We start from the raw sequence: 113,370 nt of genomic DNA, 5'->3' as shown, positions 1-113,370 counted from the left end.
CCGTCACGGCCTCGAACCCGCGCTGAGCGAACAGACGTGTCGCGACATCGGAGATGTGCTGCCGGGCCTCCCGCTTCTTGCGTTCTCGTAGTCCTTCGACCATGGCCAAAACCATACCAGGGCCAAACTTGACACGATCATAACTTTAGTACCATCATAACTTTATGGATATTGACGTGGTGGTGGCCGGCGCCGGCCCGGTCGGGCTCCTGCTCGCGGCCGAGCTGAGCCTTGCCGGCGTTTCCGTGACCGTGCTGGAGCGCCTGACCGAGCAGAACCAAGCCCTCAAGGCGGGCGGGATCAACGGCCGCAGCAACCAGCTGCTCGCCCGGCGCGGGCTCGGCGCCCGGATCGCCGCAGCAGCAGCGAAATACGGTGATGGAGCCGCCGCGTTCACCCGCGAGCGCAGCGGCACCGGTCGGCCGGCCCGTTTCGGTGGGCACTTCGCGGGGTTGCTCCTGAACCCCGCGTCGACCCTCGACGTCCCGCCCGCCACAGCCCTGCCGCAGCAGGCTCTGGAGCGGCTGCTCGGCGCATGGGTGGCCGAGCTCGGCATACCGGTGCTGGCCGGCCACGAGGTCACCGGTCTCCGTCAGGGCACGGACGAAGTGACGGTGCGCGTGCGCACGAGCGGTGGCCCGAAAACCATCCGGTGCGCGTATCTCGTCGGCTGCGACGGCGGCCGCAGCACCGTTCGCAAACTCGCAGAGTTCGCATTCCCCGGCACCGACCCGTTGACCACCGGCTACCAGGCGGCGCTCACCCTGGACCCCGCCGTGCCGCTACCGACCGGCTGGCACGCCACCGAACGCGGGCTGTACGCCCACGGACCGAAACCCGGCCGGATCCTCACCGTGGAATTCGCCGGACCGCCCGCCGACCGCGATGCCCCGGTCACCCGGGCCGAACTGCAGGAGGCACTGCGCCGCGTCAGCGGCACGGACGTGATCGTCAGCGAAGTCGAATCGGCGGCCAGGTTCACCGACAACACCCGCCAAGCGGCGACCTATCGAATCGGCCGTGTGCTGCTGGCCGGCGACGCCGCGCACGTACACCCGCCTTTCGGCGGCCAAGGCCTGAACGTCGGGCTGCAGGACGCGGCGAACCTCGGGTGGAAGCTGGCCGCGACCGTGCACGGGTGGGGGCCGAGGGAGTTGCTGGACAGCTACACCACCGAACGTCACGCGGTCGCCGGACAAGTACTGGAGAACACCCGCGCGCAGATCGCGATCATGCGACCGGACCCGCACAGTCGCGCGATGCGAGCTCTGTTCGCCCAGCTGCTCGAGGCCGACGTAACTCTGACCGACCTGCTGGGAAGCCGGCTGCAAGGCCTGGACGTCCGCTACGAGGCAGGCCCTCGATCCCACCCGTTGACGGGGCGATACCTGCCCGACCTCCCCGGCCTGGAAGACGCCATGCGGCTGCCCAGGCCGGTCCTGGCCGATCTGGGCGACTCCGCAGAAGTCGGCGACGTCGCCGACGGCTGGAGCGACCGGGTCGACCTGCGCCGGCTACCCGAGACGCCCGGCGTGACCGCGTTGCTGCTCCGCCCGGACGGCTACGTTGCCTGGGCGGCGGACGGCACCCCGGACACGACCGCTCTCCGCGAAGCCTTGACCAACTGGTTCGGCGAACCACGCTGAGCGAGCCCGTCCCGGCAATCGAGCAGAACGCATTCCCCGCCGCATCCCCCTGGTGATCGGCCGCGGCAGCGCCGCCCCACCTGGGCCTGCTCGGCCCGAACACGATCGACCTCGTCTTCGCCGAAGAGGCGAGCGCGACCGAGGCTGCGCCGGCTACCGCGCCCTCCGGTGGGTCACTCGCGGGAGACCTGCCGCACCACCACACCGACCAGCCGCTCCCGCGGCACGAACCCGTAGTGCCGGGAATCCCAGCTGGACGGCCGGTTGTCACCCAGGACGACAGCGCAGCCCGGGGGCACCGTCGCACCTCCGAGGCCGTGCACGTCCGGGTCGGCCCAGGCGGGCCGCAGGCGGTCGCCCGGCACCGCCACCACGCGTTTGAGCAGCAACTGGTCCCCCGTCGGCGCTCCGCTCGGCAACGGCGGGTAGCGCAGCAGGGCCACCTGACCTCGCCGGGGGCGGCGGGTGCGGCGCACCAGGACCCGGTCGCCGGAGCGCAGGGCCGGGGCCATGCTGGCACCGTCCACTGTGGTCAGGATCAGCGCGCGGCGGGCCACGACGGCGGCCAGCAGTCCGGCGAGGACCAGGACTCTCACGGCACGGCCTGGTAGCCGTCGGCCTGCAGGCGGAACAGGCGCGCGTAGCCGCGGCCGTCGGCGAGCAGGGTTTCGTGCGTGCCCAGCTCGGCGATCCGGCCGTCCTCGAGCACGGCGATGCGGTCGGCGTCGCGCACCGCGCTCAGCCGGTGCGAGATGAGCAGGCTCGTGCGGCCCCGCCGGTGCTCGCGGATGCGCGCGTGCACCTCGTGTTCGGCCTCCGGGTCGAGACCGGAGCTCGGCTCGTCCAGGATCATCAGGTCCCGCCCTTCCCGGACGAGCGAACGGGCCAGCGCCAGGCGCTGCCACTGCCCGCCGGAGAGCACCACGCCGGTCGAGGTGTCCTCGCCGAGCTCGAAGATCCGGGTCAACGGCGTGTCGTACCCGCGCGGCAGCGCGGCGATCCGGTCGTGCGCGCCCGCCCGCGTCGCGGCGGCCACCAGCCGGTCCCGGTCGCCCAGCGCGGACAGCTCGCCGAGGCCGATGTTCTCGGCCGCGGTCATGTCGTAGTTCATGTGGTCCTGGAACACGGCGCTGATCCGCTCGCGCAGCGACGCGGGCGGGAGGTCGCGCAGGTCCACCCCGTCCCAGAGGATCCGCCCGCGCGTCGGGTCGTACATGCGGCACAACAGCTTCACGAGCGTGCTCTTGCCCGCGCCGTTGAGGCCGACGAGGGCGACCGCCGCGCCGTGCGGGATGGTGAGGTCCACCCCGCGCAGCACCCACGGGTGCTCGTCGCTGTACCGGAACCACACGTCACGCAGCTCGAGCCCCTGCCGCAACGCCGGTGCCGCGGCACCGGATCCGCTCGGCAGATCGGGCTCCGCGCGGACCACGGCGACGTAGTGCGCGAACGACAGCAGCCGGGCCTGGCCGTTGGCGATCGCCGACGCACAAGTGCCCAGCGCGCCCTGCACCCCGGCGACGGCGGCCACGAACATCGACACGTCGCCGGCGCTGAGCGACCCGCCGGCCGCCGACGTGATCGCCCACCACAGCCCCGCACCGGCGACGGCCGCGCTCAGCGCCGTCAGCCCGCCCATGGTCCACAGCTCGCGTTCGTCCATGCGGCGCTGCGCGTCGTTGGCGCTGCGGCGCTCGTCCATCAGCCGGGCGCGCAGGAACGCCCCGATGGCGAACAGCCGGATCTCGGTCGCGGCGGCGACCCCGGTGAGCAGCTGGCTGTAGAAGAACTCGCGCCGCGCGAACCGCTCGACGCGCCATTCCACCGCGGCGCGGCGCCGGGCCAGCAGCAGTTCGGCGAGCAGCGCGGGGATCGCGGCGGCCAGCACGACGCCGGTCATCGCCGGGCTCAGCACGAGCAGCGAGCCGAGGAACCCGGCCAGCGAAAGGGTTCCGCTGAGCGTGCCGCCGACGCCGTCGACGATCTCCGGCACCCGGCCGCAGCTCTCCTGGGCCAGCCGCAACCGGTCCTGGTAGGCCGGGTCCTCGAAGGTGCGCAACCCGACCTGACGGCCCAGCGCGGCGAACAGCCGGTCGGTGGCGACCGCGCTCGCCGCGCGGCCGATCTGCGCGCGGACGTAGTGGACCACCACCGGCAGCGCGGCGACGGCGAGCCCGGCGAACGCCAGCGCCGCCGCGAGGCCGCCGACCGCGCCGCTGTGCCCGACGAGCCGGTCGAGGACGAGCTTGGTCAGCCAGGCGGTGGCGATCGGCGCGGTCGCCGCGGCCGCCGTCATGACCAGGAGCCCGGCCAGCCGCGCCGGGCCGGACCGCCACAGCAGCACGGCGGCGGCCGCGGCCGCCGCCCGCACCTGGTCCGCGCCGATCCGCCGGGCCGGTTCGCGCACGGTCAGCGCCCGGCGGGCACGGGCAGCTCGGGCACCCGGCCCGCGGTCGCGACCACCCGCCCGTCGGCCACCACGTACAGCGCGGGTGTCCAGGTGTTGCGGAACGCGGCGGCGACCGGGCCGCCGTCGAGGTCCGCCGGCACCACCCGCGCGACCTCGGCGAGCGCGCGCACGGTGTCCGGCTCGTCGCCGCCGAAGACGGCGAAGACGTTGTCCCGGCCCTGATCGCGGGCGTAGGCGAGGAAATCCGGGAGGGCGTCGTGACAGGCCGCGCAGTCGGCGGAGAAGAACGCCACCGTGCCGGTCAGCGTGGCGGTGGTGACCGGCTCGCCGTCGGTCGTGGTGGCGGTGAACTCGCCGATGGCCGAACCCGGGCGCAGCGCGAAGAGCGTCTCGGCACCCGAGGTGCTCTGGGCCCGCATCCGGCGCAGGATCCCGACGGTCAGGAGCAGGTTCACCAGGCACAGCAGGCCGAGCAGCACCAGGGCGGCGACGACGAAAGGCATCAGGAACTCCTTGCGAACACGACGGCGATGTCATCCATCGCGATGACGAGCACGGCGGCCACCACACCCGCCGCCAGAGCGACGGCGGCACCGGCGACGGGCGGCAGGTGCTCCGGCGCGAGCGCGCCGAGGACGGCCAAGATGGCCAGCGCGGTGTTGCGGGCCAGGTGACGCGGTCCGACCGGAGTGTCGGCCGCGCCGAAGCAGCGGCACGGCGCGGGCCGGCCGCGGCGCAGCGAAGCGGCGATGGCGGCGGTGAAAGCCAGCAGCAAGCCGACAGCGAGGACGAACGCCGCCGTCGCCGTGGCGGGCACGACCGCGAGGGCCGCGATGCTCCCTTCGGCGGCCACGACGGCCACCGACACCGGCGGGACCCACCTCGCCGGCATCGGCACCAGCACGGGCACCGACCGCGCGAACCCGCGGAAGTCGCGCAGCTTCGCCACCGACGAGGCGGCGAACACCACGGCGAGCAGCGCCGCGGCGGCCGCCCGGAGGTACTCCATGTCACTCCTTCGACGCCGGGCGGTGTCCGCGGGGAAGGGGCGGACACCGACCGGCAAGCCCGGGACGGTGCTCAGCAGCTGCTGCGGACCTTGGTCCACTCGCAGCCGTCCTGCGGGCAGCAGAACCGGTACCAGTAGCCGGGGTGGCCCGCGGCGTTGCAGAAGTAGGTGCCGCTGCAGGCGGAAGCCTTGGCGGTGGGCACGATCCGGGTGAGCACGCGGTCGATCAGGCGCCCCATGATTTCTCCCTTCGACGGTGGACGTCCACGGTGCGGGATGCGGTTCCGCGATCCCGCGCCGGCTGCGAGCATTGCGGGCAGCCGCGTCCCCGGGCAGCAATCCCGGACGAACCCGGACGCCGTCACCCGCCGGCGGTGACCGGCCCGCCGACGCCCGCGGTGATCTCGGCCGGCTCCGGCAGGCCCAGCTCGCGGTGGTGGTCGCGGGCGGCGAGCCAGTGGTGCCGGGCCCGCACCGGGTCGCCCAGCGCGGTCAGGGCCCGGGCGAGACCGGTGTGCGCGCGGGCCGCCTGGTGCAGGCTGCCGAGGTCCACCGCCATCGCGAGCGCGCACTCGTGCGTCGCCCGGGCGTGGTCGGTGCGGCCGAGCTCCGCCGACGCGTCGGCGAGGCACAGCAGCGCTTCCACGTGGAGGTCCCGGTCGCCCGCCTGCTCGGCGATGGCCGTCGCGCGGCGGAAGTACCCGCGGGCCTCGGCGTGCCGGCCGGACCGCAGGTGCGTGTCGCCGATGTTGAGCAGGGTGCGGCCCGTGTCGCTCGGGTCGCCGACCTGCTGGTCGATGGTGAGCGCTCGCTCGTGGAACTCCAGCGCCTCGGCGGAGCGGCCCAGCCGGCCGTGGACGTAGCCGAGATTGGTCAGCGCGGTGCGTTCGCCCGACCGGTCGCCGACCTCGCGGGCCAGGGTCAGAGCCTCCCGCAGGAACCCCGCCGAACGCGCGAAGTCGGTGTCCCAGGAGGCGATCGCGCCCAGCGTGCCGAGCGCCCGGCACTCGCCCCAGCGGTCTTCCGCCCCGCGGAAGCAGGCCAGCGCCTGGCCGGCGCACCGCGTCGCCACCTCGTAGCGGCCGACCTGGCCGTGGGTGGCCGCGAGGCTCACCAGGGCGTGCCCGCGGGCGACCGGATCCGCCGACTCCGCCGCGCTCGTGTGCAGGACCAGCGCCTCGCTGAGGTAGCCGCCGGTCTGCAGGTAGCGGAACAGGATCCGCGACAGCAGCCCCGCGTGGCCCGACGCCACCCCGTGGACGCCGGCGCCGACCAGGTTGGCCCGTTCGGCGTCCAGCCACGCGGCCGCTTCGGCGCGGTCGGTCAGCGGCGGGACCGGCAAGCCGGGGTCGGGGACGCGCGGCAGGTGCTCCCGCACGCGCGGCGCGTACCGGTCCATCGCGGTGACGGCGGCGAACGCGTAGTAGTCGAGCAGGCGGGCCAGCGCGGCCCGCCGGCCGGCGGAGACGTCCTCGTCCTGGGCGCGGGCCATCGCGAACGCCCGGACGAGGTCGTGCAGCTCCAGCCGGTCCGCCCCGCGGCGCCGCACCAGGCTCGCGGCGGCGAGCCGATCCGCGGTCCGGGTCGCCTCGGCCAGGTCCGCACCGGCGAGCGCGGCGATGCCGTAGGCGTCCAGGTCCGCGCCCGGGTGCAGGGCCAGCAGCCGCAGGGCCCGCTGTTCCGGCTCACCGAGCTGGTCGTAGGACAGGCTGATCGACGCGTCCACGGCGTTGTCGAGGCGCAGGTGCGCGCGCCGCTGCTCGAGCCGCTCGAGGTGGTCGGCCAGCCGCCACGACCGGTGGGCCGGCGCGGTCATCCGCAACGCGGCGAGGGTCAGCGCGAGCGGCAGGTGGCCCAGCTCGGCGGTGATCCGCCGGGCGACGCCGGGCTCCCGGTCGACCCGCTCCGCGCCGACGGTGCGTCGCAGGTAGGCCACCGCCTCGTCCGGATCCAGCACGTCCAACCGCACCTGGACCGCGCCGGTCAGCCCGGACAGCGCCGAGCGGCTGGTGACCAGCACCGGTCCGCCCCGTTCGTCGGGCAGCAAGGGCCGGACCTCGTCCTCGCCGCGTGCGTTGTCGAGCACGACGAGCAGGCGCCGCCCGGCCGAGCGCTCCCGGTACAGCCGCTGCTTGCCCGGCAGGTCGGCGGGTACGGCGTGCCCGGGCACGCCGAGCAGCCGCAGGAAGGAGTCGAGCACCGCGGCCGGATCCACCGGCGGCCGGCCGGGGTCGGGGTGGAAACCGCGCAGGTTCACGAAGAGCGCGTTGTCGAACCGGCCCGTGCGCAGCAGCGCGTGGGCCGCGTGCACGGCCAGCCCGGTCTTGCCGACCCCGGCCATGCCCGCGATCGCCGCCACCTGCCCGCCCGCGGCGTCGCCGAGCACCGCGGACAGCCGCGCGAGCTCCGCACGGCGCCCGGTGAAGTGCGGAATCGTCTCGGGCAGGCCGAGCTGGGCCTGCACGAAGGTCGCCGCCTCCGCGCGGCTGCGGATCACCCGCAGCATTTCCTGCCAGGCGGCGACGTAACCCGGGGCGGGGTGCAGCACCTCGACGACGGCCAGCACCAGATCGGTGTTGGGGCGGGCGCGGCCGGTCTTGAAGCAGTCGGCGACCGTCGTGCGGGCCGTGCGCTCGCCGGGCGGGCGCCCGGCCGCCGTCCAGAGCCGGTTCACCCGCTCGGCGATCTGCGCGTACGACGGGCCACCCGCCCACGTCTTGAGCAGCCGCAGCTGCGCGACCAGCTCGTCCAGCGTGCGCGCGTGGCCGGGATCGGGTGGTTCGGTGAACGCCATACCGCCATGGTGGCCGCGGTCGCGCCGCCGGCTCCGTCCAAAACGGACAAGCGGCGGCGCGATCCGGGGAGCGGCCGCACGTTTCGGGTCAGCGCGAAACGTTTTCGGCCCGGTTGACGGCGCTCGCGAGCCGCTGGCACGGTCGGCACCGCGAGAGTGGCACCACCCGGCTGGGGAAGGCGCGGGTGCGGAGCCGAGCTCTTTCGTCACCGGGCGGCACTTCCTGGGGAAGGCCGGCGCCCGCTGACCACCGCGCCGCGGGAGGACCCACCGCCGCCGAGCGCACGAAATCGAACCGTCACGGCGTGGTCGAGCACGCCTTGGAGCGGACGTACACGCCGCCGATCTTGAAGGGCACGGGATTGCTGGAAGCCACGGTGCTCGGCCCGGTCGGCGCGCGGGTCCAGGGGACACCGGTACCGGTCAAGGGGCGGTTGGGGCGCACGGTGCTCGCCGTGCTGGCGCTCGCCGGCCGGCAGCCGGTGTCGGTGGACCGGCTGATCGACGCCCTGTGGGGCGAGCGGCCCCCGGCCACCGCGCGGACCCAGGTGCACATCCAGGTGTCCAAGCTCCGGGCCGCGCTCGACCGGGCGGGCGCGGCCGCGGCCGTGGTCACCGTGCCGAGCGGGTACCTGCTGGACTGCCTCGCCGACGTCGGCGAGGTGCGGCGGCTGCTGAGCGCGGCGCGGGCGGCCGGCGATCCCGCGGACGCGGCCGGCCTGCTGCGGTCGGCGCTCGACCGGTGGACCGGCACGCCGCTGGGCGGGGTGAGCGCGCACCTCGCCGGTGCCGAGCTGCCCCGGCTGGACGAGCTGCGGATCTGCCTGGCCGAGGAGTGGATCGACGCGGAGATCGCGTGCGGGCGGGCCTCACGGTTGCTGCCCGAGCTGACCGCGCTGGTCCAGGCGCACCCCCTGCGCGAGGGCCTGCACCGCCGTCGGATGCTGGCGCTGCACCGCGCCGGGCGGCGGGCCGACGCGCTGGCGGCGTTCCAGGAGGCCCGACGCGTGCTGCGCGACGAGCTGGGGGTGGATCCGTCCCGGGAGCTGCTCGCGCTGGAGGCGGAGATCCTCTCGGTCGAGGCGCCGCCGGCGGTGACCGTGGTGCCCGCCCAGCTGCCGCCGCGGGCCTCCGGGTTCGCCGGGCGCGACCCGGAGGCGGCAACGATCAGGGCCGCCTTGGCGCGCCGGACCGACGCGCCCCCGCTGGTACTGGTCACCGGGATGCCGGGGATCGGCAAGACGGCGCTGGCCGTGCACGCGGGCGCGGCGTCGGCGCACGCCTACCCCGACGGGCAGCTCTATGCCGACCTGCGGGGCGCCGACGCCCGGCCGGCCGCGTCGCACGAGATCCTCGCCTCTTTCCTCCGGGCGCTCGGCGTGCCGGCGCGGTCGGTCCCGGCCGGCGTCGAGGAGCGCACGGCCGAGTTCCGCAGCCGCACGGCGGGCAAGCGGGTGCTCGTGGTGCTGGACAACGCCGCCACCGCCCGGCAGATCGAGCCGCTCCTGACCGCCGGCCCGGGCTGCGCCACGATCGTGACCAGCCGGTCCGTGCTGCCCGAAGTCGAGCCGTCGGTCCGGGTGCCGCTCGCCCCGCTGTCCGACGAGGTTGCCGCGACGGTGCTGGCGAACGCGGCGGGCGCGGCCCGGCTGACCGAGGGCGAGCGCACGGTCGCCACGGTGCTGGAGGCGTGCGGGGGCGTGCCGCTCGCGTTGCGGATCGCCGGGGCGCAGCTCGCCGCGTACCCGAAGCTCAGCGTGGCGGAGCTGGCCGCGCGGCTGTCCGACGAATCGAGGCGGATGCGGGAGCTGGTGGCCGGGCAGCGCAGCGTGCGGGACAGCCTCGACGCCAGTTTCCGTTTGCTGGAAAGGGATGCGCGGGCCGCGATGCTGGCGCTGGCGGCGATCGGGTCGCCCACGTTCACCGGCTGGCCGCTCGCGGCCGCGCTCGACGTGCCGCTCCCCCGCACCGACGAAGTGCTGGCCCACCTGTGCGCGATGAACCTGCTCGACCGGGCCGGGCCGGGGCGGGACGGGGTGCCCCGCTACCGGATGCACGACCTCGTGCGGGCCTACTGCCGCACGGTCGGGCCGTCGCTCGCCCCGCCCGCCCTGGACCGGCTGGCCGGGTGGGCGGTCGCGCTGACCAGGCACGCCCACGAGGGCATGCTGGGCCTGCCGGCCGGTTACCCGGTGCTCGCCGAGACCGCCGCGCGGCTCGGCCAGGACGTGCTGGGGCGGGTGGTGCGGGAGCCGCTGCCGTGGCTGGGCGCGGACGTCGACGTCCTGCTCGCCGTGTTCGGCTTGGCCGTGCGCGGCGGCCTGCCCCGGCCCGCGGCGGCGCTGCTGCTGGTGCTGCGGGCACCGCTCGTGCGGCTCGACCTGGCCGACCACGGCGCCCGGGCGGGCGCGCGGCTGGCGAACGTCGCCGGCGCGGACCCGGTGGTGCGGGTGACCGCGGCGCTGGTCGCGGCGACGGCGCGGATGCACCGCGGCCGGTACGCCGACGTCGTCGCCATCCTGACCGAGGTGCCGCTGGCCGACGTCGACCTCGCGCTGCGGGCGGAGGTGCTGACCAAGCTGGGGGACGCGTACGAGCGGTGCCGGGACTGGCCCCGCGCGATCACCGCCGCGCGAGAGGCGGTCGTGTGCTTCCGGAAGTCCGGCAACTTGGCGGGCATGTCGGGCGGCCACGCCACGCTGGCCGCCCTGTACCGGGACCACCTCGGCGACCTCCGCGCGGCGCGGCTGCACGGCACGAAGGCCCTGCGGCTGGCCGACGCCGCCGGCGACTGGAAGACCCGTGCGCAGGTACGGCTCGTGGTCTCGCGCACGGCCTTGGCCTGCGGTGACGCGGCGGCCGCGGCCGGCCTCGCCGAAGAAGCCCGCGTCCTGTCCGAGGGGAACGGCGACCCGATCGGCCAGACCTGGTGCCTCACCGCCGAAGCCGACGCCCACCGGGCGAACGGCGACCTGCCGGCCGCGCGGAGATCCGCCGACCGGGCGCTGGGCCTGGCCCGTCGCATCCGCCGCCCGGACGCCGAGTCCGCGGCACTGCTCGCGCTGGCCTCGATCGAGCTGGCCGCCGGTGACCGGGCCGCCGCGCGCCGCGTCGCCCACGCGTCCCTGCGCCTGCAGGACCGGTTCGACAGTCCGGTCGAACGGGTCGGCGTCGAGAAGGTGCTGGCGGAGATCGACTGTCAGGTGCCCTCCGGCGCCGGGCGGTGAGGGACCGCACCGGCGACGCCGGCCAGCTCGATGTAGCCGAGCTGGCGGGAATCCTGGCTGTGGCCGGTGTTGTCGCCGGTCACCACCACCCGGCCGGCCGGGACGACCGGGTGATCGGCTGCCAGCCAGGCGGGCACCGGGTCGCCCGCGACCGCGGCGATCCGCTTGATGCGCCACGCGACGTCCTTCGCCCCGGTTCGCGCGCGGAAGACGATCACGTCGCCGACGCGGTACTGCCGTCGCCGGGTCGCGACCACGCGCTCGCCGTCGCGGAAGGTCGGGGACATGCTGTGGCCCCGGACGCGGGCCACCACGTACCGGCGGCGCAGCAGCACGACCAGCAGAACCAGTGCCGCCACGACCGCGGCGAGCCCGGCCATCACGCCTCCACCATCGCGTATCCCTTGGCCTGCAACGAGAACAGCCGGGCGTATTCGCCGCCCGCGGTGAGCAGCTCGTCGTGGGTGCCCTCTTCGATCACCCGGCCGCCGCCGAGCACGACGATCCGGTCCGCGCCGCGCAGGGCGGAGAGGCGGTGGGAGATCAGCACGCTCGTCCGGCCGGCCCGGTGGGAGCGCAGGGCCTCATGGGTCCTGGCCTCGGCGTCGACGTCCATGCCGGAGCTGGGTTCGTCGAGGATGAGCAGGTCGGCTTCGGCGCGCATGAGTGACCGGGCCAGCGCCACCCGCTGCCACTGGCCGCCGGACAGCGCCGCCCCGGCCTTGTCGTCGACGTCCAGGAACGCCCGGGACAGCAGGGTTTCGTAGCCGCGCGGCAACGCCGACAGCGCCGGGTCGATCTCGGCCAGGCGGGCCGCCGCGCGGATGCGGTCGAGATCGCCGAGGCGGGCGACGTCACCGATGCCGATGTTGTCGGCCGCGGTCAGGTCGTAGCTGGTGAAGTCCTGGAAGGTGGCGCCGATGCGGGCCCGCAACGCGGCCGGGTCGCAGGAGCGGATGTCCACGCCGTCCCACAGGATCCGGCCGCGGTCCGGGTCGTAGAAGCGGCACAGCAGCTTCACGAGCGTCGACTTGCCCGCGCCGTTCACCCCGACCAGCCCGACCGCCGCGCCGCCGGGGATCACCAGGTTCACCCCGCGCAGCACCCACGGGCCGGTCGCGTCGTAGCGGAACCACACGTCACGCAGTTCGATGCCGGCGCGCAGCTCGGGCACGGCGTCCGTTCCGGAGACGAGGTCGGGTTCGGTCGTCACGACGTCGAGGTAGTGCCGGAACAACCCGAGCGAGCCGCCGGCCCGGCCGAGCTGGCCCAGCAGCGTGCTCACCGGGGACTGGATGCCGGCCACCGCGGCGGTGAAGAGGGTGACGTCGCCGATGGACAGCGACCCCCGGGCGGCGCCGGTCGCGGCGACCACGAGGGCGACGCCGGCCACCACCGCCGACACGATCGCGGCGGTGACCCCGGCGAACGCGATCCGGCGCTGCATCGCGCACTCGCTCGCGGTGGCCGTGCGGACCGCGGCCACCATCCGCGACCGGAACAGATCCGCGAGACCGAAGAGCCGGATCTCCTTGGCCGCCCGGATGTCCGAGCACAGCGAACGGAACAGGAACCGCTCGCGGTGGGTGGCCATCATCGCCTCGACCTCCCGCGCGCGCAGCCGGGACAGGGTCAGCTGGGAGATCGCGGCCGCCGCCAGGGACACGGCGAGCAGCCCGGCCATCGGCGGCCACACGAGCAGGACCGCGCCGCCGAACGCGAGTACGGCGACCAGGGTGCGCACCGATTCGACGGTCAGCGCCAGCACCGCCGGCGCCGCCTCCTGCGCGCCCTGCTCGGCCAGCCGCACCCGGTCCAGGAACGCCGGCTCCTCGAGCCGGCGCAGTCCCGGCAGCGCGCCGACCGCGCCGACCAGCCGGTCCTCCGCCTCGATCGCGGACTTGGCCCGCACGATCGAGGTGCAGTACGACGCGACCGCGGTGATCGCGGTCGCGCAGGCGAGGCCGGCCGCCGAGCCGATGGCCAGCAGCACGATCAGGCCCTGGTCCCGGCCGCCGGTCAGCTCGTCGAACAGCAGCTTCCCCAGCCACGCCGACAACGCCGGCAGGGCCGAGGCGAGCACCGCCAGCGCGATCGTGGCGCCGGTGGCCACCCGCGACGCGCGCCAGGCGACCCCGAACGCGGGACCCGCCGCCCGGACCGGGTTCATCGGACGGGCTGCGGGCGCACGGCGTCGAGGTCGTGGCCGGCGGCGGTGATCCGCCGGTCCCGCACGCGGATCAGCGTCGGGGTGACGTCACCCGCGCCGAACGCGGCCGCCACCGGGCTGCGGTCGCCGACGAAGGCGACGCGCACCGCGGGTCCCAGCCCGGCCGCGTACTCGACGGCCGCGTCCCGATCCCCGCCGTCGATCACGAAGGCGACGGCCGGCTCGGTGAGCTGGCCGGCGATGCGCTGACAAGGCCCGCAGGTCGGCGACAGGAACGCGACGAGCGCGTCGTCCAGCTCCCGGTCGGTGACGGTCGCGCCGTCGGCGTCGGTCACCTCGAACGCCCCGATCTCGGTGCCCGCCGCCGGCAGCGCGGGCAGCGCCGGCCGCCGCTGCTCGTTCAGCAGCCGGATGATCGCCGCGGACAGCAGGAGGTTGAGCACCGTCAGCACGGCCAGCACCGCGACCACGGCCACCAGGAATGACATGGGATACCTCTTTCAGTGATTCGCTCGGCGACCGGCGGTGTCCGCGGTGCGGACCAGGCCGGCCAGGCTGTCCCAGTTGATCGCGACGAGCGCGGCGAACGCGCCGACGAGCGCGGCGGCCGCCCCGGTGTCGAGGCCGAGCGCCGGTCCCGGCGGGACGGCGACCGCGGCGGCGGTCCCCGCGGCGAGCAGTGCGTTGCGGACGAGGTGGGCCCGGCCGAGCACGGCCCCGGAGCGGCCGAAGCAGCGGCAGGTGACGCGGCGGCCGGCCCGCATCGACCGGGCGATCGCGGCGCAGAAGACGAGCAGCACCGCCGTCGCCAGCCCGAGCCCGAGCCGGGAGGTGGCGGGGAAGGCGACGAGCCCGGCCACGGCCAGCTCGGCGACGGCGGTCCCGGCGGCGACCGGCAGCCAGCCCACCGGCGACCGGCCGAGCGGCGCCAGCGACGCGGCGAACTCCGCCAGCCGCGCCCGCCCGGCGAGCTTGCCGACGGCCGCGACCCCGAACACGAGCCCGGCCAGCACCCGGGCGGCGAGCACGAACTGCGCGCTGATCATCGGTGACCTCCCTTGCCGGGCCACGCCTTTCCCGCCCCGGGAACCGCGGCGGGAAAGGCGCGAGCGCCACCGGTTACTTGCAGCTGCCGTAGCAGTCGTAGTGGAACGTCTTGCAGACCTGGCCGTGCTCGGCCACGCAGGCGCCGGCCTTGACCTCGCGCAGGAACAGCCCCAGCAACCGGTCGCCCAGGGTGTTGATCATGCGAGCCATGATCACTCCTCTCGTTAGCGGGAATCGACGGGGAGATCGTGGCTCAGCCGCGCTATCCGTTCGCTATCGCGGAAATCGCTGTGCCGTCCCCGAGGACCACACCGACGACGTCGACGACCTGATCGCGACCTGGATCCCGCTGTCGCGCGCGCTCAACCAGCTCAACCGCAGCATGGGCAAGGACGACCTGTACCCGTTCACGCTGTCGCCCGTGGTCCAGGACAAGCTCCGGTTCGCCGACGCGACCGTCGCGGCGGCCCAGGCCCGGTGAGCCCGGCCCGGAGCCGCCGGGAATCACCTCCTCATGCCAGCCGGAAGAACACCAGGTGGGTGCTGAGCCGGACACCACGAACCAGTTGGCGCTCCGAGGAGAGCGAAACCGCGGTGTCCGCGGGGTTCGGTGGGAGCGTTGCCGGCCCGCAGCACCGCCGACGCATCCGAGACAGCCGGATCGAACGGCTCCTTCCCGTCCCACCGTGTTGTCGGTTCAGCCGAGCAGTTCGTCGACGACCGCCCAGCGCGGCACTGGGTTCATCCCGGAGGGAAGCCGCATTGTCTTGCTGTAACCGAACTCGCGCAGTGTCTCGGCGGCGTGTTCGCGTCCGTAACCACTGTGTTTGGTTCCGCCGAACGGTGTGCCGATGACCGCGCGGTTGTAGTTGTTCACGAACACGATGCCCGCTTCGATTCCGCGGCCGACCCGCAGTGCGCGAGCACTGTCTGCGGTGTACACCCCGGCCACCAGGCCGAAATCGGTGTTGTTGGCGATGGCCACGGCCTCGGCCTCGTCGTCGAAGGGGATCACGCACACGACCGGGCCGAAGATCTCTTCTTTGGCCACGCGCATGTCCGGGGTCACTCCCGTGAGCAGCGTCGGCGCGACGTAGAATCCCTCGGCCAGCTCGGGATCCACCGGCAACTGCGCCTGCGCGCCGATGACGGCGCCTTCCTGGACGCCGATGTCGATGTAGTCGAGCACCCGCCGCTGCTGGAGCGCCGTGACGAGCGGGCCGACGTGCGTCGTTTCGTCGAGGCCGCGCCCGACCCTCAGCCCGGCCACGGCACGGCTCAGCCGTTCGACCACCTCGTCGTGCACCGAGCGGTGCACCAGCAACCGGGAGGCCGCGGTGCAAGCTTCGCCCTGGTTGAAGTATCCGCCTTCGAGGGCAGCGGCCACGGCGTCGTCGAGGACGGCGTCTTCGAAGATCACGAGGGGGTTTTTGCCGCCGAGTTCCATCAGGGTGGGGGTGAGGTTCTCCGCGGCCGTCTTCGAGACCGCGACACCCGTCGTGGGAGCCCCGGTGAAGGACAACTTCCGGACCAGCGGGTGTCCTGCGAGCACCGCTCCCACGGATCCTTTGCCCGCGACGACGTGGACGACGTCGTCGGGCAGCACGGACTGGATGATCTCGGCCAGCCGCAAGATGGTGAGCGGCGCCTGCTCGGGCGGCTTCAGCACGACGGCGTTCCCCGCCGCGAGCGCGGGCGCGGTCTTCCCGGCGGTGTGGATCGGTGGCCAGTTGAACGGGATGATCGCGCCGATCACACCGAAGGGCTGCAGCGTCGTGACGTCCAGCGAATAGCCGGTATCCCGGACCGCCCCGGGCATCTCGTGCGTGAGACTGCCGAAAAGCTCGAAAATGGCGATGCAGGATTCAAGGTCGAAAGCCCGCGCCTGGCTCTTGGGCTTGCCGTTCTCCCGGGATTCCAGTTCGGCCAGTTCGTCGGCGTGCAGCCGGATCTGGCGGGCGACCTCCAGCAGCAACCGGCCGCGCTCCACCGCGGGCCGGCGGCTCCAAGCGAGAAACCCTTCATGGGCGGCGCGGACCGCCGCGTCGACCTCTGCCGCGCCCCCGCCCTGGACTGTCGCGAGGTGGTGTCCGGTGGCGGGGTCTTCGACGACGAATCGGTCTTCCTCGCGTCGGGAGGACCAACGGCTTGTGAAGACGGTTTCGAGATTCATCATGCTCCTTCAAACTCCAACAGTAGTGTTGGCTTCTGCTTCGAACCTACACTCGTCACTGCCGGTCTGCAACGCAAGTGTTGGAGTTGACGGCGAGACCGCGGTCACTGCCGGGCGGACGAGCTACGCCGTCGCGTAAGGGGATGAAGCGGAGCCCCTCGGGTGATCGAGGCGCGGATTTCACCGAGGTTCTCGACGCTCAAGGCGACCTGGTCACCGGCGTCCAGCCAGGGGTACTCCGCTTCACCGTGGACTTTGGCGAGTTCCAGGATGCAACCGGTGCCCACCGTGCCGGAGCCGATGACGTCTCCGGTGTGCAAAGTCGTCCCCCGGGAGGCGTAGGAGAGCAGGTCGGCGAACGACCAGAACTGGTCGGCCCAATTCCCTTCGCTGTAGAGGACGCCGTTCACCGACGCGGTCATCTTCAGGTCGAAACCCTCGCCGCTGCGCTTTCCGTCGATTTCGTCGGGGGTGACCAGGAAGGGCCCGAGGCTCGTGGCCGTGTCCTTGGCTTTGCCGAGGCCGATCGCCATGGTCATCTCCGCCGCCTGGAGGTCCCGGGCGCTCCAATCACAGAAGATCGTGTATCCGGCGATGTGGGCGGGGGCTTCGGCCGGGGTGACGTTGGTGGCCGGGGCGCCGACGATCGCCGCCACCTCGAGCTCGTAGTCGAACTGCCGACTCCCCGGGGCGATCGGCACCGTCTCGCGTGGCCCGCGGAGCGCGGCCGGATTCTGGAAGTAGAAAACCGGTTGCTGGTAATAGACCGGGTTCGTGGCCAGCCCCATCGCGGTCATCGAAGTGACGTAGTGGTTCTCGAACGCCATGAAATCCCGGACCGACGGCGGGCGCGCTATCGGTGGCAGCAGCTGCGCGTCACCGGCGGGGACGACCTCGAAAGGGTCGTCTCCGACTTCGCGGGCGGCTTCCGCCAGGCCCTCGGAGGACCCGATGAGTTCGATCAGCTGCCGATCGCCGCGGAGGCCGTGGAGCGCTCCGCCCTCGAACAGGGCTGCGTGCTCCTTGCCGTCCGCCGGTGAGCGATAAGTGGCCCACTTCATGTTCGGCGCTCCGATTCGGTGGTGGTGATTTCGACGTCGTCCATGGTCAGGTCTCCCTCCGCTGCTTGAGACCGAGTAGTTCAGCCGAGTTGAGTCCGGCGATGCGCCGCAGCTCGGCCGTCGGCAGACCGGTCTGCTCCAGCCGTGCGAGCGGGTCGCTGACCCCCATGTCGAAGGGGTAGTCCGTGCCCAGCAGTACCCGATCGCTTCCCATCGCCTGCGTGAGCGCCGTCAGCTCCGAAGAGCGGTAGACGAGACTGTCGACGTAGAGCTGGGACAAGTACTCACTGGGCCGTTTGGCCATCGAGCGGCTCTCCGGGCGCACCTCGTAGGCGTGGTCGGCCCGGCCGAGGTAGCCCGGCAGGAAGCCGCCGCCGTGCGCGCCGCAAATCCGCAACCGGGGGAACCGGTCGAGCACGCCGGCGAAGACGAGCCGGCACAGGGCGATCGTGGTTTCCAGCGGCTGGCCGATGATGTTGCCCAGGTAGTACGACGACAGCCGTTGTTCCACGGTGCAGCCCCACGGGTGCACGAAGACGAGCACCCCGAGCTCTTCCGCGGTGGCCCAGAAGACGTCCAGCGCGGGGTCGGAGAACTCGCGGTCGCCGGAACGGGTCGGGATCTGCACGGACCTCATGCCGGACCGCTCGACCGCTTCGCGGAGGTGAACGGCGGCCAGGTCGGGATGCTGGAACGGCACGTGCGCCATGGCGATCAGCCGATCGGGGCATTTCGCGGCCAGGTCGGCCAGGTGCTCGTTGACCACGTACGTCAGTTCGCCGGCGAGCGCCTCGTCCGCCCACGAGTGGTATTGCGTGGGAGCGACGCTGACGGCCTGCACGTCCACGCCCGCCCGGTCCATCGTGTGGAGGCGGGTGTCCAGCTCGGTGAGTGCTGGGTACCACTCGTCCCGGAACAGCTGCTGGTTGACCGCCACGGACCCCGGGCCGAAGACCGCGAGCTGGGCGCGCTGCTCCTGAACGTGCTGTTCCCGGCCCGCCACCAGTTCATCGCCCGGTGCGTGGGCGTGGGCGTGGATGTCCACCACCAGCGGGAAGGCCGTCGCCGTCAGCACGTCTCACCCCTTGCGCCGGTGATGGTGTCGTACAGCGCTCCCGCGTTTTCCGCCTGGATGTAGTCCATCAGGTGATCCAGGCCGACGTCGGTCCGGCACGCTTCGGCGAAGGTGACTCGCTGAATCGTTTCGTCGCGGGACCACCCCTTGGCCACGGCATCGGCGACGGCGCTCTTCCAGCCCAGCAGCACCGCCCGCTGCTCCCGAACGGCGTCGAGAGTGGTGATCGCACCGTGACCGGGCACGACGTGGTCGACGTCGAGCTGGGCGATCCGGTCGAGCGAGCGCAGCCACTGGTCGACGTCGGAAGTCATCAGCCAGGTCTGGCACCCGGAGAAGATGGTGTCACCGGTGAAGACCGTACGTTCCTCGGGAACGTGCACGGCGACCTGGCCCGGCGTGTGTCCCGGTGTGTGCAGCAGCTCGAAGGTGTGTTCTCCCAGCCTCAGCGTCAGGTCGCCGGTGAACACGATGTCGCCCTTGTTGGGGTCGTCGTAGTACTCGCCACGTTCGGGGATCAGCTCCGCTCCGGCAGGATCGTCGTCCTGGGCGGCTTTGACCGCGAAGGCGAACGGATCCAGGTCGTAGACGGTCATGAAGTTGTCGAACACGCCTCGGTGGTGGACCACCAGACCGGCACCGGCGAAGAAGTAGTTGCCGAAGATGTGGTCGACGTGGTGTTCGGTGTTGACGACGTAGCGGATGGGGCCGTGGCTTTCCGCCTGGTGCCGCATGGCGAGTGCGTGCGTCGGCAGCTGGGGGGTGTCGATGACGACCACCCCGTCCGACGTCACGACGAAGCCGGGGTCGCACCCGCGAGTGCCGGCTTCCACGTACACGTGGGGGGTCAGCTGCCCGAGCGGCCGGGGCCGCCCTTCACCGTTTTTCATCGTGGAGAACCTCCCTGTTCTCGAGCGTGTTCGTCCGGCGTGGTCCGGCGAGCGCGATCAGGCCGATGAGTGCGCAGACGGAGCCCCACAGGCCCGGCGCTCCGGCCCATCCCGTCGAAGCGACGAGCGAGGCGGCTATGGCGGGACCGAAGCCCGCGGCGATGATGGTGCCGAGGTTGAGTCCGATGGACACACCCGTGAATCGGGTGCGGGTCGGGAAAAGCTCCGGGAAGCCGGCGAAAACGGCAGCCGAGACGAACGGCTCGACGACCAGGTAGATGAGCAGAGCCGGCACGACGGCCAGTGCGCTGCTCACCGCGTCGACGTAGAGGAACAGGGGTACCGGCAGCACCACAGCGGCGCTCAAGCCGATCCAGGCGATCGGGCGGCGGCCCCTGGCATCCGACTTCGCCCCCATCACGGGGAAGATCCAGACCGTCGCCGCCAGCGCCAAGCCGAGCAGGAAATAGACTTCCACCGGGGGGAACTTCTTCACCTGCACCAAGTGGACGGAGAGGTAGAGCTTACCGAGGATCGACGGCCCGAGAACTCCGATCGTCAGCGCCGCCACACGCAGCACGTCCAACGGGTGCCGGCGCAGCGTTTCCCGAACCGGCGTCCGGCTGACACCGCCGGCAGTGCGGGTGATGGCTTTGAACTCCGGTGAATCTTCGAGGCGGTAGCGCAGCGCCACGCAGACCGCGGTGAGCGGAACGCATACCAGGAACGGGATCCGCCAGCCCCACGTGCTCATGCCGACACCGGTACTCGCGACGAGCGCCACCATCAGCGCGGCGGTGAGGAATCCGATGCCGACACCCATCGCCGGGATCGATCCGTACAGCGCGCGCTTGCGCGGCGGTGCCATCTCGGAGACGTAGGTCAACGCTCCCGCCCATTCACCGCCCGCGGAAAAGCCCTGGAGCAGCCGCAGAAGCAGCAGCAAGACCGGCGCCGCCGGCCCGATGGACGCGTAGGTGGGCAGCATCCCGATGAGGGCGGACGACACCCCCATCATCAGAAGTGTGGCCATGAGGACCGGGCGGCGCCCGAGACGGTCGCCCAGCGCGCCGAACACCACGCCGCCCAACGGCCGGGCCAGGTACCCGGCACCGAACACCGTGAGGGCCGACAGCGTCGCGGCCACCGGCGAAGCGGCGGGGAAGAACAGCGGCCCGAAGACCACGGCCAGAAAACCGTAGACGGTGAACTCGTAGTACTCGACGACCGTGCCCACCAGGGAGGCCCGCACGGCGCGGCGACGGGCCGGCCGGCTCGCCGACGGAGCCGGGACGGGTCTGGCGATGCCGCGATCAGCAGGAGGAGACGACATACGTTTCTCGCTTCATCGAGGGAAACCGGGTCGGATGTGGACAGTCGCGATCGGGAACTGGAACACCATGCGCCGCACGGAACGGACCGGGGAAGCTCGATCTGCCGATGGGTGGTATCGACCCGCTCTATCCCGGGTCCCGCTTGCCGTCGCCGGGCCGGGTGTGTAGTCATGGCGCTGTGAACGAACCCACGACCGCAGGCCACCCGTGAAGGAGCTGAAGAACCTCAACCTGAACCTGCTCGTGCACCTGGACGCGCTGCTCGCCCAGCGCAGTGTCTCCGGCGCGGCCCAGCAGCTCGGGTTGAGCCAGCCGACGGTGTCGTCCGCGCTGGCCAGGCTCCGCCGGCACTTCGGTGACGAGCTGCTGGCGCGCCAGGGAAGCAGATACGTGCTCACCCCGCTGGCCGCGGCCCTGCAACCCCTCGTCACCGACGCGGTCACCAGCAGCGAGCGGGTCTTCCTCGGCCGCGCGGGGTTCGACCCGGTACGCACCCGTCGCCAGTTCGTCGTCCTGACGAGTGATTTCTGGCTCGAGGCAGTCGGCCCGTCGATCAGCCGGCTCCTCAGCGAGGCCGCGCCGGCGTCATCCGTCCGGTTCGACCTGCTGCGCATCGCCGACCTCGACGATGCCCTCGAGACCTTGCGCACCCTCGACGGCATCCTGCTGCCGCACGGAGCCCTGCCGGAGGCACCGCACGTGGATCTGCTGACCACCGAATGGCGGGCGCTGGTCGACGCTCGCAATGACCGGGTCGGAACGGTCCTCGACCGCGACACGCTCGCAGCTCTCCCGTGGGTGCTCTACGCCGACCGGTCCACGGCGACAGCGGCGCTCGTGAGCTCCACGATCATGCGCCAGCTGGTACTGGCCGGGCTCGACCCCCGCGTCGAGGTCACGGTCGGGACGTTTTCGGGCGTGCCGTCCTTCGTCCGGGGCACCGATCGGGTCGCGGTCGTCCACAAATCCCTCGCACTGCGCGCGGAATTGACCCTGGGCCTGCGCTCGTTGCCCCTTCCGATGGCTTTCGACGCACTCACGCTGGCGTTCTGGTGGCACCCGCGCCACACCAACGACCACGCCCACCGGTGGTTCAGGTCGTTGACGAGGTCAGCCGCCGGGCTGGTCGCCGCCGACACCTCGGGTTTCGAACTCGCCCCGGCCACGGAGGAATCCCTCGGGGACGGAGGGTAGGTCGACCAGTTCCCCCGGTCACATCAACTGCCGACAGCTGTGAGACGCCGTGCCGCCTGCACGACGGCCTCCCGGCGCCGAGCCGGCGAGTCGTCGTCTTGCCCGGTCGCGAGCATGCGAGCCATCTGTGGTGTCGCCCACCACTGGACAGCCAGCGCGATGAGCAGGAAGACAAGATGAGCGGGGGCGATCGACGAGTCGATCAGCCCGGCCCGCTGGGCCTCGGCCACCGCACGAGCCTTGCCCACGTACAGCCCGGTTCGTTCAGCTTCGTCCTGGACGGCGCCCGTATCGGCAAGGCCCTCCCACAGGACGAGCCGGGCAACATCCGGGTGTTCTTTCAAGTAGTCGAACGAGAGTCCGGCGAAGTCCGCCAAGTCGTCCGGGCCCGCCACCTGACGCAGAGGCACGTCTTCGGCGAGCTTGTCCAGTTCGTACCGGACCACTTTCGAAAACAGCACCGCCTTGTCGCCGTAGTACTTGTAGACCCGTTCCCGGTTCACCTCAGCACGCTTGGCGATCCTGTCGATCGTCGTCCCAGCGGCTCCGAACTGCGAAAACTCGGCGAGCGCAGCTTCCTGAATCCTGCGCTTCGTACCTTCGACGTCCCAAGCCATGGCGCAACCATACTCCAACACCAGTGTTGCCGATCCGGCGTTCCGGGAGTACGTTGACCAAAGTTCCAACACTAGCGTTGGAGTTCTCATCGGAGCGTCGTGAACAGATCGAGTGCGTTCGTCAGGTCCCCCTTCTACCCCGCAACCGTGCTGGCCCTCATCCTGACCGCGACGGCCGGTTTGTTCGTCGGCTCCTACACGACCTTCCTGGCTGCGCCCGCTCCGCATCACATCCCACTCGCCGTCCTCGCGCCCGCCGGAGCCGACCGGTCTCTCGACGAGACGCTGGACGCGCTGCTCGACGGAGCGCTGGAGCAGCAGGCGATGCCAGACCGGACCGCGGCCCGTCAGGCAATTCTGGAGCAGCGGGTCTTCGGGGTGCTCGAGTACCGGGCAACCGGCATCCCCGCCCGGCTGGAGCTCTCCGGCGCATCGGGCCCCTCGGTCGCACAGCTGCTGTCCGAGCGCGCTCCTCGCGCTGCGGTGGCAAGCGGCACCGCGGTCGAGATCGACGACCTCAGTCCGCTGCAGGAGGGCGATCCCCGCGGCCTGGCGATCTTCTACATGACCCTGGCCGCAGTGATCATCGGGTTCATCGGATCGATGTTGTACGACGTCCACGCGCCACGCCTCGCGCCCGGGGAGCGCATCGGATTCCTCGCCGTCACCGCCACCTCGGGCGGGCTCGCGATCACGGCCGTGGTGAGCCTGCTCGTCGGCGCACTCGACCTGCCCTTCCTCTCGTCGTGGCTGATCTTGTCCCTGACGATGTTCGCCGCCGCAGTCACCTGCACCATGTTCAGCACGCTCTTCGGACGTTGGGGCATGCTGCCGACCTGGGCGGTGATGGTCCTGCTCGGCAATCCCTCGTCCGGCGGCACGGTGTCGGCCGCCTTGCTGCCGACAACTCTCGGCGACCTCGGCCGGTGGCTTCCACCGGGCGCGTCGATCAGTGCCCACCACACGGCCGTCTACTTCCCCGGCCACCAGAGCGCGTTCCCGTACCTCGTGCTGACCGGCTGGGTCGTCGCCTCGTGCGTGGTGTTCTGGAGGCTCCGGCACCGCCACCCCGGCGGACGCTGAACCGACCAGCTCGCCGCCGACGCGGACCAGGTCGCCGATGGCCACGAGCAACTCGCCGCCACCGTCGTGCCGCCGGCCAACCGCATCATCACCGCGATCGATGCCCTGCCCTCGGCGCAGAGCGCCGCCCAGCAGTTCCGCCGCCTGGCCGACGACTGCACCGCGGGCGACGGCTCGGCCTCCTTCTGCCGCGACCCCCGCCAAACCGCGGACCGCCGGCTCGCAGAAGAAGGCCCGGAACCTAGTGCCACTGCCCGGTGATGCCGAGTGCCGTGCGGCCTCCGACCCAGATCTCGCCGTCGTGGTGGGAAAGGTGGATTCGGCCCCGGCGCTGAAGTGCCGCGCCCTGCGTGGCGGTGTACCGCGCGGGGGCGCCGCCCGCTGGAATCAGCCACTGCGCGACAGCCGCGTTGAGGCTGCCGGTGACCGGGTCCTCCTCCCAGCGGGTGCCCTCGTCGGTGAACGCCCGGACCTCGAACAGCGCCTCGCTTCCCGCCGGGTGCGGCCCGACGACGCCGACGGCGGAAAATCCGCTCAAACGTCCGTAGTCGGGAGTGATGGCCAGGACGGCTTCCGCGGAAGCGAGCAGGACGACAACCCACCCGGGGCCGTTGTCGGCCCACCGGGCCGCCGTGATCTGTTCCGGTTCGATGCGCAGCCCGGCGGCAAGAGCACGCAGCTCGTAGTCGGTCACGGGGGCGTCGCGCAGCAGCGGCGGCGCAGCGAACCACAAGAGGTCGGCCTCGGAGCGTATGTGGACCGGGCCGGCGCCGCACTGCTGCTCGATCCGGCCGGCTCGGCCGGGGGTGTTGCCGGCCGCCAGCCAGGCGCGTGCCGCTCCGAGGGTGGCGTGGCCGGCGAAGGGCAGTTCGCGGCTGATGGTGAAGATCCGGAGGCGGTAGTCGGCCGAGGGGTGCGTCGGTGTGAGGAGGAACGTGGTTTCGGCCAGGTTGGTCCACCGCGCGATGGCCGCCATGTCGGTGGTGCTCAGGTCGTCGGCGTTGTGCACGACGGCGACGGGATTGCCGTAGGGGAACTCGTCGGCGAAGACGTCTACCTGGTGGAACAGCCGCATGACGCCAGCTTACGAGAAGGTTCGGTGACCGGAAGTGCCGGTGGCCGCGATCATCGGGTCAGCGTGGTGGAGTCCGTTGGGGTGGACCAGTTCCCCAGCTGATCGAGCACGGCGTTCCGTCGACACTCCACTGTGGAATCGCCGGACGCGGACGAAAGCCGGCAGCACAGTGTCCCCTCATGCCGCGTCGCCCGGCAGCGCTGATGGTCACCCTCTCAGGGTGTGTCAGGTTCGGGGAGGGTTGCCTACTGTGGGAAACATGCACCACCTCGACGCCGACAACCCGCTGGGCGAGTTCCTGAGGGCCAGGCGAGCGCTACTGGACCCGGTGGCGCAAGGGCTGCCGGACCAGGGTCGCCGACGGGTGTCGGGGCTCAGGCGCGAGGAGGTCGCGTTCCTCGCCGGGGTGAGCCCGTACTACTACGCACGACTGGAACAGGGGCGCGATCGCAACCCGTCCGCAGCCGTGCTCGACGCGATCGCGCGAGCGCTGCAACTGGACGACGCCGGGTCGGCGCACTTGCGGCAGCTTGCCACGGCCCCGCCTCCGCGGCGGCGACGTGCGCACCGGCCGGAAAAGGTACGTACCGGTCTCGCCCGGCTGGTGGAAAGCTGGACCGCCAATCCCGCGGTGGTGATCGGCAGGTACCGCGACGTGCTGGCCGCCAACGAGCTCGCGGTGCTGCTCAACGAAGGATTCACCCCCGGCCGGAACCTCATGCGTGACGTGTTCCTCGACCCCGCCGCGCGCGAGATCTACCCGGACTGGAACACGATCGCGCACAGTGTGGTCGCGAGCGTCCGGTCCACGGCCGGCACCGGCCCCGACGACCCGCGCCTGACCGAGCTGATCGGCGAGCTGTCGCTGAAAAGCGCGGAATTCCGCACGATGTGGGCACGCCACGATGTGCACGAGCGGACTGATGGCACGAAGCGTTACAACAATCCCTTCGTCGGCGAGATCACGGTGAACTACCAATCCCTCTCCGTGACGGGGTCGGTGGGGCAGACGCTGTACCTCTACTCGGCGGCCCCGGGCTCCGCGGCAGAACAGTCGCTGGCCCTGCTCGCCGGCATGGCCGGCCGCCACGAAACCACCCACGCCGCCCCGATCGAACCCGATCGGCAGAACAGCGACAGCGATACGACGGGCCAGAGAACGTCCAAGCCGAACTGAGGTCTGCGGTCGGCGGCCGCCAGGCGGCTCCGGCTGGTCGCGCGGGATGCCGGTATCGCCTTGCCGGTCAGCGTCACCGCATCGGGTGCCGGACCGGACAGTTCCGTACTCGATGCGATCGACCACGCGCCAAACCGGGAAACACGACGGGGAGCTTTGATGACGGAGACCATGCGGCGCTGGGAAATGGACGACATCGGCCGCGATCGGCTGGAACTCAGGCACGTTCCGATTCCCCAGCCACAGCGGGGCGAAGTTCTGGTGCAGGTGGCGGCCGTCGCACTCAACTACCGCGACAAGATGGTCACCGAAAGCGGGCGGGGGTTGCCGCTCTCCTTTCCGTTCACCCCCGGGTCCGACCTGTCGGGAACAGTGGTGGCGACCGGCGACGAGGTCACCCGCTTCGCCATCGGCGAGCACGTGATCTCCACCTTCACCCCGGACTGGATCGACGGCCGCCGCCACGGCGACGCCCGGACGCCGTCCTACCGGACCCTCGGTGGTCACTACCCGGGCGTCCTGGCGGAGTACGTGGCCTTGCCGGCGGAATGGTTCGTCCACGCGCCGGGAACGCTCGCACACGCGGAAGCCAGCACGTTGCCGTGCGCCGGGCTGACCGCGTGGTTCGCGCTCGCCGAACGTGGTGGAGTGCGGGCCGGCGACACGGTGCTGGTCGAGGGGACCGGCGGGGTGTCGCTGTTCGGGATCCAGCTCGCGAAGGCGCTGGGGGCCGAGGTCATCGTGTCCGGCAGCGCCCACAAGCTGCCGCGCGCCGCGGAACTCGGCGCCGACCACTGCGTCGACCGCACGCGTGAGGACTGGATCGAGGCCATCCTCGAGATCACCGACGACCGCGGCGCGGACCACATCCTCGAAGTGGTGGGCGGGGCGCATCTCGGAAAGGCCGTCCAGACCGCGGCGGTCGGTGGGACGATCTACCAGATCGGCGCGCTGGAGGGCTTTGACGTGACTGCTCCCGTGATGCCCCTGATGCTCAAAGACATCACCGTCCAGGGCATCGGAACCGGCCATCGCCGCGCGCTGGAAGACCTCGTCCGAGCCGTCGACCGTACCGGCCTGAAGCCGGTGATCGACGAGCGCTACCCGCTCACCGAGCTGCCCGCGGCACTCGACCACCTCGACCGCGGCGCCTTCGGCAAGGTCGTCGTCGAAGTGGCCTGACCCGGCGATCGAGTCCGGATGCACCACGCCCGGTCGTGAGGGGCGACCACGATGCCGGCGAGTTGTCGCCGGAGGCCCGCACGTCCGAGCGAGAGGCCGGAGCGTGGCGGCGTCGGCTCAGACGGTCGATCGTGCTTCCCGGGACTCCGCCTCCAGCGCGGCGAGTCCACTGAGCACTTTGCCCGGTGTGAGGGGCAATTCGCGGAACCGTACTCCGATCGCGTTGTAGACGGCGTTGGCGACGGCGCCGGCGACCCCGACCACGCCGATCTCGCCCACGCCGTGCGCACCCATCGGCGCGAGGGGATCCGGGATGTCCAGCCACACCACGTCGATCGGCGGCACGTCGGCGTGAACCGGTACGTGGTAGTGGGCCAGCGAAGGGTTCATGATTCGTCCCCGCCGGGTGTCGAAGGCTGTCTCCTCGGTCAGGGCCTGGCCCAGTCCCATCACGATGCCGCCGCGGAATTGGCTGGCCGCCGTCTTCGGGTTGAGCACGAGGCCGGTGTCGAAGGAGCCGACCCAGCGGTTGACGCGGACTTCGCCGGTGACGTCGCTGACGCGAACCTCGCAGAACTGGGCGCCGAAGGACTCCATCGAGTGCTTCATCATCTCCAGCGGCAGGGAGCCCGCGCCGACCGCCTCGACGTGGTCGCGTCCCGCTGCCCGGAGCAGCTCACGGTAGGAGATGCCCGGTCCGCCGTCCTTGCGGTAGATGCCCCCGTCGCGTAGTTCGACCTGCCGCGGTCGCGCCCCGGAAATCGGCGACCCCGCTCTGGTCAGCTTGAGGAGTTCTTTGACCAGCTTGTCGACGGCGTCGGTGACCGAGGCGATGATGGCGACGGTCTGCGCGGAACCGCCGGCCGGGATCCCGGCCGGAAGCTCACTGTCGCCGTACTCGAAGCGGACCTGTTCCACTGGAAGGCCCAGCCTCGCCGCGGCGTGCTGCACCTGCACGGTGGGGGTCCCCATGCCCATCTCGTGCGCAGCGGTCCGGACCACGGCGTGGCCGTCGCTGTCGATCCTGACCGACGCCTTCGCGCCGGGCAGCCGGACGTACGGGTAGTTGCACGAGGCGACGCCGTGGCCGATCCACCACTCGCCCTCGCGGTGTGATCGTGGCACCGGGTTCCGCGCGTCCCAGCCGAACCGCGCCGCACCCAGGTCGTAGGCCCGCATGAGGTTGCGCATGGCGAATGGCCTGCCGCTGGAAGGATTTTTGTCCGGCTGCACCCCGCGCCGGAATTCGATCGGGTCCATGCCGAGGCCCTCGGCCACTTCGTCCACGGCGGATTCCAGGGCGAACGATCCGATGGACTCGCCGGGCGCGCGCATGGAGGCGTTCGGCACCATGTTCAGCTCCAGCACCCTCTGGTCGACGACGAAGTTGTCGGCGGCGTAGAGGACCCGCGCGGGGAACGTGAATTGCTCCGCGAACCCGTTGCCGTCGACGCCGATCGTGGTGGTGCCCTCGTGCACGAGAGCGCTCAGCTTGCCGTGACGCGTCGCGGACAGTGCGACGCGTTGCTCGGAAAGCGTGCGCCCGCCGGTGACCCGGAAGACGTCCTCCCGGCTCATCGTGATGCGGACGGGCCTGCCGGACAGCTTCGCCGCGGCGGCGCAGAGCACCTGGTGGTTCCACATCATCTTGTTCCCGAAGCCACCGCCGACGAACTGCGAGACCACCCGGACCTTCTCACGCTCGAGGCCGAACACCTTGGCCAGTCCCATCTGGGTGTGCGTGACGGCCTGCGTGCTGTCCCACACGGTCATGCTGTCGTCACCGTGCCAGGCCACTGCGGTCGCGTGCGGCTCGATGGCGGCGTGGTTGTGCCGTGGCGTCCGGTAGACGTGATCGACCACCACGTCGCCGGTGCGCAGCGCCTCGTCCACGCTGCCCTTCGTCATCCGCGGTCGTTGTCCCTGGACGGCGGCCGGGCGCCGCGCTCGAGACTTCAAGGCGTCGAAGTCCACGCGTGCCGAAGGATCCTCGGCGTAGGTCACCTTCACCAGCGATGCCGCGTGCCGTGCCTGTGCGAGGGTCTCCGCGACCACGACCGCGATCGGTTCCCCATCCCAGCGGACTCGCGCGTCCTGCATCATGGGCGCATCGGTGAACGACGCGCCGGTGAAGCTCATCAGCGTCGGTGCGGGCGACAGTACGGGTGCGTTCCGGTACGTCATCACCAGCACCACGCCGGCCGCTTTCTCCGCGTCGGCCACGGTGATGGACTCGATGCGGCCGCCGGCGATCGTGCTGCACACCATCGCGGCGTGGGTGAGCCCGGGCACCGCGACATCGGCGGTGTACTCCGCTCCACCGGTGACCTTCAGTGGCCCGTCGACCCGGGACAGCGGCGTGCCGGCGAATGCGTCCTTCCGGTCGAGCATCGGATCCGGGGCCCGGTCGGGAAGGGCTCGCGCGACCAGCCCGACCACTCGTTGCATCAGACTCATGACCGGGCCTCCGCACCCGCGAGTTGTTCGAGAGTGGCGACGATGGTGCGCGTCGCCAGTGGAATCGTGTACGCGTTGTCGCGCAGCGGGCTGGCGTCCTCGACCACGGCCTCGGCAGCACGCCGGAACTCGTCGCCGGTGGCACGGGCACCTCGCAACAGCGCCTCGGCCCCGGTCGCCCGCCAGGGTTTCGGTGCGACGCCGCCCAGCGCCAGGCGAGCATCGCGGACCACTCCGTCTTCGATGTCCAGCGCCGCGGCCACCGACACCAGGGCGAACGCGTAGCTGGTGCGTTCCCGCACCTTGCGGTAGGTCGACCGGCGCCCGTAGCTCAGCGGCGGAACCGATACGGAGGTGATCAGCTCGTGCGGGCCGAGGACGTTCTCCACACTGGGCCGGTCCCCGGGAAGTTCGTAGAACTCGAGGAGATCGATGGTCCGCTCACCGCCGGGGCCGAGCACGTGGACGGACGCGTCCAGCGCGGCCAGTGCGACGCACAGGTCGGACGAATGGGTCGCCGCGCAACTCGGAGAGGCTCCCAGGATGGCGTGGTTGCGGTGGTCCCCTTCGACCGCGTCGCAACCGGAGCCCTCGACACGCTTGTTGCACCGGGTCGTCGCATCGTAGAAGTACAGGCAGCGGGTGCGCTGCAGCAGGTTCCCGCCCACCGTCGCCATGTTGCGTATCTGCCCGGACGCGCCGTTGAGGACGGACCTGGAGATCAGCGGGAACCAGGTCCGGACGTCGGGGTGCTCGGCGACCGCGGTGTTCGTGGCACCGGCTCCGAGGACGAGGGTTCCGTCGATGTCACGCCGGATGCCCGTGGAGAGCTCCGAAACGTCCACGAGCCCCGTCGGCTGCTCGACGCCCTCACGCATCAGATCCAGCAGATTGGTTCCGCCCGCGACGTACCGGGCGCGGTGCGTGGTGGCAGCCTCCACCGCGGCCTGCGGATTCGGCGGTCGAAGGTAGGTGAAGGTCTTCACCGTGCCCCCTGACGCTCGGTATCGGCGGGTGCCGCAGCGGCGAAGGTCTCCATGATCGCGTCGACGATCCCGTTGTAGGCGCCGCAGCGGCACAGGTTGCCGCTCATGCGTTCCTGGATCTCCTCGCGACTCCACGACATCTGCGTGGCGGCCACGTCGCCGGTCACTCGGCTGGGCAGTCCGCGGGAGAGCTCGCCCGCCATCCCGATCGCCGAGCAGATCTGCCCCGGCGTGCAGAACCCGCACTGAAAGCCGTCATGCTCGATGAGCGCCTCCTGAAGCGGGTGCAGGTCGTCCTCGGTCCCGACGCCCTCGATGGTCGTGACCTCGCGCCCGTCGACCTTCACCGCCAGCGTGAGGCACGACAGGACTCGCCGGCCGTCGACGAGCACGGTGCACGCGCCACAGCCGCCCTGGTTGCAGCCGATCTTGGTGCCGGTCAGCCCGCGCTCATCGCGGAGCAACTCCGCCAGCGAGCGGCGTGGATCGTCCAACCTCGCGAAGACCGGCTCGCCGTTGATCACCGTGTGGACGTCGCCGTCGCCGGTTCGCGGCCGGCCGGCACCTTTCGACTCGACTGTCTCCGAGACTGCCATGCGAAGACCTCCTGTTCGCGTTGGGTGATGTCCAACGTATCATGTTGATTGATTACTCGATCAATTTGGAGCCGTCGATGCCGGAAGCCGGAAATGCCCGATCCTTGGTGATGCGCAGCCGCATCATCGAAGGCGCTGTCGAGGTGGTGGCCGACGATGGCGTCGCTGCATCCACGGCCGTCATCGCGAAGCGTGTAGGTGTCGCGCAGGGCTCGGTGTTCCATCACTTCGAGACCAAGGCGGGTCTGCTCGACGCGGTCTTCGCCGTGTTGAAGAAGGAGTTGCGCGCGGCGGTGATCGCTGACCTCGACGACGCGCTCCCGCTGGACGACAAGCTGTGGCTCATCTGGCGGCGCTGGACCGACTGGGGGACGCGGAACCCGGCTCGTCGCCGCGCTCTGCTGCTGATCGGCGTGTCGGAGTACGTGAGCAGCCAGACGCGGCAGGAGTCGGAGCTCGAGTCCGTCGTCGGCGTGGAACTCTTCCAGGAGGCGAGTCGTACAGGTGTCTTGCGGCAGCAGCCGATCCGGTTCGTCGGCGCTCTCGTCGAGGCGGTCGCGAATTCGACCATGGACATGATGGCACTCGAGCCCGCCAGGGCCGACGAGTACCGCTTGGCGGGGTACCGCGCCATGCGGAACATGCTTGGCTGACCGGTCACCCAGGCGCGCTGGGGCGGGCGGCCCGGCCGGGACTGAAGGGGACCGTCACGCGCGGATCGAGTCGCACTCGACAGCTGGTTGTTGCGGGTCAAGACGTCGCTGACGCGGGTGAGGGCCTGAGAAGAGGGGCGGGTCTTTCGGTACCGGGCCCGCACCTGCCGCGACGCAACATCGTCGTGCGCGGATTTCCCGTCGACGAGCCCCGCGGCCCTCACCGTGGCGCCCTCCCCCGCGACCTGACACAGCTCCCACCGCGGCGCGGGCCTGAGGGCTGATATACGGCACCTTCGCGCGGCCGGAACTCAGTCGGATCGAGCCGGCTGAGGCTGCACGGAATCCGCGACCGCGACCAGCGACTGCATCATGGCCTCCGAGGCCGGGCTCAGCCGACGGCCGGCCGCCAGCGTGATCCCGACGCGTGCGCCGACGAGGTCGAGCGAGATCGGCAGCGCGGTGAGCCGGGGGTCGCTCGCGCCGATGAGTTCCGGGAGCGCGGCCACCATGTCGGTCTCCACGAGGAGCTGGCGGATGGTGAGGAACGCGGTCGTCTCGACGCGGTCGGGGGGCAGGGAGACGTCGTTGCGGTGGAAGAACTCCTCGAGCTCCGTGCGCAGCGCCGTCTCCACCCCCGGCAGGATCCACGGGTAGGCGATCAGCTCGTCGAGCGGGATCTCGGTGCGTGCCGCGAGCGGGTGGCCGCTGCGCGCGATCACACGGATGGTTTCCGCGTGCAGCGTCTGCTGGATCGTCCCCTCCGGGGGGACCGTCGCCAGGCGACCGACGATGAAGTCGATCTTGCCGGCGACGAGGTCGTCAAGCAGCGCCCCAGGCGTCGCTTCGCGCACGACGATCCTCAGGGCGGGGCGGTCTCGCTTGAGATGGGCGACGGCCCGCGGCAGCAGGAGGTTGGAGCCCGCGAGATGGGTGCCGATGACCACGTGGCCGCGGGTGGCGTCGGCGATCTCCTGGAGGTGCCTGCTCGCCTGGTTCATCTGGGCCAGCGCCGAGCGCGCGTACTCGGTGAAAGCGTCACCGAACTCGGTGGGCCGGATCCCCCGCGGGCCGCGTTCGTAGAGGGTGACGCCGAGGATGCGTTCGAGGTCCTGGAGGCTGCGGGTGACCACGGGCTGGGTGACGTGGAGCGCGGCCGCGGCGCCGACCACGCTCCCCTGACCGGAAAGCGCCTCGACGAGCAGGAGATGGCGGAACTTCAGCCGCCCGTCCAGCATCCGCGGTATTTCCATACGAGGACGGTAGACCGCCTTGCGTCCTAGGGCATAGCCGCACGGCCATGTGTCCCACTATGGACATACCCGCTGGTCGGCGGCCACGCGCCCGACCCAGCGCAGCGCGTTGCCACCGGCGATCGCCTCGCGCTCCGCGGCGCTGAGGAAGTCGGCCTTCCGGAGTACCTGGCCGACGGGCCGTTCGCCCAGCGGGTAGGGGTAGTCGCTACCCAGCATCACGTGGTCCGCGCCGAGGGTGTCGACCAGCGTGCGCAGAGCCACGGGGTCGAAGACGACGCTGTCCACGCTGAACCGGCCGAGATAGGCCGAGGGCGGCAGCTGCGAGGTGGCGATGAGGTCCGGGCGGCGATGCCAGGCGTTCTCCAGGCGCCCCAGCCAGAACGCGAACGACCCGCCGCCGTGCGCGAAACAGATCCGCAGCGAGCCCGGCACCCGGTCGAACACCCCGCCGAGGATCATGGCGAGCACGGAGAGGTGGGTCTCCGCCGGCATCCCGGTCAGCCACCGCGCCATCCAGCGGTCCAACCGCGGCGAGGTGGGCATGTCCCAGGGATGCACGAAGACCGGCGCGCCGCGCGAGGCCGCGTGCTGGAGGAAGGTGACGACGCCTTCCGCGTCGAGGTCCTGGTCGCCGACGTGGTTGCCGATCTCCACCCCGGCGTGCCCGGCGTCCAGGCAGCGGTCGAGTTCGCGGCAGGCCGCGTCGGGGTCCTGCAACGGCACCTGGGCGAACGGGATGAAGCGCTCCCGGTCGGGTGCGCAGATGTCCAGGGCGAGATCGTTGAAGATCCGGCAGACCTTGACCGCCTCGGCACCGCTCAAGTCGTACCCGAAGAACAGCGGTGTGGGCGAGACCACCTGGGCCCGCACCCCGTCGGCCGCCATGTCGGCCAGCCGGGCCGACGCGTCCCAGCAGGCCGAATCGATGGCCCGGAACTCGGTCTCCCCCACCATGATCATCGCCTGGCGTTCGGACTCCACGCGCAGCCAGGGCTGTCCGGGACCGAGGTCCGGCCAGCCGGCCGGGACGTAGTGGGTGTGCACGTCGATGACGTCGGACACCGGATCAGCCCTTACCGGGGTGCAGCGCGCCGCAGTTTCCGCACGTGCGCTGCTCGACGGACGCGTGGAAGGCCTCGAACACCGGCGGCAGGTCGGCGACGATGTCCCGCACCTGCAGCTCCACCGAATGCACCTTCGTGCCGCACTCCCGGCAGAACCAGCCGAACTGCTCCGTCGTGCCCTCGGGGCGGACGCGCTCCACCACGATGCCGATGGATCCTTCCTCCGGGCGCTGCGGTGAGTGCCAGGTGCTGCCGGGCAGCAGCCACATGTCGCCTTCGCCGATGTCCACGCGCCGCGGACCGTCCTCGGTGATCACGTTGACGTGCATAGTGCCCTTGACCTGGTAGAAGTACTCCTCGAACGGCTCGAAGTGGAAGTCGAGCCGCTGGTTGGGACCGCCGACGATCTGCACGATGAAGTCACCGCTGGTGTCCCACATCGCCTTGTTGTTGACCGGTGGCTTCAGCAGGTGCTCGTGCTCGGCGAGCCACTGCGGGAAGTTGAAGACCGGAGGCAGTGACGACGTCATGACTTCTCCTTGGCGGTGCGGCCGGGCCGGCGCACGGCGACGGCCTGGATCTCGATGAGCAGGTACGGGTGGGGAAGCTGGTGGACCGCGACGGTGGTCCGCGTGGGGCCGGAAGCGTCGAAGTACTCGTCCCATACGCGGTTGTAGCCGCCGAAGTCGTTCATGCTGACGAGATAGGCGGTGACCTGGACCAGATCGTCGAGCGTGCAGTCCACGGCGGCGAGGACGTCGCTGATGTTGTCGAGCACGGCCCGGGTCTGCGCCTCGATGTCGAGATCGGTCACCCCCATCGCGTCGGCGCCGGCCCCGGCGAAGGTGTTGTCGGGGCGGCGGCTGCTGGTCCCGGAGACGAACACCAGGTCGCCGACGACCTTGACGTGCGGGAACCGGCCGCGGGGCGTGGCCTTCCCCTCGACCACGAGGGACTTGTCGGTCATCGCTCCTCCGCGGGGATGGTGGTGACGTGAACGGTGCCAAGACCCGCGACGGTCGCGCGGACCGTGACCCCGCCCGGGAGAGCGACCGCGGCGGTCGCCGCCCCGGCCAGCAGCACGGAACCGGCGGGCAGGACGACTCCCTGCGCGGCGGCCATGCGGGCGATCGCCGGCAGGGCGAGCACCGGGTCGCCGAGGATGTCGCTGGTGCTCCCGGTCGCCGCGACCACGTCGTCGATCTCCAGGGTCACCGGCCGCTCGGCGAACCGGACACCGGTGGCGGTGAGATCGGCCGGCTGCCAGGCTCCGATCACGAACCCGGCCGCCGAGGTGTTGTCGGCGACGACGTCGGTGAGGGAGAACCGGAAGTCCGCGTAGCGGCTGTCGATGATCTCCAGCCCGGGGGCGACCGCGTCGACGGCGGCGCGCAGTTCGGCCTCGGGGTCGGCCGAGGCGCGCGCGTCGAACCGCGCACCGAGGCGGAAGGCCACCTCCGGCTCGACGCGCGGGTGGATGTAGTCCGCCAGCGCGACGCTGCCACCGTCGGCGTTTTCGCCGCGCGCGTGCAGCCGGCCGAAGATGACGTCGGAGACGCCCATCTGCCGTGCCTTGGCCTTGCTGGTGAACCCGAGCTTCACACCGACGAGGCGGTCACCGCGAGCCGCCCGCAGCTCGGAGCCGAGTGCCTGCACGCGGTAGGCGTCGTCCAGGGTGAGGGCGGCGGTCCGGCTCAGCTGCGCGATGGCCAGCCTGGAGGTGACGGCCTCATCGAGCGCCGAGGCGTACCGGGAAAGAGTCGATCCGGTCATAGGGCCACGCACACATTCGTCGTCTCGGTGTAGAAGTGCAGCGAGTGCTTCCCGCCCTCGCGCCCGATGCCGGAGCGGCCCGTCCCGCCGAAGGGGGCGCGCAGGTCGCGCAGGTACCAGGTGTTGACCCAGGAAAGGCCGACGTTCATCGCCTGCGCCACCCGGTGGGCCCGGGTCAGATCGCTGGTCCACACCGAAGCGGCCAGCCCGTATTCGGTGTCGTTCGCCAAACCGATCGCGTCCTCTTCGGTGTCGAAGGGGATCAGCGCGGCGACCGGACCGAAGACTTCCTCGCGCACGGTACGACAGGAATTGTCCAGGCCGGTCCACACCGTCGGTTCGATCCAGGCGCCGCGCGCCAGGTCCTCGCCGAGATCGGGGATGCCGCCCCCGGCAAGGACTTCGGCACCTTCCTGAACGGCGAGGTCGAGGTATGAGAGCACCTTGGCCCGGTGTCCCCGGGAGATCAGCGGGCCGGTCGTCGTGCCGGGGTCGTGCGGACGGCCGAGGCTCAGTCCCCGGGGCCCGCTCGGCGATCCCGGCCGCGAGCTCGTCGAAGAGGCCGCGCTGGACGTAGACCCGCTCGGTGCACAGGCAGACCTGGCCGGTGTTCAGGAACAGCGACCGGGTCAGCCCGTCGAGGGTCCGCTCCACCGGGGAATCGTCGAAGACGACGGCCGCGTTCTTGCCGCCCAGTTCGAAGGAGACGGGCACCACGCGTGGGGCGACCTCCTTCATGATCGTCGCCCCCGTCGAGGACTCACCGGTGAAGGTGACGCCGTCGACCCCCGAGTGCTGGGTGAGGAACTCCCCCGCCGAGCCCGGGCCGAAGCCGTGGACGACGTTGTACACGCCGTTCGGCGCGCCCGCCTCGGCGATGACCTCCGCCAGCAGGGTCGCCGTCGACGGAGTCTCATCGGACGGCTTGACCACCACGGCGTTGCCACAGGCCAGCGCCGGGGCGACCTTCCAGGTCAGCAGCAGCAGCGGAAGGTTCCAGGGCACGATGACGGCCACGACGCCGAGTGGCCGGCGCACCGCGTAGTTGAGGGCACTGCGGCCCCCGCCCGTGTCGGTCAGGTACGAATCGAGACCGGCGGCGGAGATCGTGTCGGCGAAGGACCGGAAGTTCGCCGCCGCGCGGGCCACGTCCAGTTCGCGGGCCAGCGCCACCGGCTTACCGGTGTCCCGGATCTCGGCGGTCACGAACTCTTCGAAACGCGCCTCGATCCCGTCGGCGATCCGCCTCAGCAGGGCGGCTCTGTCCCGGTCGGTGCTGAGGCCCCAGCGGCCGTCGAAGGCCCGGCGCGCGGCCCGGACGGCGGCGTCCACCGTCTCCCGCCCGGCCTCGTGCACCACGGCGACGCGGGCCCCGTCGACCGGGCTGATCTTGTCGAACGTGTCCGCACCGTCGACGAAGCTTCCGTCGACGAAGTTCCGGAGCTGAACGACTTCGGGGGGCGGATCGGCACTCATAAGGGCACCGTACGGTCGGCTTTCCATGCCCGTCCAATACCGATCCGTGGCCGGGTCATAGCCGAACGGGCATAGCCTCCGGTATGACCGGACGGCCATAGGTGCCGGCGAAGTAGGCATTACCCGAGGTGCCGCGGGCCTGGTGAAGATACGGATCACTGCATGACCGGAGCCGCCAGCGCGCCGGCGATGACGAGGAGGACCCCATGGCCGCAGGCCCTGCCGTCCGTCCGGCGGACACCAGTGAGTTCTTCACTTGTCAGCACCCGGAGGACTACCACCCTGACTGGCCGGGCTTCTACCGGCAAGCCGCAAGCTCCCGGCAGGAATTGCGTTCACGGGTGCCCCATGACGTCGACCTCCAGTACGGACCCGACGCCCACCAGCTGGTGAACGTCTACCACCCAGGATCCGGCGACCGGCCGGTCATCGTGTACTTCCACGGCGGCCGCTGGCGCGAGGGCCACCCGGCCTACTACGACCACCTCGCCGCCCCCTGGGTGGACGCCGGCGCGGTCTTCCTGTCCTGCGGCTACCGGCTCGAACCGCGCCACACCATCGCCGACGCCGTCGCGGACGCGGCCGCGGCGGTGGAGTGGGCACGCGCGAACGCCACCCGGTACGGGGGTGACCCGGACCGCATCACCGTGGCCGGGCACTCCGCGGGCGGCCATCTCGCCGCGATGGTCACGCTGACCGACAGCTCCCCCGGCCCGGTGGCGGGCACCGTGTGCATGAGTGCGCCCACCGATCTGCGGGGAATCGTCGAAGACCCGGCGCAGGCCCGGCGGCTCAGCCCCGCACTGCGGGTGAGCCGCGCCCCCGAGCGGGTGGTGATCTCCTTCGGGGATCCGGAGCCCAACCGCAAGGCGGACGACGACTTCTGGCTGACCCGCCAGGGACGGCTGCTCGCCGACGCCCTGACCGACGCGGGCCGGCCGCCGGTGACCGTGACGCTGACCGGGACCGACCACATCGGCACCGCCACCGCCTTCGCCGACCCGACGTCGGAGCTGTTCGAAGCCGCGCACCAGGTGGTTTTCGGAGGCACCCGATGACCGGCCACGAGAACACGGGTTTTCGCGGGATGCGCTTCGGCGTGGTGGGCCTCGCCTTCCTCGCGGTGCTGCTCGACGGTTTCGACTCCGCGTCGCTCTCCTTCGTCCTGCCCTCCCTGGCGCGGCATTGGGGCGTCGCCTCGGCCGGCTTCACCCCGGCGGTGGTGCTGACCAACATCGGCGTGGTGCTCGGCTACCTCGCCTCGGGCCGGCTCGCGGTGCGGCTGGGCCTGCGGCGGATGCTGATCACCGGGACCGTGCTGTTCGCCGCGGGCTCGCTGGCCACCGCCCTGGTGCTTCCCCTGCAGTCACTGACCGCCCTGAGCGCGGTCCGGCTGAGCACCGGGCTCGGGCTCGGCGTGGTCCTGCCCGGCGCCGTCTCCCTCGCCACCGCGCACCACCCGGCCGGGCAACGGCAGACGGTCTCCGTCACGGTCACCCTCGGACTCGCCTTCGGCGGAACGGTCGCCGGTGTCTTCGGCGGCAGCCTGCTGGCGTCGGTCGGGGCCACCGGGGTGTTCTGGATCGGCGGCGGACTGCCGCTGCTGCTGGCCGTGGTGATGGGCCGGTGGCTGCCGGCGGCGCCGGTGTCCGTGACCACGGACAGCACGGCGGCCGCGGCGCGCGTCGGAGCGCTGTTCGCCCCCGGACTGCGCGCCGCCACCCTGCTGCTGTGGAGCTTCGCCTTCCTGGTCTTCATCGCCAGCTACACCCTCCAGTCCTGGGTGCCCACCTTGCTTACGGGGTACGGCTTCTCCGCCTCGCAGGCCCCGATCGGCCTCGCCTTCCTGAGCTTCGGCGGAGTCATCGGTGGAGTCGTGCTCCTCCTGCTGGCCGCCCGCAAGGGAATCACGTTCGCCCTGATGGTGATGCCGGCGATCGGCGCGGTGTCGATGGTCGTCGCGGCCACGGTCGGGACGGACCACACCGCGCTGCTGCTCGCCCTCGCCGGTTCCGGTGCGGGCGTCACGGCCGGTCAGATCGGTCAGCTGACCCTCGCGGTGGCGATGTACTCGCCGGCCACCAGGACCTCCGGAGTGGGCTGGGCCGCGGCACTGGGCCGGGTCGGCTCGATCGTGGGCCCGGCCACGGCGGGGGTTCTGCTCGCGCTTTCGCTCCCCGGCGACGAAATCGTGTTGCTGACCGCCATTCCGGTGGTGGTGGCGGCCGTGAGCGCGGCGGTGCTGTGGCGCCTGCCCCGCGCGGCCGGGGACGTGGCGCGGAAAGAGCGGGACGTGGTGGGGCGATGAGCGGCTGGTTCGATCTCGGTGACGTCGCGGTGGTTCCGATCGTGGAGACACCGCGGCTGCTCATCGATCCGGCGGAGTTCTTCCCCGGACACCCCGGCGTGCCCACCGGCTGGGCCGCCGAGGCGCCCTGGTCCGAACCAGGACAGCTGGTCTTCACCATGCAGGCCTTCCTGGTCGTCACGCCGCACGAGCGGATCCTCGTCGACGCCTGTGTCGGCGACGGGAAGCCCCGGGCCAGGCCGGAGTTCGACCGCCTGGACAGTGGCTGGTGGCAACGGTTCTCGGCGACCGGACTGTCCGCCGGCGACGTGTCCACAGTGGTCTTCAGCCACCTGCACGTGGACCACGTCGGCTGGGCGACGCGGTGGTCGGACGGGCACTGGCGACCCGCCTTCCCGAAGGCGCGGCACGTTCTGACCGCACCGGAGTACGACTACTGGCGATCCCCGGCGGGCGCCGCGGCGATGACCCGGACCGGCGACTACCTGGCCGACAGCATCGAACCGGTCGCCGAGGCGGGACTGCTGGATCTGACGCCCCCGGACGCCGAGCTCGGCCCCCACGTGCGGCTGTGCCCGGCACCGGGTCACACCCCGGGCAACACGGCCGTCCTGGTCACCGGCTCCCGGGCCCGGCTGCTGCTCACCGGCGACATCCTGCACCACCCGCTCCAGCTGATGGACCCGGACACCAGCACCCGGTACTGCGTCGACCCCGAGCTCTCGGCGCGCACCCGCAGGCGGACGCTGGACTGGTTGGCCGACACCGGAACCGCGATGATCCCCGCGCACTTCGCCGCCCCTTCCGCCGGCCGCGTCGACCGCCACGGCTCCGGGTTCACCTTCGCCCCCGCGGTCGATCTTCACCGCCGCGAAGCCTGGCCACCTCGATGACCTGGCTCCACGGAGGGACCAACGATCAGCTTCCGAGCACCAGCGGCACGAGGAAGTAGATCTCGATCGCCTCGTACACCGCACCGATGACGAAGAGCGCGAGCGCCGGAAGCCAAAGCCAGGCAAGCCGGCGCAAACCGCGCGCGTATCCCTGCCGGCGCGTGGTGGCGTCGACTGTCTCGGGCCGGAGCCAGGACCTGCCCAGCAGGTACGCGCCGAACATCACGAGCGCGTAAGCCTGGAACTCGATGAGCAGCGTGGCGGAGTGCGGGATGAGGGTCAGGCGCGAGATCGCGTCCACGGGGGCGAGTGTGACGCCCAGGTCGATGGTCTTGATCGCGAAGACCGCAAGTCCTGCGAAGGGCACCGCCAACGACGGGAGGGTGATGAGCAGCAACGCGGTCGGGAACACGTTGACGAGGAAGATGACCGTGCCGAACACCCATCCGTTGCCGACCACCGCGTTGACGAGCGCTCCCTGGCTGCCTTCCGCGAACGATGCGGACCGCGCGGCGTGTAGGTCCGGGAAGAGCATGCCCAGAGCCATGCCGAGGAGCAGCACTCCGTAGACGAAGATGTTGACAAAGAGGTACGCGCGGAGGTCGCCGCGGATGATCTGAAACGGCCTGCGGAGGCGGTCCATGAGTTCACGTCCAATGCGGAGCGAAGCTTCTAACACACTGTGCTAGTGGGGTCCGGCGCGACAGTAGCACAGTGTGTTAGTACAGTGTGTCAACGGAGGTGGCCACAGTGACGCGGGAGAGGGAGCCCAGCAGCCGGGACAAGGTCCTTCAGGCGGCGATGGCGATGTTCGGAGAGGATCTGGGTGCGCGGCTCAGCGTGCGGGCGGTCGCCGCGCGGGCCGGCGTGAGCACCGGCTCGCTCCGATATCACTTCCCGACGCAGCGCGCGCTGCAGGACGCCGTGCTCGCCGGCATCTACGACGTCGTCGCCCCGGACGATCGGATCCACGACCGTTCGGCGCCCGCACGGGACCGGCTGATCGATTGCCTCCGGCAGGTGCTCGCTCTCGCCGGCGCGGGCGCGCAAGCGCGAGCGGGCTGGAGCGAGATCTTCAAGACCTACATCGAGCCCGAGCCGACCGACGAGAGCCGGGCGGCCTATCTCGCGATCGAGCGGGAAGCGCAACGCCGGGTCGAGTACTGGCTGACCGTCCTGCGGGACGAAGGCGCCCTCGCCGACGGGGACAACGGCCGGCGCGCCAGGTTTCTCGTGACCGTCCTCAACGGACTGTCGATCGCGAGAGCCCTGCCCTCCGAAGAATCGCTCCTGGCCACCGAAACCGAGACGCTGCACGCTGCCGTCGACCACGTCCTGAATTCCCGGTTCTGACGCCGGGGCTCATACGCCCAAGTGTGTGGTCGGGCAGCTACGGGTACAAGAGCTGTTTCGACGCAACGGGAGTCGCATGCACCTACGCCTGCTACCTCGTGGATCGAGGCGAAGCTCCAGTCAGGAACGATGGTCGCAACCAAGCAAGTCGCCGACGTCGCCTAGCCCGCATCCGCGAGGTGGCGCCGGAACCACGTGGTCAAGCCGGCGTCCACCTCGCGAGCCAACGGCAGCTGGGGTGCGGGCTCGATGCCGGGTTCGTCGGCGAGCGCGTGAGCCAGCTCGGGGATCGACAGCAGTTCGGTCCCATCCCCCACAGCGTTGACGAGGTCCAGCGCATCGGCGCGCAGCGACGGGTGATCCAGCTCGCCGCTGACGACCAGCAGCGGCGCGCGACCGGCGAGGGTCGCAGCCTGGGCAACAAAGTCCACGCTGTCGGCGACCTTCTCAGACTCGGCGACATAGGGATACTCGCCCGGGAACAGGCCGACGACGGACCGCATCCGGATGGCGGCGTTCACGACGGCGCCCGCGAAGACCGGGATGTCGTTGTCGGCAAGGATCCGTAGCGCGACGGCCCCACCCAGCGAGCCACCGAGTACGCCGACCGGACCGTCACCGACCGGCAGTTGCGCACGGATCGACTCCAGCGCGGCAGGGAACTCCTCGGTCGCCTGCACGAGGATGGGGTACAGAGCGGCCATCAGGACGTCCTTGCGGAGAAGCTCCAAGCCCGCGTCCATGGTGCCGTCGACCATGCGCGCCCCGCACATCGGCATTCCCAGGTGCACCCGCCACGCGGGCAAGCCGTTCATCGGCACCGCGGCAGCGAACGCAGCGTCCGACCGCGGCGCGTCGAGCATGTGCCAAGTGACGATCAGCGGCGCGGGGCCGTCGTCGGCTGGCGGCAGAGCGGTGAACGGCACGCCGGCGGCAATGCCCGTGATCGGTGAACGCATGCGGCCACGGTAACGTCCGCGGCAGCGTACTGGGAATCGGTTGCGCTAGCAGCGAAATCAGTGACACAGCGTTCGCCTCATCAGTCGGTAAAACCAAGGAAGTCCCGGCGTTCCGGGTACTCCTACGGCGGCACCTGGGATTCCACATCGGCCCGTGTCGAGGAGGAGCTCACCCCTCCCGGGCCCGCCTCCCCCCGCGCAGTGGGCTTATTCGCGCACTCCGGCGGGCGGCAGCTTCAGGTCCGGCGTGGACACAGCGTCGCGCTGCACCGTCTCGCGGGCGAAGTAAACCGAGATAAGCGTGATACAGCCGAGGAAGACGAGGTACAGCGAGATGGGCCAGGAGGCGCCGGTGGCCGCCAGGAGCGCGGTAGCGATGAGCGGCGAGAGGCCGCCCGCGAACACCGAGGCGAACTCGTGGCCGAGGGCGATGGCGCTGTAGCGCGACGTCTTGCCGAACAGCTCGGTGAAGAAGCTCGGCTGGGTGCCGATCATGGCTCCGTGGCCGATGCCGATGGCGACGATGAAGGCGAGCCAGACGAGCGCGGGGGTTCCGGTGTCCAGCAGCCAGAAGAAGGGGAACGCCACCACGACAAGGGTGGCCGCTCCGGCCATGTAGACCGGGCGACGACCGATGCGGTCGGACAGGGCACCGAATCCCACCATCGAGGCGCCTTCCACGACGTTCGCGACGATGATCCCGGTCAGCAGCAGGCCGTTACCGACCCCGATGTGCTTGCCGTAGGCGAGGGAGAAGACCAGGAAGATGTACGAAGAGCCGTTCTCCGCCAGGCGGGCGCCCATCGTGATCAGGATGGCACGCGGATGGGTTCGCAGGGCGTGCAGGATCGGTAGCCGTTGCTTGCCGCCCTTGTGCTGGACGCTCCGGAACTCCGGTGTTTCCTCGATCTTCAGGCGGATGACGAGGCCGGCCAGCGCGGGAACGGCTCCGAGGAGGAAGGGCACCCGCCATCCCCAGGACAGGAACGCCTCGTCGGACAGGCTCTGGACCGCGGCGAAGACCGCGGCGGAGGTGACGAAGCCGAGGTTGATGCCGACCTGGCTCCAGGCCGAGTAGAAGCCGCGTCGTCCCGCGGGGGCGTGCTCGGTGATCATGAGGACGCTTCCGCCCCACTCGCCGCCGACCGCGATGCCTTGAAGCACGCGCAGCACGATGAGCAGGACCGGCGCCCACACACCGATCTGCGCGTAGGTGGGCAGGAGGCCGATGAGGAAAGTGGTGAAGCCCATGACCATCAGCGTGATCACGAGCATGGGTTTGCGGCCCAGCCGGTCTCCGAAGTGACCGAAGATGATCCCGCCGAGAGGGCGGGCTGCGAAACCGACGGCGAAGGTGCCGAAGGAGGCCAGGGTGCCGGCGAGGGGGCTGGCGTGGGGGAAGAAGAGGGTGCCGAGCACCAGGGCGGATGCGGTGCCGTAGAGGAAGAAGTCGTACCACTCGAGTGCGGTTCCGGTCAGGCTGGCGATGGCGATCTTGCGGATCGACTGCGGCCCGGCTGCCGGTTGGTGCGATGCGGTGGGGCTCATCTCGTCACCTCTGGATGAGGACGGTGGCCATCGGGACGTCCCGGTGGCCGGGGAAGGGAATGTGCCAAAGCGGTTCAGGTTCGGTGATTGCCGCCGACGGTCAAGCGGACCGGTTTCGCCGCAGGACTACGCCGGCCGCCTCGCGGTCCCAGTCGGCGCGCTCGGCTCCCCACTCCCTCAGCAAGGTCTTGCGCACCTTGCCGTTCTCGGTCAGCGGCAGTTCCGGGCACAGCGCCACGAAGCGGGGAATCGCGTAGTAGGCCAGCCGGGGTTCGCAGAAGGACACCAACTCGGCGAAGTCGATCTCTTGTCCCTCGACCGGGACCACGGCGGCCATCACCTCGTCCTCACCGAGTTCGGAGTCCACCGCGTACACCGCGACGTCACGGACGCCGGGGTGCTGCGCGAGAACGCTTTCGACCTCGACGGAGGAGATGTTCTCGCCGCGACGGCGGATCACGTCCTTGATGCGGTCGACGAACCTGATCCACCCGTCCGCTTCGAGCACCACCCGGTCGCCGGTGTGGAACCACAGGTCCTGCCACGCGGCGACGGTGGCGTCGGGCATACGGTAGTAGCCGGAGGCGAAGGCGAAGGGCTGCTCGCTGCGCAGCAGCAGTTCGCCCGGTGTGCCAGGAGGAACGTCGAGTCCGTTCTCGTCGACGATCCGGGCGGAGAACCCCTCTTGAAGGCGTCCGATGAATCCCGGCCGCTGTTCGGTCCGGCTCGCGGAGATCACCGCGTTGGTTTCGGTCGAGCCGTAGCCGTCGATGAGGACGACACCGAACCGCTCCTCGAACTGCCGGAGCAGCCCGGCGGGGGTGGCCGGCGCCAGTGCCGCGGTCACCCGGTGCGCCCGGTCGTGCGCTCCGGGCGGCCGGCCGGCGAGGATGCTGATCATGGCGCCCAGCAGGTAGGTGAAGGTCGCCCCGCTGTCCGCCACGTCCGACCAGAAGGCGGAGGCGGAGAAGCGCGGGCCGATGACGTACTGGGCTCCGCTGACCAGCGCCTGGCTGAAGGCGTTGAGCGCGTTCGTGTGGAACAGCGGCAGGCAGGTGTGCAGCACGTCGGCCGAGGTGATGCCGAGCTGGGCCGTGACGTTGCGGCCCCACCAGGAGAACTGGGCGTGCGGGCAGACGACTCCCTTGGAGACCCCGGTGGTGCCCGAGGTGTAGAGGATCACCGCGGGATCGCCCGGGCCGACCACCGCCGGCTCCACGGCGCGGCCGCCGTCCGGGATCAGGTCGACGGGAACCGGTAGCACCGACGCGACCTCTCCCTCGTCCAGCAGCCAGATCTGGCGCAGCTCGGCGGTGCTCGGCAGCGCCTCCACCTGGGCGAGGAAGGGGTTTTCCAGCACCAGCAGCTCCGCTTGCGAGTTGCTCAGGATGTGGTGGAGCTGCTCGCCCCGCGCGGCGGTGTTGATCGGCACCGCGACGGCACCGATCCACGCGCAGCCCAGGATGAGGTCCAGCAGCTCGACCCGGTTGGACGCCATCAGCGCCACCCGGTCTCCCCGCTCCACCCCGTGTTCGCGCAGCAGGCCTCCCGCGACGGCGACCCGGTCCAGCATCTCGGCGGCGGTCCTTTGCGTGTCCCCGCAGCGCAGCAGCGTGCTCTCCGGGGTGGTCTCCGCGCGCCATCGCAGCAGTCCGGAGACGCTCGCACGGGAAAGGTCGAGCACGGCGCTCATGACAACTCCTCTCGGGGCAGGCTGATCGGCGGTACGAAGGCGACGGGACGGCCGGACGCACCGGGGTCGTCGGTGAGTTCCACGACGTCCCCGGGCTCGACCGGGCCGTGCAGCCTGGCCACCAGCAGCGGTTCGGGGTCACAGGCCACCGACGCGATGACGACGTCGCCGAGGTGGGTCAGCTGTTCGACCACCCCGCGCTCGACACCGACGGGCGCCAGATCGGCGCTCCCGCAGCGGGGACACATCAGCCGGGCGGGGAACCATCGGCCACCGCACGTCCGGCAGTTCTGCACGGTCACACTCATCCGGCTGCCTCCAGGAGCCCGGCGGTGGCACACGCGCCGTAGCGGTAGAGCACCATCCCGTATCCGCTGAACAGGCCGAGACGGGCATCGACCTGTCGCTGCCCGGCCTGGCCGCGCAACTGCCGGACGACCTCCACGAGTCCGTGCATGCCGCCGGCGGAACCCGGCTGGCCCGCCGAGAGCTGTCCGCCCGAGGTGTTGACCGGGAGCTTGCGGGTGGCGAGCCGCTCGGCGATGAAGGCCGGCAGCTCACCCCCGGCGACCAGACCGAGATCCTTGAGCTGGGCCAGCGCCATGGCCGGGTAGTCGTCGTACACGCTGACCACGTCGACGTCGGCGGGCCCGTGGCCGGCGGCCTCCCACAGCTCGGGCGCGCAGTCGGCCAAGCCGGTGACCAGTCCGTCGCCCGTCTGGTCATCGGTGTTGTAGCGGGCCGAGACGGCGAGCACCCTGGCTCGGCGCGTGCCCGCGGCCCGGTCGTCGGCCGCGACCACCACGGCATCGGCGCCCGTGACCGGCGGCACGCAGTCGTACCGGCCGAGGGGTTCGGCGACCACGGGAGCGTTCAGGTAGTCGTCGAGCGTCAATGGCGTGCGGTAGACGGCCCCGGGGTTGAGAGAGGCCCAGGCCCGTTGAGCCACCGCGAGTCGCCCGTAGTCGGTACGAGTGAGCCCCTCGGCGGCCATCTGACGCTGGGTCAGCAGCGCGAAGAGGGCGTTCGGTCCGAGCATGTCCAGCGGCACCAGCTGCTCGGCGGTCGCCCGGTTGTATTCGGCCACCATCTTGAGGTGCACCTGCTGGTCCATCCGGTCGCCGGCCACGAGCACCACGACCGAGGCGTCGCCGGACTCGACGGCCCGCACGGCGTGCTGCAGCATCGTGCCCGCGCTCGCGCCGCCGTTGGTGTCCTGCATCAGCCAGCGCAGCCGCAGCCCGAGCCGCCAGGCCAGGTCGACGGCGTGGTCCGGACCGAGGGTGAAGCTGCAGGCACCGAAGCCGTCGACTTCGGAGGGCGACAGGTTCGCATCGGCGAGAGCGCGGCGGACGGCGTCGGCGAGCACCCCTTCCGTGGTCGTGCCGGCTGCCGGATGCCGTGTGTAGGGCGACTCACCAGCGCCGATGACGGAGACGCCGCCGGGGCGCCTCAGTGTCCGAAAGCTTCCTGCAGCCACCAGGACCCCCCATCCGAGGTGATCTTGGCGTCCAGCACCAAGGGACGGACGGGGCCGGCCGACAGCCACTCCTTCACCGCGTGCACGTCCTCGGGCCGTCGGACGGTCAGCGCCTCGCACCCGTGTCCCCGTGCGAGTGCCGCAATGTCCACGTCGGGGAAGGTCACCGCGTCGAGACCGCTCGCGCCGGCCCCGAAGTGGTGCACCTCGGCGCCGTACATGGCGTCGTTGTAGACGACGATCACCATGGGCAGACCCAGCCGTACGACGGTCTCGAGCTCCGACAGGCCCATCAGGAAGCCACCGTCACCGCAGCCGGCCACGGGCAGCCGGTCGGGGCGCGCCAGTGCGGCACCGATCGCGGTCGCCAGGCCCAGGCCGACGGACTGGAACGCCTGGGTGAAACAGAACCCGTACTCGTCCGGCACGTCGAGGTACATGCTCGGGTAGCCCAGGAAGTTGCCCGAGTCCACGGAAACGATCCGCTCGGCGGGCAGGAGGTCGTTGAGCGCGGCGGTCAGGCTGCGCGGATCGACCCGTCCGTCCCCCGACGCGTCCTCGAAGCCGACCTGGTTCCAGCGCAGGCCGGACCGGATCCGCCCGGCCACGTCCGGAGTGCGGTAACCCGTGCGCCCGCCGGGCGAGTTCGCGCGCAGCCACGCGGCCGCGGCGCGGGCCGTTCCCGCGACACCGCCCCACAGACCGAGGTCCACGTCACGGTGCACGCCGATGGCCTCCGGGTCGATGTCGACCTGGACGACGGTCGCGTCCGGCGCGATGAGCCGGCCGTGCCGCATGGTCCACATGTTCAGTGCGCAGCCGAATCCCACCAGCAGGTCGGCGCCGGAGATGAGTTCGGCCGTCAATGGCGAGGAGAAGCCACCGGAGACGTCGATGTTCCAGTCGTCGCCGGCGAACATCCCGCGGGAGACGGCGGAGGTGGCGAGGAGCGCGCCCGCCTCGGCGGCCAGTTCGCGGACGGCGTCCCTGGAGCCAGGGGAACGGCCTCCGCGTCCGACGACGAACACCGGCCGCTCGGCGCGTTCCAGCAGCCGGCCGAACGTGGCTATCTCGCTGTCGTCGGGCCGCGGTTCGGCGACCCGGCGGTGCTCCCGGGCCAGGCCCTCCGCCTCCAGGAGCGCGTCCTGCACGTCGATCGGAACGTTGAGGACGACCGTGCGCCGCTGGTCGCGGCAGATCGCGAAGGCCTGTGCCACGTCGTCGAGGGCGGTTCGGGGAGACCGGACGCGCAGGGCGAGCGCCCCGACCCCGACGGCGATCGCCGCCTGGTCGAGCGCGAAGTTCGAGGTGGGATCGGCGGCTTCGGCGGTCAGCACCAGCAGCGACGTCCGGCTCTTCGCGGCCTCGGTGATGCCGGTGAGGGCGTTCGTGTAGCCGCAGCCCTGGTGCAGGGAGAGCACGGCGACCTCGTCGGACATCCGGGCGTACGCGTCCGCCATGGTGGCCGCGCCACCTTCGTGACGAGCGGCGACGAAGCGGGCACCGCCGCGCACCATCGCGTCGGTGAAGTGGAAGTTGCCGCTGCCCACCACACCGAAGACCGCGCGGACTCCGAGATCGGTGAGCTGCCTGCCGATGGCCTCGTGGACGAGCATGGTCACAGGGCTTCTCCGTTCGAAACGAGGGCCAGGATCCGCGCCGGGCTGCCGGACCCACCGGCGATGCGGAGCGGAGCGACGATCAGGACGGCGCCGGTGACCGGCAGCCGGTCGAGGTTCTGCAGCTGGGTGACGCCGTACTTGCCCGCGCCCAGCAGGTAGTGGTGCGCCGGGAACTGCGGAGTGAAGGTGAACGCCTGCCCGGCGTCGGTCCCGACGGTCTCCACGCCGAGCCCGACGATGGGTGACTCGTCGGCCAGCCAGCGGGCGCACTCGGCCGTGATGCCGGGCGTGTGCGGCCCGCTCTCGTCGGCGTTGAGGAACAGCTGCTGGTCGTGCGAGCGCGCGGCCCAGCCGGTCCGGTAGAGCAGCCAACCGCCCTCCGGAAGCGGGCCGTTGTGGTGCTGCCACTCCTCGAGGTGCTCGACCGTCAGCAGGAAGTCCGGGTCGGCGGCGCACTCGGCGGACTTGTCGATCACGACAGCGGGAGCGACCAGGTGCCGGACCGGTACGTGGGCGACGTCCCTCTTCTCGGCCCCGGTGACCCAGTGGCACGGCGCGTCGAAGTGGGTGCCCACGTGCTCACCGGTGTGGATGCCGTTCTGGTAGGAGGTGCGCCCACGCTCGTCGTACCGGGCGAGCTCCTCCAGCTCGAAGCGTGGGATCGGAGCCATCTCCGGGGGAAGGTCGAGCACGGGCGTCGACGGCGACAGGAGGGCGGTCAGGTCGACCACCTCGACGCCGCCGGACGCCAGAGCGGAGGTCAGGCCGCCCAGCGGGCCCGCTGCGGTGAGTGTCCAAGACATGGCCACATCATTTGGCAGAGATTCGGCCTTGACCAATGCTTCTCCGGTCGCCGTTATGCATGCTTGGCTATACCGGGGACCAACATCATGTTACAGAGAGATGTCGAGACATGAACGTGGATCACTTTCTGGACGGTCGGCTGAAACTGCGCCACCTGGTTCTCGTGACCGTCGTGGCCGATGAGGGCACCCTGAGCGGCGCCGCCAAGGCGATGCACGTCACCCAACCGGTCGTCACCCGGAGCCTGCAGGAGATCGAGGCGATCATCGGGGTCGAGCTCTTCGCCAGGGGGCCACGCGGCGTCCGCCCGACCCAATACGGCGACATCCTCATCGAGCACGCCCGCGCGGTGGTGGGCAATGTGCGAGCCGCGGCCGAACGCATCCACGGGCTCCAGCGTCTCGGCATGGAGCCGGTCCGGGTCGGAACCATCCTCGCCGGCGCGCACTCCCTGCTGCCCCAGACCCTGATCCGGCTCAAGAAGGCCCACCCGCACCTCACCGTCTCGGTCGTCGAGGCGATGCCCGAGGAACTCGGCCTGCAGCTCTCCCGAGGTGAAGTGGACGTACTCGTCGGCCGGCTCCAGCCGTCGAGCCTGCGCGCCACCCTGCGTCACGTACGGCTCTACGAGGAACCGGTTCGCCTCGTCGTCCGGCATGAGCACCCCTGCCTCGACACGCCCACCAGCGACATCGAAGACCTCATGGACCTGCCGTGGATCCTGCCGGGCCGGAACAGCCAGCTGCGGCACGAGATCGACGAACTCTTCGGCCGCCGGGGCCTGCCCCTTCCCGCGAACATCATCGAGTGCTCGACGATCCTGACACTGAGGACGGTCCTGCTGGAGACGGACGCCGTCGCCCCACTCCCCATGCTGATCGGCGCACGGGACCCGCTGCTCGCGGTGCTGCCCTTGGCGCTCGACACCGTGCCGCGCGAGATCGGAATCACCACGATCGCCGACCGGCGGCCGTCCGCGAGCACCAGGCTCCTGATCAAGGAGATCGTCGCGGTCGCCCGGGGGACCGACCCCGTGCTGCTGGAGGCACAGCGATGATGGGAGCGTGCTGTCTGCCCGTCCTGGATCGATCCGTCCAGCCGCGCCTTGCGCGCGACGGAGTCGGGCGGTCGCTCCCGGTCCAGCGAAAGCAGGTTGTAGAGCTGCTGGCCGACGGCCGGTCCGGGAATCCCGACCGTCGTTGCGTTCTTGAGGCTGGTGTCGCGTAGGTCGATGCGGGTGGTGTTGTCGTGCCTAGGGTCGTACCGGCTCAGGCCCTGTGTCGAAGCGGGTCAGAGCCATTCGGTGGTCGCGGCCCGGCTGCCGGGCCAAGGCTGTCCGTGGCGGACATCAATACCGGCCCTGGTAGTGCTTTGTCAGGTTTGTCGAGGAAGCTCGCGGATGGCCGTGCAGAGGTCAGATCGGCACAGCCGCTTGGGAGCGCCTCGCAGCAGGGTGAGGAACAAGCGTGCGGCGACGTAGAGCCGACACTGGTACGCGGGTCAAAGCCGCCGCGGGGTCCGCCCGGTGAACGGCGACCCGGCGTGCTCGCCTTCGACCCGGGTGGCGATCTGGCTGCCGATGTCGTACAACGCGGTCACCTGCTCGGGCCGGAGCGCGTCGAACACGTACTGCCGGACCGCCGCCACGTGGCCGGGCGCGGCCTGCTCGACCACCGCCATGCCCGCCTCGGTGAGGGTCGCCTCGATGTATCGGCCGTTCTCCGCATTGGGCGCCCGCCTCATCCAGCCGCGCTGCTCCAGGCGTTTGGCCACATTGGACAGCCGTGACACCGAACCGTTCACGTGCTGGGCCAGGTCACTCATCCGCATGCACCGGCCCGGGGACTCCGAAAGCGCGGCGAGCACAAGATACTCGAAGAACGCGAGGCCGCTGTCGCGCTGCAACTGAGCGTCGATCGCGCCCGGCAGCCTGATCATCAGCCAGGACAGGGCGAACCAGGCGTCGCGCTCGTCCGGCGACAGCCACTGGGGTTCGTCCTGGCCCTTCACGTCGGCGATCCTACCCATCGTCGTCCGGTGGCGATCTCTCCCCGCCTATGGTTTCAACCTTGATTTCAAGCTTGAAATTACGCTAGCCTCGACATCACACGTTCTCGTCCCCACTGCAGGAGAGTGCCCGTGAAGCTCGGCATCATGTTGCCCGTGTCCGGCGTCCACGCATCGCCGGCGACCATCAAGACCATCGCGCAAGCCGCCGAGAGGCTCGGCTACGACTCGCTGTGGACCTACGAACGGCTGCTGCGCCCGATGGCGCCGGTACTGCCCGGCCCGGACGGCACCCTGGAACGCGCCGCCGCCATCTACCACACCGCTTTCGAGCCACTGGAAACGTTGAGCTACGTGGCCGCGCACACCGATCGCATCGCGCTGGGCACCAACATCGTCAACCCGCTGTTCCACGCGCCGGTCGTGCTGGCCCGCAGGTACGCCACCCTCGACCAGCTCAGCGGCGGCCGCGCCATCGCCGGGTTCGGGCAGGGCTGGATGCCCCAGGAGTTCGCGACCGCCGGCGTGCCCATGAAACGGCGCGGCGCGGGTTTCGACGACGTCATCGCGGCGATCCGGGCCAGCTGGGGACCCGACCCCGTGGAATACGCGGGCCGCTTCTACTCGATCGAAGCCTCCGAGATCAACCCGAAGCCCGTACGCGGCGACATCCCGATCGTCATCGGCGCGAACACCGACGGCGGTATCGACCGGGCCGCCCGGATCGCCGACGGCATCACGCCACTGGCCTGGGCACTGGAAACGGTGACCGCCCAGGCCGAGCGGTTCCGGACGACCGCCGAACGCCTGGGGCGGAACCCGGCCGCGCTGACGGTGACGGCACAGACCAACCACGCCATGCAGCCCAAGCCGATCAGCGACGACCGTCCGTTCCTCGCCGGTTCCCCGCGGCAGCTCGCCGGTGACATCGAGCAGGTGCGTGACCGGGGATTCGACGGGGTCCTGTTCGCCTTTCCGCCATCCGACGAGATCCCCGCGCAGATCGAAATGCTCGACGAACTCCGTTCCCTGGTGCCCGCCGGGTGAGCACGAGCGGACGACGGCCCGGCGCAACGGACGTGCCGGCGGCGGCGAGCACGGACACCCCACCACCCAGAGTCGGAGGCAGGAAACCATGGCTCACTTGACAGGCAAGGTAGCCGTCGTCACCGGCGGATCGGCCGGGATCGGCCTGGCCACCGCACGCCGGTTCGTCGCCGAGGGTGCGCGGGTGTTCCTCACCGGCCGGCGCACCGAGCCGCTCGCCGCCGCGGCCGCCGACCTCGGTCCCGCCGCCACCGCCGTGCCCGGCGACGTCACCAGCGCCGAAGACCTCGACCGCCTGCACGCCGCGGTCGCGGAGCACGGCCAGGGCCTGGACGTGCTGTTCGCCAACGCGGGCGGCGGCGGTTTCACCCCGTTCGGCGACGTGACACCGGAGACCTTCGACGAGTTCATGACGGGCAACGCGCGTGGGGTCTACTTCACCGTGCAACGGCTTCTGCCGCTGCTGAACCCGCACGCCTCCGTCATCCTGATGTCCTCCGTCGGCGGAACCCTGGCGGTGCCCGGCCTGAGCCTGTACTCGGCGGCCAAGGCGGCGATCCGGTCCTTCGCCCGCGGTCTGGCCGTCGAGCTGGGAGACCGCGGGATTCGCGTGAACGCCATCAGCCCCGGCTACATCCGCACCAAGCCGGGGCAAGCCGACGTCGAAGCCTTCCAAGCCGCCGGCGCCGCCGGCACCCCGCTGCGCCGCGTCGGACAACCCGAGGAGGTCGCCGCGGCCACCCTGTTCCTCGCCTCCGGCGACAGCAGCTACATCACCGGCAGCGAGCTGTTCGTCGACGGCGGCCGCACGCAGGTCTGACCCGCACCGTCCACACCGGACCCGTCACACGGACCACACGGCGGCTTTCGCCGCGCTCGGCGCGCAATTCGTGGAGCTGCAAGTCATCCACGCCATCAGCCCGCACGCCCGGACGGCGTACGGGGCCGGGCACGTCGACACGTCGCTGCATCACACCGCCTTCGCGTATCGATGTACGAGCACCACGGCTGTTGGGACGGACGCCCTCGCCGCGACGGTCGACCCACGCCTCAACCTAGGCACATCGCGATCAGCCCGGCTGCGGCCCAAGTATGCGCGCCGAACCAGGTGTCGAGGAAGCGCCGGACTGGCCAACGTCCACAGTCGCTGACCGTCGGCATGGCCAGGACACTTGACCATTTGCCAGGCGAGGGCCAGCTCGATTGACCGGGGACCCGATCTCATGACTGCTGAGCACCCCGTGTCGAGCGACAACATAATTGGCTGGACACGAGGTGCTCAGCAGCAGCGGGCCAGATAGCCTCACGGACCCGGGGGCCTGGCGTCGAGCTGTCTGACCCTTTCGCGTGACCGCTGTGATGTGCTTTGTTCAGGTCCGGCTGCGACGCCGAAGCCAAGCGAGTTCAGCGACGGGCACGGACGGCGTCCGCGAACACCTCCAGTTCGCGCCGGATGTCGGGCCCGGTCGGCTGCAGCTGGACTTCGGTGACGCCTTGGTCGGCCAGCGCCCGCACCGCGGCCCCGAACTCCTCGGCCGGTGCCGTCCACGTCGTCGCGGTGAGCGAGACGTGCCCGCCGGCGTCCCACGCCGCCCGGTCCGCCTCGTTCATCTCCTGCACGTGACCCTGGTGGATCGCCAGGTGCCGCTCTCGTTCGGGAACGCGCTCGATGACCTCGAGCCAAGCGGGACCGCCCGGCATCTCGCGCACCGCGTCGGCGCCCTGCAACGTGTGGACGAAGTGGAACATGCCGCCCCAAAGCGGTCCGGCCGCCAGCCGGACGCGTTCGTCGGTCACCTGCTCACCGGGGTCGAGCGGGGTACCCAGGATGGCGAGGCTCGCCCGCTTCCAGTCCTTCATGTTCTCGGTGGGCCGCAGCATGCCGAACAGCCCGTCCGCGCCGAGCCGGCGGGCGACGGCGTCACCCTTGGGGCCGATCGCGCCGATCAGCAGCGGCACGCGCAACGGCAGCTGGTCGGCCAGGTCGGAGGTGAGCAGCAGCTTGATCGGGGCGCCCTCCCAGTCCGCGGATTCGCCGCGCAGCAGCGCCTGGAACACCTCGACGTACTGCTCCAGATAGGACCACTTGAGGGCGGGCTGCCCGGTGGCGGCGCGACTGGAGAAGCCGGTGCCGAACGCGACGTTCACCCGGCCCGGGGCCAGCTGGTGCAGAGAGACGGTGTTGGCCGCGTTCACCAGCGGGTGACGCAGGCTGGGCACGAGTACACCCGGCCCGAGGGTGATGGTGCTGGTGCGCTCAGCGGCGCGATGCAGCTGCACCCAGACGTCGTCGCCCTGGAACGGAGTGTCGAACAGGAAAGCGTGGGAGTAGCCGAGCTCCTCGGCGTACTGGATGTGCTCGGGTGCGCGCCGGGTCGGCGGCAGCGCGACGGTGTAGGCGAGGTCGGTCATCTGCGGTCTCTTTCTGCGGGCGAACTATGCTGATCAGGTGGGTGAGGACGGGACGGACAAGACACCGCTGAGCGCGGAGGAAGAAGAGCTCTGGCGCGCGTTCGCCTGGGTGCTGAACGTGCTCCCCCGGACGATGGACCTGCGGCTGCAGGAGCGAGCGAACATCACCGGGCCGGAGTACGTGGCGCTGGCCAACCTCGGGGACGTGCATCCGGACGGGCTGCGGATCAGCGAGCTGGCCGGTCGGGTCGGGTTGTCGCCGAGCCGGGTCAGCCGGCTGGCCGAGAGCCTGGTCCGCCGCGGCGAGGCCGAGCGGACCCGCGGCGGCGAGGATGGCCGCAGCTCGTCGCTGACCATCACCGACGCCGGGCTGGCCCGGGTCGAGGCGGCGTGGCCGCACCAGGTGGCCAGCGTGCGCGAGCACGTCCTGCGCCACCTCGATCCGGCCGACCACGCCGCACTCACCCGGTCCCTGCGGGCCATCGCCGACGCGCTCTGAGCGGGTTCAGGCAGCAGGTGGGGCGATTTCGGGTTGCCCGCTGCCCGCCGTCAGCCCGCCGTCGACCGGCAGGACGACACCGTTGACGAACCGGGCGTCCGGTCCGGCCAGGAACACGATCACGTCCCCGACCTCCTCCGCGGTCGCGGCGCGGCGCATCGGGATCCGCTGCGCGAACGCCTCCGCGACGCCGGGGATCGCCCGGAACGGCACGGTCATCTCGGTTTCGGTGAGGCTCGGTGCGACGGCGTTGACGCGGACGCCTTCCCGGCCGTGGTCCTGGGCCATGCCCCGGGTCAGGTTGGCCACGGCGCCCTTGGCGGCGTTGTAGCCGACCGCGGCGGGGTCCCCGCCCAGCCCGCTCACCGACGACACGTTGACGATCGAGCCCTTTGTCGTGCGCAGGTGGGGAATCGCGGCGCGGGAGCCGAAGAACACCGCGTCCAGGTCGATGGCCATGATCCGCCGCCACAGCTCGTTGTCGGTGTCCTCGGCGCGGCCCGGCAGTACGGCGCCGGCGTTGTTGACCAGGACGTCGAGGCGGCCGTGGGCGCGGGCGACTTCGTCGACGAGCTCGGTGGCGGCGTTCTCCTCGGCCAGGTCGGTGACGCGGACCTCGATCCGGCCGGGTGCCTGAGCGGCGACCTGGTCCAGAGTGGACTTGGTGCGGCCGGCGATGACGACGGTCGCGCCTTCGGCCGCGAACCGCAGCGCCGCGGCGGCGCCGATGCCCGAACCGCCTCCGGTCACGATGACGACCTTGCCATCGAACCGGTTGTTCACGAGTTCTCCTTGGGGTGGAAGGGTTCAGTGCGGCGCGACGGCTTGCAGGCCGCCGTGCGCCGGCAGGACGGCGCCGCTGACGTAGCCGGCGGCCGGGGTGGCCAGGAAGACGACGGCGTTGGCGATCTCCTCGGCCTCGGCGACGCGGCCGAGGGTGGTGACGCCGCCGAGCGCTTCGGCGAATTCGCCGTAGGCCGCGGTGCCGGGAGTCCGGGTCGGGCCGGCCGCGACCGCGTTGACCCGGACGCCGGCGGGTCCGTACTCGTCCGCCCAGATCTTGGTCAGCAGTTCCAGCCCGGCCTTGGACGCGCCGTAGGCGCCGCCGCCGCGGCCGGGGACGGACGCGCCGAAGGTGCTGAGGTTGACGATCGCGCCGCGGCCCCGCCGGACCATGCCCGGTGCCAGTTCGCGGACCAGGATGAATGGGGCCCGCAGGTTGACCGCGAAGTGCGCGTCGAAGGTCGCGTCGTCGGTGTCGGCGGTGGAGCCGAACAGGTAGATGCCGGCGTTGTTGACCAGGATGTCGACGTCGCCGGCGGCCTCGGCCAGCCGTCGCACGTCGGCCGGGTCGCTCAGGTCCGCCGCGACGAACCGGGCGGTGCCTCCGTCGGCCTGGATCTCCTTGACGACGCGGGCGCCGCGGCCGATGTCGCGGCCGTGCACGACGACATCCGCGCCGAGGGTGGCCAGCTGCCGGGCCACTGCTTCGCCGATCCCGGCGGTGGCGCCGGTGACCAGTGCCGTGCGGCCGGCCCAGCTCAACCGCTTACACCACACGACCTAGTTGTACTGACCCGTGAGGTTGGGGACGCGGGTGGCGGGTGGTTTGCCGCCGAGTGCGGTGTGGCCGCGGTGGTGATTGTAGGTGTGCAACCACCCCGGATAAGCGCCCCGTCGTTCACGTTCTGAACGGTAGGGGCGTGCCTAGGCCCACTCCTCGAGCAAGGCGCGGTTCAACCGCTCGACCTTCGGTGAGGGTGCGGTGGCGTTGCCCGGCTTGCCGCCCCACCGCCCGGTGCCCCCCTTTTTACAAGATCATCCGATCACGCGTCACCTCGTACCCAACCTCCGTAGTCAGTACAACCGTGGCGTGACTCAACTCTGAGACTGCGTCGGCGCACTGCGCTGACACACCCGGCCTACTGGGCGGACAAGTCCGAAGGGTGGGTCGCCAGTGGGGTGACCTCGATCTTCATGAACGGGTACAGCGGCAACGTCGAGAGGATCCCGTGCAACTCGTCGTTGGAGGCCACGTCGAAGACGCTGAAGTTGCTGTAGCGCCCCACGATCCGCCAAAGGTGCACCCACACGCCCGTGCGCTGGAGCTCCAGCGCACGGGCCTTTTCCGCGGCGACCCGGTCGGTGACGTCGAGGCCGAGCGGGATCGAGACGTCCATCCGCACGTGGAACAGCATCTCAGCGCCTTTCCAGCCGGCGCACCGCCGCCATGTCGAGGTCGACGCCCAACCCTGGGCCGTCCGGCAGGTGCAGCTCGCCGTCGGCGTAACGCAACGGCGTTACCAGCAGCTCTTCGCTCATCAGCAGCGGCCCGAACAGCTCACTCCCCCACGTCACCGCCGGCGCGGTGCACGCGAGGTGCAGCGTCGCCGCCGTCCCGACGGGGCTTTCGATGGATGTCCCGGCGTGGCACGGGATCCCGGCCGCGGCGGCGACCTCCGCGATCGCCCGTGTCGCCCGCAGGCCGCCGGACTTCGTCGTCTTGAGCGAGAAGACATCGGCCGCGCGGGCCTGGGCCAGCCGGAGCGCGTCGCCCGGGGTGCGGAGGCTTTCGTCGGCCATCACCGGGATCGGCAGCGCGCGGTTGATCTCGGCCAGCGCTTCGACCTCGGCGCCCGGCACCGGTTGTTCGATGAGGTCGACGCCGGCGTCGACCAGCCGAGGCAGGTACCGCAACGACGTCAGCAGGTCCCAGCGCGCGTTGAGATCCACCCGCACGCTCGCCACGCCGACGAGCTTTTCCGCCACCGCGCACACCCGCGACACGTCCTCGGCCGGGTCGAGGGCGCCCATCTTGAGCTTGAAGCTGCGGTGCCCGGTGTCGAGCTTCGCAAGGGCTTCGTCGGCGACCACCGGCGCCGGTTCGGTGCCCAGCGCCCAGGTCACCGGCACCGACCGCCGGGCGAGACCGCCCAGCAGCGTGTGGACCGGCACGCCGAGCGCACGGGCCCACGCGTCGTGCAGGGCCACCTCGACGGCGGCCTTGGCGTAGAGGTTGGCCGCGACGACGTCCGAGAGGTCGCGCAAGATCCCCGCGATGTCGTCGACGCTCCGGCCCAGCAGGACCGGCGTGAAGTAACGCTCGACCACCAGCTGCATGGTCTCCACCGACTCGCCACCCCACCACGGGCCGCCCGGGACCACGCCCTCGCCGACGCCGATGACGCCGCCGCGCGTGTGCACGAACACCAGCAGCACCGGCTGCGCGGCCATGCCGGTGCGGGCGAAGCGGTGCGGTCGGCGCAAGGGCACGTCGAGCAGCACGGTTTCGACGCGCTCGATCGCCAGGTCGGTCATATCTCCTCGTTCCGGGAAAGGGGCCGGCCGGGCCGGGCGAGGCCCGGCCGGCCGGTGCGTCAGTAGCGTTCGAGCACGAAGTCGTAGGTCGCGCGCAGCCGGGCGTCCTCCTGCGGCCGCGGGTCGAGCACGAGCTCCGGCTTGGTGGCTTCGGCGACGTCACTGTCGAGCCACTCACCGCCCTGGAAGTACAGCTGCGTGGTGATCGTGCGGTAGCCGGGCGCACGCACCATGAGGTGCAGGTGCGCGGGCCGCCAGGCGTGCCAGCCCGCGGCGGCGACGAGCTTGCCGGTCGGGCCGTCGGTCGGGATCTGGTACGGCGCCGGCTGGACGGTCGTGATCTCGAATCGGCCCTGCCCGTCGCTGACGACGACACCGCGCAGGTTGCCGTCCGGGATGTCCGGGGCGAAGCCGGAGTAGTAGCCGTCGTCGTCGGCGTGCCAGATGTCCAGCTCCGCCGCGGCGACCGGATTGCCCTCGACGTCGCGGACCTGCCCGGCGAAGACCAGCGGGGTGCCCTTCTCGTCCGTGCGCATCGGCAGTGTCGCCTGCCACGGCAGCTTCTCCTGGCCCGGCAGGTAGTACGGGCCCTGGATGCTGCCCTTGGTCCCGTCCTGGGTCCGCGCGGCGACCTCCTCGACGACGTGCTCGACGAAGACGTCCAGGAACAGCGGCCATTCGCCGCCCTCGCCGACGTCCATCAGCCACTGCTTCGCGGCCTGGAACTCCGGGTAGGTGACGTCGTGCTCGCGGATGGCCTGGTGGACACCGTGCAGCACGGCACGGGCGACCTCGTCGACACGCTCGGGCGGCACGTCCTGCGTGGTGCGGCCGGCCGCGCGGAAGGCCGCGCTGGCGGAACTGCCCGAGCCCGCCGCGGTGGGCGTGGGGTGTTCGGTGGTGGTCATGGCGGGTCCTTCGTCAGCGGGAAAGGGAGGTGGCGCCGGGGTTGTAGAGGTCGGGGACGGTCCAGCCGTCGAGGTCGTACTCGGCCATGCACTGCTCGGCGAAGCCCTTCATCGCCTCGGCCGAGCCGGACTGCTGGGCGGCGAACAGCAGCTCGGCGCGCACGCCCTCGTGGTTGCCGGAGTAGTTGCGCTCGTAGAGCTCGTGGCGGCCGCCGAACTCGCTGCCGATCGAGTCCCAGATCAGCTTCATCAGCTTCACGCGCTCGACGGAGTCGTACCCGTTGGAGCCGCGGACGTACTGGTCGAGGTAGGGCCGGATCTCCGGCGACTTGAAGTCCTTCGCCGAGGACGGCAGGTAGATCAGCGCGGATCCCAGGTCCTGCATGATGATCTCGCGGATGCGCGGGTAGCCGAGCGTCATGAACCAGCGGTAGGCGAGGCCGTAGTCCAGGTGCGGCAGCACGGCGCCGTTCTTCCACTCGTCCGGGTTGGCGGCCATCGCGTCCGACAGCGCCCAGAACAGGTTGCGCCAGCCGATGACCTCGCCGACGCGGGTCTGGATGCCGCGAAAGTCCTTGGTGCCGGTGACTTCCACGCCCTTCATCAGCAGGCCGGCGATGAAGTCGAGCTTGACGGCCAGTCGCGCGACGCCGTGGAAGGTGAAGCGGTGCAGGAAACCCGAGCCGGGGAAGAACGTGCTCGCCTTCTCCGCGTCACCGTAGATGAAGACGTTCTCCCACGGGATCTTCACCTTGTCGAGGATGAAGATCGTGTCGTTCTCGTCGAACCGGCTCGAGAGCGGGTAGTCGAACGGGCTCGCGGTCTGGTCGGCGACGTTCGAGTAGGAGTTGCGGCAGATCAGCTTCATCCCGGGCGCGCCCATCGGCACCGTGCAGACCAGCGCGAACTCGCGCTTCTTGATCGGCAGGCCGTAGTGGGCGATGAAGTTGTAGTTGGTGATGGCCGAGCCGGTCGCGACGACCTTGGCGCCGGAGACGATCAGGCCGTCGTCCCGCTCCTCCTCGACGTGGATGAACAGGTCCTTGACGTCGTCGGGGTTGCGGTCGCGGTCCACCGGCGGGTTGATGATCGCGTGGTTCCAGTAGAGCACCTTCTCCTGCGACTCGGCGTACCAGCGCCGGGCGTTGTCGGCGAACGGCTCGTAGAAGTCGGAGTTCGCGCCGAGCGTGCCGAGGAAGGCGGCCTTGTAGTCCGGGCTGCGGCCCATCCATCCGTAGGTCATCCGCGCCCACGCGACGATCGCGTCGCGGTCGGCGAAGAGGTCCTCTTTGGACTTCGGCGTCCGGAAGAACGGGTGGGTGAAGCCGCTGCTGCCGGTGTCGGTCGGCGCGGTGAGCACGGACTGCTGGTCGGGGTCGTGCAGGGCGTCGTAGAGGCGGGCGGTCATCCGGACCGAGTTGCGGAACGCCGGGTGCGTGGTGACGTCGTCGACCTTGTCGCCGTAGATGAACACTTCGCGGCCGTCGCGGATGGACTCGATGTACTCGTCGCCGGTCATCGGCCGGGTCGTGCGCACCTTCGCGGGCGCGTCGTGTTCTTGGATGGTCATCGGTGAACCCTTCGTCGGTGAACGGTCTTTTCGCGGGCGGAGTCAGGAAGCTGCGGTGAGGGGAGCGAATTCGGCCGCCGAGCCGAACCAGCCGAGGTCGGGGCAGTCGACCGAGGCCGACCAGTGGGCGTTGCCGCGCGGGCCGAGTTCGCGGAACCCGCCGGCGAAGAACAGCAACGGGTCGGCGTCGCTGGTTTCGAGGTGCTCGACCTCGCCGATGACGATGAGGTGGTCACCGCCGTCGTAGATCCGCCACGGGCGGCACGAGATGGTGGCCGCGGTGCCGGTCAGCACCGGCGCCACCACGCCCTCGGCCCACCCCGGCGCCCGGTCCTGCGGGCGGCCGGCGAAGTGCCACGCCGTGTCGAGCTGGTCCGCGGCGAGGACGTTGACGGCGAACGGCGCGCCGTCGAGGTAGCGGCAGGCCTTCGACTTGCGCGTCAGCGTCACCTGGCACAGGGCCGGCTCCAGGGAGACGGCGGTGAAGGCGTTGACCGTCGCGCCGTGCGGCTCGCCCTGGTCGTTGCGGCAGGTCACGACCGTGACGCCGGTGGCGAAGCGGCCGAAGGCGTTCCGGATTTCGCGCGGGTCGAGCGTCATTGCCCTTACCTCCTGTACGCTGTGCGTACACTATGAACGCTATGCGGACACTGTAGGGAGAGTCCCCCGGCGGGTCCGCGTTGTCAAGACGGGGTCCCCGGCGCGGGTGCGGAAGGATGGGGCGATGGAGACCGACCGCGACTTCATCCAGAGCATCGAGCGGGGCTTCGCCGTGCTGATGGCGTTCGACGCCGAGCGTGCGAACCCGACGCTCGCCGAGCTGGCGTCCGCGACCGGCCTGTCCCGTCCCGCCGTGCGGCGGATTCTCCTGACGCTGCAACGCCTCGGGTACGTCCGCGGCGACGGCCCGCGCTGGTCGCTGACCCCGCGCGTGCTCAGCATCGGGCAGCACTACTCGGCGTCGCACGGGATGATCGAGACCGCCCAGCCGCGGCTGCTGAGCCTGGCCGAGGAAACCGGCGAATCGGCGTCACTGGCCGCGTTGGACGGCACCGAAGTCGTCTACGTCGCCCGCGTTCCGGTGCGGCGGATCATGAGCATCAACGTCTCGATCGGCACGCGGGTGTCCGCGCACGCGACGTCGATGGGCCGGGTGCTGCTGGCCTGGGCGCCACCGGCGCTGGTGGACGAGGTCGTCAAGGCCGGGCTGCCGCGATTCACCGCGCGGACGATCATCGATGAAGGCGACTTCCGGAAGGCGCTGCGGACCGTCCAGGACCAGGGCTGGTCCCTGGTCGCCGAGGAACTGGAAGAGGGCCTGCTTTCGGTGTCCGCGCCGGTGCGCGACGCGAGCGGCGCGGTGGTGGCGGCGCTGGCGTCGTCCACCTCGAGCGGCCGGTCGGACGTGGAGAAGCTGCGCCGGGAAGTCGTGCCGCTGGTGGTCCGCACGGCGGCGCGGATCAGCGCCGACCTCGGGCACCGCGTCGTGCCCGGCGCCGGCCGCGAAGGGTTTTTCTAGCAGCGAAGCCGGCGTCACGCCGGCGGACGGGCGTGCGCCGCTGTCACCCAGGAAGCGATCTGGGCCCGTGAGGTGAAGTCCAGCTTGCGGAAGATCCTTTCGACGTGCCCGTCGACCGTTCGCGGGGAGATCGTCAGCTCCGCCGCGATCGCCTTGTTGGTGTGACCCCGGGCGATCAACGCCGCGATCTCCGCCTCTCGCGACGTCAACGGCGAACCGGGTGCCGAGGGCCCGCAGCCCGGGGCCGCACCGCTTTCCCGCTCTGGCGGACGACGAGGTCGAGCCCGATCTTCACCGCGTCGGCCAAGGTGACCTGGGCGTGGTCCTGGCGGATCGCCGCGGCCTCCGGCCCGAGCTGCTCGTCGACGTGGCGGGAGTGCGCGAAACCGCTGGCAGGTCGCGAGCCTGCCGAACAGGGTGCACCTCGTGCTCCCGGTCAAGCGACCGGCTCACCTTGCCTACGTCGGGCTCCGCCCATGGCGGACCGGCCTCTCACTCCGCTCCGGCCGGCCGCCAGGTCGCCAGCTGTGCGCGCACCGGACGCCCGCCCATGCAGCGCGCGGAGTAGCACCCAGGCCGGCGCAAGCCGCCCTGTCCTCAACCGATCTCCGTGTCGACGCCATCGCCGGCAGCCGCAGCGGACAAGACCAGCGCCTACGAACTTTTCAACTCACCGCATCGGCTCGCACCCTGGTCATGTCGCTGACCTCCACCCTCGGCATCCGGAACCCTTGGGCCGGAACTCCGATCGAAGCCTCACGCGAAGCTCTCTGACTTCTAGTCCTTTCGGCCGATACCCGGCCACCCCGGAACCATTCGCGCGCCCGATGCGCACGCCGCCGGTCCTGAGCAGAATGAAATTCGCTCACCGTCAGCCGGAATCGTTTGGCAGGCAACGTTCTTGACGCTTTCACGTCGTTTCACGGAGGGGTACCGGATGAGGAAGACGTGGTCCATCGCGCTCGCGATCGGCGTTCTGGGGGCGGGCGCGCTGGCGGGGGTGCCCGCCGGGGCGAGCCCGGCCGGAGTGTCGCCGGGCGGCGTGCGATGGGGCCCCTGTCCAGCTGACGCCACCGCGCCCGGGCTGGAGTGCTCGACGATCAAGGTCCCGCTCGACTACCGCAACCCCGGCGGCACGCAGATCGACCTGGCGATCTCCCGGCTGGCGAGCAAGAACCCGGCGCAGCGCCGCGGGGTGCTGCTGACCAACCCGGGCGGGCCTTCATCCGGGCTGAAGTTCCCGACCGAACTGGTCACCGCGAAGCTGCCGCAGAGTGTGGTGGACAGCTATGACCTGATCGGCTTCGACCCGCGCGGGATCGGGCACAGCACGCCGGTGACCTGCGATCTGACTCCGGAGCAGCAGGCGGTGGGCAACGTCCCGCCCTACGCCCGCAACGCTGCCGACGTGGCGAAGCGGGCCGAGCAGTCGAGGGCGATCGCCCGCCAGTGCGCCACGTCGACGACCGCGTCGATGCTGCCGTACTTCAGCACCGCCGCCGTCGCGCGGGACATGGATCGAATCCGGGCCGCGTTGGGCGAGGAGAAGACGTCCTTCGCCGGCTACTCGTGGGGCACCTATCTCGGCGCGGTGTACACCACGTTGTTCCCCGAGCGCAGCGACCGGATCCTGCTCGACAGCAACCTGCACGCGACCGGCTGGGACTTCGCGAACGACCGGCTCTTCGCCCAGGGCATGGACGACCGCTTCCCGGACTTCGCGAAGTTCGCCGCCGCCCGCGACGACACGTACCACCTGGGCAGCACACCGGCGCAGGTCACCGCGAAGTACTTCGACCTCGCCACGCGACTGGACAAGACGCCAGCGCAGGACGTCGACGGGCCGACCTTCCGGATGCTCACCTACGGTTTCCTCTTCAACGACGTGGCGATGCCGCTGGTGGCCAAGGTGTGGCAGGCACTGGACACCGGCCAGCCGCTCCCGCAACTTCCCGGCGGCGGCGCTCCCTCGGATGTGGACAACCTGATCTCCGGCCGCTACTACCTGGTGTGCAACGACTCCCAGTGGCCGCGGTCAGTCGGCACCTACCAGGCTGCCGTGGCGCTCGACCGGTTGCGTCACCCGATGTTCGGCGCAGCCGGGGCGAACGTCCAGCCTTGCGCGTTCTGGTCGAAGCCGGCCGAGGCGCCGGTGCGCGTCGGGGATCGTGGTCCTTCAAACGTGCTGATGTTGCAGAACCTGCGGGATCCGGCGACCCCGCTGGCAGGCGCCCTGCAGATGCGGCGTGCGCTCGGTGACCGGGCTCGCCTGGTCACCGTCGACGCCGGCGGCCACGGTGTGTACCCCTACGTCGCCAACCCGTGCGCCGACGCGGCGGCGACCGCGTTCCTGACCACGGGAACCCGGCCGGAGCACGACCTCAGCTGCGCGGCGAAATCCCGATGATCGTCGGGGTGCCGGGGTGCCAGGTTGTCCGGCAGCCTTCATGATGATCACCCCGGCACCCCGCAGGAAGGACGGCCGTGCTTCCGACCACCGCGCCGCAGCCGGTCCGCGGCCTCGTGATCACCGAGGTCGTGGTCCTGGCCGGGCTGAACCTCGAACTACTCGTGCGGCGACTGATCGTGCACGCCCCGGCCCCGGCGGGCGAGATCCTCTACTTCGCGGTAGGCGTGGTGATCGGTGGGCTCGCTCTGCTACGGCGGCGGTTCCCCGATCGAACGGCGGCCCTGGCTGCCTCGGCGATCGCGCTTTCGCTGGCCTGCAGCGCGGTCGGCTTCTTCGCGACACCGCTGGCCGACGTCGGCGGCGATCCGGAGGTCGCAGCGTCGATGCTCCTGGTCGGAGCGGCTTGCCACCGGCTGCCACGAGGGTTCGCCGCCGCTCTTGCGGTACTCGGCGGGCTCGCGATGGCGTCTGGGCCGGTGCTGCGGTACGGAGGCACGTCCGCGACGCTGGCCGTCGCGGTCATGTGGGCCTTGCTGTGGGGCTGCAGCGTCATGGTCGGGCTGATCTTGCGTGACGGCGACGCCCGCCGCGCGGCCGCACAGGCAGCCGCGCGCGACCGGGAACGGCTTGAGCTGGCTCGTGAGCTGCACGACCTGGTCGCCCATCACATCACCGGCGTCGTAGTACGCACGCAGGCCGCGGGCGTGATCCTCGCCCGGGGCCCGGAGCAGGAATTGATCAAGGAGATCGAGGAGGCGGGAGCAGCGGCCCTCGGCGCGGTACGACGGCTGGTCATGATGCTGCGCAGCCCCGGGCAAGACACGATCGTTCCCGCGAGCAACCTGGTCGAGACCGTCGAAGCCGCGGTCGCTCACGGCGACAACGTCACAGTGCGGCTCGCGCCGCGGCTGGCCGACCTGGTGGTCACGCCGGAAACCGTGTCGACCGTTCATCGCGTGGTGCTCGAATCACTGACCAACGTCGGCAAGCACGCCCACGACGCCCGACACGTCACCGTCGTAGTCGAACCTGCTGAAGATGGCCGGCACCTACGCGTCGAGGTGTGCAACGACGGGCTCCGCCCGGGCCGGGTGCGCCGCGCACCGGGCGGCTACGGCCTGATCGGGATGGGCGAGCGGATCGCAGCGCTGGATGGCAGGCTGACCGCCGGGCAGCACGGGGATCGCGGCTGGCGGGTCCTCGCCGAATTACCGATGCCCGAAGGGGGAACGTCACGGTGACCCTGCGAGTCCTGCTGGCCGACGACCAGGCCATGGTGCGCACCGGGTTCCGGCTGATCCTGGAGCGGGTGCCTGGCGTCGAGGTGGTCGGCGAGGCCGGCGACGGCCGGCGGGCGGTCCAGCTGGCCCAGGAGCTGCGGCCCGACGTCACGCTCATGGACATCCGCATGCCCGTCCTCGACGGCTTGGATGCCACCCGTCAGCTGGCCGGCCCAGACGTCGAGGATCCGCTGCGCGTCCTGGTCGTCACCACCTTCGACCTCGACGAGCTGGTCCACGAGGCCCTCTGCGCCGGCGCCTGCGGCTTCCTGCTGAAGGACGCCGGCCCAGGTCTGCTGGTCGAGGCGGTGCATGCGGCCGCGAACGGCGAAGCACTCGTCTCGCCGTCGATCACCACTCGGCTGCTCGCCCACTTCACCGCGTCCCCGGCCCGCCGCAACGCCCGCCGCGCCGATCCGCCCCTGAGTCAGCGAGAGCTCGAGGTCACCCAGGCCATCGCCCGGGGCCGAACGAACGCCGAGATCACCGAGCAGCTGATGATCTCGCTGTCGACGGTCAAGACGCACCTCGCCTCGGTCCAGCGCAAGATCGCGGCTCGCAACCGCACCGAAATTGCGGTCTGGGCGTGGGAATCCGGCCTGGTGCGCTAACCCGACAGCATCGTCTGGTTCGGCGCGGCGGATGATCGCCGCCCGCGTCTTGTCCTGGCACGTCGGGCCGACCGGCCAGTGGCTTTCACCCGTTGAGGGCACTCATGCCGCGTCCTCGCGGTGGCACGACGGTTAATGCTGCTAACCCGAGCGATCCGGGGGATGCCGTGACGGCAAAACGACGGCCTCGTGCAGGATCACCGCTGCAGACCTGGTCACCACGTTGAAGGAAGTCGCCGGACGGCCCAGACGGCGACGGTCCACTCGGCTGCGGCCACCATCGCGCCGCACCGCTCCCGCAGTGCGGCGTTCAGCCCGCAATTCCGTTCGGTGGCCCCCACCGGTGGGGTCGCGCTTTGAGTCGAGTCCTGGAACAACAGCGGCTCTTTCGCCGCCGCGCCGTGTCCGGCCCCAGTGGCAACTCCAGCCGTGGGACCACCACGTTGCCAGTCATGGGACCGGCGGCAGAAGCTGGTCCACCGACAGAACATGTTCCAGATCCGCCCGTGGACCGATCATGGCGACGGCGACCCGAACGTCCGGATATGCCGACGCGCGGATGGACTCGGGGGCGAACTCGCCGAGCCGGTCACGGTGAACCCGGACTGTGCGGCAAGCCGGCGTGGTGTTCCAGGAACCGCGCGACCTCCGACGGATCCTCGATCGGCAGCGGGTAGATCACCAGGCGGTCCACTCCAAGCTCGGCGTAGCGCTGCGCAGCACGAGGTTCCACCACCACCGGATCCAGTGGCAGGTAACTGATCTCCAGCTTTCCCAGCCGCTCCGGGCGCTCGACCTCGCTCGCGGCCTGCCGTAGGCCGGCCAGGTGCCGGGGCAGGTCATCGAGCGTGCCGTTGCCGAACCAGCCGTGGCCGCGGGTGATCGCGCGGCGGAAGGCGGCCCGGCTGTGACCACCGATCACGATGCGCGGCCCGCCTCGCCGGGCCGGGCGGGGATGCGCGTCGACGTTCCGGAACGCGACGAACCGGCCCTGGTACGCGGGAGCCGGGTCGGTCCACAACGTCGTCATCGCATCGAGGTATTCATCGGTACGGCGGCCTCGTTCGGACATCGCGACGCCGACCGCGCGCATCTCGGGTTCGAGGTATCCGGCGCCGACGCCGAGCAGCAAGCGGCCACCGCTGAGCACGTCCAGGCTCGCGGCCTGCTTGGCGAGGACAAGCGGGTTGCGTTGCGGCAAGATCACGATCCCGGTCCCGAGCTCCAGCCGCCGGGTGACGGCCGCGACGTAGGACAAGTGGACCAGGGGGTCGAGAATCGGGTCGGTCGGCTCCATCGGCGCCGCCGCCACCCGGGGGCTGGGCAGCACCACATGGTCACCGGCCCACCACGACGAATAGCCGAGATCCTCGGCCAGCCGCGCCAGCTTGACCGTCTCGGCCGGGCCCAGCGTGGCTTTCGCGTTCAGTCCCGACACTCCCAGTTCCATTACCCGTGCCCTCCTGCCGTCGATGATCACTTCCCATCGTCGGACAGCCCGGGACCGGCCGTCCAAGACTTGCGGCTATAGCCTGTGGCTATGGATGTCCACGTCCGGGATCTGCGCTACTTCGTCGCGGTGGCCGAAGAGCTCAGCTTCACCAGGGCAGCCCACCGGCTGTTCATCGCCCAGCCGTCGCTGAGCAAGCAGATCCGCCGGCTGGAAACCTCGTTGCAGGTCGCGCTGTTCGAACGGGACCACCGCGCCGTCGCGCTGACCGCGGCGGGCGCGGCGCTGCTGCCGCAGGCCCAGCGGATCATCGAGCAATGGGCGGTTGCGCAGAGCGCGGTCTTCGACGCGGTCACCGCACAGCACACCACCTTGAAAGTCGGCTTTCACACGAGGATCGGCCGTGGTCTCATCCCCCACGTCACGGCCAGGATGGCGACATCGCTGCCGGGCTGGAAGCTGCTGTTCCGGCAAGTCCCCTGGAGTGACCCCACCGTCGGACTCTCCAGCGGCGAGGTGGACGTGGCCATCGCCTGGCTACCGATCCCGGACGACGGCGAGTACTCGTGGAAGGTCGTCGCCAGCGAGGAGCGCTGGGTGGCCCTGCCCGCCGGTCACCGGCTCGCGCCCCGAACGGTCGTCCCGCTGGGTGAGCTCGCCGACGAGCCCTTCGTCGCGCTCCCCCGCTCGGCAGGACCGCTTCGCGAGTTCTGGCTGGGAAACGACCAGCGCCCGGCACCGGCCCGGGTCGTCGCCGAGGCCGAAACCGCCGAGGAATCCCTCGAAGCCGTCGCCTCCGGACTCGGGGTGGTGCTGCTGTCCGCCGGCAACGCCGAGATCTATCAGCGCGACGACATCGTGTACCGCCCCGTGACCGGGCTCAGCCCGTGCGAACTCGCTGTGGCCTGGCGAGCCAAGGACGACCGCCGCGCCGTGCATGTCGTTGTCGAAGCGTGCACACGATGCCTTTGCGGCGAATCGGGCACCGCCTCTTCCGCCGGGTAGCGAGACCGCCGCTGGCCCCGCCGGCTGCGGCCCACCGTTCAGCGATGGCGGGAACGCGGCGAACCGTCGCAGCCACCCTCGGGCTGGTCGCGCCCGTCGTGGCTGCGGTCCTTACGACCGCCCGGAAGACGCCCCGGTCGCCGACGCTGTCGCCGCGGTCCGCGCCCGGCGGTCGGCCGAGGAGCTGAAAGGGTGGCGGCCGCCCTCGGGCAGGCGTTCCTGCGCTCAGGGATGGAGCAGCGGCGCCGAGGTGGCGTTCGCCCTGCAGCTCGTGGCACCGGATCTGCCGCCGTTCGACGTGCCGGCCGGGGCATGACGAGATGTCGGTCCTAGCCGAACTGACCTGGGCCGGCGCCGCTGCCGAAGCCGTGATTCGGCGGCAAACTCCGCGGTCTGCTACGCGCTCGGGATCTGCCACGCCGACCCGGTGAAATGGAACCTGCTATTCGAGCGCTTCCTGGCCCCGGAGCGGGACGGGCCACCGGACATCGACATCGAATCCGACCGCCGCGAGGAAGCCATCCAATACGTCTACGAGAAGCACAGCCGGTTCCACGCCGCGCAGGTCGCCAACGTCATCACCTAGCGCGCCCCGTCGGCGGTACGGGACGCGGCGAAGGCACTCGGACACTCACCCGGGCAGCAGGACGCCTACGGCAAGTTGGTCGACCGCTGGGACGGCGTCGCCGCGACGAAACAGCAGAGCGCCGGGGAGATCCCCGGCGATGTGCTCGAGCTGGCCGTCGGATCGAGGACTTCCCGCGCCACTCGGCATCCACTCCGGCGGCATGGTGATCTCCAAGCAGCCCGTGTCAGCGATCGTGCCGGTCGAGTGGGCGTCCATGGCCGACCGGTAGATCTTGCAGTGGGACAAGGACGATTGCGCCACCGTCGAGACAGCCTGCTCCGGCGTCTCGTAGAGGAAGGAGTGACCTTCCGCGAGGAGGTCAGAGGTTCCGACGACACTGAATGCGGCCGGCCGCATCAAGGATGCTCGAGGACGGCAAGCCCCAAGGCGTCTGGATCGAGCAGCAGCTCGGTCGCCCGGTCGTCAGTGCCTGGAACGCGCTCGTCCAGACGACACTCGCCGACCACGACGCGGCGATCGTGCGGCGGCAGGCGATTCTGGCGATCATCGAATCCTGGGAACCGGACGCGTCGATCTTCGAGGACATCGTGGCACTCAACCGCGCCGCGCCGGGCACGCACCGGCTCTTCGGCCGGTCCGGGTGACCACCGGCGCCCCAGGGCGATCCGCGTGCCCGCGGAGGTGGGGCTCAGGCGCGTTCCTGCACGAACTTCACACGGTGGCCCTCGGGGTCTCGCACCCAGGAGTACCGCAGCCGCCCGTCCGGCGAGCCGGTCGGGCTCTTCACGGGTGAGCCCCCCGCCTCGAGCGCCCTCCGATGCAGGTCGTCAACGTCGTCGCACCACAACACGACCTCCGTGTTCTCCCCGGGAGTCGTTGCGATGCCGAAGAACTCACTGCCGACGCGGGCCGCGCTGAACCCGATCCGCACGCCCGCGGCCTCCACTTCGATCTGGTGCGGCTCGCCGTGCGAAGGGAAGCGGAACTTCTCGGGCATCCCGAGGCTCCGGAAGAACGCGGCGCAGCGCTCCACGTCATCGCACCACAGGTTCACTTGGACAGCTTCGAAATTCGCCACGCCGTTACGCTATTGCACGAGAGTCACCGGATCCATTCGCGAGCGGATCACCGACGAGGCGGCCGCGGCCGAGCTGCGGGTGCTGCCCGACGCGCGGGAGCTCCCCGCCGCCCCCGAGCTGGTCCGGCCCGACTCGCCCGCCACAAGGACGCCTTCCTCACCACGATCGTCACGTTCGCCGCTGCCTGACCGCTTCGGCGGGCCGCGCCCACATCGTGAACACGAGTGCGGCGCGGCCTCGGCTCGGGCTAGCTGTGGAGTACCGAGCCCGTGAAGTGGAGAACGCGTGAAGTTCTTGCTCATCACCCTCATCACCCACGTCCCCGACGCGGTCACCGGCAGCCTGGCGCCCACCCACGAGCGGCTCCGGGAGGTGGTGGCGAACGCCGAGCTCGCCGAAGAGCTGGGCTTCGACGGCTATGCGGTCGGCGAGCGGCACGAGCGGCCGTTCATCTCGTCGTCGCCGCCCGTGGTCCTGAGCCACATCGCCGCACGGACGTCCCGGATCCGGCTGTTCACCGCCGTCACCACGCTCAGCCTGCTCGACCCGGTGCGCGCGTTCGAGGACTACTCGACCCTCGACAACCTCTCCGGCGGCCGCCTGGAGCTGATCATCGGCAAGGGGAACGGCGCCGCCCAGCGCGAGCTGTTCCACGTCACCCCGGACGACCAGTGGGACCGCAACGCCGAAGGCTACGAGCTGTTCCGGCGGCTGTGGCGCGAGGACAAGGTCACCTGGTCCGGACGCTTCCGGCCGTCGCTCACCGACGCCGAGGTCTGGCCGCGGCCGCTACAGCACCCGATCCGCGTGTGGCACGGCAGCGCGACCAGCCGCGACTCCGTGGAACTCGCCGCGAAGTGGGGCGACCCGCTGTTCTCGGCGAACGTCACCAACCCCGTCGAGCCGTACGCCGAGCTGGTCCGGCACTACCGCGAGAGGTGGGCCCACCACGGCCGCGACCCCGCCGCTGCGCTCGTCGGAGCGGGCACCGCGGGCTTCCACGTCGCCCGCACCACGCAGGAGGCGCTCGAAACCTACCGGCCGATCTTCGAAAGCCGGCTGGCCATGCAGACGCGGCTCGGGCTGGAGCCGGTCTTCCGGACCCTGGACGACTTCGTCGAGCGCAGCTCCGCGCTGATCGGGAGCCCGGCGCAGGTCGTCGACAAGGTACTGCGCTACCAGAAGGAACTCGGGCACCAGGTCATGCACCTGCACGCCGACCGCGACGGGCTCACCGCCCGGCAGCACCGGGACGCGCTCGAGCTGTTCCAGTCCGACGTCGCGCCCGCGCTGCGCCGCGAGATGCCCGCCCCGCCATGGCCCGCCTGAAAGGACCGCTCATGCCCGAAGTCCCGTTGTCCGTCCTCGACCTCGTCCCGGTCAGCTCCGGCGCCACCGCCGCCGACGCCGTCCGCAACACCGTCGATCTCGCGCAGCAGGCCGAACGCTTCGGCTACCGGCGCTACTGGTTCGCCGAACACCACCTCAACCCGGGCGTCGCCGGCGCGTCCCCACCGATCCTCATCGCTCTCGTCGCGGGCGCCACCGAACGCATCCGGCTCGGGTCCGCCGGCGTCCAGCTCGCGCACCGCACCCCGCTGGCCACGGTCGAGGAGTTCGGCCTCATCGACGCGTTGCACCCCGGACGGCTCGACCTCGGACTCGGCCGCAGCGGCAAGCAACTCGTCCGCGAATACGCCGCGGCGGCCGCGCGGCCGGTAGTGCCCGCCCAGACGGTCAACGGCCTGCTGATCCCACCGAAACCCGACTTCAGCGGCCTGGCACGCTCATCCCGCCTCGGGCTGACGTTCGGGCTCCTGCAGCAGCCCGGCGCCGAGTCCCCCGACTACGGCGAGCAGGTCGACGACATCCTCGCCCTGCTCCACGGCACCTACCGCTCCGCCGACGGACTCGAGGCCCACGCCGTGCCCGGCGAAGGCACGCGGCCGCAGATCTGGATCCTCGGCAGCAGCGGCGGGCAGAGCGCGTCCGTGGCCGGGCGCAACTCCCTGCGGTTCGCCGCGAACTACCACGTCAGCCCGTCGAGCGTGCTCGAAGCCGTCGACGCGTACCGGGCGGCGTTCCAGCCGTCGGACGCGCTTCCGAAGCCGTACGTCGCTGTGTCGGCCGACGTCGTCGTCGCCGAAGACGACGCCACGGCCCGGAAACTGGCGTCCGGCTACGGCTCGTGGGTGCGCAGCATCCGCCGCGCCGAGGGCGCGATCCCCTTCCCCGCGCCGGAAGAAGCCGCCACGCACGAGTGGACGGACGAAGACCGGGCACTGGTCGCCGACCGCGTCGGCACCCAGTTCGCCGGCTCGCCGGCCACGGTCACCACCCGGCTGCGACAGCTGCAGGAAGCGACCGGCGCGGACGAACTCGTCATCACGACCATCACCCACGACCACGCCGACCGGGTGCGGTCCTACGAACTGCTCGCCGAACACTGGAACCGCTGACGCGAAGGGAGAAGCGCGATGACGCTGCACCTGGCCGTCGCCCTCGACGGTGCGGGCTGGCACCCGGCCGCCTGGCGGGACCCGGACGCCCGGCCCGCCGAGCTGTTCACCGCCGGCTACTGGACCGACCTCGTCGTCGAAGCCGAGCGGGGCCTGCTCGATTTCGTGACCATCGAAGACTCGCTCGCCCTGCAGTCCAGCCGGCTCGACGGGCCCGACGAGCGCACCGACGAAGTCCGCGGCCGGCTGGACGCGGTCCTGGTCGCCGCCCGCGTCGCGCCGCGCACCCGGCACATCGGGCTGGTCCCGACCGCCGTGGTCACCCACACCGAGCCGTTCCACCTGAGCAAGGCGATCGCCACGCTCGACTACGTCAGCACCGGGCGCGCCGGGGTCCGCGTGCGCGTGTCGGGCAGCCGAAGCGAAGCCGCGCACTTCGGCCGCCGCGAGTTCCCCGAATTCCGGCTGCCCGCGCCCGGGGACTTCCCCGCGCACTTCGTGGACCTCTTCGACGAAGCCGCGGACTACGTCGAAGTGCTGCGAAGGCTCTGGGACAGCTGGGAGGACGACGCGGTGATCCGGGACGTCGCGACCAGCCGGTTCCTCGACCGTCACAAGCTGCACTACATCGACTTCGAGGGCCGCTGGTTCTCGGTCAAGGGCCCGGCCATCACGCCACGGCCACCGCAGGGCCAGCCGTTGGTGACCGCGCTCGCGCACGCGACGGTCCCCTACCGCCTCGCGGCCCGCGCCGCCGACGTCGTCTACGTGACGCCGCACGACCGCGAGCACGCCGAGGTGATCGTCGGCGAGGTCCGCGCCGAGCAGGAAACCGCCGGGCGGACGCAAGACCCGCTGCACGTCTTCGCCGATCTCGTCGTCTTCCTCGGGGACGACGCGGCCGAGCGGAAAGCCCGGCTGGACGACCTGGCCGGTGCCGAATACCAGTCCGACGCCGACGTCTTCGTGGGGACACCCACGCAACTGGCCGATCGGCTCCTCGACTGGCACGAGGCCGGGCTCTCCGGCTTCCGGTTGCACCCCGGCGCGGTGCCGCACGACCTCACCGCGATCAGTCGCGGCCTGGTCCCGGAACTGCAGCGGCGCGGTGCCTTCCGCCGCGAGTACGAGGCCTCGACCCTGCGCGGCCTGCTCGGGCTCGCCCGCCCCGTGAACCGCTACGCCGCCTGAGGAGCCCCGATGACCAAGCCTCGCAAGCAGATCCACCTGGCGGCGGCCTTCCCCGGCGTGAACAACACGACGGTCTGGAGCCACCCCGACGCCGGCAGCCAGATCGAGTTCGGCTCCTTCGCCCACCTCGCCCGGACCGCCGAAGCCGCCAAGTTCGACTTCTTCTTCCTCGCCGAGGGGTTGCGGCTGCGCGAGCAGCACGGCGAGATCTACGACCTCGACGTCGTCGGCCGGCCGGACACCTTCACCGTGCTCGCCGCGTTGGCCGCGGTCACCGATCGGCTCGGGCTGGCGGGCACGATCAACTCGACGTTCACCGAGCCGTACGAGGTGGCCCGGCAGTTCGCGAGCCTGGACCACCTCTCCGCCGGGCGCGCGGCGTGGAACGTCGTCACGTCGTGGGACGCCTTCACCGGCGAGAACTTCCGGCGCGGCGGGTTCCTGCCGAAGGAGCAGCGCTACGAGCGCGCCCGGCAGTTCCTCGACGCGGCCGGGAAACTCTTCGACTCCTGGCAGGGAGACGAGATCGTCGCGGACCGCGAGTCCGGTGTCTTCCTGTCCGATCCCCGGGCCGGCGAGTTCGAGCACCGCGACGCCCAGTTCGCGATCTCCGGCAGGTTCACGGTGCCCCGCGGTCCGCAGGGGCGGCCGGTGATCATCCAGGCGGGCGACTCCGAAGAAGGGCGTGAGTTCGCGGCGGCGGCCGCGGACGCGATCTTCAGCCGATACGCCGATCTCGAAGCGGGACAAGCATTCTACGCCGACGTCAAAGGCCGGCTGGCCCGGCACGGGCGGTCGCCGGACCAGCTCGTCGTGCTGCCCGCGGCGACCTTCGTGCTCGCCGACACCGACGCCGAAGCCGCCGAACTGGCTCACGAGGTCCGCCGCGCCCAGGTCAGCGGGCCGACCGCGATCCGGCTACTGGAACAGCTGTGGAACCGCGACCTGTCGGCCTACGACCCGGATGGCCCGCTGCCCGATGTCGATCCGCACCTCGGCGACACGATCGCGCCCGGCCGGGCCAGCGTCCGGCAGTACCGCGACCCGCTCGGCACCGCCCGCGACTGGCGCGACCGGGCGGCGGCCGGAAAGCTGTCCATCCGCGAGCTGATCATCGAGGTCACCGGCCGTCACACCTTCGTCGGCTCACCGTCGACGGTCGCCACGACGATCGACGACCTCGTGCAGGCCGACGGCTTCATCCTCGCGCCCTACGTCACCCCGGGCGGCCTGGACGAGTTCGCGGCGAAAGTCGTTCCGCTGCTCCAGGAACGGGGTGTGTTCCGGACCGAATACACCGGCACGACCCTGCGCGAGCACCTCGGGATCGGACCGGCGGCGGTCACCGCGGCAACGGCAGCAGCCGAGCCGCCGAGCCAGGTCGCGCCCGCCCCGGCGGCTCCGAACCGGCCTGGCGCCGTATAGAGGTCGTCGTCGGACACGTCACCTCGCGCGGCCAGGTTCAGCAACCGGCGCCGTCCGGTCGCGGCGGACCCAGTCGACGTCACGCACGACCGTGCCCCGCGCCATCGCGTCCACTTCGGACTCCGCGGCGGACCACGCCGACACGGGGATCTTCACCGGGTGGCGCGACGAGCACGGGCTCGGCGGCGTCCGGCTCCGGCCGGCGGTCCTGCCCGAGGACGCCGAGCGCGTCATCTGCGACGTCGTCCCGCTGGTCGCCGGTAGTCCACCTCGCGGGAACATCCTTTCGTAGGGGCGGCAACCACTCGGCGGGCCAACGCAAACCGGCGCAAAACCGCAAAAAACCGCGCCTGCCGAGAAAACGGCCGCCGCCTTAACTTCGTCCTCGGAGAGTCCCCTTCCCCGAGGAGCACGAAATGCGCGCAGCGAGATTCACCGGAGCCGCGGTCGTCGTGGCGGCGGCTGTCGTCTTCACCGGCGTCACCCCCGCCCAGGCCGCGGAAGGCGTCGTGCTCGGCGCCGCCGACGCCGGAGCGGTCAAGGACAGCTACATCGTAGTGTTGAAAGACAGCGCGAAGAACACTGACAGCGGCTCACTGGCCCGCCGCTACGACGGCACAGTGAGCCGGGTCTACACGCGGAACCTCGCCGGGTTCTCCGTGCGCCTGGACGAAAAGCACGCCAAGCGCCTCGCCGCGGACAGCGCCGTCGCCTTCGTCGAGCAGGACAAGACCGTGCGCGCCGACGCCGTCCAGCAGAACCCGCCGTCGTGGGGCCTGGACCGGGTCGACCAGCGGAACCTGCCGCTGAACAACCAGTACACCTACAGCACCACGGCGTCGAACGTGAACGTCTACGTGCTCGACACAGGCATCCGCGCGACCCACCAGACCTTCGGCGGCCGCGTGCACCAGGGCTACGACTTCGTCGACAACGACACGAACGCCGACGACGGCTACGGGCACGGAACGCACGTCGCCGCGACGATCGCCGGCTCGCAGTACGGCGTCGCGAAGGGCGCCCAGCTGTACCCCGTGCGGGTGCTCGGTTCCGACGGCAGCGGGACGACCTCGGGCGTGATCGCCGGCGTCAACTGGATCACCGCCAACGCGAAGAAGCCGGCGGTGGCCAACGCCAGCCTCGGCGGCGGGGTCTCGACCGCGCTCGACACCGCGGTCCGGAACTCGATCAGCTCCGGGGTCACGTGGGCGGTCGCGGCGGGCAACTCCAACGCCAACGCCTCGACGTCCTCGCCCGCCCGGGTCGCCGAGGCCATCACGGTCGCCGCCGCGGACAAGACCGACACCCGCGCGTCGTTCTCCAACTACGGCACCGGCGTCGACCTGTTCGCCCCCGGCGTCGGCATCACCTCGGCGTGGAACACGAACGACACGGCGACCTACACGGGCAACGGCACGTCGTTCGCGTCGCCGCACGTCGCCGGCGCGGCGGCGATCTACCTCGCGACCCACACCACGGCCTCCGCGGCCCAGGTGAGCCAGGCGCTGGTGACCGCGGCCACGCCCAACCTGGTGAAGAACCCGGGCAGCGGCACCCCGAACCGCACGCTCTACATCGCTCCCTGACGCCGGACCGGAAAGGAGAGCGGGCCCTGGCGCGTGCCGGGGCCCCGCTCGTTTTCACGACTCCCAGCGGATTCCGATGCGCCCGACCGCGTCGGCCTCGGCGACGTGCACGGTCCCGCCGGAATCCGGGCTCAGCTCGCGCCCCGGCCCGGCGTCGCGCATCCGCACGCACAGCGCCGGCAGCACGGCGAACCGGGCTTCGAGGAGGTAGTCGCGGACCGGCCGCTCGAGGGTGCGCACGAACCGCCGGGCCGCCGGGCGGGCCGGGAACATCGCGCGGTACTCGACGATGACCGACTCCCCCGGTGCCGGTGCGGCGTCCAGCACGAGGTCGGCGGTCAGCCGGCTGCGGTCCAGATCGTGCTCGACGCCGGCGACCCGGCAGTTGCGGTCGGCGAGGATCTTCGGGGTCACCCCCGGTTCGAGGTCCCAGCGCACCGGCCAGCGCTCGAGTCCCGTCCCGCCGGCGCGCAGCACGACCCGCGCGTGGACGGCGGAAAGCCGGCCGTGGTCGTCGATGTCCGCGCGGTCGTGCTGGCTCACCGCGACCAGGTGCCCGGGCGGCTGTGTCCGGCCACGCGGTTTCGGTGGTCCCAGCAGCGCGCCGAAGGAGCCGGCGGGCAGCTCCAGCAGTTGCTCCAAGCCGGCGAGGACGCGCAGCGATTCCGCGCGTTCCGGGCGGCGGCGCCCGGACTGCCACAGGCTCAGCGTCGGCACGCTGACCGACAGCCCGCGCCGCGCGAGGCGGTGGCGGACACGGTCCAGGGACAGCCCGCTCTCGGTGATGGCCGCGCGGAGCGCAGCCGGGAACGGGCCGTCCGAGAGCAGTCGCTCGAGATCGGCCGAACGGTCGGCGGTGCGGCGCATGGGCACTCCTCGGGAGGGGATCGGTCGCTCGGATACGTTCAGCGACAACAGATCCCGTTCACCCGCACCGTCGGACACGGTCGCGTGACTTCCCGTCCGGTTATCATGCACCGAAAGTAAGAACGCGTGCGTGAAGTGTCAACGATGTCCGAATCATGAACCGGTTTCAGGCGGGGATGGCTTTCAGCTGCCGCTCCCAGTCCGGGTACTTCTCGAGCTTCGCGCGGACCAGCTCGCCCATCTTCGCGCCGGTTTCCGGGTCGGCGTCGTCGGTGAACCGCACCGCCGAAAGCCGCGCCAGGCTCGGCAGGATGACGTCGTCCCCGGCGAGGTGCACGGGATCGTGGAGGTACCGCTCCAGAGCCGCGATGTCCGCGACGCCGACGCAGTACGCGTGCGTGTACCCCTCGGCCGGGTCGCCGAGGTCCCGGCCGACCGTGCCGAACGCGGCCGACTCGACCCCGGCCGTCCGGCGCATGGCGGCGAGCACGGCGTCCCGGCCGGCTTCGGTGACGTCGTCGCGGAAACGGAAGCGAAGCAGGTTGACGATCATGAGGTCCCTCCGGATTGAACTAGCAAGTTCAAGTTAGCGAACCAGTGAGTCAGTTGTAAACTCCGTCCATGACCACCACCCGCGGCCGGATCGACAAACGGGAGGCGATCCTCGCCGCCGCCTTCGCCGTCTTCGCCCGGACCGGCTACGACGCGGCGGGCGTCCAGGAGATCGCGGCCGAAGCCGGCGTCGCGAAACCCACGGTGTACAACCACTTCCGGGACAAGGAAACCCTCTTCCGCGCCGCTCTCGCCGCCGCGGCCGAGCGAGTCGCGGCAGCCAACCTCGCCGCGGTGGAGCGCATCACCCCCGACGGCGACCCGCACCGGACGCTCACCCGCGCGGCCCGGGCACTGGCCCGCCGCTGCTGCGACGAGGAGTCCCGTGCGTTGCGCGCGCTGACCTACGCCCAGCTGGGCCGGTTCCCCGAACTGCTGACCGAGGTCTACGCCGTCACCGCGGGCCGGCTGGCCGGGACGCTCGCGGACCGCCTGGCCCGGCTGATCGTCGCCGGCCGGCTCCGCCACGACGACCCCGCATTGATCGCCGAGCAGTTCCTGGCCCTGCTGACCGGTCCGCTCGAAGCCCGCTCCCGCCTCGGCACCCGGCACCTGACCGCCGCGGAAGTCGACGCCGTCGCGGACCACGCGGCCGCGACGGTCCTGTGGGCGTTCGGCACCGGAGTCGGCGAGCGGTGATCTCCGCGGCGCCACCACGTGATCGGCGACTACCGCACGGACTCCGCGGGAGCGGCCGAGGTCGTCCGGGAGATCGACGCCGGGGCGACTCAGGCCGCCATCGAGTGTCCCGCCCCGGTCAGCACGGCGTCCGTTCCAGGTCCTGGACACCATTGCGTTCGAGTACGCGGGGCGGTCCACTCGGCGCACACTTTCGCCCAGGTGACCGTTCAGCCCGAGACGATCCGCCGGAAGGTTTCCCGTTCCCGGCGCGACAGCGGCACCCGCGGGACGTCGGCCACCGGCCGTGGCACCGGCACCGCCAGCCCGGGTTCGAACGGTGGGGCCGGCAGTACCAGCACCCGGCCGAAGCCCGTCAACGCCCGGGCGAGCGCGCGAATCATCCGCTTCACGGCGCGCTGCCGACCGTGACCGGGTGCCGGACGACCGCGCCGAACAGGTAGCCCTGCGTGTTGTACGGCGCGACGTCCGGCTGCCGCACCCCGGTGACGTCCGTGGCGCGCGCCCGCAGCGTGTACGCCCCCGCCGCCCGGGGGCGCCACGGGAACTCCCACTGCAGCCAGCCGCGGTCGAGTGCCGGGCTGATCGGCTTCGCGGGCTTCCAGCTGACGCCGTCCGTGCTCACCTCGACCCGGCGGATCCGGCCGTGGCCCGACCAGGAGCGGCCGCGCAGTACGTGCCGCTGCCCGGCCGCCAGCGTCGCGCCCCACGGGAGCTCGAACGCGCTCTTCACCACCTGCTCGGTGACCAGCGTGCCTTCGGCCGGGTAGTCCGCCCCCAGCAACCGGTAGAACTGCGTGCTCCACGGCGACACCAGCGGCGTCGCCGACACCTCGATCCGGCCCAGCCACTTGATCGACGAGATCCCGGCCCACGACGGCACCACGAGCCGCACCGGGAAACCGTGGTCGGGCGGCAGCGGCCGCCCGTTCATCTCGTACGCCAGCAGGACGTCCTGCAGTGCCTTGGCCACCGGCAGAGGCCGCCGCACCTTGCCCAGGTTCACCCCGCCCGCCACGTAGTCCGGGTCGAGTCCTTCGGGGAGCACGTCCACGGCATGGCGGGACAGCCCGGCCCGGGCGAGCACGGTCGCGAGCCGCACGCCGCGCCAGCGCGCCACGCCGACCGCGCCGAGCTTCCACGCCGTCCCGCTGACGGTCTGGCCCTGCTGGCTGGTGAAGAAGCTCCGCCCGTTGCCGGCGCACTCGATGAACGCGGTGATCGTCTCCGACGGCAGGGCGCGCAGATCCTGGTAGGTGAATTCGACCGGCCCGCCGCGCAGCCCCGAACCGAACAGCTGCAGCCGCCAGGTGGCGGCGTCGAGCACCGGGGTCGAGGTGTGGTCGCGGACGAAGAACCGGTCGACCGGCGTCAGGTAGCCCTGCCCGTTCATCGCTTCCCAGCGCGTCTCGGCGTTGCTGCCGTAGACGTCGAACCATTCCGGCGGCAGCGGCTTCACGATCGGCCCCGCCGCCGACGCCGTGCCGGTCGCCGCTCCGGCTGCGATCAGCGCGAGCCCGCCGGCCGCCGCAGCAGGCCCCGCCGGCTCAGCCCCGGCAGGCGTGCCTCCCCCGCCCGCCACTGCGCGAGGCGCACCCGGTCGTAGGCGGTCTCTTCGGTCAACCCCGTCATGCGGGCATTCTCAGGATCCCGTTCCCGGACGGCCAGCACGTCCACACAGCGGAACGAAAGCCTGCAACGGACGGTCGATCGCCGGCCTGCTTCTCCTCCGCTCGGAGCGCACAGCGACGAGCGCATCTCCAACAAGCTGCGCGTGTCGGCTGCGCGGCAGAACTCAGCTCAGGTGAGGAGCCAGCCGGAGGGTGCTCGCGGAAGTACTCCCGATCGCGGCAAACCTGTCAGCGGCGCCGGACCTGACACGATGGAGAACGAATCCGATGCCGACATCTTCGAAACAGCAATCAGCTTCAGCTGCCGTCAGCCTGTCTTCGAGTACCCGGCACCACGAGCCCGCACCGGAGACACCCGCGCACCACGCCACGGGCGAACCCGACCACTCTCCTCGAACACCTGTTCGGAGGATGCGAGAGTGACGCCTAGTTTTGGCTGTGTGAGTTGACCGCAGATGTTTGTCGGTTATGACCGCACTCGCGAGTGGAGTCATGATCAATGTCGGCGAGAAGTGACCGCGCTCGAGAGTGCCCGGGCAGCTGGTGTCAGCGGTTGATCCAACTGCGCATGATTTCGGTGGCGAGCCAGTGCCCGCGGATTTCTGCTTCCTCGACGACCGGCATGCCGTTGCAGCGTCGGAGTGGGTCGGCTCCGCGTGCGAGTAGGAACGCCGTAGTGTCGGCGTGCAGCGGCTCACCGGTCTGGACGTGACCGTCGTATTCGACATCGATGGCGTGGCGCAGAAGAGTCCAACCGTCCCCGTTGTCGTCCTCGACGTCCTGACCGGCGTCGAGGAGTGCTCGTAGCCGGGGCAGGTCTTCGAACTCGACGGCTTGGTGTGCTGGTGACCAGGACATGTAGCGGGGCCCCTATGAGATCGGTGCTGGTGCTGTCGGACGATATCTGGCCAGGCGACCGAGCCACCTTTCAATCTCGGCGGTCTCAGATCTCGCCGAGCTCTGCCTGGGTGATCGGGACGTCGTCGATAGGTGAGCCGGTCCACGATCGCGGCGCAGAGCCGCGGGTCGGTGAACGTCTTGGTCCAGCCACCGAAGCTTTCGTTGGAAGCGATCGCGACCGAGGCCTTCTCCTCGCGTTCGGTGAGGACCTGGAAGAAGAGTTCGGCGCCGCGGCGGTCGAGTTCCATGTATCCCAGCTCGTCGATGCAGAGCAGGTCGACGCGGCCGTAGCGGGCGATGGTCTTGGCGAGCACGATGTCGTCGGCGGCCCCGACCAGCTCGTTGACCAGCTTGGTGGCCAGGGTGCAGCGGACCCGGAACCCGTTCATGGCGGCCTCGGTGCCAGTGCGATCAGCAGGTGTGATTTGCCGGTACCGGGAGTCGCCGATCAGGCAGAGCGGCAGGCCCTTCTTGACCCATTCGCAGGTGGCGAGGGGGGGTGGATGACGGCCGGGTCGACGTTGGAGTTGGTGTCGAAGTCGAGGGCGCGCAACGACTTCTCCCGCGGGAACGCGGCGGCCTTGATGCGGCGATCGGAGCGACGTCGGGCCCGGTCGTCGCACTCGGCCATGAGCAGCTCGGCGAGAAACCCGCGGTAGGACATCTGCTCGCGGGCGGCCGCATCGGCCATATCGGGAAAACTGGGTGCCGATGGTCGGCAGCCGCAGCAGCCGGCAGGCCTGGTCGACGGCAGCGTTGGCGGCCTGCTCGGTCAGGCCGCGGTGACGTTGAGCAGTCATGGACGTGTCCCTTCCCTGGGGGTTCGGTGGCTGGGCAGCAGCTGGTCGTAGATCGTCACCGATGGCAGCGGCCGGGTGTCGGGCGGCAGGTGCGCCAAGCGCCGTTCGGTCAGTGAGGTCACTGCCGCGGCCGAGACGTCCCGGTTGTGCCGGTGCAGCAGCAGAACCTGGATCAACGCGCGAGTCCCGTCGCGGTCGCCGTGAACCTTGCGCACGGCCGCCCACCAGGCGTCGTGCACCGGGGTGAACTTGCCCGCCGCGCGGGCCTGCTCGAGCGCGGTGGCCCCGGGCAGTAGCCACCCACCGCAAGGGTTCACTGCGGTCAAATCTCGCGAACACCAGCACCCCCACCACACCGGGTGCGGTCAAGCCTCACGAACAACCGCGGTCACAGCACACGAACGAAACCAGACGCCGGTCTGTCAATTCACGCCGCCCGACGTCACTCACTCAGGCGGAGGGGCACAGTCGGTCCTGGACTGCGAGCACTGGAATCCGGATGCGTTCAGTGCATTGCCGCTCGATCCCTGACAAAGGCGGGTCGCGGTGCCGACGGCCGCCAGCTCTCACACCGGGCGAAGTTCGCCTGCGACGGCGGTGTTCTGCTCCAGCACGCGGTCGAGGCGGATCGGGAGGATCCGCTGACGAGTGCCGGTCGCGTGCCACACGGCGTTGGCGATCGCCGCCGCGGTGCCTGCCGTGCCGATCTCGCCGAGGCCGTTGAAGCCCGACGGGTCCTGGGGCTCGTAGTCCGGCACGAAATCGGCCTCGATGTCGGGCACGTCGGCGTGCGCGGCGATGTGGTAGCCCGCCCAGTCGCCGTTCGCCAGCCGACCGGTGCGGGGATCTCGCACATTCTCTTCGTGCAGGGCCATGGACAGCCCCATGATCATCCCGCCGACCACCTGGCTGCGGGCCAGCAGCGGGTTGATCACCCGGCCCACGGCGAACATGCCGAGCAGCCGGCGAACCCGGACCTCGCCGGTGGCCGGGTCGACGGTCACCTCCGCGAAGACGGCGCTGTAGGTCTGGCGTTCCCGGTCCGGCTGGAAATCGATCATCGTGGTGGTGTCGACCGTCGCGGTCACCGGCCGGACGGGATCAGCGAGGCTCTCCCGCAGCTTCTTGGCGGCCTCGGTGATGGCGAAGGACCAGGACGTCGTGCCGCGGGAACCACCCGCGCCCCACGCCATGCCGAGATCGCTGTCCCCGATCCGGAGGCGGATCCGCTCGGTGCCGGCGCCCAGCGCGTCGGCGGCGACCGCGGTCAGCGCGGTCCGGGCGCCCGTGCCGATGTCGCTCGCCCCGATCGACACCGTGAACGTCCCGTCGGCCTCCGCGGTGATCGAGGCCTGCGACGGGAACACCCCGGCGCTGAACGACGTCGTGGCCATGCCGCTGCCGATCAGCAGCGGGCCCTCGCGCCGGGAGCGGGGTCGCCGGTCGCGCGCCGCCCAGCCGAACCGGCGCGCGCCCTCCCGCATGCAGGAGACCAGGCGGCGCGTGCTGAAGGGCTTTCCCGAGGCGGGCGTGACCGTGGGCTGGTTGCGCAGGCGCAGTTCCAAGGGGTCCATGTCCAGCCGCTCGGCGACCTCGTCGATCGCCGACTCCAGGGCGAACGAACCGGGCGTCGCGCCGGGCCCGCGCATCGAGGCGGGCGGCAGGATGTCCAGCGGCACGGCGGTGAGCTGGGTGCGGATCGCCGGCGCCGAGTACAGGACCTTGGCCTGCTCGGTGCACGCCTCGATGTACTCCGAAAGCGGCGAGACGGCGTAGGCCGCCCGGTGCTGGATGGCCCGCAGGCGGCCGTCGGCGTCCGCGCCGACGGTCATCACCTGGTCCGTTCGAGGCCGCGACGAGGTCGTCTCGAAAACCTGCGCCCGGGTCATGGCGATCCGCACCGGGCGTCCGAACCGCCGGCCGGCCATCGAGGCGAGCACCACCTGCGGGCCGCAGGCACCCTTGCCGCCGAAACCCCCGCCCACGTGCTCGGAACGAACGTGCACCCGTTCCCGGTCGATGGACCACAACGCGGCGAGGACCTCGGACACGCTGAACGCTCCTTGGTTGGAGTCCACGGCATACACGTGGTCGGAGTCCCACCACACGGTCGCGGCGTGCGGCTCCATCGCGCAGTGGCTCTCCTCCGGAGTGCGATAGCGCTCCTCGAGCACGACCGCGGACGCCGCCAGTTCCGCCTTCAGGTCGCCGATGTCCGCCTCCGGTCCGAAGGCGGTCGACGCCGGCCGCGCGGCCAGGTGCTCCAGGCTGAAATCGAGGTCGTGCGGCTCGCCGTCACAGGTCACCCGCACTGCCGCCGCGGCCGCTCTGGCCTGCTCGGGCGTTTCCGCCACCACCAGCGCGAGCGGCCAGCCCGCGTACGGGATCACGTCGTCCTGTAGTAGCTGCAGGCTGCCGTCGGGGCCGAAGTAGTTGCCGGCCTGGGGGTTGAGCCTGGGTGCATCGCGGTGGTCGAGTACTCCGAGCACACCCGGCATACCGAGCGCGGCTGACGTGTCGATGTCGCGGATCCGGCCTCGGGAGAGGGTGGCGGTCACCATCCAGCCGTGGGCCAGGTCCGGCATCGGGATGTCCGCGGCGTAGTGGGCGGCGCCGGTGACCTTGAGCCGGCCCTCGATCCGGGGGCGTGGGGTGCCGACGGCATCCGCGTTCATCGATCCATCTCCGTTCCCGTGAGTTCACCGAGCACGGCCTCGATCAGGTTCCGCGCCAAAGTCACCTTGTACCTGTTGTCGGGCAGGGGATTCGCTTCGCTCAGCGCCTCCTCGGCGCAGGTCCGGAGCCGGTCGGCGGTGGGCCGAGAGCCGTGGAGCAGGGCCTCGGCGGAGCCGGCCCGCCAGGGACGCGACGCCACACCGCCCAGCGCGATGCGCACGTCGTGCACCACGCCGTCGCGGATGTCCAGCGCGGCGGCGATGGAGACGGTGGCGAAGGCGTACGACGCGCGCTCGCGGACCTTGCGGTAACGCGACCGCAGGCCCGCCGCGGACCCCGGCAGGACGACGGCGGTGATCAGCGCGCCGGCCGGCAACGCGGTTTCGCGGTCCGGCCGGTCACCGACCGGCAGGTAGAACCGGGACAACGGGACCTCACCGGGGCCGTCGAGCGCCTCGTAGCGCACGACCGCGTCCAACGCGGCGAGCGCCACCGCCATGTCCGAGGGATGGGTCGCCACGCAGTGCTCGGAGTGGCCCAGTACCGCGTGGTTGTGGTGCACGCCCCCGAGCGCGGCACATCCACTGCCGGGCACCCGCTTGTTGCACGGCTGGGAGAGATCGGCGAAGTAACCGCAACGGGTTCGCTGCAGGAGGTTGCCACCCACCGTGGCCATGTTCCGCAGCTGACCGGACGCACCCGCGAGGACGGCCTGGGTCACCGCCGGGAACCGGCGCCGCACCTCCGGATGCGCGGCCATGTCGCTGTTGGTCGTGGTCGCACCGATGACCAGCCCGCCGTCCGGTGTTTCGCTGACACCGTCGAGCGGCAGCCGTCGTACGTCCACCAGCCGGGTCGGCTCCTCGACTCCGCACTTCATCAGGTCGACGAGATTCGTGCCCCCACCCAGGTACCGGGTGCCGGCATCGTCGGCGACGGCGGTGAGCGCGTCGCGGACCTGTGCCACACGCTGATAGGCGAACTCCCTCACAGCGCACCTCCCTCGCGTGCCGCGGTTTCGAGCACCGCGCGCACGATCGACGGGTATGCCCCGCAGCGGCACAGGTTCCCGCTCATCCGCTCGCGCACCTCGGCCTCGTCCAGTTCCGGCGCGCGGTCCGGTGCGTCGCCGGCGGTGACGGCGCTCGGCCGGCCTTCGGCGTGTTCGGCGAGCATCCCGACTGCCGAGCAGATCTGCCCGGGTGTGCAGAAGCCGCACTGGAAACCGTCCAGGCGCACGAACGCCTCTTGGATCGGCCGCAGCTCGCCCTCGGTGGCCAGTCCTTCGACGGTCGTGACCGAGGTGGCGTCGGCGGCGACCGCGAGGGTGAGACAGGAGAGCACCCGGCGGCCGTCGCAGAGCACCGTGCAGGCGCCGCACTGCCCCTGGTCGCACCCCTTCTTGGGGCCGGTGAGGCCGAGGTCCTCCCGCAGCGCGTCGAGCAGCGTCCTGCGGTTGTCCACGGAGAGCCGGTGGGTCGTCTCGTTGACTCGCAGCGATATCTCGCTGCGGGTGTGCTCGGTCATCAGTGTCCTCGTTCCGGGGTCAGGACCCGCTCGACCGTCGTTTGTCGTCGGTCACGAGCCGACCGCGAACCGTCTTCAGGTGCCTCTGTCCGGGGGAGGCTACAGCGAGTCTCCGCAGCGAAACTCGTCTGCAGCGCAACTGAGCAGGATGGGGCAAGAAGTCGCGAGTTCTGGTCAACCGTCGCGAGAGGCACCGGTTCGGACGTTCGCGCCCAGGCGGACCGCGTCCCGGCGCGGCGGGTCACCGAACTGCCTGCGGTACTCGCGGCTGAACTGGGCGGGGCTCTCGTAGCCGACCTGACGGCTGATCCCGGCGATGTCGCCGGGATCGGCGGCGAGCAGCAGCCTGGCTTGCTGCAGGCGGATCTGCTTCTGGTACTGGATGGGGCTCATCGAGGTGACGGCCTGGAAATTGCGGTGGAACGCGGAGACGCTCATGCCCACCCGCTGCGCCACCTCCTCGACGCGGAAGGGCAGCGCGTAGTGGTCGCGGATCCACTGGACGGCCCTGGCGATGTGGCTGAGGCTGCTGTCGGGCAGGCCGAACTGGCGCAGGATGCCGCTCTGCTCACCGGTGAGCAGCCGCCAGATGATCTCCCGCTTGATCAGGGGCGCGAGCATCGGGATGTCGCGGGGCGAGTCGAGCAGCCGCAGGAGGCGGACAACGGCATCGAGCAGTTCGGCGGAGGCGGTGCTGACGGCCAGACCGGCCGGCGCGCCGGGGGCGAGGTCCGGCAGGTCCCCGGCATCCGCGGCCAGCAGCACTTCGGCGACGGCGGCCGGCGGCAGGTCCAGGCCGAAGCCGAGCGCGGGTTCCCGCGGGTCGGCTCGGACGAACTGCGCGGTCACCGGCAGATCAACCGAGGCGACGACGTATTGGCCGGCGCGGTATTCGTACAGGCGGTCGCCCAGCGCGAACCGTTTGGTGCCTTGGGCGACGAGTGCCAGCACCTGGCCATAGGTGGTCGGCGTCGGCGGGCCGGGTCGATCGGCGCGGAAGATGCGCACGGCATCGATGTCCGTGCCCAGATCGGGCCGGGCATGCCGGGCCAGCAAGGCGCGCAGCTCGTCGAGCGACATGGCCGTCATTGAAGCACTGCACAACCCGGAGCCCCCGAACCCGGGGAGCAGCAGAGGCGGTTCGGCGGAGACGGACCGCGGTCTTGAATCCGGTCGGTTCTCACCGGGCGGCGACCTGCTCGACCGCCGCGTCAGCGGGGCGCGGGTCGATCAGCTTCTCGTAAGGCACGTCGGCGCTGACGAGTCCGTCCTCGACCATGATCCGCCGCCATTCCTCGTAGCCGCCGCGATCGATGCGGATGTCCTCCCGGATGCCCCGTGCGCAAAGGTCGTCGACGATCTCGATCAGGTGGCCGGTATCGAGGTCCGGCCACTCGCGGGCGAGCAGGCCGGCGCGGCGGACGCTGATTCGGCCGCGTCAACGAGCGCGTGTGCGTCCGCCGCGTTGGCGACCCGGACAGCCATCGCCGGGACCGCGCGTCTCGCCGGCCGGTCGTGTAGACGGCGAGGGTCTTGGTGGACCGGTTGTAGATCGCGGCCTTGACCTGCTTCCAGTCGACCTCGAGGACCTGCCTGCGCACGACGCCGACGAAGAGGAACAGCAGCAGCGCCCGATTCGCTGGATCGGCAACAGCCCGTGTTCGCTCCCCGAGGGGAGGGAAGACCCGGCTGGTGCCGATCAGTGCCGGAGTCTTGGAAGAAATCGATGCGCACCTGGCCTCCTTCGAACCTGTCACAGTCACTCTGCCGTGGCTCGACCCCAGAGGGCGTCCGGTTACCGCACGGCTGCTCATTCGCAAGCCCAAAGGTCTTCAGCGCCTCGGCGCTCGTGCTGCCAGCGGGATGATCAGCGGCCCGGAGTACAACCTCGCCGTATGGAAGCCGGTCTACGCTGCAACCGGGCTTGCCTACACACCGCGACGAGACGGGATACACGGCATGCGCCACTTCTACGCCTCGATCGCCCTGGCATCCGGAGTGTCGGTCCAGGAAGTGGCCGAATACCTCGGTCACCACGACCCGGGCTACACACTCCGGATCTGTACCCACCTGGTCCCGTCGAGTCATCGCCGGGCGCGAGAGGCAGCCGGCGGGATCTTCAAGCCGCGCCACACCGGGGCGGCACGACTTGAAGATCCCGTGACGACCTGACGACCTCAAAACCGCAGGTCAGAACCTATCTACCCTACTTGTGCCAGAACTTAGGACACCATTTCCCAAGCTGGCACCTTTCACGGTCAGACAGGGCCTGACCTGCACTTTCAGGCCGGCTGGGGCCGACTGAGGTTGATCCGGGCCGGACGCGTGACGGCCTGTAGACGGCCTGGCCCCTTCCCGCTCCTACGCGCATACGGCCCGATGACAGCCCTCCCCCGTCTTATGGCCGGGGCCGCCAGACCGACGCGAATGCTTGACGCGATCGCCGTCGACAAGTACGACGCGCCTTCACCGATGCCCGGTTCACGACCCTCTACGCCCGGTGCAGCCGGCACGGCATCCAGCCGTGGTGCCCCCGCCAGGCAACCCGATCGATATCGCCAATCGCGACCACCGAGCACTGTTGCCGCTGCTGACGACCCGGTCACAGCGCCGGGGTCCCGCTCGCTCGCCTCCGGGTGCTACAGGCCACCCAACGCCCGGTAAACGACATGTGTGAATCGAGGGTAATCGCGATCCGCAAATGTGGGGTTATGGCAAGTGTCCAAGGACGATCTTGCTCGCTAATCACAACGCTCTTACTCGGTTGACCCGCGGAAGCTCTGGGCTGTTCATGGCCTAATACTCCAGCCGCACTTCGTAATACGTCGGGTGTAGTGTGTCGATCTTGTGCTGAGTGATGATGACCTGGCTGCCTGGGTGTCCGGGTTGGATGACCTGTTTGCGCAGTCGTAGGGCGGTTCCATCGGGCGGAACCGCGACGCAGAGCCCGTGCCTACGTGCGTGGCCTGCTGGCGCCGCTGGCCGGCAAGAACGGCTGGACGCTGGCCGAGGCCGCCGGTGACATCACTCCGGACGGCATGCAACGCCTGCTCAACGCCGCAACCTGGAACGCCGACGGCGTCCGTGACGACATCCGCGACTACGCGGTCAGCCACCTGGGTGAACGTGACGGTGTGCTGATCGTGGACGAGACCGGATTCCTGAAAAAGGGCACCAAATCCGCCGCGGTGCAACGTCAGTATTCCGGCACTGCCGGACGCATCGAGAACTGCCAGCTCGGCGTGTTTTGTGCCTACGCCACCAGCAAAGGCCGCACCTTGATTGACCGCGAGCTCTATATCCCGAAGTCCTGGACCGGCGATCGGGAATGCTGCCGCGAGGCGGCGGTTCCCGACGAGATCGAGTTCGCGACCAAGCCCGTGCTCGCGCAGCGGATGCTCGCCCGCGCGGTGGATGTCGGCGTGCCCGCCACCTGGGTGACCGCCGACGAGGCCTACGGCGGCGACTCGAAATTCCGTCGCTGGCTGGAAGACCGCCGGATCGGCTATGTCGTGGCCGTGCCCAGCAGCCAGAGCATCCCGCGGTGGCCGCACGTCCCGCGCCGACGCGCTCGTCGCCCACGCACCCGATGACGCGTGGAAACGCCGCAGCTGCGGCGACGGCGCCAAAGGACCACGGATGTTCGACTGGGCCGTCGCCGAACTGCCTGTCTATGCCGATACCACCCCGCCTGGCTGGGGACGCTGGTTGCTGGCCCGCCGCTCACTGACCCGAAACGCCAAGAGCAAACACGAGATCGCCTACTACTTGTGCTGCGCCCCAACGGGAACAACCGACAAGGACCTGATCCGGGTGGCCGGAGCCCGCTGGGCGATCGAGGACTGGTTTCAGACCGCGAAGACCGACGTCGGCCTGGACCAGTACCAGGTTCGCCGCTACGACGCCTGGTATCGGCACATCACCCTGGCCATGCTCGCCCACACCTACCTGGCCATCACCGCGGCGATAGCCCCAAAAGCCCTGGCAGCGGCCTCATCCCGGTCACGCTGAGCGAGGTCAAGCGTCTCCTGGCACACCTGATCACCACCCCGTTCGACCGCCTCGCGACCTGGGCCTGGTCACACTGGCGCCGACGCCACCAATACCGGGCCCGACAAGCCCACTACCAGCGGAAGCATGTACCTAATCACGAAGTGCGGCTGGAGTATTAGGGCAGGCTGCCTTTCGTCGTGCGACTTCCTAGCTTGTCTGGTCGTCTTCGTCTACCTCGGGATCGGCTGGGTTTGAATCGTCGGTTCGACGCCAGGTGAGCTTGATTTTGAGGTGGCCGTCAACACCCGTTTTGGCGATCACGGCGCCGACTTGGGTATTGAGCTTGACTCCGAATTCGACCTGGACTTCGTCCGGGCGCACGTCCATGTCGCGGAATTTGGCCAGGGCAATGGATGCCGCCGCGCGCACGTGGGCGAGCGCGCCGTCGAAGGACGTGGTCGCTGACTTGATTAGGTCGTCAGCGCGAGATACCGGCCCTATCTCCGGTTGGTCGAGGTCGATCTCGACTAGCACGGAGTTCTCGTCGTCGACGGGAAAGCTCATCAGCTCGGACATGGCGGCTCCTCGGAGGTGTCCGGCGGCAGCAGTTTGCGCACCATTTCGTCGGTGTTCGGGTCGGCCAGCAGGGAACATAGCCGGTCCATCAGACGGCCGTTGTCCAGGCTTGGAGGCTCGCCGGTGGCGTCGGCCATCCGGCGCAGCGGAGGCGCCTGGCCCTGCCGGGGCAGCACCAGCCCGACCGTGGAGGTGCGGGTCAGCGCAAGCGGCTCATTCATACTGTTCCCCAACGGAACCACGCGTTCCCAGGCGGAATCGATGTGCTCCGGCACGTTCTGGTGCGCGCCGTCCGGTATGGACCAGACGTCCATCTGCCGTAGAGAACGTGCGATCTGGCGGATGTCGGTGGACGCGCTCGGCTCGGGTGGGTCGTACCAGGACAGCACCACCTCACTGCCGTTGCGGTTCAGCGCGAGGTAACCGTACCCGCCCTGGGCCCTCGACAGGCCGGGTATGCGCGTGACGACCTTGCCCGATCTGGTGTCCCACACAGTGACACCAAACGATGATTCGTCCGGCGGAATCTCGACCGTCGCGACAGTGCGCCAGTCGAGGCTGACGGCTGTGTCCAGCGTGTGCTCCGCCAGTTCGCGATGGCTTGGGACGCTCCCGAAATCGTCGATGGCCACGGCGAACCGATCTGGCCGGTTGCCGGATGGACCGGGCATAGCTTCCCATACCGCCGCGGACGTACCGCCCGGTCGCAGCCAAATGCCGATCGGCCAGCTGCGCCAGGGGATCCGCAGCGGTGTCCATTCCCGGCCGGTGCGCAGATCCCAGCGCCGCAGGGTGTTCTGACTGGCTTCCACCGAACCCGGCCTGATGCTGCCCGGCACCATCGCCGCGACCACCTGGTCGTCCGGGTCGATGGTGACGGTGGACACGGACGTGAACCCGCCGCCGAGTGGGGTCGCCGTGACGACCCGCCGGGCGTCGATGTCGTAGACCACCAGGCAGGTCACCGCCTCCATGATGCTGTTCGGCTTGCAAGTGTGGTAGTCGCTCGGGTTGGTCTTGGGGAGGCCCTCCTGGTCCACCGGGGCGTGGGCGTCGGTCGGGAACTGCGGCGGCCAGAGGGACTGCTCGAAGGCCAGGTACCGGCCGCTGCGGCTGATGGTGACCGTATCCGAGATGTCTTTGGTGTTGAACAGGTTCGTCAGCGGCTCCGCCCGCACCCGGTCGCCGTCGAGAGTCCACAGCACCACCTGCAATGCGGAGTTCACGGTGACCACACGTGTTCCGTCGGCGCTGACCTTGCCGGACATGGCGTCGGCGAGACGCGAGACCCCGGAGCCCTTGGTGTCGGGGCCAGATGCGGACGGCGGGGTCGGCGCGGACGTGTCGACCCGGTATTGGGTGTAATCGGGCAACAGCCGGTCCACGCCGGGGTAGGTGTGTGGCGGGAGCTTGAAGCTCACGCCGGAGTTGGTGCGGTAGGCGTGCAGCGCCAGCTGCACGGCCCCATAGCTGTCACGCCCGTCGAGCCGGCCGGCCTCATTCGCCAGGTCCGCGGCGGCGAGGTCGGCCCGCTGCCGGCCGGTCGAGCGGTAGGTGATGAACACGGCAGTCACGAGCACCACTAGGACGAGCGCCGCGGCCGACAGCCGGCGCCGCCGACGCCGCCGGCTCAGCGCCAGGAATTCCAGCTCGGCGACGCTGAGGTCGTCCGCCTGGCGTACTGCCCACCTCATGGCCTCGCGCAGGTCCAGCCCGGACAGCAGCCGGCGCTGTGCCTTCTCCTCCGCATTCCACGTGGCTATCCGCTGCCGCAGGTTCTCCTGCCAGAGCCGGAAGTCGCGCGACTGGTCGACCAGTTCGTGCAGCTTGTGCCAATGCTCTAGCAGGGATTCGTGGGCGAGCTCCACGCCGGAACGGGGCGCGCCGCGCAGCACCAGCAGCCGGGTACCGGCCAGGCGCTGCGCGATCGCCCACTGCGCATCGTCGAGCTCATCACGATGGGCCGTGCGGCGCACCGACTGTTCGGAATTCGGTAGCGGTCGGACGAGCTGCACCAGCAGCCGGGCGGCGTCCCCCTGCGAGCGGGGATCCAGCCCGCTCCAGACGTCCCTGGCATATCCGGCCAGGGCACCGCGCACTCCGCCCAGCTCGTCGTAAGCGTCGTGCAGCAGCTGACCGCCGCGCCGCCGTGCCCACAGCTCGGCCAGAGCGAACTGCAGTAGGGGCAAGGAACTTGGCGCGGCCCGTACGTCCTCGAGCAGCCGCTCGACCAGCCCGTCTTGGTAGCTGACCGTGCCGACCCTGTTCAGCGGCCCGGTGATCGCGGCGCGCAGCTGCGTAGGGGTCAGTGCGGTGACATGGAAGGGATACCAGCCGGTCGCGAGCTCCAGCACCGCCGGGTTCGAGCTGCTCAGGGTCTGGCCGAGGAACGTGTCTCGTAGATTCAGCATCACCGACCACCGCGCACCCGCGTCCATCGCGGCCAGCAGTACCTGGGCGAACGCGGCCTGTGTCGGCTCCGGGGTGTCGAAGATCTCCTCGAACTGGTCGATCGCGACCAGCAGCCGCACGCCGCCGTGCCGGGCCAGGGCGGTCGCGACGATGTCCGCGACACCGCCGCTCGCCATCCGCTCGACGAGCCCGTCGATGCGATCCAGCCGTTCATGCGTTGGCGATCCGACGTTGATCAGCCCGTCGAAGGCTGCGGCGAGGGCGTGCGCCGGGGTGCTGCCGTCGGAGGGACGCAGCGCGGTCACCAGCTGGTCGGGCTCGTTGGCCAGTAGCGGAAACACGCCGGCGTGCAGCAACGAGGACTTCCCGACTCCGGAAGGCCCGACCATACACACCACCGGTGTTTCGCGGGCGAGCCGGGAAAGCTGCACGGCCTGTTTCTCCCGGCCGAAGAACAGCTCCGCGTCGTCCTCGACGAACGGTCGCAGAGCCCGAAACGGCGGCCGCCGCTCGATTACGTCGGCCAGTCGCGGCCAGTCCGACAATAACGCGTCGGTGGTAATCATGTAACCGATTTTGGGTGGCGCACCGCGAACTCGCTGCGCCACCATGCCGATCGCCGCGTCCAGTTCTGGTACCCACACCGGCGCCCCGGAAAACCCCGGCTCAAGCGCGGACTCCCGGCCAGGCTCGCTCAAGATCTCGACCCATCCCGTGGCCACCCGCCCGCCGCGACGGCCATAGATCCAGCTTCCCAGCTCGAGACCGCGCGGAAAACCGACCATGATCAGCTGGTCCTGAGTGAGCCGGTTGGAACGAGTCAGCACCAGTGGGGCGGCACCGTTCGGCGGCGAGTCCAGCAGCCGCAGGCCCGCCACATCCCCCCGCCGCAGCTCGTCCACCGGCGACCATGCCACGACCGTCGCCGACATCCGGAAACCTGGCTTCAACAAGGGAAAGTCCACCATCACACAGAACGTGCCGTTCGGAAGCGGGTCCGCCGCCTGCACGCCGAGCGCCTCCGCGACCACATGCGCAGCGGTGAGCACTTCACGAGGACCGGCAAGAAAACCCGCCCCGACAGGCGCATCGCCCTTCCAGACCCGAACCAGCGCGGCATTCAATGGAACCCGACCACTGTTGAACACCCAGACTCCCCTCGGTATGTCGACAGACAGTCGCCAGCTACCGCAGCGCGGGAACAATGATACGTGCTCGTTCTGGCGTGGCCTTCACTGGCCTGCGACCTGCAGTAATTAATTCATTTCGGTCCGCGTGCGGTCCACCGTGGGGAGCATGCCCTGCTCGCCGACGGCGAGCATTGCTGCATCCGCTGGCAAGATCCACCGCGCTACCGGTGAGTTGGTCAGCTGCGCACGGCGCCGCTGATACCTTCGGACATCGCGATCTTCTGGAACGCGTTCTACAACCGTTTCAGCTGGTCGATCAGTGGCTTCGCGAATTCGTCGCTGACGGTAAATCCCTCGTCGCTGGCGTCGGCGAAGAATGCGTCCAGCATGCTCGCGTACCGGTGGGGGCCTCGTCGGGCATGGGGTGTCGAGCTCCGGGTTGTCGTGGATCGAGGTGTTGGATGCCGTCAGTAGACGACGCCGACAGCGTCGCGGACCGCGGCCGTGAGAGCGGCGGTGCCGCCGGGGCTCATTCGGATGGTGATCCTCGCGTCGTCCGTGGCCGAGTGCAGCATGTAACGGCCGGTGGTGGCGTCGAACCAAGCGTTCGGTTCGGTTCGGTTCGGTGCTGGCGGGCCGGGCGCACCGCTGTCCATGCCCGGTCACGACCACGCGCCCGGAGCCCAGTCGCTCACTGGAGAGCACTGTGGTTGCGGCATCGCGATCGGTGCGTGACGATCGCCAGTGCTGCCGCGACGTCACGTCGGTACCACAGTGATCGTCACGAATGCCCCGATCAACAGGAATAGCCCCATCGGCACCAGCGAGCCTCGCTGTCTTCGTCGGGTCGCCCGAAGCGGCAGCCACACCAGGACAGCTGCGAACCAACCGAGGACTGTCGCCGTGATGAGCGCCGACCAGCCCAGCCAGCCGAGCGCCAGGCCGAGCAGACCGCCCAGTTTTACGTTGCCAGCCCCCAGCCCGCCTCCGGACACCAGCGCAAGCACGAGGTAGAGCACGGCGATGATCGCCATGCCGACCAGCGCGCGCAGGAAGTCCGCCCCTCGGGAGTGCAGGATCGCCAAGGTCGCCAGCAGCGCGCCGATGATAGTGACTCTCGAATAGACGAGCACGCGGGGGTAGTCGCTGCTCAAGGACGTCGATCACGCCAAGTGCTACGCCGGACGCAGCGAGGACACTGTACGGCAGCAAATCGAACTGGTGTCCGAAGCGCCAGGCGAGAGCGCCGAAGGTAAGGGCGGTCAGCAGCACAGCCGCGATTCGCATCGCGCTGGACGTGGGTGGAGCCACTCTGAGTAGGTGTCGAAGACTGAGGGCCGACGCAATGCCGACGAAGACCCCCGCGCCGGTCCAGATCACAGTGAACGGGGCAGGCATAAGCCGACCGCGGTCAGTTGCATTCGGCAGCCGGTTTGCCACCCTTCACCCTCCGGAAATCTGCTGGTCTCGGCCTTAGTGTTACCCGAGGCGAACTCGGACAGTGATGCCCGCGACCCGAAAGAGTGAAGATCTAGAGGAAAACTCATTCCGACTTCAAAGTCAGTTACATACACACTTGCAGTCGGCGGGGTCGAGGGTGTAAATGTGGTCTGTATCACGAAAAGATTGACGATCTTCATTATGTCAGGGGTGGTCGCGGCCACCTGATTCCCAATGATCGAAAACTTCTTCACCACCTCGAACCTAGCCGCGGCGATCCGCCGACGGCACGCCGCTCACCTGACTGAGCTGACGGTCAACAATAGTGACGATACCGACGCCAGCCAGGACCGCAGTAGTCCGCCTACGTCGACAGTATCGCTCTGAATCGCGAGGGTGACGTCCGCGCCAAGCCGTGCACCAGCGGTAATCCGGACCCGATGCCCGTTGACGTGTGAAGAGAAACGGCAGGCGGCCTCGATATCGGCAGCGGGCACCTCTCGAGCCCAGAGCACCCCGTAGGTGGAACTGTCGAAGGCGATCAGGACGGCGACATCGAAATCGAAGGAACGGAAGACCGAGAAGATGGCGTCCGCTCCCGTGTCCGGGCCTACGATCCTGGCCTTCACCTGGACCCGCCGACCGTCCGCAGCCTGGAGGTCGAAGGACTTTACCGAGTTGCGACCAGCTCACCTCCATAGACTTGAGCAGCGAGATACTCGGCATAGTCGCCCAGCGGAGCGTTTCCAGTCCGAACAACACCCGCCGGCGCAACTCCTGCAGGATCGCCGCGTAGGGGTCTGCCCAGCAAATCCGGAACGGACGCTGCGTGCAGGCTGTCGAAATCCATGCACAGACACTACGCGCCGTCCCGTGAACCACCTTGAGAACGCGCACCCATCGAGCTTCAACATCACCGGGCGTGCCCTGGCAGTCAGGTCTTGACAATGACCTCCGGTAACCGGACGGTGTAGCTTCTGGCAGACCGGGGAGGCGAGTATGTCCGGGCAGCGGGCGGCTCTGGCCGCGATCGCGCGGGCCGCGACCGTGCCGCTTACCATCCCCTCGGGGGCGGTCAAGGGCACCGGCTTCCGCATCACGCCTATCCATGTCCTGACCTGCGCGCACGTCGTCACTCAGGACGCACAGCCGGTCGACGTCGTCCACGGAAACTCCGACACGCAGTACCGGGTACTACACGACTGGCTCTTCCCCGGCGGGCCTGACGGCCTCGACCTCGCTCTCCTGGAGACAGACGTCCCGGCCGACACGCCGTCCGCCTATCTCGCCGAACCTGTCGCGCCGGGCGACGAACTCTGGGTCTTCGGCTACCCGGACGGGAACTACCGGGCGGGCGATTCGGCGTCAATGCGGCTCGAAGGTCTTTCCGAACACATCGACGGACCGGTGCTGCTCAAGGGCAACCAGGGCCGGATCCGGTCCGGCATGAGCGGCGGGCCGGTGCTGAACTGGCGCACCGGGGCGGTCTGCGGCATCGTCCGCTACCGCGACGGCACGCACCCCGACACTGCGAGGTTCGTGCCGACCACCACGATCTTCGCCACTTACCCCGGGCTGGCCGAAGCGAACCGGGCCGCCGCACGCACCTGGCTGGAACTCCTCGCCGACGACCAAATCGAGGCAGCTGGCGTGTGCTTTCCCGGTCCCCTGATGCGCCGCTACCTGAAAGCGGCGAGCACCGCCGACGACACCCATCCATACGCGGCGATGCTCGACGTCCGCTCCCCCCTGGCGCGGGTCTACCTGCGGCAGCGCGTGGCCACGGAGGAACACCCCGGCCTGGTCGAGGCGAGCGACCTGCTGGATGCCGGGGTCGAGGCGCAGGTGCTCGGCGGGCCCGGGGCGGGGAAGTCCAGCCTGGCCCGGCACCTCACCGCGCTCTCGGCCCGGCGGTGGTTGGACGAAGCCACCGGCATCGTGGTCCCGATCCTGATCACCGCCGAGGCGCTCACCCACGGCCGCGGCCTGACGGAGATGCTCGCCGAAGGCGTGGTCCAAGCGTTCGACAACGACCTCGACCGGACAACACTCACGGCCATGTTCAGCAACCGGCCCTTCCCCGGAGCGGACTGGCTCGTCCTTGTCGACGGCGTCGACGAAGTCCTGTACCCATCCTTGCGGGACGCCGTCCTGGCCAAGATTGCCCGGCACCGCGTCGAAGGCCGCTACCGCTTCCTCTTGACCACCCGGCCGCTGCCGGCCTACCTCCTCGACCGCGTCGCCGAGCGGGGCCGGTACCCGACCTTCGTCATCGAACCCTTCGGACGGGACGAGCTGGAGACCTTCGCCGCCCGGTGGTTCACCCAGCTGCACCTACCGAACCCGGCCGCCGCCGCGGCCGATTTCGGACGCCGGGTCGACGAAACCGGCATCGGCCAGCTCGCCACCATCCCCCTGATCGCCACGATGCTCTGCATCGTCTACGCGAACGCACCGGAGCAGCGCCTACCCGGCAACCGCGCGGAACTCTATGGCCAGTTCGTCGAACTGCTGCTGACCAAACGCAAAATCACGAACGTCCGTGCGCGTCTCGCGACCTGGACCGGCCGCAGCGGCGACCAAGCCGTCGCCTCGGGCGAGGAACTCCTGACACGCACTCCCGAACTTCTCAAGCTCCTTGCCCACAGCCAACACCACGCCGCCAGTGCCCTCTTCGCCGGCGCCGAACCCGAGCCCGTCGCCGTCATCGCCAACGAGGTGACGCGACCGGCCGAACTGTCTTCGGCGGACTGGGCCAGCGTGATCCGCGAAGTTCTCCGCAGCTGCGGCCTGCTCGTGGAACGACGCGGCGGGTTCACGTTCATCCACCAGACCATCCAGGAGTACCTCGCCGCCGCCCACCTGGCCGAACACCATCCAGACCCGCGCAGGCGGCCCGCCCGTCGGCTGATGGTTCCCGCGCAGTGGCCACGACCGGACCTCGAAGTCCTGACGTTCCTCGCCGCATTGTGGGCCAAAGACGGCCGCGACCTGCATCCCGTCCTCAGCCAGTTCCTGAGCCGGCGGCACCGCCACGACAACTACCGGTTCGTGCTGGAACTGCACCTGCAGGGCGTCAGCCTGCCGGACCAGACCCGGCGGAAACTGATCGGGATCCTCGCGAGCTGGGTACGCGACCCAGGCCGCAACCACGAAGACTGGCGCGCCGCGAGCCGGGCGCTCGACCAGGTCGCCCCGCAGCACGCCGCCGCTGTGTTCGCCGAAGTCGCCAGCTCGGCAGAGAGCTGGCAGCGGCGGTTCGATTCGAGTGTGCGGCTGCTGGCGATCCAGCCCACGGCCGGCTTCCAGGCCCTCGAAGAACTCGCGATCGACGAACGCGTCGGCGGCTCGGAACAGCTGAAGGCAGCGAAGACCCTGTCCGAGCACCATCCGGCCCGAGGCATCGCCGCGCTGGCACGCATCGCGGCGAAAGTCGATCCGGACAACCTGCGGGTGGAAGCCGCCCAGCTCGTCGCCGACCACGACCATACTCGCGGCCTCGAGCTCCTGCGGGCGATCGCGTGGGATCGGCGGGCTCAGGACAAGACGAGACTGCGTGCGGCCATCGTTATCGGACAGCACGACGCCGGCGAGGCGCTGACCCGGCTGAGCCAGCAGAACGGCCTGTCCGCGTGGGTCCGCCTCGACGCGGCGACGGGCGCCCGGACCTGGTCGATTGACGGCGGAGCGGACTTGGTGCTCGCGCTCGTGCGCAACACCGGCCTCGACATCGACGTCCGGCTCGCCGCGGCGGAGCACCTCGCCCGGGAAGGTGCAGAGAGCGGCATCGAGGGCTTCGAGGCCATCGCCCGCACCGAATCACGGGACACCACCACCCGGGTCCGGGCCGCTGCGCGCGCGATGGAGATCGACCCGGCCGGTGGGCTGGCCCTGCACCTCGACCTGGTTGCAGACCCTTCGATGCACGGCGACCGGGTCACGGTGGGCCTCGCCGCGGGGCAACGGGATCCCTCCGCCGCGGCCACCGCGCTTGCGAACCTGGTCGGCAAGACCGCCACTTTCCCGAACTCGGTGCTCTCGTCGTACGACCGCGAGTTTTGGGTCCGTGCCGGCAAGGCCGCCGCGACGCTTGACCCGGCTATCGGTCTTCCGGCGCTGGACGAGCTGGTGTTCGACGGCCGCCACGACCTTTCACTGCAGCTCCAGGCGGCGGAAGCGGCCACAGAAGTGGATCGCGACCACGGTCTCGAACTGCTTCGGCGGCTCGCTGAGGACTCCGACATGGCGGAGACGCAGGTCGAGGCCGCCGTCAAGCTCTACGATCTCGACCGCTGGCTCGGCAAAACGACCGTACTTTCCCTCGTCTCCCGCCGTCATCCCCGTCGGCTCGTCGAGGAACGGCGCATCACGCTGGGCAAGCGGATCGGCCGATCGAATCAGAAACTCGGCATCGCGGTCCTCCGGCAGGTCGCCACTGACCCCAGCGTGCGCCCCAAGCTCCGGCTCGACGCGACCACCGCGGTGACCGGCCTCGACTGGGAGCAGGGGTCGAGACTGGCCACCCAAGTCGGCGGTGATCCTGCGGTCGGCGTCTACCTCAAGTACCTCAAGGCCACCGGAGACAGCCAGTAGCAATAGTCAGCCGTCTCCACCGGGCTTCCACTCCAGCGTCACCTTGACGTTCGCCTTCGCCGTTCCTTTGACCAGGATCGCGGTCAGCTGGCCGCTCTCCACGCCGATCTCGCAGCCGAACTCGACGCCGACCTTCGCCGGTTTCACTTTGCCAAGCCCGCCGAGGACTGCGTCCGTGACCGACCGGGTGACCGAGCCGAGCGCCTCGGTGAACTCGCCGAACGACGGCACCCGAGCGGCCACCTCTTCGTCCTCGGCCCCGCCGACCAGCACCGCCTCGACGTACACCGGGTGTCCGCCGATCTCGACCGGGATCCGGACGGACCTGTCCGACAGGAATTCGTCGTCGATCGTCACGCATATCCTCCACTCGTCGGCTCCGGCCATCCTTGCGACCACCGCCAGACGTTTCCACCGCGATCACCCGGATGCCGGGCACGGGCTCAGTCATGGATGTTCGATTTCCTCGAGCATCACCCGCCGTACACCGGCACTACGACATCACCGCCGCGGTGAACCTGAGGGGGTGGCTGTGATGGGCCGAACGACGCTACAAGTTGGCCTCGACCCAGGACCCACCGACCCACTGCGATGCCCCTCAACCAGCTCAGCGGCCGGGCCGTCGTGGCAGCGGCTCGCCTGCCCGGATGGCGACGAAGGAGTACTCGTCGGTGTCGGTGTCGATTCGCCTCAGCCATACCAACACCGAACTACTCCCGACAGATCTGAGATCACGCCAATAGGACTGCTAAACCTCGCCCCGAGATCGCGCGGCATATACCTTTGACTCCCATACCGTAGCTGATCAGCATCATCACCGCGATATTCGCAGCTCTCGATGCACTGCGACTGATCGAACATTGGCTTCTGGACGTGTCGCACAGGTTGTCACCTGTGCATTGGCGTCCCAGTTTGGGTGTGGATCGCGATCGTGCGGCGGGAGGATGCCAACAAGGTCGCCACAGCACAGACTCCGGTCGGGCGGGTGTTGTAACCACTTGGCCACATGAGGCGACTATGTGTTCAGACAGTGTCCGGGAGGTGATCGATGCCGCATCAAGGCACGTGGCGGGCGCTTGCCGCGACCTACGGCATCGTCGCTGGCATCCAGCTCTATCTGGCATTCGACACGAGCGCGCGATGGGCCTGGGTTCTCGCCGCGGCAGGCGCCCTGACCGCGGCCGGATTCGGTGCCGCATCCGCCCTGCAGAAGCGTGCACTGTCCGCCGAGCACGTGCACGCCGTCCATACCGATGCCGGGTCGGGCTGTGAGCTAGAGGCCGTCGAGGCGAAACACAGGCATGGCTGACGAGATCACGGACCGCTACCTGCGGCGAGCACGGAAAGCACGATCGACCCTCAACGTCGGCGCGGCGATAGTGATCCTCGCAGGGCTATTGTCAATTTTCGGCGTTCCCATCGATCCAGCCTCGACACCTCAAGCAATCAGACCTCTGGTGGCCAACAGCCCAGCAATCCTGGGCGCCGGAGGCTTGTTTTTGATCATTTCCGCAGGCCGCCGCATAAGATCGACAGCGTATGCCATCACTCGCGACAGAAGGGCCGAAGTGCGGCACCGTGCGCCAATTCGGTCGCTACGATGGTGGATGATCCTGCTGGCGGTCGCCGCAGTCGCGGGCGCGACATGGGCGGCGTTGAACTGGCTGTTGCATGAAGCCGATGCAGCCCCAGTGCGCGCTACCGCGCGAATTGATGCAATCAGGACGTCCATGACCGTCGCCGCCGGGCTAGGAGCCGGCCTGGCCCTCGCGCTGACCACGCGGCGCCAGTGGCTGGCGGAGCGCGCCCAAGGACATACCGAGGACGACACCGCGGACCGCAGGGTGACCGAGCTCTACACGATGGCCGTCGGGCAGCTGGGTTCGGACAACGCAGCCGTGCGTGTCGGAGGGCTGTACGCACTGGAACGCCTCGCTCAAGATAACGCCAGCCACCGGCAGACCATCGTCGAAGTCATCTGCGGCTACCTCCGCATTAGCGACAACACGCTGCGGAATCCCTACAAGGCCATGACCGCGGACGCATCGATCGCTGACGGCCGAGGCACGCTTTCAGGCGCACCCGATCGTCGCACCGACCGGGACGTCGCCGAGCTGCAGGTCCGACTCACCGCCGAGCGCATCCTGACCACCCACCTACAGCCCGACCGAAGCTGGGCCGACATTCCCCACAACCCAAAATTCTGGTCGAACATCGACCTCGACCTCAGCGGCGCCAACCTTGTCGACTTCAACCTCCACAACTGCCAGGTAGCCAACGCCAATTTTCGCAACGCCACCTTCGCCGGCACCACCGACTTCGGCGGTATACGCTTCGAACGACACGCAGACTTCACCGGCACCGAATTTCTCGGCGATGCCGACTTCAGCCTGGCCGAGTTCCTCTGGCATGCCACATTCGGACAAGCACACTTCGGCGAAGATACCAGTTTCGAGTGGGCCGAACTCTGCGGACGAGCCGATTTCCACAACTGCATATTCGGCGGTACATCAAACTTCGATCGAGCCCAATTCAACCGGCACGCGACATTCGGGGAGGCGACGTTTTATTCTTTAGCCAACTTCACTCAAGCGCAGTTCAGTGAGTCTGTCACATTCACCCGGGTAACGTTTCACGGACGGGCCATCTTCACCGACGCACAGCTCGCGCAACAAACCAATCGATCCGGCCCCGTCTTCCAATCCGCTCGATTCGGCCAGGGCGTCCGCCTGGGCGACAGCCAGACGACGCACTCGACGAGACTGGACCACGCGCCGTCCTGGGTTCGCACGTGCCTACACGGCGCCGCTGCCAGGACGGACATACCGTCGCAGGAAACAAGGATCTGGTTTCCCGGCTGGAGCGTCGGCGACGCACCTGCGAAGCAGCCGGACGACTCGCCGGGGACATGGCGACACCTGCAATCCCACTACCCTGAGAGCCTGCCGGAGAGCGAACTTGGTTCGTAGTCGCTCCGAGTCAGGCAGATGATCAGGTATCTGGATTCCGCGGAACTCACCCGCCACTGGAACGTCCTCACCGCCACGCAGCGGGAGGTCGCCGAGGAGACGATCCGAGGGCGCGGCATGATCGTGGCGGAGTACTTCGACGAAGGGTGTTCACGTCGCCTGTCCTGGCGCGAACGGCCGGCCGCGGCCCAACTGATGGCAGCCGCGGCGGGACCGAACCGTTCGTTCGATGTTGTCGTGATCGGAGAGTACAAGGGGGCGTTCTACGGAGACCAGTTCGACGCCGTGCTGACCGCACTCCAGGCGCAAGGTATCGAGCTGTGGCTGCCCGAAGCGGACGGTCCGGTGAACCTCAAGGACCCGGTGCACCAGGCGTTGATGCTGCTGCTCGGGTCCCAGTCGCGTCGCGAGGTGACACCGGACGAGGCACGAGTGGATCGTCCGGACCGTCTTGGGCATCCTCGAAAATCCGAGGTACACGGACCGGCAGGTGTGGAACCGGCACGGCGCCAGAACACCCGGGCCCGCCCACCACGATGCTCCAGCCCGACCGTCGGCGGCACCAGGCTGGGCAGAGTCGGAGAAGGTGGCGCATCCGGCGCTCGTGGACGAGACGACGTTCCTGGCGATCCAGGGCATGCGCGCGGCCCGGCCCACACAGCACGGTGACACGAGGACGCATGTGCTGTCGGGACTAGTGCAATGTCAGCTGTGCGGCCGCCGACTGGACTCGCACTGGGTGAACGGCCGCCCTGGCTACCGCTGCCGTCACGGCCACACCAGTGCTCGCAACCGCCCAGCAGAGCTCGCCAAAAACGTCTACGTCCGCGAAGACCACCTACTCAACGATCTCCGCGTGCGACTCGTCGAGATCGTAGACGATGACAGGTCCATGATCGCCGAATAGCTGAGAACGAACGACCTGGCGATCATGTGTGGCGGCCCGACCCGAGAAGTCAAGCATGCAGCCCACAATGCGCACCTGCCTCGATAGATCAGGCCGTCGGCGACCAGCTGTTGTTACTCTGACCTGTCCGCGACACACAGCTTTATGGGGTAATTGAGTGTCCGAGCGACTTGCACACTGTTCACACAACTCCAGCTCCGTCGGTAACACAGTGCTGATCGCCAGACTTCACTCTAAGCACTAACAATCTCAACTTGGTGAGATATAGATCAAAGAATCTTTAATATGGAAACCTCCTTAAAATCTCGGCCATATCTTGGCAACGTTCTTCGCCAAGACACTCTGCCTCTTATCTACAACACCAGGACTCCATGCCTGAACTCTCGAAAAATACTTATTAATTCCTAATGATGACTCCGAATAGATGGGCTTCTTCGCGGGAAACGGCTTATTCTTAGCGACGTTATTCAGTCGCTTATGAATTAAGGTAAGATTTCCTAATCGATTAATCCATTCGTCATGGTCGACCCACTTTCCCCAAGTTGCTTCAGGTGCCTGTGGATACACATGCTCAATCCAGAGCGTTTTCGAACCGGCCACAGTCTTTTCTGGCCGCTGGCCCGCCAGAGCGCCCTGAGAGTAATCTTCAAGTGCCTCTAGGACATATCGCTGATATCCGCTTCGCGCCAAAGACAATTGCTCGAACCTGCTTCTGATTAGCGCATCTTCACCGAGATATGGCCGCAGATTGTCTGATACAACTGACAAAGACTGCCGAGAACGAACCAATTGAGCAACACGGTAAACGGCTTCTTCCAAATCCGTCGACTCTCCACCCTGAATCACGTTCCAACGTACAAAAGTTGTGACTAGCCTACGAAGAACCTCTGCGTGCTGAACATGATCGTCCACCAGTACAACCTGAGCACTCAAAGCGGCAGGAAGCAGACTCTTAGCACCAAGGGTGTTGATCGCCCGCAACCAGTGTGTACAAGATTCGTCGGGATGCGTTGCTTCTAGAACATTTTTGTAGTATTCAGCATCAGCAGCGAGACTTTGCGTCAAAGACAACGGCGAGTCAAAAGGCGGCTCAGCGTCATCTTGCTCAAGGGTGTTCTTTATCTTACGAAACAACGAATGGGATTTAACGTCTCCCATATAAGTTATATAACTATGCCGCAAGAAAGTGTCAACCTTCGGAGCCGAATCCGACAACTCGTAAATGACACGCCACGCGTCCTCGGCTTCAGCATGCTCAGACCTATTCAGCTTCCCAATTAAATGAACACGAAGTAGGTCCAACGTAGAAAGATCTTTACCGCGATCGTTGAGTCGCTCGAAGACTTCGGTGACATCATCCCATTTATCTGCAACAACTTGCACAACTGTTACGTTGTTGACCACAACAGAATAAAGTACTCGACATATCTCAGATTTATCCAACTTCGACTCTGAAGCATAGTTTTCGATCTGTAGCCGAAAGAAATTTTGAGCCTTCAATAGTGCTCGCTGACTTGCAGTCTTCGGCACCGCCTTACCGCGTCGCTCAGAAGGGTAAGAAAGAACCCATTTTTTGAAGAATTGGTCGTCATACCTTCCCAGTTGAATTCTGTATTCACGTGGGCCATCTAACGAGATTGGCAGATCAGTGATACACGAATGGTCAATACGGTTAGCTTGCTCGACTGCGCCCCCCTCGTGCAATACATCACGAGCTACGGCAAGCATTACAACAAGTGTCGCCAGTCGTTGCTGACCATCGAGGACTTCGAGAGTTCGGCCACCCTCTTTGATCTGACCCACAATGCTGCCAATAAAATACTGTCGTCCACTGATGTTATTCCGATACTTTTCATAAAAAGAAATTAAATCCTGCCAAAGTTCGCGCAGCTCAGATAGCTCCCAGCTATACGGGCGCTGATGCAGCGGGACTGCGACTCGGTAGGCCGTCAGCACTTGCTGGATCGTTGACTCGCGTCCCTGGATACCCATGTGTTGACCTTACCCGACTTGCTCCGACCACACACGCCAAACACGCATGGCATTCAAATAATTCGGTCATATTCACGCGCATCAATACTAAAGACAAGGAACGTTAACGTAACGCTAACATAACGTTGCACACTTCGCTTGATTTTCGCTGGTGATCGTGTACGATGCGTGCACGAAATAACATTGCGGAGGTGTCGTAGCATTGTCCAGTACCATCGTGCTAGTCGATCTTTTTAATGTCGGTCCGGGCGCAAAGACTGATCGAGACTACGAAGACCTCATGACGTTAGTTGGCGACCTCATTAGAGGTTCACTAGTTAACCGGACGAAAAGTAGCGAAGTTCACGACATTGATTGTCGACTGTATGGTGGCTTCACTAGCATTCGCGGGACCCCAACAGAGCAATACAGCCGCACGCTAAAAAAAATTAGACTGCTAAGAACCCTTGAAGACCGCGTACGCATCAAGCCGCACATTGCGAAAGCGCTGGCGCTGGTTCCACAGGCAATGCTAATAGGCACCTATAAGAACGGCGGCCAGAAGATGGTCGACCAGATGCTTGCACTTGACGCATGCCACTTCGCCGAATCTGCCGTTTACGATCGCGTCTGCATAATAGCCAATGATGACGACTACGTCCCAGCCGTGCTCACGATGAGCAGAAAATATCAATGCCCAATCAGTTGGTTGCGCAAACGAGCAACAGCAGAAAATGATCAATGGTTCGGCGGGACGACAGTATCGATGCTATACGACGGAGCATGGAAATGAACTCGGAAGAAATCTTCGCAAGCAATCTGTCGAAGGACCTTGCCGCGTTCGCGGATCCAGGCGCCGAAGTTCAAGTACTGCCAGCGTCGGAACTCGAATTTCGCGGCAGCTGGTATCAAGACGGAAAATTGCGCTCTTTTACGTTCACTAGGGCTACGATCGACTCATCATGGCCTGACGGGGTAATTCAAGGACAAACGCGGACATCCTACAGATCGTTTTTGTCAGGCGCAGGCATGGCTGACCTGCGCGGGATAGCTCGAAACACAATCAACGTAATAAGTGCACTACCTAACTATGTAACTCTAGACGCCAACCTCATCGGCGAGCACGACGAAACAGGTGAAAGCCTAGATTCGTCGACATTGATCCAAAGCCTGGCGGAACCAGGCGATGGCAGAACGAATGTAGTTTTTATTACCGCAGACGCCGGCGTAGGCAAGACAAGCCTTCTACGTCACCTCGTTCGCAGTAAAGCGATCCAGTATATGGAAGGGGCCAGCAGTTCCCTTTGGCTATACGTGGATGCACAGGGTCGCAGACTTGCACAGCTTGACGAAGCAATCGCAGCGGAGCTCGACGATGTTCGAGCAAAGATTCCATACCATGCTTCTGTCCCACTCGTGCGGAGCGGAGCTCTTGTTCTGGTCGTAGACGGGTTCGATGAACTTATCGGCAGCGTTGGAAGTTACGACGAAGCGTTCAGCAGCCTGGCAAACTTCATCTCAGACTTGGATGGTTATGGCTGCATAATTGCCGCAGCTCGAAGCACTTATTACGAGCAAGAGTTCCTTACTCGAAGTGCGTCTTCTTTGGGATCTTTGGCAGACAGTTGGATACTGACAGCAGTTCGACTGCTGGACTGGTCTCCCGAAAAACGCCAGCAGTTTATTCAGCAACACACTTCAGCGATTGCCGATATTGCACACGAAACAATTAATCAAGAGATCGAGACAATCCTGCAGGCCCCCGAGGTTAAAGACGTTGGCTATAAGCCGTTCTTCGTTTCACGGACTTTGGATCTTCTTTCAGACGGACCATTACCGAGTGGGTCTGGCTTACTTGAGCGACTTGTCAGCGCCTATGTGTCACGGGAGGTAGAACAGAAGCTGCGATCTCCGATAAATGGTGCGCCGATACTCAGCGAAGAACAGTACCGTCTTCTACTTAGCGAGATCGCCGAGGAGATGTGGCTGCAGGAAACGCGAGAGCTATCCAGCACTTCCGTACGTGAGATAGCTGAAATAATCGGGAGCACCATCGGACTAAGTGGCGACGGACTACGTGAGGTTGTCGAGCGACTTCCGTACAACGCGCTTCTATCGCGAGGTAGCCTGCCAGGCAGCGTTGCTTTCGAGCACGATATATTCTACTCGTACTTTCTTACAGAGCCACTGTCACGCGTTTGGGGTCAGCGATCGGAAGTCTCACTTGAACGAATCTTGAGGCGTGGTCGACTTCCTGAAGAGGCCGCATCGTTGGTAGGTAAAATCATGCGCGAGCGTAACAATACTCAAGCTCTACTTGACGTTCTATGTAAGTCAGTACTCAAGTCATCCGGCGACAGAGAACAGGTGAGCAGGAACGCCGGTGGTCTCGCCGCGGGAATTTTGGCCGATAATGAAACATCTGGCATTACGGTATCGAACCTTACTTTTGGCGATGCTCCCTTCGGGCAAGCGACCGTAATTCGTGGAAGTTTCAAGGATTGCAGCTTCGTAGGCACGAACTTAACAACAGCCGCTTTCATCAACTCCGAAGCGAATGGGTCGACCTTTGATCGGATCATCGTTGACATTCGTCGGACTCGCCTTGAATTGCATGGTTTGCAGATTAGCAACTTCAACGGCCTCGGCATTTTGACCGATAGCGCCGAGGAGTGGCGATTTTCGCCAAGAGCCATACAGGAATCTTTGGCTCAATGCGGACTGCCCGACGCGCATGTTGAAAATGTATATGATGTACGAGCAGATGTCGTCGATACCCTAGAAAGGCTTTGTCGACTCTATCTGAGGACTAATTCCCTGACAGAAGACGACACGCTAATGTCTCGCATTGTCGCCAATCCTTTCTGGAAAGGCATACTTTCCGCCCTCGTTGCTTCTGGCACAGTGGAATTCGAGACGAAGCAAGCCAGCGGGCGAAAGGTGTTCATCAAGCGCACGGTCCGCCCGCAAGATATTCTGCTTGGCATGCAGCGAGATAGTCCAGTGTCAGAAACCATCCGCGACCTCTGGCAAATTCTCGAATCAGAATTTCCTTCCATCGAATCAGACTGACGTGGAGCCCCACATGCGATCAATTAAGTCCGATCGCTTGTCAATCGACGGAGAGTTGGCTTCCTGCATCGGTTCGCATCGAGGCGTTGCTTCGAAACACCCGGTTGATCCAGCCAGAGGAGCAACTACCTCCTAAAGACATGAGCTGCAGGAGACAAGGGACTCTGGGCCAGGTAGCCGAGGCGCCAGTCGCCGAACTATCTCACCGAGGGCCACCGAATTGTTAGGACAAGGGAGTCTGTCGCCGCCTCCCAAGAATGGTCGCACCCCGGGACCCACATCACGTAGTCCCCCTGACAGTTCATCGTCCTACTACCGCCGGTGAGATCCACGCGAAATTCGCCTGAGATCAAGATCACCAGCGTGGTGCGCCAGTCACCTGACATCCACGCTGAACGCCGGTCCCCTGCACTGTGGTGCGCCCACTTGACCTCGACGTCCTCAGTAGCACGAACACCTTGTGCTGGTTCGATGAAGTGCCCCACCAGCCAGCCGCGGGTGTCGGCTGTGTCGTCCTTGGCGTTGCCAGCGATCCAGCCGCCGCTCGCGGGTTCGTCGTCCATTCTGTTACCTCCCGGCTTCAGTGCTCCAGCACCGGCACGTAGCTTCCGATCGCTTGCATCGAAGCGGACGTCGGATGCCGACACGAACGGACTCGCCGTTGACCCGCACCGTTGGTGCCCACTAACCGACCTCACGCTGGAACGTCTAGCAGAGGTCGGCGCAGCAGCGGGTGGTGATCGGCCGTCACATGCTGGCTGTCACGCTCCCGTCTGGTGTGACGACTCGAAAGGCCAGCCGAGCTGCGGAAGCCATGATTGTGACGGCTGGGACTGGTGCCGCGCCGCCCGTCACGACTGATCATTCGGGCCTCCGCGCGCTGGTATTCGAGACACCGCCCGTGCCGTCACAACTCGGCGTCCCCCCCGGGGGGACGACGCGTGGTCGGAAGAAGCTTGACAGCGGCGAACGTGACCCGACTCAACGCGCCGACGTGCTCTGCGAACCTGTCCCCACCGAGGGACGACAAGCGGAGCTTCTTACGATCTCCTTGGGTGCATACCTCCAGGTATCCCGCCGCACGCAAGAACTCGGCATGCGTCACGAAGGATCGTTCATCGAGGTGTAGAGCGCTCCGAACGGCGACGTCGTCGCTCCAATCGCCGTCGGCGAGTAGGCACGCAATGAACAGGCGGACTGGCACGAGGAGTAACGGATCTAGCTCCTGCTGAAACGTCGGCAGAACGGCCCGTATGGGTGGCGTCACGACTCGGCCGCCGGGAGTTCGCTGGTGGGGCGTGGGGAGCGCTGAAGGCAGATCAAGCACGGCATGCCGAGCGGGCGTTCCAGCAGCTCCAGTTCGCCGGGGCCGAACGTGGCGTCGCAGTACGCGGTCAGGCGCTCCGGCATGGCGGCGTCGGCCGGCAGCGGAAACAGGTGGACCACGCGGCGAGTCTCGCCCACCGTGCCGGGTAGCGGGCGCGCGATGATCAGCCTGGTCGTCATCGCTCGCTCCGCCGCTCGTGGCGTCCGGCGAGGACGGGCGCGATCGGGGCGCTACCCGCCCCCGCCGGAGTCTGGGACCCGCGAGCGCGAGAAGTGCGGGCGCTGTGCGAGTGGGCCTGTTCAGGCACGTTGACCTGCGGGACGTGCTGGAAGAGGCGACGCCAGCGTGACGGCTTGCGGTGCCGCGGTGGGTGAAGGCGCCGTTCGACCGCCGGGAGCGTGGTCCGAGCTGCCAGGAACGCGCGGCAGCGGACGCACGGCCGGCCGGGGTCACCGGCAAGGCCGGCGACTTCGACATCCCGACGATCAACGGCCGGCGCGCGTTCGAGGAGGAACTGCGCGGCGGACAGGCCGGACGGCGGCGGGTCATCATCGATGACCTGGCCAGCGTCCAACCGCAGGCATCGGCGTGCTTGGAGGCGCTCGAGTTGGCTCTCACGCACGCGCCGACCGCTCCGGGCGTCACCCGCGCCGCAGTTCTGATCTCCAGCCCGGAGCAGGCCGCGCTCTGGGACAGCGCCTTCGAGCATGGCGTCGCTGTCGCGCTACGCCGCTACGCCGCTACGACCAGCAGGCCCTGCGGGTCTGGACGATCACGCGGCAGATGTTCAGCCATGACGAGCGTCTGCAACGACTTTGGGGCCTCACCAGCGGGTGGCCGATGCTCGTCGAGCACGCCGCCACCCTTGCTGACAGCGA

Annotated in this window: 103 protein-coding genes and 6 pseudogenes (1 of these 109 cut by a window edge); 39 read left to right on the top strand and 70 right to left on the bottom strand. The window is 69.3% G+C overall.

What is annotated here, in order from left to right:
- Positions 1-103, bottom strand: partial view of a TetR/AcrR family transcriptional regulator gene (locus AA23TX_RS16890; protein ID WP_155543456.1) — the 5' end (the start) only. The gene continues 524 nt to the left of window position 1, outside the view; 103 of the gene's 627 nt are visible here — the first part of the coding sequence; the start codon lies at positions 101-103; its stop codon lies beyond the left edge, outside the window.
- Positions 104-176: 73 nt separating this feature from the next.
- On the opposite strand from AA23TX_RS16890, the gene AA23TX_RS16885 reads away from it, so the two are divergent.
- Complete coding sequence (locus AA23TX_RS16885) at positions 177-1,646, top strand: FAD-dependent monooxygenase (RefSeq protein WP_230862538.1); 1,470 nt, start codon at positions 177-179, stop codon at positions 1,644-1,646.
- Positions 1,647-1,819: 173 nt separating this feature from the next.
- On the opposite strand, the gene AA23TX_RS16880 is transcribed toward AA23TX_RS16885, so the two are convergent.
- The 6 genes from AA23TX_RS16880 to AA23TX_RS16860 all read right to left on the bottom strand — a co-directional run bounded on the left by AA23TX_RS16880 (position 1,820) and on the right by AA23TX_RS16860 (position 7,859).
- Positions 1,820-2,242, bottom strand: a complete 423-nt coding sequence (locus tag AA23TX_RS16880) for a S26 family signal peptidase (protein ID WP_155543454.1) — start codon at positions 2,240-2,242, stop codon at positions 1,820-1,822.
- Positions 2,239-4,053, bottom strand: a complete 1,815-nt coding sequence (locus tag AA23TX_RS16875; protein WP_230862537.1) for an ABC transporter ATP-binding protein — start codon at positions 4,051-4,053, stop codon at positions 2,239-2,241. Before AA23TX_RS16875 ends, AA23TX_RS16880 begins: the two co-directional genes overlap by 4 nt.
- A gap of 2 nt (positions 4,054-4,055) precedes the next feature.
- The gene (locus tag AA23TX_RS16870) at positions 4,056-4,559 is read right to left on the bottom strand and encodes a TlpA disulfide reductase family protein (RefSeq protein WP_155543453.1); all 504 of its coding nucleotides are present in this window, start codon (positions 4,557-4,559) and stop codon (positions 4,056-4,058) included.
- Complete coding sequence (locus tag AA23TX_RS16865) at positions 4,559-5,065, bottom strand: MauE/DoxX family redox-associated membrane protein (protein ID WP_155543452.1); 507 nt, start codon at positions 5,063-5,065, stop codon at positions 4,559-4,561. The genes AA23TX_RS16870 and AA23TX_RS16865 overlap by 1 nt, the downstream gene beginning before the upstream one ends.
- 71 nt (positions 5,066-5,136) lie before the next feature.
- Positions 5,137-5,304, bottom strand: coding sequence for a hypothetical protein (locus AA23TX_RS49620; protein WP_196425352.1), 168 nt, complete (start codon positions 5,302-5,304; stop codon positions 5,137-5,139).
- Between the two features lie 122 nt (positions 5,305-5,426).
- Positions 5,427-7,859: a tetratricopeptide repeat protein gene (locus AA23TX_RS16860; protein ID WP_155543451.1), complete on the bottom strand. Its 2,433-nt coding sequence runs from the start codon at positions 7,857-7,859 to the stop codon at positions 5,427-5,429.
- Positions 7,860-8,164: 305 nt separating this feature from the next.
- Between AA23TX_RS16860 and AA23TX_RS16855 the strand changes: the two genes are divergently transcribed.
- On the top strand, positions 8,165-11,086 hold the full coding sequence (locus AA23TX_RS16855; protein WP_230862536.1) for an AfsR/SARP family transcriptional regulator: 2,922 nt from the start codon (positions 8,165-8,167) through the stop codon (positions 11,084-11,086).
- On the opposite strand, the gene AA23TX_RS16850 is transcribed toward AA23TX_RS16855, so the two are convergent.
- From AA23TX_RS16850 to AA23TX_RS49615, 5 genes are all read right to left on the bottom strand, one after another.
- Complete coding sequence (locus AA23TX_RS16850) at positions 11,059-11,466, bottom strand: S26 family signal peptidase (protein ID WP_155543450.1); 408 nt, start codon at positions 11,464-11,466, stop codon at positions 11,059-11,061. The genes AA23TX_RS16855 and AA23TX_RS16850 overlap by 28 nt on opposite strands.
- Complete coding sequence (locus tag AA23TX_RS16845) at positions 11,466-13,256, bottom strand: ABC transporter ATP-binding protein (RefSeq protein ID WP_155543449.1); 1,791 nt, start codon at positions 13,254-13,256, stop codon at positions 11,466-11,468. Before AA23TX_RS16845 ends, AA23TX_RS16850 begins: the two co-directional genes overlap by 1 nt.
- Positions 13,253-13,744, bottom strand: coding sequence for a TlpA family protein disulfide reductase (locus AA23TX_RS16840; protein WP_155543448.1), 492 nt, complete (start codon positions 13,742-13,744; stop codon positions 13,253-13,255). The genes AA23TX_RS16845 and AA23TX_RS16840 overlap by 4 nt, the downstream gene beginning before the upstream one ends.
- A gap of 12 nt (positions 13,745-13,756) precedes the next feature.
- On the bottom strand, positions 13,757-14,302 hold the full coding sequence (locus AA23TX_RS16835) for a MauE/DoxX family redox-associated membrane protein (protein WP_155543447.1): 546 nt from the start codon (positions 14,300-14,302) through the stop codon (positions 13,757-13,759).
- A 73-nt stretch (positions 14,303-14,375) separates the two neighbouring features.
- Positions 14,376-14,513 (bottom strand): hypothetical protein, encoded by a 138-nt coding sequence (locus AA23TX_RS49615; protein WP_196425463.1) that lies wholly within the window; start codon positions 14,511-14,513, stop codon positions 14,376-14,378.
- Here AA23TX_RS49615 and AA23TX_RS16830 point away from each other — a divergent pair.
- Entirely contained in the window at positions 14,512-14,784 is a 273-nt protein-coding gene (locus AA23TX_RS16830; protein ID WP_230862535.1) for a putative zinc-binding metallopeptidase, read from the top strand. The two genes, AA23TX_RS49615 and AA23TX_RS16830, sit on opposite strands and share 2 nt — an antisense overlap.
- Positions 14,785-15,000: 216 nt before the next feature.
- Here the strand turns inward: AA23TX_RS16830 and AA23TX_RS16825 are convergent, their stop codons facing one another.
- The gene (locus tag AA23TX_RS16825; RefSeq protein ID WP_155543445.1) at positions 15,001-16,476 is read right to left on the bottom strand and encodes an aldehyde dehydrogenase family protein; all 1,476 of its coding nucleotides are present in this window, start codon (positions 16,474-16,476) and stop codon (positions 15,001-15,003) included.
- Between the two features lie 104 nt (positions 16,477-16,580).
- Entirely contained in the window at positions 16,581-17,273 is a 693-nt protein-coding gene (locus AA23TX_RS16820) for a fumarylacetoacetate hydrolase family protein (protein ID WP_230862534.1), read from the bottom strand.
- 12 nt (positions 17,274-17,285) lie between these two features.
- Between AA23TX_RS16820 and AA23TX_RS50185 the strand changes: the two genes are divergently transcribed.
- Positions 17,286-17,516 (top strand): hypothetical protein, encoded by a 231-nt coding sequence (locus AA23TX_RS50185; protein WP_230862533.1) that lies wholly within the window; start codon positions 17,286-17,288, stop codon positions 17,514-17,516.
- Positions 17,517-17,583: 67 nt separating this feature from the next.
- Here the strand turns inward: AA23TX_RS50185 and AA23TX_RS16815 are convergent, their stop codons facing one another.
- Genes AA23TX_RS16815 through AA23TX_RS16805 form a run of 3 tightly spaced genes read right to left on the bottom strand, consistent with a single transcriptional unit; the run spans position 17,584 to position 20,739 of the window.
- Entirely contained in the window at positions 17,584-18,612 is a 1,029-nt protein-coding gene (locus AA23TX_RS16815; RefSeq protein WP_155543443.1) for an amidohydrolase family protein, read from the bottom strand.
- A complete protein-coding gene (locus tag AA23TX_RS16810; RefSeq protein ID WP_155543442.1) occupies positions 18,606-19,502 on the bottom strand; it encodes an MBL fold metallo-hydrolase in 897 nt (298 codons plus the stop codon). Before AA23TX_RS16810 ends, AA23TX_RS16815 begins: the two co-directional genes overlap by 7 nt.
- The gene (locus AA23TX_RS16805) at positions 19,489-20,739 is read right to left on the bottom strand and encodes an MFS transporter (RefSeq protein ID WP_230862532.1); all 1,251 of its coding nucleotides are present in this window, start codon (positions 20,737-20,739) and stop codon (positions 19,489-19,491) included. The genes AA23TX_RS16810 and AA23TX_RS16805 overlap by 14 nt, the downstream gene beginning before the upstream one ends.
- A gap of 304 nt (positions 20,740-21,043) precedes the next feature.
- On the opposite strand from AA23TX_RS16805, the gene AA23TX_RS16800 reads away from it, so the two are divergent.
- A complete protein-coding gene (locus tag AA23TX_RS16800) occupies positions 21,044-22,030 on the top strand; it encodes a LysR family transcriptional regulator (protein WP_155543440.1) in 987 nt (328 codons plus the stop codon).
- Between the two features lie 23 nt (positions 22,031-22,053).
- On the opposite strand, the gene AA23TX_RS16795 is transcribed toward AA23TX_RS16800, so the two are convergent.
- On the bottom strand, positions 22,054-22,647 hold the full coding sequence (locus AA23TX_RS16795; RefSeq protein WP_155543439.1) for a TetR/AcrR family transcriptional regulator: 594 nt from the start codon (positions 22,645-22,647) through the stop codon (positions 22,054-22,056).
- A gap of 147 nt (positions 22,648-22,794) precedes the next feature.
- On the opposite strand from AA23TX_RS16795, the gene AA23TX_RS16790 reads away from it, so the two are divergent.
- On the top strand, positions 22,795-23,730 hold the full coding sequence (locus tag AA23TX_RS16790; protein ID WP_230862531.1) for an ABC-2 transporter permease: 936 nt from the start codon (positions 22,795-22,797) through the stop codon (positions 23,728-23,730).
- Between the two features lie 241 nt (positions 23,731-23,971).
- Here AA23TX_RS16790 and AA23TX_RS16785 read toward each other — a convergent pair whose 3' ends face one another.
- A complete protein-coding gene (locus AA23TX_RS16785) occupies positions 23,972-24,805 on the bottom strand; it encodes a PhzF family phenazine biosynthesis protein (protein WP_155543437.1) in 834 nt (277 codons plus the stop codon).
- Positions 24,806-25,064: 259 nt separating this feature from the next.
- Here AA23TX_RS16785 and AA23TX_RS16780 point away from each other — a divergent pair, with 259 nt between their 5' ends.
- Both AA23TX_RS16780 and AA23TX_RS16775 read left to right on the top strand, forming a co-directional pair.
- Entirely contained in the window at positions 25,065-25,982 is a 918-nt protein-coding gene (locus tag AA23TX_RS16780; protein WP_155543436.1) for a helix-turn-helix domain-containing protein, read from the top strand.
- Positions 25,983-26,042: 60 nt separating this feature from the next.
- Complete coding sequence (locus AA23TX_RS16775) at positions 26,043-27,164, top strand: zinc-dependent alcohol dehydrogenase family protein (protein WP_230862530.1); 1,122 nt, start codon at positions 26,043-26,045, stop codon at positions 27,162-27,164.
- A 117-nt stretch (positions 27,165-27,281) separates the two neighbouring features.
- Here the strand turns inward: AA23TX_RS16775 and AA23TX_RS16770 are convergent, their stop codons facing one another.
- Genes AA23TX_RS16770 through AA23TX_RS16760 form a run of 3 tightly spaced genes read right to left on the bottom strand, consistent with a single transcriptional unit; the run spans position 27,282 to position 31,203 of the window.
- Complete coding sequence (locus AA23TX_RS16770; protein WP_155543435.1) at positions 27,282-29,621, bottom strand: xanthine dehydrogenase family protein molybdopterin-binding subunit; 2,340 nt, start codon at positions 29,619-29,621, stop codon at positions 27,282-27,284.
- On the bottom strand, positions 29,618-30,607 hold the full coding sequence (locus AA23TX_RS16765; protein WP_155543434.1) for an FAD binding domain-containing protein: 990 nt from the start codon (positions 30,605-30,607) through the stop codon (positions 29,618-29,620). Before AA23TX_RS16765 ends, AA23TX_RS16770 begins: the two co-directional genes overlap by 4 nt.
- Entirely contained in the window at positions 30,604-31,203 is a 600-nt protein-coding gene (locus AA23TX_RS16760) for a (2Fe-2S)-binding protein (RefSeq protein WP_155543433.1), read from the bottom strand. The genes AA23TX_RS16765 and AA23TX_RS16760 overlap by 4 nt, the downstream gene beginning before the upstream one ends.
- 41 nt (positions 31,204-31,244) lie before the next feature.
- Here AA23TX_RS16760 and AA23TX_RS16755 point away from each other — a divergent pair, with 41 nt between their 5' ends.
- Positions 31,245-31,856, top strand: a complete 612-nt coding sequence (locus AA23TX_RS16755; RefSeq protein WP_155543432.1) for a TetR/AcrR family transcriptional regulator — start codon at positions 31,245-31,247, stop codon at positions 31,854-31,856.
- A 311-nt stretch (positions 31,857-32,167) separates the two neighbouring features.
- Here the strand turns inward: AA23TX_RS16755 and AA23TX_RS16750 are convergent, their stop codons facing one another.
- The 7 genes and pseudogenes from AA23TX_RS16750 to AA23TX_RS50740 form a co-directional block, all read right to left on the bottom strand.
- Positions 32,168-33,109, bottom strand: a complete 942-nt coding sequence (locus tag AA23TX_RS16750) for a LysR substrate-binding domain-containing protein (RefSeq protein WP_155543431.1) — start codon at positions 33,107-33,109, stop codon at positions 32,168-32,170.
- A gap of 57 nt (positions 33,110-33,166) precedes the next feature.
- On the bottom strand, positions 33,167-34,174 hold the full coding sequence (locus AA23TX_RS16745; RefSeq protein WP_155543430.1) for an amidohydrolase family protein: 1,008 nt from the start codon (positions 34,172-34,174) through the stop codon (positions 33,167-33,169).
- Between the two features lie 4 nt (positions 34,175-34,178).
- Positions 34,179-34,706 (bottom strand): 3-hydroxyanthranilate 3,4-dioxygenase, encoded by a 528-nt coding sequence (locus tag AA23TX_RS16740; RefSeq protein WP_155543429.1) that lies wholly within the window; start codon positions 34,704-34,706, stop codon positions 34,179-34,181.
- Positions 34,703-35,143 carry a RidA family protein gene (locus AA23TX_RS16735; protein WP_155543428.1) on the bottom strand — a complete coding sequence of 147 codons (441 nt, stop codon included), beginning with the start codon at positions 35,141-35,143 and terminating at the stop codon, positions 34,703-34,705. Before AA23TX_RS16735 ends, AA23TX_RS16740 begins: the two co-directional genes overlap by 4 nt.
- The gene (locus AA23TX_RS16730) at positions 35,140-35,949 is read right to left on the bottom strand and encodes a 2-keto-4-pentenoate hydratase (protein WP_155543427.1); all 810 of its coding nucleotides are present in this window, start codon (positions 35,947-35,949) and stop codon (positions 35,140-35,142) included. The genes AA23TX_RS16735 and AA23TX_RS16730 overlap by 4 nt, the downstream gene beginning before the upstream one ends.
- Positions 35,946-36,416 (bottom strand): aldehyde dehydrogenase family protein, encoded by a 471-nt coding sequence (locus AA23TX_RS50745; protein ID WP_277875408.1) that lies wholly within the window; start codon positions 36,414-36,416, stop codon positions 35,946-35,948. The genes AA23TX_RS16730 and AA23TX_RS50745 overlap by 4 nt, the downstream gene beginning before the upstream one ends.
- Positions 36,417-36,531: 115 nt before the next feature.
- A pseudogene (locus AA23TX_RS50740) lies at positions 36,532-37,425 on the bottom strand (aldehyde dehydrogenase family protein); the annotation flags it as partial.
- A 341-nt stretch (positions 37,426-37,766) separates the two neighbouring features.
- Here AA23TX_RS50740 and AA23TX_RS16720 point away from each other — a divergent pair.
- Genes AA23TX_RS16720 through AA23TX_RS16710 form a run of 3 tightly spaced genes read left to right on the top strand, consistent with a single transcriptional unit; the run spans position 37,767 to position 40,626 of the window.
- Positions 37,767-38,483: an alpha/beta hydrolase gene (locus AA23TX_RS16720; protein ID WP_196425351.1), complete on the top strand. Its 717-nt coding sequence runs from the start codon at positions 37,767-37,769 to the stop codon at positions 38,481-38,483.
- Positions 38,480-39,733, top strand: a complete 1,254-nt coding sequence (locus tag AA23TX_RS16715) for an MFS transporter (protein ID WP_155543425.1) — start codon at positions 38,480-38,482, stop codon at positions 39,731-39,733. Before AA23TX_RS16720 ends, AA23TX_RS16715 begins: the two co-directional genes overlap by 4 nt.
- Entirely contained in the window at positions 39,730-40,626 is an 897-nt protein-coding gene (locus AA23TX_RS16710) for an MBL fold metallo-hydrolase (protein ID WP_155543424.1), read from the top strand. Before AA23TX_RS16715 ends, AA23TX_RS16710 begins: the two co-directional genes overlap by 4 nt.
- Positions 40,627-40,651: 25 nt before the next feature.
- Here AA23TX_RS16710 and AA23TX_RS16705 read toward each other — a convergent pair whose 3' ends face one another.
- Entirely contained in the window at positions 40,652-41,269 is a 618-nt protein-coding gene (locus AA23TX_RS16705) for a stage II sporulation protein M (RefSeq protein WP_155543423.1), read from the bottom strand.
- A 107-nt stretch (positions 41,270-41,376) separates the two neighbouring features.
- Between AA23TX_RS16705 and AA23TX_RS16700 the strand changes: the two genes are divergently transcribed.
- Positions 41,377-41,979 (top strand): TetR/AcrR family transcriptional regulator, encoded by a 603-nt coding sequence (locus AA23TX_RS16700; RefSeq protein WP_155543422.1) that lies wholly within the window; start codon positions 41,377-41,379, stop codon positions 41,977-41,979.
- Between the two features lie 161 nt (positions 41,980-42,140).
- Here the strand turns inward: AA23TX_RS16700 and AA23TX_RS16695 are convergent, their stop codons facing one another.
- The 7 genes from AA23TX_RS16695 to AA23TX_RS16665 all read right to left on the bottom strand — a co-directional run bounded on the left by AA23TX_RS16695 (position 42,141) and on the right by AA23TX_RS16665 (position 50,084).
- Positions 42,141-42,938, bottom strand: coding sequence for an alpha/beta hydrolase (locus AA23TX_RS16695; protein ID WP_155543421.1), 798 nt, complete (start codon positions 42,936-42,938; stop codon positions 42,141-42,143).
- A 207-nt stretch (positions 42,939-43,145) separates the two neighbouring features.
- Entirely contained in the window at positions 43,146-44,486 is a 1,341-nt protein-coding gene (locus AA23TX_RS16690; RefSeq protein ID WP_155543420.1) for an MFS transporter, read from the bottom strand.
- Positions 44,487-44,586: 100 nt separating this feature from the next.
- Entirely contained in the window at positions 44,587-46,179 is a 1,593-nt protein-coding gene (locus tag AA23TX_RS16685) for an ATP-dependent acyl-CoA ligase (protein ID WP_155543419.1), read from the bottom strand.
- Positions 46,176-46,487 carry a zinc ribbon domain-containing protein gene (locus AA23TX_RS16680; protein ID WP_155543418.1) on the bottom strand — a complete coding sequence of 104 codons (312 nt, stop codon included), beginning with the start codon at positions 46,485-46,487 and terminating at the stop codon, positions 46,176-46,178. Before AA23TX_RS16680 ends, AA23TX_RS16685 begins: the two co-directional genes overlap by 4 nt.
- Positions 46,484-47,548: a thiolase family protein gene (locus AA23TX_RS16675; RefSeq protein ID WP_230862529.1), complete on the bottom strand. Its 1,065-nt coding sequence runs from the start codon at positions 47,546-47,548 to the stop codon at positions 46,484-46,486. The genes AA23TX_RS16680 and AA23TX_RS16675 overlap by 4 nt, the downstream gene beginning before the upstream one ends.
- 83 nt (positions 47,549-47,631) lie before the next feature.
- Entirely contained in the window at positions 47,632-49,275 is a 1,644-nt protein-coding gene (locus AA23TX_RS16670; RefSeq protein ID WP_155544484.1) for a thiamine pyrophosphate-binding protein, read from the bottom strand.
- A gap of 2 nt (positions 49,276-49,277) precedes the next feature.
- Complete coding sequence (locus AA23TX_RS16665) at positions 49,278-50,084, bottom strand: cyclase family protein (RefSeq protein ID WP_155543417.1); 807 nt, start codon at positions 50,082-50,084, stop codon at positions 49,278-49,280.
- 110 nt (positions 50,085-50,194) lie between these two features.
- Here AA23TX_RS16665 and AA23TX_RS16660 point away from each other — a divergent pair, with 110 nt between their 5' ends.
- On the top strand, positions 50,195-51,142 hold the full coding sequence (locus AA23TX_RS16660; protein ID WP_196425350.1) for a LysR substrate-binding domain-containing protein: 948 nt from the start codon (positions 50,195-50,197) through the stop codon (positions 51,140-51,142).
- 443 nt (positions 51,143-51,585) lie between these two features.
- Here the strand turns inward: AA23TX_RS16660 and AA23TX_RS16655 are convergent, their stop codons facing one another.
- Positions 51,586-52,095 (bottom strand): MarR family winged helix-turn-helix transcriptional regulator, encoded by a 510-nt coding sequence (locus AA23TX_RS16655; RefSeq protein ID WP_230862528.1) that lies wholly within the window; start codon positions 52,093-52,095, stop codon positions 51,586-51,588.
- Between the two features lie 129 nt (positions 52,096-52,224).
- Here AA23TX_RS16655 and AA23TX_RS16650 point away from each other — a divergent pair, with 129 nt between their 5' ends.
- Together AA23TX_RS16650 and AA23TX_RS16645 are read left to right on the top strand one after the other, a co-directional pair.
- On the top strand, positions 52,225-53,139 hold the full coding sequence (locus AA23TX_RS16650) for a TIGR03619 family F420-dependent LLM class oxidoreductase (protein ID WP_155543415.1): 915 nt from the start codon (positions 52,225-52,227) through the stop codon (positions 53,137-53,139).
- Positions 53,140-53,227: 88 nt separating this feature from the next.
- A complete protein-coding gene (locus AA23TX_RS16645) occupies positions 53,228-53,959 on the top strand; it encodes an SDR family NAD(P)-dependent oxidoreductase (protein ID WP_155543414.1) in 732 nt (243 codons plus the stop codon).
- Positions 53,960-54,543: 584 nt separating this feature from the next.
- Here the strand turns inward: AA23TX_RS16645 and AA23TX_RS16640 are convergent.
- On the bottom strand, positions 54,544-55,551 hold the full coding sequence (locus AA23TX_RS16640; protein WP_155543413.1) for an LLM class flavin-dependent oxidoreductase: 1,008 nt from the start codon (positions 55,549-55,551) through the stop codon (positions 54,544-54,546).
- Positions 55,552-55,588: 37 nt separating this feature from the next.
- On the opposite strand from AA23TX_RS16640, the gene AA23TX_RS16635 reads away from it, so the two are divergent.
- Positions 55,589-56,050 (top strand): MarR family winged helix-turn-helix transcriptional regulator, encoded by a 462-nt coding sequence (locus AA23TX_RS16635; RefSeq protein ID WP_155543412.1) that lies wholly within the window; start codon positions 55,589-55,591, stop codon positions 56,048-56,050.
- A gap of 6 nt (positions 56,051-56,056) precedes the next feature.
- Here the strand turns inward: AA23TX_RS16635 and budC are convergent, their stop codons facing one another.
- From budC to AA23TX_RS16600, 8 genes and pseudogenes are all read right to left on the bottom strand, one after another.
- Positions 56,057-56,833, bottom strand: coding sequence for a meso-2,3-butanediol dehydrogenase (budC, locus tag AA23TX_RS16630; RefSeq protein WP_155543411.1), 777 nt, complete (start codon positions 56,831-56,833; stop codon positions 56,057-56,059).
- Between the two features lie 24 nt (positions 56,834-56,857).
- Positions 56,858-57,595, bottom strand: a complete 738-nt coding sequence (locus tag AA23TX_RS16625; protein WP_155543410.1) for an SDR family NAD(P)-dependent oxidoreductase — start codon at positions 57,593-57,595, stop codon at positions 56,858-56,860.
- An 18-nt stretch (positions 57,596-57,613) separates the two neighbouring features.
- Positions 57,614-57,802: pseudogene (locus AA23TX_RS49610) on the bottom strand (integrase core domain-containing protein); the annotation flags it as partial.
- A gap of 170 nt (positions 57,803-57,972) precedes the next feature.
- Positions 57,973-58,248: a muconolactone Delta-isomerase gene (locus AA23TX_RS16620; RefSeq protein WP_155543409.1), complete on the bottom strand. Its 276-nt coding sequence runs from the start codon at positions 58,246-58,248 to the stop codon at positions 57,973-57,975.
- A gap of 1 nt (position 58,249) precedes the next feature.
- A complete protein-coding gene (locus tag AA23TX_RS16615; protein ID WP_155543408.1) occupies positions 58,250-59,368 on the bottom strand; it encodes a muconate/chloromuconate family cycloisomerase in 1,119 nt (372 codons plus the stop codon).
- Between the two features lie 59 nt (positions 59,369-59,427).
- Complete coding sequence (gene catA / locus AA23TX_RS16610) at positions 59,428-60,276, bottom strand: catechol 1,2-dioxygenase (RefSeq protein WP_155543407.1); 849 nt, start codon at positions 60,274-60,276, stop codon at positions 59,428-59,430.
- Between the two features lie 13 nt (positions 60,277-60,289).
- Positions 60,290-61,846, bottom strand: a complete 1,557-nt coding sequence (locus AA23TX_RS16605; RefSeq protein WP_155543406.1) for a 4-hydroxyphenylacetate 3-hydroxylase family protein — start codon at positions 61,844-61,846, stop codon at positions 60,290-60,292.
- A gap of 42 nt (positions 61,847-61,888) precedes the next feature.
- Positions 61,889-62,446 (bottom strand): flavin reductase family protein, encoded by a 558-nt coding sequence (locus AA23TX_RS16600; RefSeq protein ID WP_155543405.1) that lies wholly within the window; start codon positions 62,444-62,446, stop codon positions 61,889-61,891.
- Between the two features lie 124 nt (positions 62,447-62,570).
- On the opposite strand from AA23TX_RS16600, the gene AA23TX_RS16595 reads away from it, so the two are divergent.
- Positions 62,571-63,365 (top strand): IclR family transcriptional regulator domain-containing protein, encoded by a 795-nt coding sequence (locus tag AA23TX_RS16595; RefSeq protein WP_155543404.1) that lies wholly within the window; start codon positions 62,571-62,573, stop codon positions 63,363-63,365.
- 14 nt (positions 63,366-63,379) lie between these two features.
- Here AA23TX_RS16595 and AA23TX_RS50180 read toward each other — a convergent pair whose 3' ends face one another.
- Complete coding sequence (locus tag AA23TX_RS50180) at positions 63,380-63,574, bottom strand: response regulator transcription factor (RefSeq protein ID WP_338422500.1); 195 nt, start codon at positions 63,572-63,574, stop codon at positions 63,380-63,382.
- 728 nt (positions 63,575-64,302) lie between these two features.
- On the opposite strand from AA23TX_RS50180, the gene AA23TX_RS16585 reads away from it, so the two are divergent.
- The 3 genes from AA23TX_RS16585 (at position 64,303) to AA23TX_RS16575 (ending at position 67,666) form a co-directional block, all read left to right on the top strand.
- Positions 64,303-65,772, top strand: coding sequence for an alpha/beta hydrolase (locus AA23TX_RS16585; protein WP_155543402.1), 1,470 nt, complete (start codon positions 64,303-64,305; stop codon positions 65,770-65,772).
- A 77-nt stretch (positions 65,773-65,849) separates the two neighbouring features.
- Positions 65,850-67,016, top strand: a complete 1,167-nt coding sequence (locus tag AA23TX_RS16580; RefSeq protein WP_155543401.1) for a sensor histidine kinase — start codon at positions 65,850-65,852, stop codon at positions 67,014-67,016.
- Positions 67,013-67,666 carry a response regulator gene (locus tag AA23TX_RS16575; RefSeq protein WP_155543400.1) on the top strand — a complete coding sequence of 218 codons (654 nt, stop codon included), beginning with the start codon at positions 67,013-67,015 and terminating at the stop codon, positions 67,664-67,666. The genes AA23TX_RS16580 and AA23TX_RS16575 overlap by 4 nt, the downstream gene beginning before the upstream one ends.
- A 589-nt stretch (positions 67,667-68,255) precedes the next feature.
- Here the strand turns inward: AA23TX_RS16575 and AA23TX_RS16570 are convergent.
- Complete coding sequence (locus AA23TX_RS16570) at positions 68,256-69,116, bottom strand: LLM class F420-dependent oxidoreductase (protein ID WP_155543399.1); 861 nt, start codon at positions 69,114-69,116, stop codon at positions 68,256-68,258.
- Positions 69,117-69,206: 90 nt separating this feature from the next.
- Here AA23TX_RS16570 and AA23TX_RS16565 point away from each other — a divergent pair, with 90 nt between their 5' ends.
- The 3 genes and pseudogenes from AA23TX_RS16565 to AA23TX_RS16555 all read left to right on the top strand — a co-directional run bounded on the left by AA23TX_RS16565 (position 69,207) and on the right by AA23TX_RS16555 (position 71,354).
- Positions 69,207-70,121, top strand: coding sequence for a LysR family transcriptional regulator (locus AA23TX_RS16565; RefSeq protein WP_155543398.1), 915 nt, complete (start codon positions 69,207-69,209; stop codon positions 70,119-70,121).
- Positions 70,122-70,233: 112 nt separating this feature from the next.
- A pseudogene (locus tag AA23TX_RS51220) lies at positions 70,234-70,975 on the top strand (error-prone DNA polymerase); the annotation flags it as partial.
- Positions 70,976-71,090: 115 nt separating this feature from the next.
- Entirely contained in the window at positions 71,091-71,354 is a 264-nt protein-coding gene (locus AA23TX_RS16555) for a hypothetical protein (protein WP_155543397.1), read from the top strand.
- Positions 71,355-71,398: 44 nt separating this feature from the next.
- Here AA23TX_RS16555 and AA23TX_RS16550 read toward each other — a convergent pair whose 3' ends face one another.
- Positions 71,399-71,788 (bottom strand): VOC family protein, encoded by a 390-nt coding sequence (locus AA23TX_RS16550; RefSeq protein WP_155543396.1) that lies wholly within the window; start codon positions 71,786-71,788, stop codon positions 71,399-71,401.
- A gap of 286 nt (positions 71,789-72,074) precedes the next feature.
- Between AA23TX_RS16550 and AA23TX_RS16545 the strand changes: the two genes are divergently transcribed.
- From AA23TX_RS16545 to AA23TX_RS16520, 6 genes are all read left to right on the top strand, one after another.
- Positions 72,075-73,118 carry an LLM class flavin-dependent oxidoreductase gene (locus tag AA23TX_RS16545; RefSeq protein ID WP_155543395.1) on the top strand — a complete coding sequence of 348 codons (1,044 nt, stop codon included), beginning with the start codon at positions 72,075-72,077 and terminating at the stop codon, positions 73,116-73,118.
- A gap of 11 nt (positions 73,119-73,129) precedes the next feature.
- Complete coding sequence (locus AA23TX_RS16540; RefSeq protein ID WP_155543394.1) at positions 73,130-74,248, top strand: LLM class flavin-dependent oxidoreductase; 1,119 nt, start codon at positions 73,130-73,132, stop codon at positions 74,246-74,248.
- 18 nt (positions 74,249-74,266) lie between these two features.
- Positions 74,267-75,439, top strand: a complete 1,173-nt coding sequence (locus tag AA23TX_RS16535) for an LLM class flavin-dependent oxidoreductase (RefSeq protein ID WP_155543393.1) — start codon at positions 74,267-74,269, stop codon at positions 75,437-75,439.
- Positions 75,440-75,448: 9 nt separating this feature from the next.
- Positions 75,449-76,864, top strand: coding sequence for an NtaA/DmoA family FMN-dependent monooxygenase (locus AA23TX_RS16530; RefSeq protein WP_155543392.1), 1,416 nt, complete (start codon positions 75,449-75,451; stop codon positions 76,862-76,864).
- A gap of 91 nt (positions 76,865-76,955) precedes the next feature.
- Positions 76,956-77,156 (top strand): hypothetical protein, encoded by a 201-nt coding sequence (locus AA23TX_RS16525; RefSeq protein ID WP_155543391.1) that lies wholly within the window; start codon positions 76,956-76,958, stop codon positions 77,154-77,156.
- Positions 77,157-77,280: 124 nt separating this feature from the next.
- Positions 77,281-78,450 carry a S8 family peptidase gene (locus AA23TX_RS16520; protein WP_155543390.1) on the top strand — a complete coding sequence of 390 codons (1,170 nt, stop codon included), beginning with the start codon at positions 77,281-77,283 and terminating at the stop codon, positions 78,448-78,450.
- Positions 78,451-78,504: 54 nt separating this feature from the next.
- On the opposite strand, the gene AA23TX_RS16515 is transcribed toward AA23TX_RS16520, so the two are convergent.
- Positions 78,505-79,317, bottom strand: a complete 813-nt coding sequence (locus tag AA23TX_RS16515) for a hypothetical protein (protein WP_155543389.1) — start codon at positions 79,315-79,317, stop codon at positions 78,505-78,507.
- Between the two features lie 166 nt (positions 79,318-79,483).
- Positions 79,484-79,870, bottom strand: coding sequence for a Dabb family protein (locus tag AA23TX_RS16510; protein WP_155543388.1), 387 nt, complete (start codon positions 79,868-79,870; stop codon positions 79,484-79,486).
- A 68-nt stretch (positions 79,871-79,938) separates the two neighbouring features.
- Here AA23TX_RS16510 and AA23TX_RS16505 point away from each other — a divergent pair, with 68 nt between their 5' ends.
- The gene (locus AA23TX_RS16505; protein WP_155543387.1) at positions 79,939-80,568 is read left to right on the top strand and encodes a TetR/AcrR family transcriptional regulator; all 630 of its coding nucleotides are present in this window, start codon (positions 79,939-79,941) and stop codon (positions 80,566-80,568) included.
- 209 nt (positions 80,569-80,777) lie between these two features.
- Here AA23TX_RS16505 and AA23TX_RS16500 read toward each other — a convergent pair whose 3' ends face one another.
- The 11 genes and pseudogenes from AA23TX_RS16500 to AA23TX_RS16460 all read right to left on the bottom strand — a co-directional run bounded on the left by AA23TX_RS16500 (position 80,778) and on the right by AA23TX_RS16460 (position 89,182).
- Positions 80,778-80,960 (bottom strand): hypothetical protein, encoded by a 183-nt coding sequence (locus AA23TX_RS16500; RefSeq protein ID WP_155543386.1) that lies wholly within the window; start codon positions 80,958-80,960, stop codon positions 80,778-80,780.
- Positions 80,957-82,027, bottom strand: a complete 1,071-nt coding sequence (locus AA23TX_RS16495; protein ID WP_230862527.1) for a sulfite oxidase — start codon at positions 82,025-82,027, stop codon at positions 80,957-80,959. Before AA23TX_RS16495 ends, AA23TX_RS16500 begins: the two co-directional genes overlap by 4 nt.
- A gap of 47 nt (positions 82,028-82,074) precedes the next feature.
- Positions 82,075-82,200 carry a hypothetical protein gene (locus tag AA23TX_RS50735; RefSeq protein WP_277875393.1) on the bottom strand — a complete coding sequence of 42 codons (126 nt, stop codon included), beginning with the start codon at positions 82,198-82,200 and terminating at the stop codon, positions 82,075-82,077.
- Between the two features lie 545 nt (positions 82,201-82,745).
- On the bottom strand, positions 82,746-83,057 hold the full coding sequence (locus AA23TX_RS16490; RefSeq protein ID WP_155543384.1) for an ankyrin repeat domain-containing protein: 312 nt from the start codon (positions 83,055-83,057) through the stop codon (positions 82,746-82,748).
- A gap of 188 nt (positions 83,058-83,245) precedes the next feature.
- Positions 83,246-83,548, bottom strand: a pseudogene (locus AA23TX_RS51015) (ATP-binding protein); the annotation flags it as partial.
- Positions 83,548-83,790, bottom strand: coding sequence for an ATP-binding protein (locus tag AA23TX_RS50730; RefSeq protein ID WP_277875392.1), 243 nt, complete (start codon positions 83,788-83,790; stop codon positions 83,548-83,550). The pseudogene AA23TX_RS51015 and the gene AA23TX_RS50730, both read right to left, overlap by 1 nt.
- A gap of 105 nt (positions 83,791-83,895) precedes the next feature.
- Positions 83,896-84,192 (bottom strand): annotated as a pseudogene (locus AA23TX_RS16480) (IS21 family transposase); the annotation flags it as partial.
- A gap of 273 nt (positions 84,193-84,465) precedes the next feature.
- The gene (locus AA23TX_RS16475; RefSeq protein ID WP_155543383.1) at positions 84,466-86,574 is read right to left on the bottom strand and encodes a xanthine dehydrogenase family protein molybdopterin-binding subunit; all 2,109 of its coding nucleotides are present in this window, start codon (positions 86,572-86,574) and stop codon (positions 84,466-84,468) included.
- Positions 86,571-87,566: an FAD binding domain-containing protein gene (locus AA23TX_RS16470; RefSeq protein WP_155543382.1), complete on the bottom strand. Its 996-nt coding sequence runs from the start codon at positions 87,564-87,566 to the stop codon at positions 86,571-86,573. The genes AA23TX_RS16475 and AA23TX_RS16470 overlap by 4 nt, the downstream gene beginning before the upstream one ends.
- The gene (locus AA23TX_RS16465; protein ID WP_155543381.1) at positions 87,563-88,102 is read right to left on the bottom strand and encodes a (2Fe-2S)-binding protein; all 540 of its coding nucleotides are present in this window, start codon (positions 88,100-88,102) and stop codon (positions 87,563-87,565) included. Before AA23TX_RS16465 ends, AA23TX_RS16470 begins: the two co-directional genes overlap by 4 nt.
- 174 nt (positions 88,103-88,276) lie before the next feature.
- Positions 88,277-89,182, bottom strand: coding sequence for an AraC family transcriptional regulator (locus tag AA23TX_RS16460; protein ID WP_155543380.1), 906 nt, complete (start codon positions 89,180-89,182; stop codon positions 88,277-88,279).
- Between the two features lie 612 nt (positions 89,183-89,794).
- Here AA23TX_RS16460 and AA23TX_RS49605 point away from each other — a divergent pair.
- Positions 89,795-90,274: a site-specific integrase gene (locus AA23TX_RS49605; protein ID WP_196425348.1), complete on the top strand. Its 480-nt coding sequence runs from the start codon at positions 89,795-89,797 to the stop codon at positions 90,272-90,274.
- A gap of 693 nt (positions 90,275-90,967) precedes the next feature.
- Positions 90,968-92,113, top strand: a pseudogene (locus AA23TX_RS16450) (IS701 family transposase).
- Between the two features lie 189 nt (positions 92,114-92,302).
- On the opposite strand, the gene AA23TX_RS16445 reads toward AA23TX_RS16450, so the two are convergent.
- From AA23TX_RS16445 to AA23TX_RS16430, 4 genes are all read right to left on the bottom strand, one after another.
- On the bottom strand, positions 92,303-92,671 hold the full coding sequence (locus AA23TX_RS16445) for a CU044_2847 family protein (protein ID WP_155543379.1): 369 nt from the start codon (positions 92,669-92,671) through the stop codon (positions 92,303-92,305).
- Positions 92,659-96,231, bottom strand: coding sequence for a S1 family peptidase (locus tag AA23TX_RS16440; protein ID WP_196425347.1), 3,573 nt, complete (start codon positions 96,229-96,231; stop codon positions 92,659-92,661). The genes AA23TX_RS16445 and AA23TX_RS16440 overlap by 13 nt, the downstream gene beginning before the upstream one ends.
- 740 nt (positions 96,232-96,971) lie before the next feature.
- Positions 96,972-97,367, bottom strand: coding sequence for an A24 family peptidase (locus AA23TX_RS16435; protein WP_230862526.1), 396 nt, complete (start codon positions 97,365-97,367; stop codon positions 96,972-96,974).
- A 582-nt stretch (positions 97,368-97,949) separates the two neighbouring features.
- Entirely contained in the window at positions 97,950-98,282 is a 333-nt protein-coding gene (locus AA23TX_RS16430; protein WP_230862525.1) for a hypothetical protein, read from the bottom strand.
- A gap of 370 nt (positions 98,283-98,652) precedes the next feature.
- Between AA23TX_RS16430 and AA23TX_RS16425 the strand changes: the two genes are divergently transcribed.
- Positions 98,653-102,246 (top strand): serine protease, encoded by a 3,594-nt coding sequence (locus tag AA23TX_RS16425; protein WP_155543377.1) that lies wholly within the window; start codon positions 98,653-98,655, stop codon positions 102,244-102,246.
- Between the two features lie 6 nt (positions 102,247-102,252).
- On the opposite strand, the gene AA23TX_RS16420 is transcribed toward AA23TX_RS16425, so the two are convergent.
- A complete protein-coding gene (locus AA23TX_RS16420) occupies positions 102,253-102,603 on the bottom strand; it encodes a CU044_2847 family protein (RefSeq protein ID WP_155543376.1) in 351 nt (116 codons plus the stop codon).
- A gap of 691 nt (positions 102,604-103,294) precedes the next feature.
- Between AA23TX_RS16420 and AA23TX_RS16415 the strand changes: the two genes are divergently transcribed.
- The 3 genes from AA23TX_RS16415 to AA23TX_RS50175 all read left to right on the top strand — a co-directional run bounded on the left by AA23TX_RS16415 (position 103,295) and on the right by AA23TX_RS50175 (position 106,122).
- Entirely contained in the window at positions 103,295-103,555 is a 261-nt protein-coding gene (locus AA23TX_RS16415; protein WP_155543375.1) for a hypothetical protein, read from the top strand.
- Positions 103,548-105,215, top strand: coding sequence for a pentapeptide repeat-containing protein (locus AA23TX_RS16410; protein ID WP_155543374.1), 1,668 nt, complete (start codon positions 103,548-103,550; stop codon positions 105,213-105,215). The genes AA23TX_RS16415 and AA23TX_RS16410 overlap by 8 nt, the downstream gene beginning before the upstream one ends.
- A 451-nt stretch (positions 105,216-105,666) precedes the next feature.
- Positions 105,667-106,122, top strand: coding sequence for a recombinase zinc beta ribbon domain-containing protein (locus AA23TX_RS50175; RefSeq protein ID WP_230862524.1), 456 nt, complete (start codon positions 105,667-105,669; stop codon positions 106,120-106,122).
- A 297-nt stretch (positions 106,123-106,419) separates the two neighbouring features.
- Here the strand turns inward: AA23TX_RS50175 and AA23TX_RS16400 are convergent, their stop codons facing one another.
- Positions 106,420-108,114 (bottom strand): DUF262 domain-containing protein, encoded by a 1,695-nt coding sequence (locus AA23TX_RS16400; RefSeq protein ID WP_155543373.1) that lies wholly within the window; start codon positions 108,112-108,114, stop codon positions 106,420-106,422.
- Positions 108,115-108,316: 202 nt separating this feature from the next.
- Here AA23TX_RS16400 and AA23TX_RS16395 point away from each other — a divergent pair, with 202 nt between their 5' ends.
- Both AA23TX_RS16395 and AA23TX_RS16390 read left to right on the top strand, forming a co-directional pair.
- Positions 108,317-108,886, top strand: coding sequence for an NYN domain-containing protein (locus tag AA23TX_RS16395; RefSeq protein ID WP_155543372.1), 570 nt, complete (start codon positions 108,317-108,319; stop codon positions 108,884-108,886).
- On the top strand, positions 108,883-111,165 hold the full coding sequence (locus AA23TX_RS16390) for an NACHT domain-containing protein (protein ID WP_196425346.1): 2,283 nt from the start codon (positions 108,883-108,885) through the stop codon (positions 111,163-111,165). The genes AA23TX_RS16395 and AA23TX_RS16390 overlap by 4 nt, the downstream gene beginning before the upstream one ends.
- 1,263 nt (positions 111,166-112,428) lie before the next feature.
- On the opposite strand, the gene AA23TX_RS16385 is transcribed toward AA23TX_RS16390, so the two are convergent.
- On the bottom strand, positions 112,429-112,671 hold the full coding sequence (locus tag AA23TX_RS16385) for a hypothetical protein (RefSeq protein WP_093577150.1): 243 nt from the start codon (positions 112,669-112,671) through the stop codon (positions 112,429-112,431).
- Positions 112,672-113,370 lie beyond the last annotated feature (699 nt).

The organism is Amycolatopsis camponoti (assembly GCF_902497555.1).
In the GTDB taxonomy this organism is placed as follows: domain Bacteria; phylum Actinomycetota; class Actinomycetes; order Mycobacteriales; family Pseudonocardiaceae; genus Amycolatopsis; species Amycolatopsis camponoti.
The sequence above is the reverse complement of the archived record's forward strand: the minus strand, read 5'-3'. Positions and strand labels throughout refer to the sequence as shown.

Excerpts from the sequence above, each read along its gene's own strand:
- AA23TX_RS16870 (WP_155543453.1), bottom strand. The coding sequence starts at position 4,559 with ATGCCTTTCGTCGTCGCCGCCCTGGTGCTGCTCGGCCTGCTGTGCCTG.
- AA23TX_RS16865 (WP_155543452.1), bottom strand. The coding sequence starts at position 5,065 with ATGGAGTACCTCCGGGCGGCCGCCGCGGCGCTGCTCGCCGTGGTGTTC.
- AA23TX_RS49620 (WP_196425352.1), bottom strand. The coding sequence starts at position 5,304 with ATGGGGCGCCTGATCGACCGCGTGCTCACCCGGATCGTGCCCACCGCC.
- AA23TX_RS16860 (WP_155543451.1), bottom strand. The coding sequence starts at position 7,859 with ATGGCGTTCACCGAACCACCCGATCCCGGCCACGCGCGCACGCTGGAC.
- AA23TX_RS16850 (WP_155543450.1), bottom strand. The coding sequence starts at position 11,466 with ATGGCCGGGCTCGCCGCGGTCGTGGCGGCACTGGTTCTGCTGGTCGTG.
- AA23TX_RS16845 (WP_155543449.1), bottom strand. The coding sequence starts at position 13,256 with ATGAACCCGGTCCGGGCGGCGGGTCCCGCGTTCGGGGTCGCCTGGCGC.
- AA23TX_RS16840 (WP_155543448.1), bottom strand. The coding sequence starts at position 13,744 with ATGTCATTCCTGGTGGCCGTGGTCGCGGTGCTGGCCGTGCTGACGGTG.
- AA23TX_RS16835 (WP_155543447.1), bottom strand. The coding sequence starts at position 14,302 with ATGATCAGCGCGCAGTTCGTGCTCGCCGCCCGGGTGCTGGCCGGGCTC.
- AA23TX_RS16830 (WP_230862535.1), top strand. The coding sequence starts at position 14,512 with ATGATCACTCCTCTCGTTAGCGGGAATCGACGGGGAGATCGTGGCTCA.
- AA23TX_RS49615 (WP_196425463.1), bottom strand. The coding sequence starts at position 14,513 with ATGGCTCGCATGATCAACACCCTGGGCGACCGGTTGCTGGGGCTGTTC.
- AA23TX_RS16825 (WP_155543445.1), bottom strand. The coding sequence starts at position 16,476 with ATGAATCTCGAAACCGTCTTCACAAGCCGTTGGTCCTCCCGACGCGAG.
- AA23TX_RS16820 (WP_230862534.1), bottom strand. The coding sequence starts at position 17,273 with ATGACCGCGATGGGGCTGGCCACGAACCCGGTCTATTACCAGCAACCG.
- AA23TX_RS16810 (WP_155543442.1), bottom strand. The coding sequence starts at position 19,502 with ATGAAAAACGGTGAAGGGCGGCCCCGGCCGCTCGGGCAGCTGACCCCC.
- AA23TX_RS16795 (WP_155543439.1), bottom strand. The coding sequence starts at position 22,647 with ATGGCTTGGGACGTCGAAGGTACGAAGCGCAGGATTCAGGAAGCTGCG.
- AA23TX_RS16785 (WP_155543437.1), bottom strand. The coding sequence starts at position 24,805 with ATGCGGCTGTTCCACCAGGTAGACGTCTTCGCCGACGAGTTCCCCTAC.
- AA23TX_RS16780 (WP_155543436.1), top strand. The coding sequence starts at position 25,065 with ATGCACCACCTCGACGCCGACAACCCGCTGGGCGAGTTCCTGAGGGCC.
- AA23TX_RS16770 (WP_155543435.1), bottom strand. The coding sequence starts at position 29,621 with ATGAGTCTGATGCAACGAGTGGTCGGGCTGGTCGCGCGAGCCCTTCCC.
- AA23TX_RS16760 (WP_155543433.1), bottom strand. The coding sequence starts at position 31,203 with ATGGCAGTCTCGGAGACAGTCGAGTCGAAAGGTGCCGGCCGGCCGCGA.
- AA23TX_RS16755 (WP_155543432.1), top strand. The coding sequence starts at position 31,245 with ATGTTGATTGATTACTCGATCAATTTGGAGCCGTCGATGCCGGAAGCC.
- AA23TX_RS16750 (WP_155543431.1), bottom strand. The coding sequence starts at position 33,109 with ATGGAAATACCGCGGATGCTGGACGGGCGGCTGAAGTTCCGCCATCTC.
- AA23TX_RS16740 (WP_155543429.1), bottom strand. The coding sequence starts at position 34,706 with ATGACGTCGTCACTGCCTCCGGTCTTCAACTTCCCGCAGTGGCTCGCC.
- AA23TX_RS16735 (WP_155543428.1), bottom strand. The coding sequence starts at position 35,143 with ATGACCGACAAGTCCCTCGTGGTCGAGGGGAAGGCCACGCCCCGCGGC.
- AA23TX_RS16730 (WP_155543427.1), bottom strand. The coding sequence starts at position 35,949 with ATGACCGGATCGACTCTTTCCCGGTACGCCTCGGCGCTCGATGAGGCC.
- AA23TX_RS16715 (WP_155543425.1), top strand. The coding sequence starts at position 38,480 with ATGACCGGCCACGAGAACACGGGTTTTCGCGGGATGCGCTTCGGCGTG.
- AA23TX_RS16710 (WP_155543424.1), top strand. The coding sequence starts at position 39,730 with ATGAGCGGCTGGTTCGATCTCGGTGACGTCGCGGTGGTTCCGATCGTG.
- AA23TX_RS16705 (WP_155543423.1), bottom strand. The coding sequence starts at position 41,269 with ATGGACCGCCTCCGCAGGCCGTTTCAGATCATCCGCGGCGACCTCCGC.
- AA23TX_RS16695 (WP_155543421.1), bottom strand. The coding sequence starts at position 42,938 with ATGCGTTCACCGATCACGGGCATTGCCGCCGGCGTGCCGTTCACCGCT.
- AA23TX_RS16690 (WP_155543420.1), bottom strand. The coding sequence starts at position 44,486 with ATGAGCCCCACCGCATCGCACCAACCGGCAGCCGGGCCGCAGTCGATC.
- AA23TX_RS16685 (WP_155543419.1), bottom strand. The coding sequence starts at position 46,179 with ATGAGCGCCGTGCTCGACCTTTCCCGTGCGAGCGTCTCCGGACTGCTG.
- AA23TX_RS16680 (WP_155543418.1), bottom strand. The coding sequence starts at position 46,487 with ATGAGTGTGACCGTGCAGAACTGCCGGACGTGCGGTGGCCGATGGTTC.
- AA23TX_RS16670 (WP_155544484.1), bottom strand. The coding sequence starts at position 49,275 with ATGCTCGTCCACGAGGCCATCGGCAGGCAGCTCACCGATCTCGGAGTC.
- AA23TX_RS16665 (WP_155543417.1), bottom strand. The coding sequence starts at position 50,084 with ATGTCTTGGACACTCACCGCAGCGGGCCCGCTGGGCGGCCTGACCTCC.
- AA23TX_RS16660 (WP_196425350.1), top strand. The coding sequence starts at position 50,195 with ATGAACGTGGATCACTTTCTGGACGGTCGGCTGAAACTGCGCCACCTG.
- AA23TX_RS16645 (WP_155543414.1), top strand. The coding sequence starts at position 53,228 with ATGGCTCACTTGACAGGCAAGGTAGCCGTCGTCACCGGCGGATCGGCC.
- AA23TX_RS16640 (WP_155543413.1), bottom strand. The coding sequence starts at position 55,551 with ATGACCGACCTCGCCTACACCGTCGCGCTGCCGCCGACCCGGCGCGCA.
- AA23TX_RS16620 (WP_155543409.1), bottom strand. The coding sequence starts at position 58,248 with ATGCTGTTCCACGTGCGGATGGACGTCTCGATCCCGCTCGGCCTCGAC.
- AA23TX_RS16615 (WP_155543408.1), bottom strand. The coding sequence starts at position 59,368 with ATGACCGACCTGGCGATCGAGCGCGTCGAAACCGTGCTGCTCGACGTG.
- catA (WP_155543407.1), bottom strand. The coding sequence starts at position 60,276 with ATGACCACCACCGAACACCCCACGCCCACCGCGGCGGGCTCGGGCAGT.
- AA23TX_RS16605 (WP_155543406.1), bottom strand. The coding sequence starts at position 61,846 with ATGACCATCCAAGAACACGACGCGCCCGCGAAGGTGCGCACGACCCGG.
- AA23TX_RS16600 (WP_155543405.1), bottom strand. The coding sequence starts at position 62,446 with ATGACGCTCGACCCGCGCGAAATCCGGAACGCCTTCGGCCGCTTCGCC.
- AA23TX_RS16595 (WP_155543404.1), top strand. The coding sequence starts at position 62,571 with ATGGAGACCGACCGCGACTTCATCCAGAGCATCGAGCGGGGCTTCGCC.
- AA23TX_RS16585 (WP_155543402.1), top strand. The coding sequence starts at position 64,303 with ATGAGGAAGACGTGGTCCATCGCGCTCGCGATCGGCGTTCTGGGGGCG.
- AA23TX_RS16570 (WP_155543399.1), bottom strand. The coding sequence starts at position 69,116 with ATGGAACTGGGAGTGTCGGGACTGAACGCGAAAGCCACGCTGGGCCCG.
- AA23TX_RS16565 (WP_155543398.1), top strand. The coding sequence starts at position 69,207 with ATGGATGTCCACGTCCGGGATCTGCGCTACTTCGTCGCGGTGGCCGAA.
- AA23TX_RS16555 (WP_155543397.1), top strand. The coding sequence starts at position 71,091 with ATGCGGCCGGCCGCATCAAGGATGCTCGAGGACGGCAAGCCCCAAGGC.
- AA23TX_RS16540 (WP_155543394.1), top strand. The coding sequence starts at position 73,130 with ATGCCCGAAGTCCCGTTGTCCGTCCTCGACCTCGTCCCGGTCAGCTCC.
- AA23TX_RS16535 (WP_155543393.1), top strand. The coding sequence starts at position 74,267 with ATGACGCTGCACCTGGCCGTCGCCCTCGACGGTGCGGGCTGGCACCCG.
- AA23TX_RS16530 (WP_155543392.1), top strand. The coding sequence starts at position 75,449 with ATGACCAAGCCTCGCAAGCAGATCCACCTGGCGGCGGCCTTCCCCGGC.
- AA23TX_RS16520 (WP_155543390.1), top strand. The coding sequence starts at position 77,281 with ATGCGCGCAGCGAGATTCACCGGAGCCGCGGTCGTCGTGGCGGCGGCT.
- AA23TX_RS16515 (WP_155543389.1), bottom strand. The coding sequence starts at position 79,317 with ATGCGCCGCACCGCCGACCGTTCGGCCGATCTCGAGCGACTGCTCTCG.
- AA23TX_RS16510 (WP_155543388.1), bottom strand. The coding sequence starts at position 79,870 with ATGATCGTCAACCTGCTTCGCTTCCGTTTCCGCGACGACGTCACCGAA.
- AA23TX_RS16505 (WP_155543387.1), top strand. The coding sequence starts at position 79,939 with ATGACCACCACCCGCGGCCGGATCGACAAACGGGAGGCGATCCTCGCC.
- AA23TX_RS50735 (WP_277875393.1), bottom strand. The coding sequence starts at position 82,200 with ATGACGGGGTTGACCGAAGAGACCGCCTACGACCGGGTGCGCCTCGCG.
- AA23TX_RS16490 (WP_155543384.1), bottom strand. The coding sequence starts at position 83,057 with ATGTCCTGGTCACCAGCACACCAAGCCGTCGAGTTCGAAGACCTGCCC.
- AA23TX_RS50730 (WP_277875392.1), bottom strand. The coding sequence starts at position 83,790 with ATGGCCGATGCGGCCGCCCGCGAGCAGATGTCCTACCGCGGGTTTCTC.
- AA23TX_RS16475 (WP_155543383.1), bottom strand. The coding sequence starts at position 86,574 with ATGAACGCGGATGCCGTCGGCACCCCACGCCCCCGGATCGAGGGCCGG.
- AA23TX_RS16465 (WP_155543381.1), bottom strand. The coding sequence starts at position 88,102 with ATGACCGAGCACACCCGCAGCGAGATATCGCTGCGAGTCAACGAGACG.
- AA23TX_RS16460 (WP_155543380.1), bottom strand. The coding sequence starts at position 89,182 with ATGTCGCTCGACGAGCTGCGCGCCTTGCTGGCCCGGCATGCCCGGCCC.
- AA23TX_RS16445 (WP_155543379.1), bottom strand. The coding sequence starts at position 92,671 with ATGTCCGAGCTGATGAGCTTTCCCGTCGACGACGAGAACTCCGTGCTA.
- AA23TX_RS16425 (WP_155543377.1), top strand. The coding sequence starts at position 98,653 with ATGTCCGGGCAGCGGGCGGCTCTGGCCGCGATCGCGCGGGCCGCGACC.
- AA23TX_RS16415 (WP_155543375.1), top strand. The coding sequence starts at position 103,295 with ATGCCGCATCAAGGCACGTGGCGGGCGCTTGCCGCGACCTACGGCATC.
- AA23TX_RS16410 (WP_155543374.1), top strand. The coding sequence starts at position 103,548 with ATGGCTGACGAGATCACGGACCGCTACCTGCGGCGAGCACGGAAAGCA.
- AA23TX_RS16400 (WP_155543373.1), bottom strand. The coding sequence starts at position 108,114 with ATGGGTATCCAGGGACGCGAGTCAACGATCCAGCAAGTGCTGACGGCC.
- AA23TX_RS16390 (WP_196425346.1), top strand. The coding sequence starts at position 108,883 with ATGAACTCGGAAGAAATCTTCGCAAGCAATCTGTCGAAGGACCTTGCC.
- AA23TX_RS16385 (WP_093577150.1), bottom strand. The coding sequence starts at position 112,671 with ATGACGACCAGGCTGATCATCGCGCGCCCGCTACCCGGCACGGTGGGC.